Origin of the sequence: Stenotrophomonas sp. GD04024, assembly GCF_029837545.1 — a bacterium.
Classification (GTDB): Bacteria; Pseudomonadota; Gammaproteobacteria; order Xanthomonadales; family Xanthomonadaceae; genus Stenotrophomonas; species Stenotrophomonas forensis.
Genome location: NZ_JAOEDV010000013.1, coordinates 1 through 89,053 on the forward strand (window position 1 = coordinate 1; position 89,053 = coordinate 89,053).

At 67.7% G+C, this 89,053-nt stretch carries 78 protein-coding genes and 1 pseudogene; 36 read left to right on the forward strand and 43 right to left on the reverse strand.

Features of this window, described 5'->3' with window-relative positions; genetic code table 11:
• Window positions 1-44 precede the first annotated feature (44 nt).
• Together N7590_RS06320 and rlmJ are read right to left on the reverse strand one after the other, a co-directional pair.
• A complete protein-coding gene (locus N7590_RS06320) occupies window positions 45-590 on the reverse strand; it encodes a GNAT family N-acetyltransferase (RefSeq protein WP_004150340.1) in 546 nt (181 codons plus the stop codon).
• A 95-nt stretch (window positions 591-685) separates the two neighbouring features.
• A complete protein-coding gene (rlmJ, locus tag N7590_RS06325) occupies window positions 686-1,543 on the reverse strand; it encodes a 23S rRNA (adenine(2030)-N(6))-methyltransferase RlmJ (protein ID WP_006425982.1) in 858 nt (285 codons plus the stop codon).
• 35 nt (window positions 1,544-1,578) lie between these two features.
• Here rlmJ and creB point away from each other — a divergent pair, with 35 nt between their 5' ends.
• From creB to N7590_RS06360, 7 genes are all read left to right on the forward strand, one after another.
• On the forward strand, window positions 1,579-2,304 hold the full coding sequence (gene creB, locus N7590_RS06330; protein ID WP_080375917.1) for a two-component system response regulator CreB: 726 nt from the start codon (window positions 1,579-1,581) through the stop codon (window positions 2,302-2,304).
• A gap of 3 nt (window positions 2,305-2,307) precedes the next feature.
• Window positions 2,308-3,768, forward strand: coding sequence for a two-component system sensor histidine kinase CreC (gene creC / locus N7590_RS06335; protein WP_164241362.1), 1,461 nt, complete (start codon window positions 2,308-2,310; stop codon window positions 3,766-3,768).
• 81 nt (window positions 3,769-3,849) lie between these two features.
• Window positions 3,850-5,169 carry a cell envelope integrity protein CreD gene (gene creD / locus N7590_RS06340; protein WP_164241361.1) on the forward strand — a complete coding sequence of 440 codons (1,320 nt, stop codon included), beginning with the start codon at window positions 3,850-3,852 and terminating at the stop codon, window positions 5,167-5,169.
• Between the two features lie 10 nt (window positions 5,170-5,179).
• The gene (locus N7590_RS06345; protein ID WP_164241360.1) at window positions 5,180-5,590 is read left to right on the forward strand and encodes a hypothetical protein; all 411 of its coding nucleotides are present in this window, start codon (window positions 5,180-5,182) and stop codon (window positions 5,588-5,590) included.
• Between the two features lie 277 nt (window positions 5,591-5,867).
• Window positions 5,868-7,430 (forward strand): M20/M25/M40 family metallo-hydrolase, encoded by a 1,563-nt coding sequence (locus tag N7590_RS06350; protein WP_164241394.1) that lies wholly within the window; start codon window positions 5,868-5,870, stop codon window positions 7,428-7,430.
• 93 nt (window positions 7,431-7,523) lie between these two features.
• Window positions 7,524-8,927, forward strand: a complete 1,404-nt coding sequence (gltX, locus tag N7590_RS06355) for a glutamate--tRNA ligase (RefSeq protein WP_164241359.1) — start codon at window positions 7,524-7,526, stop codon at window positions 8,925-8,927.
• A gap of 34 nt (window positions 8,928-8,961) precedes the next feature.
• A complete protein-coding gene (locus N7590_RS06360; RefSeq protein WP_004150412.1) occupies window positions 8,962-9,453 on the forward strand; it encodes a Fur family transcriptional regulator in 492 nt (163 codons plus the stop codon).
• A gap of 108 nt (window positions 9,454-9,561) precedes the next feature.
• Here N7590_RS06360 and N7590_RS06365 read toward each other — a convergent pair whose 3' ends face one another.
• The 4 genes from N7590_RS06365 to N7590_RS06380 form a co-directional block, all read right to left on the reverse strand.
• Complete coding sequence (locus tag N7590_RS06365; RefSeq protein ID WP_180878238.1) at window positions 9,562-10,722, reverse strand: HlyD family secretion protein; 1,161 nt, start codon at window positions 10,720-10,722, stop codon at window positions 9,562-9,564.
• 10 nt (window positions 10,723-10,732) lie between these two features.
• A complete protein-coding gene (locus tag N7590_RS06370) occupies window positions 10,733-12,406 on the reverse strand; it encodes an MFS transporter (protein ID WP_164242981.1) in 1,674 nt (557 codons plus the stop codon).
• Window positions 12,406-12,972, reverse strand: a complete 567-nt coding sequence (locus N7590_RS06375) for a TetR/AcrR family transcriptional regulator (protein ID WP_053508296.1) — start codon at window positions 12,970-12,972, stop codon at window positions 12,406-12,408. Before N7590_RS06375 ends, N7590_RS06370 begins: the two co-directional genes overlap by 1 nt.
• A gap of 226 nt (window positions 12,973-13,198) precedes the next feature.
• Window positions 13,199-15,409 (reverse strand): TonB-dependent receptor, encoded by a 2,211-nt coding sequence (locus N7590_RS06380; RefSeq protein ID WP_279935249.1) that lies wholly within the window; start codon window positions 15,407-15,409, stop codon window positions 13,199-13,201.
• A 135-nt stretch (window positions 15,410-15,544) separates the two neighbouring features.
• On the opposite strand from N7590_RS06380, the gene N7590_RS06385 reads away from it, so the two are divergent.
• Both N7590_RS06385 and N7590_RS06390 read left to right on the forward strand, forming a co-directional pair.
• The gene (locus tag N7590_RS06385) at window positions 15,545-15,958 is read left to right on the forward strand and encodes a MerC domain-containing protein (protein WP_008264835.1); all 414 of its coding nucleotides are present in this window, start codon (window positions 15,545-15,547) and stop codon (window positions 15,956-15,958) included.
• 110 nt (window positions 15,959-16,068) lie between these two features.
• Window positions 16,069-16,248 (forward strand): 30S ribosomal protein THX, encoded by a 180-nt coding sequence (locus N7590_RS06390; RefSeq protein ID WP_004150462.1) that lies wholly within the window; start codon window positions 16,069-16,071, stop codon window positions 16,246-16,248.
• Window positions 16,249-16,348: 100 nt separating this feature from the next.
• On the opposite strand, the gene N7590_RS06395 is transcribed toward N7590_RS06390, so the two are convergent.
• From N7590_RS06395 to N7590_RS06405, 3 genes are all read right to left on the reverse strand, one after another.
• Window positions 16,349-17,611, reverse strand: a complete 1,263-nt coding sequence (locus N7590_RS06395; protein WP_164242595.1) for an ectonucleotide pyrophosphatase/phosphodiesterase — start codon at window positions 17,609-17,611, stop codon at window positions 16,349-16,351.
• 256 nt (window positions 17,612-17,867) lie between these two features.
• A complete protein-coding gene (locus N7590_RS06400; RefSeq protein WP_164242596.1) occupies window positions 17,868-18,359 on the reverse strand; it encodes a methylated-DNA--[protein]-cysteine S-methyltransferase in 492 nt (163 codons plus the stop codon).
• Entirely contained in the window at window positions 18,356-19,834 is a 1,479-nt protein-coding gene (locus tag N7590_RS06405; protein WP_164242597.1) for a DNA-3-methyladenine glycosylase 2, read from the reverse strand. Before N7590_RS06405 ends, N7590_RS06400 begins: the two co-directional genes overlap by 4 nt.
• A 327-nt stretch (window positions 19,835-20,161) precedes the next feature.
• Here N7590_RS06405 and N7590_RS06410 point away from each other — a divergent pair, with 327 nt between their 5' ends.
• The 4 genes from N7590_RS06410 (at window position 20,162) to ubiM (ending at window position 23,589) form a co-directional block, all read left to right on the forward strand.
• On the forward strand, window positions 20,162-21,325 hold the full coding sequence (locus tag N7590_RS06410; RefSeq protein ID WP_164242598.1) for a hypothetical protein: 1,164 nt from the start codon (window positions 20,162-20,164) through the stop codon (window positions 21,323-21,325).
• Window positions 21,326-21,383: 58 nt separating this feature from the next.
• Window positions 21,384-21,929 (forward strand): DUF4019 domain-containing protein, encoded by a 546-nt coding sequence (locus tag N7590_RS06415; protein ID WP_164087909.1) that lies wholly within the window; start codon window positions 21,384-21,386, stop codon window positions 21,927-21,929.
• A gap of 11 nt (window positions 21,930-21,940) precedes the next feature.
• Entirely contained in the window at window positions 21,941-22,330 is a 390-nt protein-coding gene (locus tag N7590_RS06420) for an MAPEG family protein (RefSeq protein WP_053449185.1), read from the forward strand.
• A gap of 80 nt (window positions 22,331-22,410) precedes the next feature.
• Window positions 22,411-23,589, forward strand: a complete 1,179-nt coding sequence (gene ubiM, locus N7590_RS06425; protein WP_164242599.1) for a 5-demethoxyubiquinol-8 5-hydroxylase UbiM — start codon at window positions 22,411-22,413, stop codon at window positions 23,587-23,589.
• An 11-nt stretch (window positions 23,590-23,600) separates the two neighbouring features.
• Here the strand turns inward: ubiM and N7590_RS06430 are convergent, their stop codons facing one another.
• Window positions 23,601-23,822 carry an RNA-binding S4 domain-containing protein gene (locus N7590_RS06430; RefSeq protein ID WP_108760017.1) on the reverse strand — a complete coding sequence of 74 codons (222 nt, stop codon included), beginning with the start codon at window positions 23,820-23,822 and terminating at the stop codon, window positions 23,601-23,603.
• A gap of 266 nt (window positions 23,823-24,088) precedes the next feature.
• Between N7590_RS06430 and N7590_RS06435 the strand changes: the two genes are divergently transcribed.
• The 6 genes from N7590_RS06435 to N7590_RS06460 all read left to right on the forward strand — a co-directional run bounded on the left by N7590_RS06435 (window position 24,089) and on the right by N7590_RS06460 (window position 33,742).
• A complete protein-coding gene (locus tag N7590_RS06435; protein WP_164242600.1) occupies window positions 24,089-26,035 on the forward strand; it encodes a DEAD/DEAH box helicase in 1,947 nt (648 codons plus the stop codon).
• A 309-nt stretch (window positions 26,036-26,344) separates the two neighbouring features.
• Window positions 26,345-28,681, forward strand: coding sequence for an EAL domain-containing protein (locus N7590_RS06440; protein WP_279935252.1), 2,337 nt, complete (start codon window positions 26,345-26,347; stop codon window positions 28,679-28,681).
• A 145-nt stretch (window positions 28,682-28,826) separates the two neighbouring features.
• Window positions 28,827-30,455 carry a GGDEF domain-containing protein gene (locus N7590_RS06445; RefSeq protein ID WP_230078882.1) on the forward strand — a complete coding sequence of 543 codons (1,629 nt, stop codon included), beginning with the start codon at window positions 28,827-28,829 and terminating at the stop codon, window positions 30,453-30,455.
• Between the two features lie 34 nt (window positions 30,456-30,489).
• Window positions 30,490-31,212, forward strand: a complete 723-nt coding sequence (locus tag N7590_RS06450) for a pseudouridine synthase (protein WP_005408708.1) — start codon at window positions 30,490-30,492, stop codon at window positions 31,210-31,212.
• 134 nt (window positions 31,213-31,346) lie between these two features.
• Window positions 31,347-32,417 (forward strand): sensor domain-containing diguanylate cyclase, encoded by a 1,071-nt coding sequence (locus N7590_RS06455; RefSeq protein ID WP_164242602.1) that lies wholly within the window; start codon window positions 31,347-31,349, stop codon window positions 32,415-32,417.
• A gap of 164 nt (window positions 32,418-32,581) precedes the next feature.
• Window positions 32,582-33,742 carry an AAA family ATPase gene (locus tag N7590_RS06460; RefSeq protein WP_164242603.1) on the forward strand — a complete coding sequence of 387 codons (1,161 nt, stop codon included), beginning with the start codon at window positions 32,582-32,584 and terminating at the stop codon, window positions 33,740-33,742.
• 27 nt (window positions 33,743-33,769) lie between these two features.
• Here the strand turns inward: N7590_RS06460 and N7590_RS06465 are convergent, their stop codons facing one another.
• Window positions 33,770-34,717: a DMT family transporter gene (locus N7590_RS06465; protein ID WP_164242604.1), complete on the reverse strand. Its 948-nt coding sequence runs from the start codon at window positions 34,715-34,717 to the stop codon at window positions 33,770-33,772.
• Window positions 34,718-34,796: 79 nt separating this feature from the next.
• Between N7590_RS06465 and N7590_RS06470 the strand changes: the two genes are divergently transcribed.
• Window positions 34,797-35,411: a Pr6Pr family membrane protein gene (locus N7590_RS06470; RefSeq protein WP_164242605.1), complete on the forward strand. Its 615-nt coding sequence runs from the start codon at window positions 34,797-34,799 to the stop codon at window positions 35,409-35,411.
• Here the strand turns inward: N7590_RS06470 and N7590_RS06475 are convergent.
• Together N7590_RS06475 and N7590_RS06480 are read right to left on the reverse strand one after the other, a co-directional pair.
• Complete coding sequence (locus N7590_RS06475) at window positions 35,332-36,207, reverse strand: DUF72 domain-containing protein (RefSeq protein WP_164242606.1); 876 nt, start codon at window positions 36,205-36,207, stop codon at window positions 35,332-35,334. The two genes, N7590_RS06470 and N7590_RS06475, sit on opposite strands and share 80 nt — an antisense overlap.
• On the reverse strand, window positions 36,204-36,647 hold the full coding sequence (locus N7590_RS06480; protein WP_164242607.1) for a VOC family protein: 444 nt from the start codon (window positions 36,645-36,647) through the stop codon (window positions 36,204-36,206). The genes N7590_RS06475 and N7590_RS06480 overlap by 4 nt, the downstream gene beginning before the upstream one ends.
• A 110-nt stretch (window positions 36,648-36,757) precedes the next feature.
• Between N7590_RS06480 and N7590_RS06485 the strand changes: the two genes are divergently transcribed.
• The 3 genes from N7590_RS06485 (at window position 36,758) to agp (ending at window position 41,517) form a co-directional block, all read left to right on the forward strand.
• Window positions 36,758-38,320, forward strand: coding sequence for a serine hydrolase (locus N7590_RS06485; protein WP_164242608.1), 1,563 nt, complete (start codon window positions 36,758-36,760; stop codon window positions 38,318-38,320).
• A 156-nt stretch (window positions 38,321-38,476) separates the two neighbouring features.
• Window positions 38,477-40,309 carry a multidrug efflux ABC transporter SmrA gene (smrA, locus tag N7590_RS06490; protein ID WP_053449194.1) on the forward strand — a complete coding sequence of 611 codons (1,833 nt, stop codon included), beginning with the start codon at window positions 38,477-38,479 and terminating at the stop codon, window positions 40,307-40,309.
• Window positions 40,306-41,517 carry a bifunctional glucose-1-phosphatase/inositol phosphatase gene (gene agp, locus N7590_RS06495; protein WP_164241120.1) on the forward strand — a complete coding sequence of 404 codons (1,212 nt, stop codon included), beginning with the start codon at window positions 40,306-40,308 and terminating at the stop codon, window positions 41,515-41,517. The genes smrA and agp overlap by 4 nt, the downstream gene beginning before the upstream one ends.
• 9 nt (window positions 41,518-41,526) lie before the next feature.
• On the opposite strand, the gene N7590_RS06500 is transcribed toward agp, so the two are convergent.
• Window positions 41,527-42,525 carry a polysaccharide lyase gene (locus tag N7590_RS06500; protein WP_164241121.1) on the reverse strand — a complete coding sequence of 333 codons (999 nt, stop codon included), beginning with the start codon at window positions 42,523-42,525 and terminating at the stop codon, window positions 41,527-41,529.
• Window positions 42,526-42,690: 165 nt separating this feature from the next.
• Here N7590_RS06500 and N7590_RS06505 point away from each other — a divergent pair, with 165 nt between their 5' ends.
• Window positions 42,691-42,927: a hypothetical protein gene (locus N7590_RS06505; RefSeq protein ID WP_049456456.1), complete on the forward strand. Its 237-nt coding sequence runs from the start codon at window positions 42,691-42,693 to the stop codon at window positions 42,925-42,927.
• A gap of 84 nt (window positions 42,928-43,011) precedes the next feature.
• Here N7590_RS06505 and N7590_RS06510 read toward each other — a convergent pair whose 3' ends face one another.
• The gene (locus N7590_RS06510) at window positions 43,012-44,820 is read right to left on the reverse strand and encodes a DUF885 domain-containing protein (RefSeq protein ID WP_164241122.1); all 1,809 of its coding nucleotides are present in this window, start codon (window positions 44,818-44,820) and stop codon (window positions 43,012-43,014) included.
• Window positions 44,821-44,932: 112 nt separating this feature from the next.
• Here N7590_RS06510 and N7590_RS06515 point away from each other — a divergent pair, with 112 nt between their 5' ends.
• Together N7590_RS06515 and N7590_RS06520 are read left to right on the forward strand one after the other, a co-directional pair.
• A complete protein-coding gene (locus tag N7590_RS06515) occupies window positions 44,933-45,289 on the forward strand; it encodes a GFA family protein (RefSeq protein ID WP_164241123.1) in 357 nt (118 codons plus the stop codon).
• Between the two features lie 32 nt (window positions 45,290-45,321).
• Window positions 45,322-46,104, forward strand: a complete 783-nt coding sequence (locus N7590_RS06520; RefSeq protein ID WP_164241152.1) for a DUF4349 domain-containing protein — start codon at window positions 45,322-45,324, stop codon at window positions 46,102-46,104.
• A 41-nt stretch (window positions 46,105-46,145) separates the two neighbouring features.
• On the opposite strand, the gene N7590_RS06525 is transcribed toward N7590_RS06520, so the two are convergent.
• The gene (locus tag N7590_RS06525; RefSeq protein ID WP_005408721.1) at window positions 46,146-46,439 is read right to left on the reverse strand and encodes a hypothetical protein; all 294 of its coding nucleotides are present in this window, start codon (window positions 46,437-46,439) and stop codon (window positions 46,146-46,148) included.
• Between the two features lie 69 nt (window positions 46,440-46,508).
• On the reverse strand, window positions 46,509-47,453 hold the full coding sequence (locus tag N7590_RS06530) for a LysR substrate-binding domain-containing protein (protein WP_164241124.1): 945 nt from the start codon (window positions 47,451-47,453) through the stop codon (window positions 46,509-46,511).
• Between the two features lie 115 nt (window positions 47,454-47,568).
• Here N7590_RS06530 and N7590_RS06535 point away from each other — a divergent pair, with 115 nt between their 5' ends.
• Window positions 47,569-48,441, forward strand: a complete 873-nt coding sequence (locus N7590_RS06535; protein WP_049456459.1) for a DMT family transporter — start codon at window positions 47,569-47,571, stop codon at window positions 48,439-48,441.
• Between the two features lie 647 nt (window positions 48,442-49,088).
• Here N7590_RS06535 and N7590_RS06540 read toward each other — a convergent pair.
• Window positions 49,089-49,991 (reverse strand): peptidylprolyl isomerase, encoded by a 903-nt coding sequence (locus tag N7590_RS06540; RefSeq protein ID WP_164241125.1) that lies wholly within the window; start codon window positions 49,989-49,991, stop codon window positions 49,089-49,091.
• A gap of 136 nt (window positions 49,992-50,127) precedes the next feature.
• Here N7590_RS06540 and N7590_RS06545 point away from each other — a divergent pair, with 136 nt between their 5' ends.
• Both N7590_RS06545 and N7590_RS06550 read left to right on the forward strand, forming a co-directional pair.
• Window positions 50,128-50,493, forward strand: coding sequence for a PadR family transcriptional regulator (locus N7590_RS06545; protein ID WP_049458153.1), 366 nt, complete (start codon window positions 50,128-50,130; stop codon window positions 50,491-50,493).
• Window positions 50,490-51,479 carry a sensor domain-containing protein gene (locus tag N7590_RS06550; RefSeq protein ID WP_053508253.1) on the forward strand — a complete coding sequence of 330 codons (990 nt, stop codon included), beginning with the start codon at window positions 50,490-50,492 and terminating at the stop codon, window positions 51,477-51,479. Before N7590_RS06545 ends, N7590_RS06550 begins: the two co-directional genes overlap by 4 nt.
• A gap of 200 nt (window positions 51,480-51,679) precedes the next feature.
• Here N7590_RS06550 and phaZ read toward each other — a convergent pair whose 3' ends face one another.
• Together phaZ and N7590_RS06560 are read right to left on the reverse strand one after the other, a co-directional pair.
• Complete coding sequence (phaZ, locus tag N7590_RS06555; protein WP_049458151.1) at window positions 51,680-52,987, reverse strand: polyhydroxyalkanoate depolymerase; 1,308 nt, start codon at window positions 52,985-52,987, stop codon at window positions 51,680-51,682.
• Window positions 52,988-53,080: 93 nt separating this feature from the next.
• Window positions 53,081-53,671, reverse strand: a complete 591-nt coding sequence (locus N7590_RS06560; RefSeq protein ID WP_053449203.1) for a class I SAM-dependent methyltransferase — start codon at window positions 53,669-53,671, stop codon at window positions 53,081-53,083.
• A gap of 148 nt (window positions 53,672-53,819) precedes the next feature.
• On the opposite strand from N7590_RS06560, the gene N7590_RS06565 reads away from it, so the two are divergent.
• On the forward strand, window positions 53,820-54,275 hold the full coding sequence (locus N7590_RS06565; RefSeq protein WP_053508248.1) for a CopD family protein: 456 nt from the start codon (window positions 53,820-53,822) through the stop codon (window positions 54,273-54,275).
• A 325-nt stretch (window positions 54,276-54,600) separates the two neighbouring features.
• On the opposite strand, the gene N7590_RS06570 is transcribed toward N7590_RS06565, so the two are convergent.
• The 23 genes and pseudogenes from N7590_RS06570 to N7590_RS06680 all read right to left on the reverse strand — a co-directional run bounded on the left by N7590_RS06570 (window position 54,601) and on the right by N7590_RS06680 (window position 81,948).
• Window positions 54,601-55,560 (reverse strand): acetyl-CoA carboxylase carboxyltransferase subunit alpha, encoded by a 960-nt coding sequence (locus N7590_RS06570; RefSeq protein WP_053449205.1) that lies wholly within the window; start codon window positions 55,558-55,560, stop codon window positions 54,601-54,603.
• A 133-nt stretch (window positions 55,561-55,693) separates the two neighbouring features.
• Entirely contained in the window at window positions 55,694-59,284 is a 3,591-nt protein-coding gene (gene dnaE / locus N7590_RS06575) for a DNA polymerase III subunit alpha (protein WP_164241126.1), read from the reverse strand.
• A 267-nt stretch (window positions 59,285-59,551) separates the two neighbouring features.
• Window positions 59,552-60,220 (reverse strand): ribonuclease HII, encoded by a 669-nt coding sequence (locus N7590_RS06580; RefSeq protein ID WP_053508245.1) that lies wholly within the window; start codon window positions 60,218-60,220, stop codon window positions 59,552-59,554.
• Window positions 60,217-61,380 (reverse strand): annotated as a pseudogene (gene lpxB, locus N7590_RS06585) (lipid-A-disaccharide synthase); the annotation flags it as partial. The pseudogene lpxB and the gene N7590_RS06580, both read right to left, overlap by 4 nt.
• Before the next feature lie 92 nt (window positions 61,381-61,472).
• Window positions 61,473-62,264 (reverse strand): acyl-ACP--UDP-N-acetylglucosamine O-acyltransferase, encoded by a 792-nt coding sequence (gene lpxA, locus N7590_RS06590; protein ID WP_053508242.1) that lies wholly within the window; start codon window positions 62,262-62,264, stop codon window positions 61,473-61,475.
• A 16-nt stretch (window positions 62,265-62,280) separates the two neighbouring features.
• Window positions 62,281-62,739, reverse strand: a complete 459-nt coding sequence (gene fabZ, locus N7590_RS06595) for a 3-hydroxyacyl-ACP dehydratase FabZ (RefSeq protein ID WP_008265823.1) — start codon at window positions 62,737-62,739, stop codon at window positions 62,281-62,283.
• Window positions 62,736-63,758: a UDP-3-O-(3-hydroxymyristoyl)glucosamine N-acyltransferase gene (lpxD, locus tag N7590_RS06600; RefSeq protein WP_164241127.1), complete on the reverse strand. Its 1,023-nt coding sequence runs from the start codon at window positions 63,756-63,758 to the stop codon at window positions 62,736-62,738. Before lpxD ends, fabZ begins: the two co-directional genes overlap by 4 nt.
• Window positions 63,759-64,208: 450 nt before the next feature.
• On the reverse strand, window positions 64,209-66,572 hold the full coding sequence (gene bamA / locus N7590_RS06605; RefSeq protein ID WP_164241128.1) for an outer membrane protein assembly factor BamA: 2,364 nt from the start codon (window positions 66,570-66,572) through the stop codon (window positions 64,209-64,211).
• 74 nt (window positions 66,573-66,646) lie between these two features.
• Complete coding sequence (gene rseP, locus N7590_RS06610) at window positions 66,647-68,005, reverse strand: RIP metalloprotease RseP (RefSeq protein WP_164241129.1); 1,359 nt, start codon at window positions 68,003-68,005, stop codon at window positions 66,647-66,649.
• A gap of 55 nt (window positions 68,006-68,060) precedes the next feature.
• Window positions 68,061-69,251 carry a 1-deoxy-D-xylulose-5-phosphate reductoisomerase gene (locus N7590_RS06615; protein ID WP_053508237.1) on the reverse strand — a complete coding sequence of 397 codons (1,191 nt, stop codon included), beginning with the start codon at window positions 69,249-69,251 and terminating at the stop codon, window positions 68,061-68,063.
• A gap of 2 nt (window positions 69,252-69,253) precedes the next feature.
• Complete coding sequence (locus N7590_RS06620) at window positions 69,254-70,090, reverse strand: phosphatidate cytidylyltransferase (RefSeq protein WP_049456921.1); 837 nt, start codon at window positions 70,088-70,090, stop codon at window positions 69,254-69,256.
• On the reverse strand, window positions 70,087-70,854 hold the full coding sequence (uppS, locus tag N7590_RS06625) for a polyprenyl diphosphate synthase (protein WP_164241130.1): 768 nt from the start codon (window positions 70,852-70,854) through the stop codon (window positions 70,087-70,089). The genes N7590_RS06620 and uppS overlap by 4 nt, the downstream gene beginning before the upstream one ends.
• Before the next feature lie 5 nt (window positions 70,855-70,859).
• Complete coding sequence (gene frr / locus N7590_RS06630) at window positions 70,860-71,414, reverse strand: ribosome recycling factor (RefSeq protein ID WP_053449214.1); 555 nt, start codon at window positions 71,412-71,414, stop codon at window positions 70,860-70,862.
• Window positions 71,415-71,510: 96 nt separating this feature from the next.
• A complete protein-coding gene (gene pyrH, locus N7590_RS06635) occupies window positions 71,511-72,239 on the reverse strand; it encodes a UMP kinase (protein WP_006427124.1) in 729 nt (242 codons plus the stop codon).
• A gap of 121 nt (window positions 72,240-72,360) precedes the next feature.
• Window positions 72,361-73,899, reverse strand: a complete 1,539-nt coding sequence (locus tag N7590_RS06640) for a GGDEF domain-containing protein (RefSeq protein ID WP_164241131.1) — start codon at window positions 73,897-73,899, stop codon at window positions 72,361-72,363.
• Window positions 73,900-74,149: 250 nt separating this feature from the next.
• Window positions 74,150-75,025: a translation elongation factor Ts gene (gene tsf, locus N7590_RS06645; RefSeq protein ID WP_006427160.1), complete on the reverse strand. Its 876-nt coding sequence runs from the start codon at window positions 75,023-75,025 to the stop codon at window positions 74,150-74,152.
• 126 nt (window positions 75,026-75,151) lie between these two features.
• A complete protein-coding gene (gene rpsB / locus N7590_RS06650) occupies window positions 75,152-75,958 on the reverse strand; it encodes a 30S ribosomal protein S2 (RefSeq protein WP_006427162.1) in 807 nt (268 codons plus the stop codon).
• 219 nt (window positions 75,959-76,177) lie between these two features.
• A complete protein-coding gene (locus N7590_RS06655) occupies window positions 76,178-76,876 on the reverse strand; it encodes a molecular chaperone (protein ID WP_164241132.1) in 699 nt (232 codons plus the stop codon).
• Entirely contained in the window at window positions 76,876-77,094 is a 219-nt protein-coding gene (locus N7590_RS06660; RefSeq protein ID WP_164241153.1) for a hypothetical protein, read from the reverse strand. Before N7590_RS06660 ends, N7590_RS06655 begins: the two co-directional genes overlap by 1 nt.
• A 151-nt stretch (window positions 77,095-77,245) precedes the next feature.
• Complete coding sequence (locus N7590_RS06665) at window positions 77,246-78,286, reverse strand: spore coat U domain-containing protein (protein ID WP_279935254.1); 1,041 nt, start codon at window positions 78,284-78,286, stop codon at window positions 77,246-77,248.
• On the reverse strand, window positions 78,283-80,661 hold the full coding sequence (locus N7590_RS06670) for a fimbria/pilus outer membrane usher protein (protein WP_164241134.1): 2,379 nt from the start codon (window positions 80,659-80,661) through the stop codon (window positions 78,283-78,285). Before N7590_RS06670 ends, N7590_RS06665 begins: the two co-directional genes overlap by 4 nt.
• A gap of 7 nt (window positions 80,662-80,668) precedes the next feature.
• Entirely contained in the window at window positions 80,669-81,418 is a 750-nt protein-coding gene (locus tag N7590_RS06675) for a molecular chaperone (RefSeq protein ID WP_180878265.1), read from the reverse strand.
• Window positions 81,418-81,948, reverse strand: coding sequence for a spore coat U domain-containing protein (locus tag N7590_RS06680; protein WP_164241136.1), 531 nt, complete (start codon window positions 81,946-81,948; stop codon window positions 81,418-81,420). Before N7590_RS06680 ends, N7590_RS06675 begins: the two co-directional genes overlap by 1 nt.
• A 173-nt stretch (window positions 81,949-82,121) precedes the next feature.
• Between N7590_RS06680 and map the strand changes: the two genes are divergently transcribed.
• From map to dapE, 6 genes are read left to right on the forward strand one after another with little or no spacing between them, the layout of a single operon-like run.
• Window positions 82,122-82,964, forward strand: coding sequence for a type I methionyl aminopeptidase (gene map, locus N7590_RS06685; protein ID WP_080357237.1), 843 nt, complete (start codon window positions 82,122-82,124; stop codon window positions 82,962-82,964).
• Window positions 82,965-82,966: 2 nt separating this feature from the next.
• On the forward strand, window positions 82,967-85,594 hold the full coding sequence (locus N7590_RS06690) for a [protein-PII] uridylyltransferase (RefSeq protein WP_053508223.1): 2,628 nt from the start codon (window positions 82,967-82,969) through the stop codon (window positions 85,592-85,594).
• Complete coding sequence (gene dapD / locus N7590_RS06695; RefSeq protein ID WP_053508221.1) at window positions 85,594-86,655, forward strand: 2,3,4,5-tetrahydropyridine-2,6-dicarboxylate N-succinyltransferase; 1,062 nt, start codon at window positions 85,594-85,596, stop codon at window positions 86,653-86,655. The genes N7590_RS06690 and dapD overlap by 1 nt, the downstream gene beginning before the upstream one ends.
• A gap of 2 nt (window positions 86,656-86,657) precedes the next feature.
• On the forward strand, window positions 86,658-87,524 hold the full coding sequence (locus N7590_RS06700; RefSeq protein ID WP_164241137.1) for a hypothetical protein: 867 nt from the start codon (window positions 86,658-86,660) through the stop codon (window positions 87,522-87,524).
• Window positions 87,525-87,555: 31 nt separating this feature from the next.
• Complete coding sequence (locus tag N7590_RS06705; RefSeq protein WP_174213496.1) at window positions 87,556-87,927, forward strand: arsenate reductase; 372 nt, start codon at window positions 87,556-87,558, stop codon at window positions 87,925-87,927.
• The gene (dapE, locus tag N7590_RS06710; protein ID WP_164241138.1) at window positions 87,924-89,051 is read left to right on the forward strand and encodes a succinyl-diaminopimelate desuccinylase; all 1,128 of its coding nucleotides are present in this window, start codon (window positions 87,924-87,926) and stop codon (window positions 89,049-89,051) included. Before N7590_RS06705 ends, dapE begins: the two co-directional genes overlap by 4 nt.
• The last annotated feature ends 2 nt before the right edge of the window (window positions 89,052-89,053 follow it).

An 89,053-nucleotide genomic window follows, 5' to 3' on the forward strand; every position in this document is an offset into this window, starting at 1 on the left:
CGACTATCGAAACATGCGGTGCCGGGCAGTGCCCGGCCCATCCTTCAGTTGTCCAGCTCCAGCACCATCCGCACCAGGCCTTCGGCGCCGGTCGGGTGCGGCACCGGCTTGAAGCCCAGCGAGGCGGCCAGCTGCTTCATGGGCTCGTTCTCGGCGGCCACGTCGCCGTACAGGCGGTCCAGGTACTTGCCGCGGCCCCACTTCACCAGCTTGCGCATCAGCTGCCGGCCCAGGCCCTGGCCGATCAGGAAGCGGCTGATCAGGATCGCGTACTCGGCTTCACGGGTACCGGGGATGATCGAGGCCCGGGCGACCGCGCCGACCACCGCTTCGCCAGCGGGCAGGGATTCGGCTGCGACCAGGGTGATCTCGGTCTTGGGATTGGGGTGGGTCAGGCGCTGGGTGGTTTCCGGCGACAGCTCGGTCACCGCCTGCAGGAAACGATCACGGATTTCTTCCGGCCCGAACAGGCTGAACGCTGCTTGCAGCGGCGCGCCATCTTCCGGGCGGATGGGGCGGATCAGCAGCTCGTGGCCGCTGGGAGCCTTGAAGATCTCATGCCAGGGCGGCATGCGGTTGCGAGTGGCCATACCGGGTGATTCCTTGGTGGTCCATCGATTGTGGCATCACCGGGGCTGCATTCCGTGAACGAAAGGCTCACGGCGGTACAGCCTCGTGAAGGCCGTTATTCGGGGGCTTTGAGCCAATCCAGGCGGGTGCTGGCACCGGGTTCGCCCAGGTGCTGGCGCAGCGCCGGCAGGGCTGGGCCGACCACCCGATCGAACTGCCAGGGCGGGTTGAGCAGCAGCATGCCACTGCCGTTGAGGCGCAGCGGCGAGTCGTCCGGGCGCACCAGGAACTCGATCGTCATCGCCGATTTCACCGGCAGCGCACTGGCCTTGCGCAGGAAGTGCAGGATGGTGCGGCGCTGCTTGATCGGGAACCACACCGCGCAGGTCGCCTGCGGCCAGCGTGCCAGGGTCTCGGCCAGGGCGGCCAGGATGTTCTGGTACTCGGCGTCCTGGGCCTCGTAGGGCGGGTCGATCAGCACCAGGCCGCGGCCGATCTTGCTGCCGTTGAACTTCGGCGGCAGCAGCGAGCGCAGCAGCGCGTAGCCATCGCCCGGACGCACATCGACGCGGCTGTCGTGGGCGAACAGGGCCTTCAGCGTGGCGGTTTCGGGTTCCTGCAGCTCACACACCGCCATGCGGTCCTGCGCGCGCATGGCCTGTGCGCTCAGCAGCGGCGAGCCCGGGTAGTTGGTCAGCGCGCCGACCGGGTTGTCGGCCTGCACGGCCTTCAGGTAGCGCTCGACCACCTCCGGCAGCTTGGGCTGGGCCATCAGCCGCATGATTCCGGACTCGGCCTCCAGGGTCTTGCGGCTCTCTTCACTGGCCAGCAGGTAGCGGCCGGCACCGCCGTGGGTGTCGAGCACGAAGAACGGGCTGTCCTTGCGCTTGAAGCTGTCGATCAGGGCCAGCTGCACGATGTGCTTGAGCACATCGGCGTGGTTGCCGGCATGGAAGGCGTGGCGATAGTTCATGGGCGGCAGTGTACGGGGCGACGGCCGCAGCGGCTATGCTGCGCGCCATGACAGTTCCTGTTGCCCATGTCCTGGTGGTCGAGGACGAAGCCGCCATCGCCGAAACCGTGCTCTATGCGCTGCGCAGCGAAGGCTATGCCGCCAGCCACTGCCTGCTCGGCGGCGAGGCCCTGCAGCGGCTGCAGGCCGGCGGCATCGATCTGCTGGTGCTGGACGTGGGCCTGCCGGATCTTGGGGGCTTCGAGGTGTGCCGGCGGCTGCGCGCACAGCCGGGCCCGGCTGCGCAGCTGCCAGTGATCTTCCTCACCGCCCGCAATGATGAGGTCGACCGCGTGCTCGGCCTGGAGCTGGGTGCCGACGATTACATGACCAAGCCGTTCTCGCCGCGCGAGCTGGTGGCGCGGGTGCGTGCTCGCCTGCGCCGTGCTGCACCGCTGGCGGCAGCGGGCAGCGCCGACGCGGGCTGGCAGCAGCACGGCGCCTTCGCCATCGACCGCGACGGCCGCCGCATCCGCTTCCGGGACCAGGCGCTGGACCTGACCCGCTACGAATACGCGCTGCTGGAGGCATTGCTGCAACGCCCGGGCGCCATCCTCAGCCGTGCACAGCTGATGGATCGCGGCTGGGACAGCAGCGCCGACAGCGCCGACCGTACCGTGGACACCCATGTAAAGACGCTGCGCGCCAAGCTGCGTGCGGCCGGTGCCAGTGATGATCCGATCCGCACCCACCGTGGCCTCGGCTACGCGCTGGAGGTCTAGCCGATGCGCCTGGTGCTGAAGCTGTTCCTAGGCTTCTTCCTGATCACCGGCATCGCCGCGTTCTTCGTGATGCGGGTGTTCGTCAATGAAGTGAAACCGGGTGTGCGCCAGGCGATGGAGTCGACCCTGGTCGATGCGGCCAACGTACTGGCCGAGATGGCCGCCGCCGACGTCAAGGACGGCACCATCCGCAGCGGCGGCTTCACCCGCAACCTGGCCAAGGCGCGACAGCGCGACCTGAAGGCGATGGTCTGGCGCTTCCCGAAGCGCTCGCTGGATTACCGGGTGACCATCACCGATGCCCGGGGCATCGTCATCTACGACTCGCTGGGCCGCGACCTGGGCCGCGACAACTCGCGCTGGAACGATGTCTACCGCACCCTGCGCGGCGAGTATGGCGCCCGTTCCAGCCCGGAGGTACCGGGCGAGGAAGGCGATACCGTGATGCACGTGGCGGCGCCGGTGTATGACCCGGCCGATGGGCGCACGCTGATCGGCGTGCTCAGCCTGGCCCAGCCCAACCGCAGCATCGATCCGTTCATCGCCGCCAGCCAGCGCGCCATCATCGAGCGCGGGGCCTGGCTGATCGGGCTGTCGGCGCTGGTCGGCGTGCTGGTGACGATGTGGCTGACCACCGGCCTGGGCCAGCTCAGCCGCTATGCCCGCGCGGTCACCGCCGGCGAACCGGTACCGCCGCCGCGCCGACGCCGCGACGAGATCGGCGATCTCGGCCAGGCGCTGGAAACCATGCGCCGCAAGCTGGAAGGCAAGGCCTACGTCGAACAGTACGTGCAGTCACTGACGCACGAGATGAAGAGCCCGCTGGCGGCGATCCGCGGTGCCGCCGAGCTGCTGCAGGAGCCGCTACCCGAGGCCGACCGCGTGCATTTCGCGCGCAGCATCGTCGACCAGCAGGAACGGCTGACCGAGACCATCGACAAGCTGCTGGCGCTGGCCGAAGTGGAGCAGCATGGCTGGCTGCAGACCCGCGACCCGATCGCGTTGCCGGTGCTGCTGGCCGAGGCGGCGGCTGCGGCGCAGGTGCGCGCGCAGGCGGCGGGCGTACAGGTGCGCATCGGCAGCGCGCCCGACCTGTCCGTGCAGGGCGATGCCTACCTGCTGCGGCAGGCGCTGCACAACCTGATCGACAATGCCATCGCATTCTCACCAGCCGGTGCGGAGATCGCGTTGCAGGCCGAGGTGGACGGGCAGGGCGTGCGCCTGCAGGTGGCCGACCGGGGGGCGGGCATTCCGGACTATGCGCGCGATCGGGTATTCGAGCGCTTCTATTCGCTGGCGCGCCCCGCTAGTGGACGGCGCAGTTCCGGCCTGGGCCTGCCATTCGTGCAGGAGGTCGCGCGCCTGCATGACGGCCGTGCCAGCGTCGAGGCCCGTGACGGCGGCGGCACCGTGGCCAGCCTGTGGTTGCCGTTGAGCGTGCCGGGCCAACGCCCGCGCCGCTGACTTCACACCCGCTTCAAATTCGCCACAAACCCTGCTCACCGCAGCGGTCCATCCTGCACCCCTCTCCAACGAGGATGGACCATGAAATCCCTGAAAATGCTGCTGCGGTTCGCCATTGTCGGCGGGCTGATCCTGCTGCTGCTGGTTCCACTGATGATGATCCGAGGGGTCATTACCGAGCGCAGCGCATACCGCGACGAGGCGTTCTCGCGGGTTGCCGACAGCCGCGCCGGGGTCCAACGCCTGGTCGGGCCGGTGCGGGTGGTGCCGTGGGTCGAGCGCCAGCAGGTCGAGGTGGTCGACGCCAAGGGCAACAAGAAGACCGAGGTGCAGGTCAGCGAAGGCCACTGGCTGCAGATGCCGGCCACGCTGGAAGTGGGCGGTGAGATGCTGCCGAGCCAGCGCGAGGTCGGCCTGTTCAAGGTGCCGGTGTACAGCTGGAACGGCCAGCTGAAGGCAACGTTCGCCGTCGACGACTACCCGGTGAAGGCAGGCCGCAGCTACGGACAGCCGTATGTGGCGCTGGGCGTCTCCGACGTGCGCGGGCTGGTCGGTACGCCCAACCTGCGCGTGGACGGAAAGCAGCTGCGGCTGCTGCCAGGCGTCGAAGCGGCCAGTGAAGTCGGTCGCGGCCTGCATGCTCCCGTGGCCGGGTTCGCCAGCGACCAGGGCGGCAGCCTGGCCGCCAGTACCGTCGAACTGGAACTGCGCCTGGACGGCAGCCGCATGTTGTCGGTGGTGCCGGTGGGCGATGACACCCGCATCGCGCTGCGTTCGAGCTGGCCGCATCCGTCGTTCAGTGGTGCATTCCTTCCCAACGAGCGACGCGTCAATGCGCAGGGCTTCGATGCACGCTGGGCGGTGTCCTCGCTGGCGTCCGACGCGCAGCGCCAGCTGCGCAGCGACGGCGCGATCGATTCGCAGGCGGTGACCGTGTCGCTGGTCGATCCGGTCGATACCTATACCCAGGCCGACCGCGCTTCCAAGTACGGCGTGCTGTTCGTGCTGCTCACCTTCGTCGGCTTCATCCTGTTCGAACTGATCAAGTCGCTGCGCATCCATCCGCTGCAGTACCTGATGGTGGGCCTGGCGCTGGCGATCTTCTTCCTGCTGCTGATCAGCCTGTCCGAGCACATCGCGTTCTGGAAGGCCTACCTGGTCTCGGCCGTGGCCTGTATCGGGCTGCAGGCGGTGTACCTGGCCAACGTGCTGGGCCACTGGAAGCGTGGCCTCGGCTTTGCCGCGCTGCTGACCGTGTTGTACGGCGCGCTGTATGGGCTGCTGGTGTCGGAGAACAACGCGCTGCTGATGGGCTCGCTGCTGCTGTTCGTGATCCTGGCGCTGGCGATGTGGGTGACCCGCCGGGTCGACTGGTACGCGCTTGGCGCGGAACTGAAGTAAGGAGGACGCCATGGGCTGGCGCCACGGATTGCGGCAACGGGCACGGCAGGGCATTCCGGCCCTGCTGGAAGTGGATGCACTGCTGCAGGCACATGGTGTGCTGGCGGCCCTGCCGGGGGCACGGATCGCCCCCGGCCTGGTCCGCTTCCAGCTGGCCGCGGTCACCTGCGAGGGATTGCAGGGCCAGGGATTGGACTGGTTGCAGGGTGCGCGGCAGGGACGCGGCGCGCTGGCGGGCAGGGTGCCACGCTACCGGCCATGGAAGGCCGGAGCGGAGGCGCTGGCCGAGATCGGCATCGGCGGCCTGCCGGAGGACTGGCCGGCACATGCGGCGGTGTACGGCTGCAGCAGCATCGACCGGCGGCACTGGTTGTTGCTGCTGCCGGCGCGGGGGCAGCTGTGGCTGGGCTGGAGTGGATGATTCGGCTGTTCATCCACGCATGGCGTGGATCTACGGGCGGGAACCCAGCCCTTTGGTGGGTGCGAACCAACCACTCTCCTGTGGGTGCGAACCAACCACTCTCCTGTGGGTGCGAACCTTGGTTCGCACGCTTCCGCACCGCCCATGACCGATGGGACGGTATCGCCGCGCCCCTGCTGGCTAGACTCGACGGGTTGATGATCGAGCCGAAGGGCAGGGGTGCGGCGTGTTGAAGTGGAGCGGGCTGAAGTGGGGCGTGCTGGCGGTAGCGCTGGCGATGGGTGGCAATGCAGGGGCGCAGCAGCGCGAGACGGTGGACCTGGACATGGTCAGCCGCATCCGCCAGGAGGCCTTCCATCGTTCGCAGGTGATGGACACCTTCAGCTACCTCACCGAGCGCATCGGCCCGCGCCTGACCAATTCCCCGGCGATGGGCCGCGCCAACGCCTGGACCCGTGGCAAGTTCAACGAATGGAAGCTGGACAACGTGCACGACGAAGCCTTCGATGATTTCGGCCGTGGCTGGGAGTTCACCTCGGCCAGCGTGGAAATGCTGGGCGACCGCATCCAACCGCTGCATGCGCTGCCCAAGGCCTGGACGCCGGGTACGAACGGCCCGGTGGAAGGCGAACTGGTGCAGGTCGAGATCAAGAAGCCCGAAGACATCGAGAAGTACCGCGGCAAGCTGCGCGGCAGGATCCTGTTGCTGGGCGAAGCACGCGAGTACAAGCGCGGCACCGAGGCAGATTCGCATCGCCACGACGCCACCTCGCTGGAAGGCCTGCAGGAATTCACCCTGCCCAAGGACCAGGACGCCACCGCCGAGCGCGCCAAGCGGGTCAAGGAATACCAGGAGCGCCAGGCGCTGGCGAGCAAGGTCAATGCGTTCTTCGTCGAAGAAGGCGCGCTGGCCTCGATCAGCATCAGCAGCTGGGACAACGGCATCATCCGTGTTGCCGGAGGTGGTTCGCGCAAGGCCGGTGAATCGGTGGGCATCCCCGAGCTGGCGATGATCAGCGAACACTTCAACCCGCTGGTGCGCGCGCTGAAGGCCAAGCAGACCGTGCGCCTGCGCGTGGACGTGGCCGCGCGTTTCACTGACGAAGCCGACCAGCCCGGTTACAACACGCTGGCCGAGATCCGCGGCAGCAGCAAGCCCGATGAGGTGGTGATGATCGGCGCGCATATGGATTCGTGGCACAGCGGCACCGGCGCGGCCGACAATGCTGCCGGCGTGGCGGTGATGATGGAGGCCATGCGTATCCTCAAGGCCACCGGTGCCAAGCCGAAGCGGACCATCCGCGTGGCGCTGTGGAGTGGCGAGGAGCAGGGCCTGATCGGCTCGCAGGCCTATGTCGCCAGGCACTTCGGCCAGTTCCCGGAACCCACCGACCCCGCGCAGAAAGCGCTGCCGGCCTCGCTGCGCGAGCCGACCGGTGCGCTGCGCAAGACGCGCGACTACAGCAAGTTCCAGGTCTACTTCAACATGGACAACGGTTCGGGCCGCTTCCGTGGCATCTACGCGCAGGAGAATCTGGCGGCGATGCCGATCTTCGAAGCCTGGCTGGCCCCGTTCCATGACGTGGGCGCCACCACCGTGGCCACCCGCAACACCGGCAGCACCGACCACATCAGCTTCGACCGCATCGGCCTGCCGGGCTTCCAGTTCATCCAGGACCGTCTGGACTACTTCAGCAACGTCCACCACAGCCACCTGGACACCTGGGACCACGCCGAGCCGGAAGACCTGAAGCAGGCCGCGGCCATCGTCGCCTCGTTCGCCTACAACGCCGCCATGCGCGAGCAGCCGTTCCCGCGCAAGGCTGAACCGCAGCCCTGAAAACCCGGGCGGGAGGGGCTGGACGCGTCCGCCTCTCCTTGCCTATCCGGGGCTGGTGGTAAAATCGGGGGATTCCCGTTCCTCGAGTCCTCCATGACCTGCCGCACCCGCTTCGCCCCCAGCCCCACCGGTTACCTGCACATCGGCGGTGCCCGCACCGCGCTGTACTGCTGGCTGGAGGCCCGCCACCGCGGCGGCGAGTTCGTGCTGCGCATCGAGGACACCGACCGTGAACGCAGCACCCAGGGTGCGATCGACGCCATCCTGGAGGCGATGGAGTGGCTGGGCCTGGATTACGACGAGGGCCCGATCTACCAGACCGAGCGCGTCGCCCGTTACCAGGAAGTGGCCGAGCAGCTGATCGCCAACGGCAAGGCGTACTACGCCTACGAAACCCGCGAAGAGCTGGACGCGATGCGCGAAGCCGCCATGGCCAGGCAGGAAAAGCCGCGCTACAGCGGCGCCGCGCGCGAGCTGGGCCTGCCGTACAAGGACGACCCGAACCGCGTCATCCGCTTCAAGAACCCGCTGGAAGGCACGGTGGTGTTCGACGACCTGATCAAGGGCCGCATCGAGATCGCCAACAGCGAGCTGGATGACATGGTCATCTTCCGCCCGGACGGCTACCCCACCTACAACTTCGCAGTGGTGGTGGACGACTGGGACATGGGCATCACCGAGGTCATCCGCGGCGACGACCACATCAACAACACCCCGCGCCAGATCAACCTGTACGAAGGCATCGGTGCGCCGGTGCCGAAGTTCGGCCACATGCCGATGATCCTGGACGAGCAGGGCGCCAAGCTGTCCAAGCGCACCGGCGCGGCCGACGTGATGCAGTACAAGGACGCCGGCTACCTGCCCGACGCGCTGCTGAGCTACCTGGCCCGCCTGGGCTGGTCGCACGGTGACCAGGAGCTGTTCAGCCGCCAGGAACTGATCGAGCTGTTCGACGTGAAGGACTGCAATTCCAAGGCCTCGCGCCTGGACATGGCCAAGCTGGGTTGGGTCAACCAGCACTTCCTGAAGACCGAGGATGTGGCTGCCATCGTGCCGCACCTGGTCTACCAGCTGCAGAAGCTGGGCCTGGACGTGGCCGCCGGCCCCGCCCCGGAGGACGTGGTGATCGCGCTGCGTGAACGCGTGCAGACCCTGAAGGAAATGGCCGAGAAGGCCGTGGTCTGGTACCAGCCGCTGGCCGAGTACGACGAAGCGGCGGTGGCCAAGCACTTCAAGGCCGGTGCCGAGGTGGCGCTGGGCAAGGCCCGCGAGCTGCTGGCGGCGCTGCCGGAGTGGACCGCCGAGTCAGTGGGCGTGGCCCTGCACGACGTGGCCGCCGCGCTGGACATCGGCATGGGCAAGGTCGCCCAGCCGCTGCGCGTGGCCATCACCGGCACCCAGGTCAGTCCTGACATTTCCCATACCGTGTACCTGGCCGGCCGCGAACAGGCCTTGAAACGCATTGATGTGGCCATCACCAAGGTAGCAACGGCCTGAGGCATCCTTGCCAGGCCCGAACCGGAGAACACGCATGCCCGCCAAGACCGCCACTGCCTGTACCGCCCCGCACCACCACGTCCACGACGCATCGGATTTCGTGGCGGTGGTCGAGCGTGTCTCGCGCGAACGCGGGCTGCGCCTGACCCCGATCCGCGCCAACGTACTGAAGCTGATCGCCGAGGCCGGCAAGCCGGTCAAGGCCTACGAGTTGCTGGAATGGGTGCGCAACGGCAAGGGCGTGGGCGCCGATGCCCCGCCCACCGTGTACCGCGCGCTGGACTTCCTGATGGCCAACGGCTTCGTGCACAAGCTGGAATCGGTGAATGCCTTCGTGGCCTGCCATCATCCCAGCAGCGCGGCGCATTCAGTGCCGTTCCTGATCTGCAACAGCTGCCACAGCGCGGTGGAACTGGAAGACCGCGAGATCGTCACCCAGCTGGAAAAGCGCGCCAAGGAGCTGGGCTTCCAGCCGCAGGCACAGACCCTGGAAGTGCACGGGCTCTGCGCGCGCTGCGCCGGGTAACGCAACGGTAGTGCCGGCCGCTGGCCGGCATGGGAGCGGGGTCGGATCCATTTGCCATTGGCAAAGGGATCTGACCGCGTTTCATATCGGCACAACCGGGCCTGCACCCTAGTCCATCGGCTTGGTCGCGGTATCCACCCGCACGATCACCGACATGCCCGGCCGCAGCTGTGCTGCCAGCTTCTGCTCACCGTCGATCCTGATGCGCACCGGCAGCCGCTGCACCACCTTGGTGAAGTTGCCGCTGGCGTTGTCCGGGCGCAGCACGCTGAACTCGGACCCGGTGGCGGGCGCGATCTCCTCCACGCGGCCGCTCAGCACCTGGCCGTGGAAGGCGTCCACCGAGAACGAGGCGGGCTGGCCGATCGCCATCTGCCAGGTCTGGCCTTCCTTGTAGTTGGCGACCACCCACAGCGTGTCAGGCACCAGGAACAGCAGCTGCGAACCGGCGGCCACGTACTGGCCCACGCGCACGCTGGCCTCGCTGATCTGGCCGTCGCGCGGTGCGTGGATCACCGTATTGGCCAGGTCGATGCGGGCCAGTTCCAGTTGTGCCTGCGCGCTCTCCACCTGTGCTTCCAGGCTCTTGCGTGCCACCCGGGTCGATACCAGCGTTTCCTCGGCGATGCGGATCTGCGCCTGCGACTGCTGCACGCTGGCCTGCGCCGAGGCCTGGCTGGTGCGGAATTTGTCGCGATCGTTGATCGACACCAGCTGCTGTGCGGCCAGCTCCTCGTAGCGGCGGGCCTCGTTGCGCGAGCGCTGCAGTTCGGCCTGGCCCGCCGACAGCGTGGCGTGTGCGGAGGCGATCTGCGCACGGTTCTGCGCCTGCGACTGGTCCGAATTGGCCAGTGCCGCGCGTGCGCTGTCCAGCGTCGCCTGTGCCTGGGCGACACGTTGAGCATAGATGCGGTCATCGATGCGCAACAGGGGTTCGCCCTTCTTTACATGCTGGAAGTCCTTGACCAGCACCTCGGTCACGTAGCCGTTCACCTGCGGCGCCATCACCGTGATCTGCCCGCGCACATACGCGTTGTCGGTCACCATCACGCTGCTGGTGAAGGGCCACAGGTGCCAGGCACGCAGGATCAGTGCGATCCCCAGCAACGCCACCACCACCATCACCACCACGCTGCGCGCGCTGGGCTTGAGGTATTTCGGCGCGGCCGCCGGCGCCGCGGGTGTGGGCGCAGGCGCCGCATCGGTCGGTGGCGGCGGGGTGACGTTGTCGGCGTCGATGTCGTCGGGGCGGGGCGGGACGGGGGGCATGGCGATCAACTCAACGGGGCGCGACCGGCGTGGCCGCAGCAGGGGACGTGGGGTGGCGCTTGCGCCATTGCTTGAGCACGGCGGTACGCAGCGACAGCAGCAGCAACCAGCACAGGAAGCCGATGGCCAGCCAGCCGCTCAGGGTGAACACATCATTGAAGCCGCGCACATTGGCTTCGCGGCGTGTGATCTGCGCCAGCTGCGCGCTGCCCTGCGCGCTGCGCAGCACCGGATCGGTGATCTGTGCGCTGTACAGCTGCTGCTGCAGGCGCAGGCGCTGCGCGACCACCGGGTCGGCCGGATCGAGCTGGCTGGTCAACGCGCTGGAGTACAGCTGCTCGCGATGCAGCTGGAAGGTGCCGAGTACCGCCGAACCGGCCAGGCCGCCCAGGGTCTGGGTGATCGACAGCGTGACCAGGAAGGTGATCATGTGGTCCACGCCCTGTTTCAGTGCGGCGGAGATGCCGAGCATGATCAGCGGGCCCATGAACATGCCGGCACCGACCGAGGCCAGGAACTGGCTGACGTAGAAGTCGTGCGGCCGGTCCAGGCTGGTGCGGTGCTGGTCGAAGAAGGCGGCGGTGCCCAGCAGCAGGATCGCCATCAGCAGCTGGGCGATCAGCCGCTTCGGACCGAACGTCAGCGACGCCGCCGCGATGCCGGTGATCACGCCGGCCAGGATCACGCCAAACAGTGGGCGCAGCTGGTCCGGGCCCATGCCCAGCGTGCGCATCAGGTTGACCACGCCGTAGGACTGCTCGGTGGTCAGGAAGCGGATCAGGAACGCGCCCGCGATGAAGTGCAGCACCGGCAGGCTGGCCAGCCAGCGCGTCTGCAGCAGCGGGTTGCGGCGGTAGTGTTCGATGATGAAGGCGGTGGTGGAGAGCGCAATGGAGGCTACCAGTGCCCACCCCAGCCACGGCGTATCCAGCCACCAGCGCGTATAGCCCTGTGCCAGCACGATCACCAGCAGCGCAACGGCAGGGGCGAGCAGGGCGAAGGTGAGGAAGTCCATTGGCTCGAAGGCCTTGATCTGGATGCCGGGCGGCAGCTTCAGCACCACCACCGCCGCGAACGCGCACAGGGCGAGGCCGGCTTCGAATGAGTAGAGCTGGTGCCACTGGCCGGTATCGACCAGCCCCGGTGACACAATCCAGGCAATCGGCACCGCCAGCTGCGAAAGGCCCACACCCACCACCAGCAGGTTGCCGGTGAAGCGGCGCGGCAGCGCCTGCAGCATGTACAGCGTGCCCAGTGTTGAACAGGCGGCGCCGGCGAAGCCACTGGCGGCGCGGGTCAGCAGGGTGGTCTCGAAACTGCCGACGAACAGATGCAGCACCGCCAGCGCTGCGTACAGGCCCAGGCCGATCTCGGCGAACAGGCGGATGCCGTACTGCTGGCGGAACTTGAAGGCCAGCAGGTTGGCGGTGACATTGACCATCGCGTAGGCCGCCACCAGCCAGCTGCCCTGGGTCGGCGTCAGCGCCAGCTGGCCCTGCAGGAATGGCAGGTTGGCGGTGACGAGCGCGTTGCCGAGACCGCCGGTGATCGCCACCAGCAGCGATACCAGCGCGTAGGCCACGCGCCGATGGGGCGGATGCCAGGGCATCGACGCCGAACCGGGCATGGTCGGCTTCTCGTGCTCCTCCCAATCCGGAACCGGCTTCAGATACGGCTGGACCATCAGCGCGCCTCGCTGGGTGCTCCCTGCAGACCCCCGCGCAGCAGCTGCAGGGCGCGCCCGGCCAGCTGGGCGCGCTCGTCGCGGGTCTTGCCGCGCAGGGCTGCGCCCAGCATGCCCGAGATCAGTGAAATATCCGTCTTCTCCAGGTCGGCGCGGCACAGGCCGGCGGCCTTGGCACGGGCAATCGGCGCTTCCAGCAGGTCACGCACGGTCTCGCGCGCGGTGCGCATGGCCGGCACGTCCGAATCCACCGCACGCCAGTAATCGGCGAGGGCAGGCGAATCGATGATGCGCTGGGCCATTCCCTCGAACACCTCGAACAGGGCGTCGTCGCGGTCGCCGAGCTGCTCGACCTGGCGCCGGATGCGGTCGACCGTACGCTGCAGCAGCGCCTGGATCAGCGCGGTACGGTCGGGGAAGTTGCGATACAGGGTGGCGCGGCCCACCTGGGCGCGTTCGACCACCAGGTCCAGTGGAGCGGTGACGCCATGTTGGCCGAACACATGATCGGCGGCATCAAGGATGAGGGCACGGCGGGCAGCGGCATCGGCACGTTGGGCGGTCATGGGTTCATTTTCGGACATTAATGTCCGGTTGGCGAGACATTGAGTGACGGGATTGTCCGTTTGTTGTCGTACGCACATCTTTGTGACGCTTGCGTGATGGTGTTGGCGGAAATGAAAACGGGGCCCGAAGGCCCCCGTTGGAGATGCTGTAGATCCACGCCATGCGTGGGTGAGGGAGGTTCAGAGCCCTTTCCATCGGAAAGGGCTCCGACCCCGTTGTGCGCGATCAGAAGAACGCGCGGATGCCGAAAGCGACGCCACGACCCGGCAGCGGCGAGTAGTCGCGCAGCAGCGAGGTATGCGGGCGCACTTCGCGGTTGGTCAGGTTGCTGCCATCCAGGAACACCTCGTAGCTGTTGCTGGCGTTGCGGTCCCAACGGTAGGCCAGGTGCGCATCGACCAGGGTGTAGCCGTTGCTCGGTTCCTCGTTCTGCGCGACGTCCTTCTGGCGGCTGTAACGCACCGCACCGACCGAGGCGCGCCAGCCATCCTTCGACCAGCGCAGGTCGGCGCCGACGCGGGCCGGAGCGATACGCGGCAGGTAGCCGGTATTGGCCAGTTCCACCGAGTAGCTGTGGTTGTGGTCGCCATGCGGCACGGCGATGTCCAGGTTGCGGCTGCCGCTGCCATCCAGCTTGGCCTTCACGTAGTCGCCGAACAGGCGCAGGTCCCAGTCACCGGCGCCACCCTCGAACAGGTGCACCAGTGCTTCGGCCTCGGCACCGCGGAACACCGCGTCCTGCTGGGTCCACGCACGAACCGGCAGGCCCTCGGTGACGCCGGTGTCGGCCAGGTAGATGAAGTCCTTGAACTTGGTCTGGTAGACCGATGCGGAGAAGTCCAGGCGGTCACTGTGGGTGTGGATGCCAAGCTCGATACGCTGGCCGCGCTCGGTCTTCAGGTTGGCATCACCGATTTCCAGCGAACGAGTGGCGATGTGTGCGCCAGCGGCGTACAGCTCTTCATTGGTCGGCGCACGCTCGGAACTGTCCACGCCAATGCGCAGGTCCACCGCGTCGTTGAGCTTCCAGATGCCCGCAGCGGACAGGTTGGTGGCACCAAAGGTGCGGCGACGGTAGTCACCGGTCGGGTCCAGCTTGACCTGGTCGTGGCGACCGCCCAGTTCCAGCTTGAACGGGCCGAACTGCTTTTCCTGCAGCACGAACAGGCCGATGTTCCTGGTGCCGGTATCCGGAACGAAGGCTTCTTCGCCCTTGGCGCCGAAATCACTGTTGCCGAACTGCAGGCCGAAGGCACCGTCCCAGCCACCGATCTGCTGCTGCACCGCTTCCAGGCGCGCTTCGATGCCGCGGTTGGTGAAGCGGGTGGACGGCGTGCCGGCCTCCAGCTCCACGTGCTCGTAGTCGGTGTAGGCCACGCGTGCGTTGATGTTCTTCAGGAACGAGACCGGGTCGTAGATGCCGGCCTTGGTCTCGAAGCGGTTCTGCACCATGTCGATGCGCACGTCATGCTCGTCGCCGCCTTCCTCTTCATCGCCGTGGTCGTGGCCGTGGTCATGGCCATGATCATCACCGTCGGCGTGCACGTGCGCGCCATTGGGAATGCCGTAGTTGGTGCGGTAGGTGCTGGCCGACACACCGAAGTAGCCGCCCTCGCCCAGCCACGTTGCGCCGACGCCACCGGCGCGGGTGCGGATCGAGCTGTTGTCCAGGCGGCCACGGCGCGGTTCTTCGCCCTCGGCCGCATCGTGGTCATGATCGTGGTCGTGGTCGTGGTGATCTTCCAGGCTGTCGATCACCGCGTAACCCGGGATGCGGTAGTCGTCGCCATTGCGCACCAGGCCGTCCACATGCAGCACGACGTTGCCGCTGACACCATCGAGGCGGAACATGCCGCTGCGTTCGTTGTTCACCGAATTGCCGCGCAGTTCTGCACGGCCGCTGAGCGGACGCTCCGGCAGTTCGCGCGCGATGCGGCCATCGACCACGTTGACGGCACCACCGATGGCGCCGCTGCCGAACAGCAGCGTGGCCGGCCCCTTCAGCACTTCGATCTGGTCGGCCAGGAACGGCTCGATGCTGGTGGCATGGTCGGCGCTGACCGTGGAGGCATCCATGTTGCCCATGCCATTGGACAGCACCGCCACGCGCGGGCCTTCCTGGCCGCGGATGATCGGGCGGCCGACGCCCGGGCCGAAGAACGTGCTCTGCACGCCGGGCAGCTTGGCTACGGTATCGCCGAGGGTGCCGGCCTTCTGCTCGTCCAGGCGTTCCCCGGCGAGAACCTCGACCGGGCGCGCCAGCGATTCGGCATCGCCCTGCAGCGGCGATGCGGTGACCTGCACCGACGACAGCTCGGTCAGGTGGCGGTCACGATGGGCGCCGTCCTGGCCGGCAGCAAAGGCGGCGGACGGCAGCAGGGCGGCGAGGGCCAGGGCCAGGGAATGCGGCTTGAGCCGGGGGGTGTGGGCGGGCATGGGCAGGTCCTTTGTTACAATGTATCAATCGCAGGGCGCACGAATCCCGTCGGTGGGACAGGGGGAGGGAAACCGTGCGGGTCGGGAACGGATGTTATATTATTCCATAACGATTCGCCGACCCTGCTGGAAGTCATGTCCCTGTCCTCACGCCTGCGCCACCTGCTCGACCGATTCGGCGCCACTGGTTCGATGCTGTGCGCGGTGCATTGCGCGGTGATCCCCGTGCTGCTGGCGGCGGCGCCGTCGCTGGGCCTGTCGTTCTGGTTGAGTGACGGCGTGGAGCAGGCGCTGGTGGTGTTCGTGACCCTGCTTGGGCTGTTCAGCCTGGTATGGGGCTATCGCCGGCATGGTGCGCTGCGCGCGCTGGGTTTCCTGATTCCGGGCCTGGTCGCGCTGTGGGCCGGCGTGCTGTACGACCCGCTGCATCACAACGCGGTGCCGCATGCGGTGGTGATGACCATCGGTGGCCTGCTGGTGGGCGTCGCGCACCTGGTCAACCTGCGCCTCAATCACGGCCACGTGCACGACGCCAGCTGCGCGCACTAGGCGCTCCGTGATAGGATTTCCGATCGTGCGCGGGGGCGCCCAGCAAGGCGGCCCCGCCGAACCCGTGTCAGTACGGGGTAACCAGATTTCACACTTGAGGAGTTGAAGACATGGGTAAGGGTGACCGCAAGACCGCCAAGGGCAAGCGCTACAACGCCAGCTACGGCAACGCCCGTTCGCACACCGCGAGCAAGGTCGCCGTAGGCGCCGCCGCCCCGGTTGCCAAGAAGACCGTGGCCAAGGCTCCGGCGAAGAAGGCTGTGGCGAAGAAGGCTGTCGCCAAGGCCTGATCCGGCCGGTCGACCGCTTCAAGGAAAAACGCGGCGCCTGGCGCCGCGTTTTTTTATGCCTGCTCGCTGAGCCGGGCGTGGGCCCGGCTCTACGGCGGCGTCAGCGCAGGGTCTGTTTCAGCGTTTCCGGGTTGCCGTCGTTCGGCGCGGCCGGCACCTGCAGCAGATGCGCCAGCAGCGGATAGACATCGACGTTGTCGAAGCCATCGATCACCAGGCCCTGGCGGAATGACGGGCCGCTGGCCACGAACACCGCACGCATGGACGGCAGGGCGTTGTCGTAGCCATGCGAACCGCGATCCTGCTTGGTGCGCTTGGCGATCCGGTCCCGATGCAGGGCATCCCAGCCTTCATCCATGGCGCAGACGATCGGCGGCACCCGCGGGTGCGTACCGTAGTGCCAGCGCGGCGGCAGGTTTTCCTTCTTCCAGCATTCGTAGTGGGCGTGGCGGCCGAGCAGGACGCGTTCGGCGTCGGCTTCGCGACCGGCGACCGGTGCGAAGCCCACCGACTGGCCCTGGCTGACATTGCGCGCGATGGCCGGATCGGCCATCGATTCGGTGGCGATCACGTGGCCGTCGGCGACGCTGGCCATGCCATGGTCGGACACCACGATCACGTTGGTTGTCGACGCCAGCCCGCGCTGCTGCAGTCCATCCAGCACCTGGCCGACGATCTGGTCGGCGCGCACGATGGCGTCGGCATACTGCTTCGAATCCGGGCCGTAGTGGTGGCCGGCCTTGTCCACGTGCTCCATGTACAGCGTGGTCAGGCGCGGCGCATCGGCGTCGGTCTGCGCCAGCCAGTCAAGCACGATGCCGGCACGCTGTTCCAGCGGTTCCTGGCCGTCGTAGATGCGCCACTGGCTCGGGCGCACCCCGCGGATTTCCGACTCGCTGCCCGGCCACGAGGTGGTGGCTGAACGCACGCCGGCGTTCTCGGCGCCGACCCAGATCGGCTCGCCGCCCCACCACGCGCTGGTAGTGACCGCCTCGCGGTTGCTCAGCTCGAAACGGCCCAGTGCCTCGTCGTCCATGCTGTTGTTGACGATGCCGTGGTGGTCCGGGCGCAGGCCGGTGACGATGGTGTAGTGGTTGGGGAAGGTGAGCGACGGATAGGACGGGGTCATCCAGCGTGCACGCACGCCGCCGTCGATCAGCCGCTGCAGGTTCGGGGTCAGGCCACGATCGAGCGCGTCGGCGCGCAGGCCGTCGATGGAGATCAGCAGCAGCTTCGGCGGCGCAGCCGCAGCAACGGGCGTGGCAACGGAGGCGGAAGGGGCGGCGGAGGGCGCGGGCGCGGTGGTGCAGGCGGCCAATGGCAGCAGCAGCGCCAGCGCGCAGGTCAGGCGTACGGAAGTCATCCGCGCATGATAAGCCGGCGCAATGACCGGCCCAAGACACGCTGCGCCGAAGGGCGCAGCGTGTCCACGCATTCTTCCTTATCCGTGCGCCTGCCGGCACGCCCCCTTCAACAACAAGGGGGTCTTTCTCCAGACATGTTCCCGATGCTTCCATCCAGGCCTGTCGTGGAACTGCCGTGTCGACCAAGGTCGACACCTACCCACGGCAACGCAGTACGCAGCCCCATGGCAACGCAGCGCGCAGCCCGGCCGGCCCTCATGCAAACAATGGTGCCTGGCGTTGTTCCAGGCGCAGCAGTGCGGCCTTGGTTTCCAGGCCGCCACCGAACCCGGTCAGTGCGCCGTTGCTGCCGATGACGCGATGGCAGGGCAGGATGATCGGCAACGGGTTGCGGCCGTTGGCGGCCCCCACCGCGCGGGTTGCGCTGGGCTGTCCCAGGTGCTGTGCCAGCTGCAGGTAGCTCCAGGTCTGCCCGAACGGAATCAGCGCCAGCGCCTGCCACACGCGCAGCTGGAATGGCGTGCCGCGCGGTGCCAGTTCCAGATCGAAGCTGCTGCGTTCGCCGTGCAGGAACTGCAGCAACTGCTCGCGGGCTTCCGGCAGCGCATCCGGCGCGTAGTGCCAGTCGCCGCGGCCACGCGCCGGATGGCGGTTTTCCGGAAACAGCACATGCGCAAGTCCGCGCTCGTCACCGGCGATGGTCAGCACGCCGATCGGGCTGTCGAAACGGTCGAACAACAGGGTCATGTCGGTTCTCCAACGAAAGTGCCGGACAGGTGCCACAGGTGCAGAACGGCATACGCGCGCCACGGCCGCCAGGGTTGCGAGCGCGCTTCGGTCGCACGTTCGCTCAGGCGCTGGCCCTGCGCATGGCCGAGGACCTGCTGCAGCACCAGGTCGCCGGCGGGGAAGGCATCAGGCTGGCCGAGGCCCCGCAGGGCGATGTACTGCGCGGTCCACGGGCCGATGCCGGGCAGTGCCACGCAGCGGGTGACGAACTCTTCCAGCGCCTGGCCCGGCCCGAAATCGAGCTGGCCGCTGGCGCAGGCGGCGGCCAGCGCGCGCACCGTGGCGGCACGGCTGCGCGGCAGGCCGATCGATTCCAGCGGCGCCCCGGCCAGCACCTCGGGTGCGGGGAACTGGCGATCGAAGTCCGATGGCATGCCCGGCAGGTGTGCGCCGAAGGCATCCACCAGCCGGCGCGCGAACGTGGTGGCTGCGGCGACGCTGACCTGTTGGCCGAGCACCGCGCGCACGCCCACTTCGAATCCATCCCAGCCGCCCGGAACACGCAGCCCGGGGCGTTCGGCGATGCCGCGCGCGAGCAGCGGTTCTTCGCCCAGTGCGGCGTGCACCTGCTGCAGGTCGGCATCCAGGTCGAACACGCGGCGCACGCGACGCACGATGTCCGGGATCAGGCGTGGATCGACGGCGCTGAGCTGCAGGTGCAGTTCCGGCCGTTTCGGATCGGCGGTGACGCGCAGCAGGGTGGGCCGCTCAGGCGTGCCCAACACGCGCTGGTAGCTGTCCTCGCCGATCAGTTCGATGCCGGGCAGGCTGCGCTTGCGCAGGAAGGCCAGCATGCGTGGGAAGTCCAGCGGTGGCCGGTAGGCCAGGCGCAGCACCAGGCCCCCCTCATCGGCGGCGAGGGGATGGTGCTGGCGACGCAGCGCGGTGGGGGCCATGCCACAACCCTGCAGGAATGCGGTATTGAAGCGGCGCAGGCTGTTGTAGCCGGCTGCCAGCGCGACGTCGGTCACCGGCAGCGTGGTTTCGGTCAACAGCTGCTTGGCCAGCAGCAGGCGATGGGTGGCGTGGATCTGTCCGGGTGTCGCGCCCAGATGCTCGACGAACAGCCGTTGCAGCTGGCGCGCGCTGAGCCCGATGCGCTGGGCGAGATCTGCCACCGGTTGCTCCTGCAGGAAGCCCCCCTGGATCAGGGCCAGGGCGCGCTGCACGGTCTGTCCGGCGAGTGCCTGCTGGGCCTGGGGTGCCAGTTCCGGGCGGCAGCGCAGGCACGGCCGGTAGCCGGCCGCAGCGGCCGCGGCGGCGGTCGGGTAGTAGGTGATGTTGCGCGGCTTCGGCGGTGGCGCCGGGCACACCGGGCGGCAGTAGATGCCGGTGCTGCGCACGGCGGTGAAGAACACGCCGTCGAAGCGTGCGTCGCGGGCCAGGCGGGCGCGGTCGCAGGCGGCGGTGTCGAGGGCGAGGGCGGTGTCCATGGCGCCAGTCTAGGCGGGTGCGGGTGGGGATACTCGCCGGATTCGGACATGGATGCTGAAAGGGGGGGCTGGCAGGGCTTGCAGCCCTGCACCCGCAACGTCACCGTCAACGTCTCAATCAAAAGCTGGCAGTCCGTGGGATGGCGGGGCGGTTGGTCGCTGCAGTTGGTGGGTGCCGACCGTTGGTCGGCACGCTTTTGCTGTGGGTAGGTGTCGACCTTGGTCGACACGCTTTCCCGAGGGTCAGAGCGGGTTCAGTGCCACGCGCTGAACGCGCGCGCTGGACGGGTAGACTGTGGCCCTTGCTCTCATGAAGACCGGTTGCCGATGTCCGCCAAATTCCGCTGGTTGCCCCTGTTGTGCCTGGCCCTGGCGGGCTGCAGCAAGCTGGAGAATCCGGGCAATGTGATCGCCGCCGACAAAGCGGCGCGCGCGCCGGCCAGCGATGGCGAGAACATGGTGTCGATCAATGCGGCCGACGCGCCGCTACCGCCGCCAGCACCACGCAGCCGGGCCGATCGGCCGTGGCCGCAGGCGCAACTGGAGAATGGCCGCGCCTGGGTCAGCTGCAGCACCGAGTACGCCGGCGACGCCGGTGATGGCATCGAGCTGGAGGGCCTGCAGCGCGATCAGATCAGCCAGGCGCTGGCGCCCTGCGCCGAGCGTGGCCTGATGCGCGTGCGCTATTCCGGAAAGATCAATCCGGGCTTCGCCGAGATGATGTGGCGGCTGGCCGTGGTCGCCGACGAGCAGAAGATCCACAAGCGCATCCTCGACCTGGATTCCAGCGGCGGCCAGGTGGAATCGGCCATCGTGGCCGGTGACAGCATCGGTGAATCGGGCTGGACCATCTGGGTGCGCGAAGGCTCGATCTGCCACAGTGCCTGCGTGTTCGTGCTGGCCGCCGGTGACAATCGCCTGCTGTCGGGCAAGGTCGGCATCCACCGCATGATGCGCATCAGTTCCAAGGCCACCTCGCGCGCCGAACTCAATCGCGAGCTGCACGAGGTCTACGACAACGTGAAGGATTACCTGCAGCGCAACGGCGTGGCGGTGGGCGTGGCCGATCTGATGATGACCGTGCCCAACCGCAGCCTGCGCCTGCTGACCCCTGACGAGCTGCGCCAGTACGGCCTGGATGGCACCAACGCGGTGCAGGACGACCTGGAACGGATCAAGCAGATGCGCGCCTGCGGCGATGATTTCGTACAGCGCAAGGATGCGTTCCTGATCGCCTTCGACCAGCAGTGCAAGCGCGAAGGCGCTGACATGGAATCGATCAACAGCTGTGGCCAGGCACTGAAGCAGCGCTTCGGTTTCCCCGATGCGGTGTGTCCCGAAGAGAGCCCGCTGTCGGAGATCGATGTGGCCACGCTGCCGCCGGCACCGTCCGAGCCGCCGCCGGTGGCCGAACAGGCTCCTGCGGACGCCGGCAAGCCTGCCGCGCAGGCCGACGCTGCCGTGGTCGAGGGCAGCGCCCACGCGCGCTGACGAACAGCTCACTGTGCTGGCGTAGACTGCGGTTCTTTCCCGGTAACCGGCGGTGTCCATGAAGCGCGTGCTCCTGCTGCTGTCCCTGATGCCCTTCACTGCGTTGGCGCAGGTGCCTGCGCCGGCCACGCCCGCACCTGCACCCGCGCGCCCGGCGCCGGCATCGCCGGCGGCCGCGAAGCCGGCCACCGCCGGTGCCCCGGCGTTGACCGCCGCGCAGCAGGCGCAGGTGCAGAAGCAGGACGCGGAAATGGGCGCAGCCGCAGTGAAGGCGGCGCAGCTGGTCGATGCCAACCGTGCCGGCGAGCTGTGGGAGGGCGCCTCCGCCGTCGCGCGACGTGCGGTGCCGAAGGCGGCCTTTGTCAGCCAGCTGACCACCGAGCGCACGCGGTTGGGCGCGATGGCCGGCCGCGGCCAGCCGACCATCACCCGGGTCAAGTACGGCGCCGGTGCCGCCGTGCCCGAAGGCCTGTACATCAACGTCAGCTTCCCGACCCGCTTCGCCAACAGCGCGCAGCCGGTACGCGAACTGGTGTCGTTCCGTTTCGACGAGGACCAGGTGTGGCGCCTGGCCGGTTACAGCCTGCGTGCATCGGCACCCTGAGGAGCGCAATGATGGCAACTGAACTGACAATGCTGGCCTGGTCGGTGCTGCTGGGCTTTGTCTACATCTTCGCCACCTCCACGGTGGTCACCCGCGAGCGTGGCCTGAAGTGGAATGCCTCGGCGCGTGATGGCCAGGCCCGGCCGCTCAGTGCGCTGGCCGGCCGCCTGCAGCGGGCCCAGGCCAACTTCCTGGAGACCTTCCCGTTCTTCGCCGCCGCCGCGATCGCGGTGGTGCTGGCCGGGCGCAGCAACGACACCACCGCATTGGCCGCGCAGGCCTACTTCTGGGCACGAGTGGTCTATCTGCCGCTGTATGCCGCCGGCGTGCCCTATGTGCGCAGCCTGGTCTGGGCGGTATCGCTGCTGGCCATCCTGGCGCTGGTGTTCGCGTTGTTGTGAGCCGGGCCTGATCCAGATCAAGGCCGGTCAGCTGCGTGGCGCTATGCTGGCGCGGACTGGATCAACGGCAGGAGGCGCGCATGCGCAGGATGGACGTGGTGGTGGTCGGCGCGGGCCCGGCGGGTCTGTGCTTCGCACGCGCGCTGGCCGGTAGCGGCCTGCAGGTCGGGCTGGTGGACGTGCAGCCGCGCCAGGTACTGGCCGAGGCGGCCTTCGATGGTCGCGAGATCGCGCTGACCCATGCCTCGCGGCAGAGCCTGGAGCAGCTGGGGCTGTGGCAGCGCCTGGCGCAGGCCGAAGTGGCCGAGCTGCGCGACGCAAGGGTGATGAACGGCGGCTCGCCATTCGCGCTGACCTTCGCCAGCAGCCAGGTCGACGGCCAGCCGCTGGGCTGGCTGGTGCCCAACCATCTGATCCGCCGCGCCGCATGGGATGCCGTGCAGGGCCAGGATGGGCTGGAGTTGTTTGATGGCCGCAAGGTGCTGGGCGTGCAGGCCGATGCACAGGGCCACGTGGTCACGCTGGACGATGGCAGCAAGCTGCACGCGCGCCTGCTGGTGGCCGCCGACAGCCGCTTTTCGGCAACCCGTCGCATGCTCGGCATCGGCGCGCAGATGCGCGACTTCGGCAAGTCGATGCTGGTCTGCCGCATGCAGGTCGAGCGCGATCATCACCACACTGCGTGGGAGTGGTTCGGCTATGGCCGCACCATGGCGTTGCTGCCGCTCAACGAGGGCCAGGCATCGGCGGTGATCACGCTGCCGCCGCGGCAGATCGAGGAACTGGTGGCGATGGACGAGGTGGCGTTCGGTGAAGCCATCAGTGCCTGCTTCGAACACCGCCTGGGCCGGATGCAGCCGGTGGCCACGCCGCAGGCGTATCCGCTGGTAGGGGTGTACGCGCACCGGTTCGTGGGCGAGCGCTCGGCGCTGATCGGCGATGCGGCGGTGGGCATGCACCCGGTTACCGCGCATGGTTTCAACCTGGGCCTGGCCAGCGCACAGCGGTTGGCGCAGGGCATCGTCGAGCAGCAGCGGCGCGGTGCCGACATCGCGGCCGAGGGCATGCTGGCCCGCTATCAGCGCGGCCATCGACTGGCGTCACGGCCGTTGTACGAGGCCACCAACGCGATCGCCAGCCTGTACACCGACGATCGACGCCCGGCGCGGCTGCTGCGTGCGGCCGGCCTGCGCGTGGCGCAGGGCGTGGCGCCGTTCAGGCAATTGATCGCCTCGCACCTGACCCAGCGCGTGGCCTGAACGGGTTCAGATCAGCTGGCAGCCAGCACGCGGATCTGGCTGTCGGCGAATTCGACCACCTGGCCCGCGCGGATCTTGCAGGCCTTGCGCAGTTCAACCTCGCCGTCGACCAGCACCTGGCCTTCGCTGATGACCATCTTGGCCTCGCCGCCACTGGTGACCAGGTCGGCCAGCTTGAGCAGCTGCTTGAGTTCGACGTAGTCGCCGTCGAGGTCGAATTCGAGAATCTGCATGGAGCGGGGTTCCTGGGAAGAGGGCGCAGGCCGGTGGCCGGGCCGGAAAGAGGGCGCGTATTGTGCGCCAGCACCGGGCACCACCGCACGCGCTTGGAAAGCTGTATGCCTCGTTCAGGATCAATGCGGTATCATTCCGCTCTGAGCGAGTGAAATCTCCTCCGACCGAGCAGCGCCAGGGCACGCGATAAGAAGGGCGCCCAAAGCGCGGACCATCCCTTTTTTATCGCACTGCCAGAACGACGGCAGTGCCTTCGGAGTTCCCCATGTCCCAAGATTCCCAAGCGCCGCTGCAGTTTGCGCAGCTCGGCCTGTCCGAGCCCGTGATGCAGGCGGTCACCGCCATCGGCTACGAAACCCCGTCGCCGATCCAGGCCGCCACCATCCCGGCGATGCTGGAAGGCCGCGACGTGCTGGGCCAGGCCCAGACCGGTACCGGCAAGACCGCTGCGTTCGCACTGCCGGTACTGTCCAACATCGACCTGCAGCAGATCAAGCCCCAGGCCCTGATCCTGGCGCCGACCCGCGAGCTGGCCATCCAGGTGGCCGAGGCGTTCCAGTCGTATTCGTCGAAGATCCCGGGCTTCCGCGTGCTGCCGGTGTACGGCGGCCAGCCGTACGGCCAGCAGCTGTCGGCGCTGCGCCGCGGCGTGCACATCGTGGTCGGTACACCCGGCCGCGTGATCGATCACCTGGACCGCAGCACCCTGGACCTGTCCGAGCTGAAGACCCTGGTGCTGGACGAAGCCGATGAAATGCTGCGCATGGGCTTCATCGACGACGTCGAAGCCGTGCTGAAGAAGCTGCCGGAGCAGCGCCAGGTGGCCTTGTTCTCGGCTACCATGCCGCCGCAGATCCGCCGCATCGCGCAGACCTACCTGCAGGACCCGGTGGAAGTGACCATCGCGGCCAAGACCACCACCTCGGCCAACATCCGCCAGCGCTACTGGTGGGTGAGCGGCATGCACAAGCTGGACGCGCTGACCCGCATCCTGGAAGTCGAGCCGTTCGACGCGATGATCATCTTCGCCCGTACCAAGGCCGGCACCGAAGAACTGGCCAGCAAGCTGCAGGCCCGTGGCCTGGCCGCAGCCGCGATCAACGGTGACATGCAGCAGGCCCAGCGTGAGCGCACCATCGCCATGCTGAAGGAAGGCAAGCTGGACATCCTGGTTGCCACCGACGTGGCCGCCCGTGGCCTGGACGTGGAGCGCATCAGCCACGTGCTGAACTACGACATCCCGTACGACACCGAAAGCTACGTGCACCGCATCGGCCGTACCGGCCGCGCCGGCCGCAGCGGTGAAGCGATCCTGTTCGCCACCCCGCGCGAGAAGGGCATGCTGCGCCAGATCGAGCGCGCTACCCGCCAGCCGATCGAGGAGATGCAGCTGCCGAGCGTGGAAGCGGTCAACGACACCCGCATCAACAAGTTCACCTCGCGCATCACCGAAACCCTCGGTGCCGGCGGCCTGGACTTCTACCGCCAGCTGCTGGAGCGCTTCGAGAACGAGCAGAACGTGCCGGCCATCGAAGTGGCTGCCGCGCTGGCCAAGATGCTGCAGGGTGACACCCCGTTCCTGCTGCAGCCGCCGGTGCGTGCGCCGCGCGAAGAGCGTGCACCGCGCGAGCGCTTCGACCGTGGCGACCGCCCGGAGCGTGGCGATCGCTTCGACCGCAACGAGCGTGGCCCGCGTTTCGAGCGCGGTCCGCGTCGTGACGATACCGAAGGTGGTTTCGAGCAGCGCCCGCGCCGTGAGGTTCCGCCGCGTGGCGCGCCGGAGCAGGGCATGGAGACCTACCGCATTTCGGTCGGCCACCAGCATGGCGTGAAGCCGGCCAACATCGTCGGCGCCATCGCCAACGAGGCCGGCCTGGAAAGCCGCTTCATCGGCCGCATCGACATCCACGACGATTTCTCGCTGCTGGACCTGCCGGCACAGATGCCGCCGGACGTGCTGTCGCACCTGCAGAAGGTGTGGGTGTCGGGCCAGCAGCTGCAGATGCGCGCGCTGGCGCCGGGTGAAGACACCAACCCGGCCCCGCGTCCGTTCAAGCCGCGCTTCGACAAGCGTGGTCCGGGCGGCCCGGGTGGCCCGCGTCGTGGCGGCCCGGGTGGTCCGGGTGGTCACGGTTGCGACCGCGGCGGTGACCGCGACAGCCGTCCGCCGCGTCGTGACGGCTTCAAGCCGCGCGGCCCGCGCAGCTACTGAGCCGCACCTCAGCCCTGACAACGCCAGCCTTCGGGCTGGCGTTGCCCGTTCCGGGTCGCAAAAAGGGGACGGAGGGGATTAAGTCGTAAATGGCAGGCCAGGTGCTTATGCCATAAACGACTTAATCCCCTCCGTCCCTTTTTCGCATGGCCAACACATTCCCGGTCCTAGGCTGGGGCGGTTCCAAGGGAGGTTGTCACCGCAGCACATTCGGGGGGATCCGGGATGGGTAGGAGTGGCACGGACCAGCAGAGCCGACGGGTTCCCATGACCCGTGGCCTGTGACTGCGATTTGCGTTGCTGACGGGCATGGCGATTGGATTGGTCGCACTGTCCGCGCTGATCCAGGAACTGCAGGCGGCCTCCACCGCCTGGATTGCCGGCCAGGGCTACTGGTCGCGCGGTCAGCAGGATGCAACCGCCGCGCTCAGCCGTTACCTGGCGCGGGGCGATGCCCAGGACCTGGACCATGCGCGTCAGGCCCTGCAGGTGCCGTTGGGCGATCTGCAGGCGCGGCTGGCGCTGGAACAGGCTGAGCCGGATGAAGCCAAGGCCAGGCAGGGATTCCTGCAGGGCGGCAATGCGCGCGCCGATATCCCGCGCCTGGTGTTCTCGTTCCGCTATGCACGCGATATCGGTGCCTTCCGCGAAGCAACCGCGCTGTGGCGGAAGACCGACGGCGACCTGATGGCGGTGCAGCGCCTGGTCGATGAATTGCAGCTGCGGCACGGCAGTGGCCCGCTGCCGACTGCCGCACGTGACCGCTACCTGCAGCAACTGGGTGACCTTGATCGGCGGATGCAGGTGCAGAGCCAGGCGTTCTCGCAGGCGCTGCTGCGGATGGCGACGCTGGTGAGGCTGGCCACGCTGATGGTCGCGGGCCTGTCGGTGCTGGCGATCAGCCTGATGGCCGTGGCGCTGGCGCGTCGCGTCGGCAAGGACCTGACCGAGCACGAGAGCCGTTTTCGCGCGGCGTTCTACCAGGCCAACGTGGGCATGCTCAAGCTCGACACCGATGGCAAGGTGATCGAGGCCAACCAGGCCATGGCGGATATTCTCGATTATCGTCGTGATGTGCTGCTGCAGATGTCACTGCACGATCTGCTGATGGACGGCGAGCTGGTCATCGACGGTGTCGGCCGCATTGACTGGGACCGGCAGCTGCGGCCAAGCGAACTGCGCTTCCGGCGGCGCGACGGCAGCCTGGTCTGGGGGCGCTGGAGTGGTACCGGCGTGCACAGCAGCGGGGGGCTGTCGGTGTTCGCGATCATCGAGGACGTCAGCCAGAACCATGCGCTGGCGCGTGAGATCGAGCACCACGCCAGCCACGATCCGCTGACCGGCCTGATCAACCGCCGCGAGATCGAACGCCTGCTGGAACGCGCGCTGCTGCAGGTGCGCAGCGACGGCGGCACGCATTCGCTGTGCTACATAAACCTGGATCATTTCAAGCTGGTCAACGACAGCTTCGGCCATGCGGCCGGCGATCAGATGCTGCGCAGTTTCGCCGATTACCTGGTGGCGGCCGTGCGCGATGGCGACTGGGTCGGCCGGCTTGGCGCCGATGAGTTCGCCGTGTTCCTCGCCCATGCCGGCCAGGACGAAGCCAAGCGGGTGCTGCAGCGGGTGATCCGCAACCTGGGCCAGGCCACCTTCCCGATCAGCGAGGGCAGCCCGCAGCTGAGCTGCAGCATCGGCGTGGTCGAGGTCAGTGCCGATGCGCCCGACGTGAACTGGCTGATGAGTGCCGCCGACAGCGCCTGCTACGCGGCCAAGCAGGCAGGTCGCAACCGCGTGCATTGCTTCAACGAGAACCGCATGGCGCTGGAAGAACGGCGCCTGGAGGCCGAACGCCTGCAGGGCGTCAGCCTGGCGATGGCCGAGAACCGCATGCTGCTGTATGCGCAGCGCATCGCCCGGGTGGGAGATCCGTCCTACCTGCACTACGAGGTGCTGGTGCGCATGCGCGGCACCGACGGCAGCCTGCATCTGCCCGGCCAGTTCATGCCGGCGGTGGAGCGCTACGGCATGGCCGTGGCGCTGGATCGCCACGTGCTCGGGCTGCTGTTCCGGCACCTGCAGGTCTGCCCGGCGCATGTGCGCCAGCTGGGCTTGTGCAACGTCAACGTTTCGGCCCAGTCGATCGCCGAGCCAGGGTTCCTGGCCTTCGTCTGCGACCTGCTCGAACGCAACCGCGCACTGGCGTCCAAGCTGTGTTTCGAGATCACCGAGACCGCTGCGATCAGCAACCTCAGCCAGGCGCGCGCCTTCATCGATGCGGTGAAGGCGCGGGGCTGCCGGATGGCGCTGGACGACTTCGGGTCCGGCCTGTCCTCGTTCGGCTACCTGCGCCAGCTGCCGGCCGACATCCTGAAGATCGATGGTGCATTCGTGCGCGACATGGACACCGACCCGGTCAGCCACGCCACCGTGCGGGCGATCAGCGAGCTGGGGCGCGAGCTGCAGATGGAAGTGGTGGCCGAATGGGTGGAGACCGCCGAGGTGGCCGGCGCGCTGACCAGGCTGGGGGTACAGGGCCTGCAGGGCTATGCGATCGAACGGCCGCAGCCGCTGGAACGGATGACCCTGACCGACCTGAAGCCCTTCCGGCTGGTGGCGGTGAACGGGCCGCAGGGCGCGGGCTGAACCGCCGGCGGCGACTTTGGTCTACACATGCGCGGCGCGCCCGGCTGCGATAATGCGCGCCAGGGGCGACGTGCAGTGGGCGCGGACGTAAGCAGGAACAGGACGTGGCGTGGGCAGCAGGCAGTGGCGGTATGGAGCAGGGGGGATGCTGGCCGTCCTGCTGATGTGGTGGGCGATATCGTGGCCGCTTCAGGCTGCCGAGGCCGTATCGGGCCGCGATTACCTGCTGGTCGGGGGCGCCACCGACGCGCCGACCCCGCATCGCGCGTGCACGCCGCAGATGCTGTCCGGTGCCCGCCAGCAGGTGGAAGTGCCCGCGCCGCCCGGCGGCTGGTCGGGCCAGCCACAGGCGCTGGACGTGTTCAACGTCTTCGCCGGCGAAGTCCGGGTACAGCACGGTGACCGCGAAATCTGCGGCAACATGCACGATGCCCGCACCCGCGATTCGCGCTTCCGCGCAGGCATCGGCCTGGTCGCGGTGCCGCCGGCCGGCAGCCACGCGCCGTTCGTGGTCTCCTGGCAGACGCCGCTGAAGGCGCGCTGGGTTCCGACCCTGCGGCTGGGCGCGCCCAGCCCGGTGCAGCAGAACGACACCGCCCGCCTGCTGGTGCGCGCCGCCTGCATCGCGGTGGCCATCGCCTTGGCGCTGTCGGCGTTGATGGCGTTCCTGACCACGCGCGACCGCAGTTTCCTGGTCTACATCGCCGGCACCACCGTGCTGGTGCTGTGGCAGGCGATCCTCGGTGGCCTCAGCGGCTATCCGGAGCCCTGGCTGCCGGTGGGCGAGCGCGGGGCCTGGTGGTTGCTTTCGCTGACCGCGGCCACCCAGGCACTGGTGCTGCCGGCGCTGTGGCGGCTGAACGGCGGCGACCGCGCGCTGCCCCGTTCGCGGCCCCTGCAGGCGATCGTGCTGTGGGGGCTGCTGGCACTGGCCGTGCTGGTGCCGTGGCTGCGCTGGGGCCAGCTGGCCTGGGTCGCACAGGGCCTGCAGGTGACCTATCTGCTGGGGTGTGGCCTGGCGTTGCTGGCCGGCGTATGGGCGCGCTGGCGCGGCGACCGCTGGGCGCAGGCCGGGCTGGCCGCGCTGGCGCCGATGCTGGTACTGATCATCGCCGACGCCAGTGCAGCCGAATGGTTGCTGGAGTACCGGGTGGAGGCGCTGCAGCTGGCGGTGACCTGGCTGCTGATGATGGCCGCCTACGCCATGAACCAACGGCTCGGGCGGCTGCGCCAGCAGCGCGATGAACTGCGCCAGCTGGCCGAGACCGATGGCCTGACCGGGCTGCCCAACCGGCGCGCAGGACTGCAGCAGCTGGCCCGTCACCTGGCACAGGTTGACCGTGAGCGCGGCGCGCTGGTGATCGGCTTCCTCGACATCGACCTGTTCAAGGACATCAACGATCGCCACGGCCATGCGGTGGGTGACCAGGTGCTGGTGGCGGTCGCGCGCGCCCTGCGCGCGGCGGTGCGCAGCCAGGACGAAGTGGTGCGGATGGGCGGCGAGGAGTTCCTGCTGCTGATGCCGGGCATGCCGCGCGAAGCCGCGTCGGCGCGGCTGGACCGCCTGCGCCAGCGCATCACCGAGGCTGGCCAGGCATTGCAGGTACCGGGGCTGGAAGTGACCGCCAGCATTGGACTGGCGCAATGGCGACCGGGCGAGGACGATCTGGCCGGGCTGCTGCGCCGGGCCGACCATGCCATGTACGTGGCCAAGCGCGCCGGCCGCAACCGGGTCTTCGACGGCGAAGAGCTTGATCCGGCCGCGCCGGCATGAAGCGCAGCGGGCGGCGATGCCGGATAATAGGGCGATGACCACCCGACTCAACAAACATATCGCCGACACCGGCTTCTGCTCCCGCCGCGAGGCCGATCGCCTGATCGCCGCCCGCCGCGTCACCGTCAACGGCCATCCGGCCGGCACCGGCGCGGTGGTGGGCGAGGAAGACCAGGTGCTGGTCGACGGCCAGCCGCTGCGCGCCCGCGTCGCCCGCAAGCCCGGCGCACGCCGCCACGTCTACATCGCGCTGAACAAGCCGGTGGGCGTCACCTGCACCACCGAAACATCGGTCAAGGGCAACATCGTCGACTTCGTGGGCCACGAACAGCGCATCTTCCCGATCGGCCGCCTGGACAAGGAGTCGGAAGGGCTGATCCTGATGACCAGCAACGGCGACATCGTCAACCAGATCCTGCGTGCCGAGAACGGGCACCAGAAGGAATACCTGGTGGCGGTGAACAAGCCGGTCACAGACGAGTTCCTGCGGGGCATGGCGCGCGGCGTGCGCATCCACGACCAGATGACGCTGCCGTGCAAGACTTCGAGGATCGCCAAGTTCGGTTTCCGCATCACCCTGCAGCAGGGCCTGAACCGGCAGATCCGCCTGATGGCGGCCGAGTTCGGCTACCGCGTGACCCAGCTGCGCCGCGTGCGCATCGACAACATCAAGATCGGTGCGCTGAAGCCGGGCCAGTGGCGCAACCTGACCGAGCAGGAGCTGCAGGGCCTGCTGCCGAAGCAGCTGGACTGGTAGGGCCGGCCGCTCGCCGGCTGTAACGTGCCTGCGATGTACCCGGGATGCCGGCCCGTGGCCGGCACTACCCGGCGCGCGGATTGCGCGCCCGCATCGGCTAGACTTCGCAGTGACCTGCCGGAACATGACGCTGCATGATCAAGCCCGACAAGCCTGCCAACGAAGCCCTTCGGCTTGAGGCGCTGTACCGCTACCGTATCCTGGATTCGGAGCGCGAGAAATCCTTCGATGACCTGGTGGTGATCGCCAAGGCGGTCTGCGGCACCTCGATGGCCGCCGTCACCCTGATAGACGTCGAGCGGCAGTGGTTCAAGTCGATCCAGGGCATTGACGCTGCGGAGAACCTGCGCAGCGAATCGATGTGCGGCCACGCCATCCTGCAGCCGCAACAGATCATGGTGGTTGAGGACGCGCTGCAGGACATCCGCTTCCATGACAATCCGGTGGTGACCGGCGATCCGCATGTCCGCTTCTACGCGGGTGCGCCCCTGATCAGTTCCGACGGCCTGCCGCTGGGCACGCTGTGCGTGTTCGACGCGCATCCGCAACGCCTGGCCAGTGACAAGGCCGAGGCCTTGGCTGCGCTGTCGCGGCAGGTGATGCTGGTGATGGAGCTGCGCCGTTTCGCGCTCGACATCCAGAAGCACATGCTGGAACGCGACGATTACGAGCGACTGCTGTCGGAGTACCAGGACGTGCTGCTGGCCCAGAATGCCGACCTGGCCGAACAGAGCCGCACCGATGCGCTGACCGGCCTGCCCAACCGGCGCGCGATGGCGGCGGCGCTGGAAGAGGCCGTGGCGATGAACGGCGCGCAGCCCGGTGCAGCCTGTGTCGCGCTGCTGGACATCGACCATTTCAAGCACATCAACGACTTCCAGGGCCATGCCACCGGCGACCGGGTGCTGGCCGAGCTGGGCACGCTGCTGCGCTCGCACTTCGCCGGTCGCGGCATGGCGGCACGCTACGGTGGCGAGGAGTTTGTGGCGGTGATGCCGGCCACCGACCTGCGTGCGGCCGAACGGCAGTGCGAGTTTCTGCGCCTGGCCGTAGCCGAGCTGCCGCTCGGTTTCCCGTTGACCATCAGCATCGGCGTTGCCCAGCACCAGTCCGGCGAAAGCGTGGACCAGATGCTGGCACGCGCCGACAAGGCGCTGTACCGCGCCAAGGGCAACGGCCGCAACCGCGTGGAGCTGGCGAGCTGAAACACCCGCCACTGGCGCGGTAAACGCACGCGACGTGTGGAGGATCCGGTGCCGCTCCAGCGGATCCACGCCATGCGGGGATGCTCTTCCCGATGCACAGCGCGTCGCAGCTCGTGCGATCAGGACCGGCCAGCATGGCGGTTCTGTTTCCACGGACCTCGAGCATGCTGCAGACCCTGGCCATCGCGCACTATCGCTCGCTGCATGGGCTGGTGCTGCCGCTGCAGCAATTGAATGTGGTCACCGGCGACAACGGTAGTGGTAAATCCAGCCTGTACCGCGCGCTGCGCCTGCTGGCGGAAACCGCACAGGGCGGCGTTGCGGCGGTGCTGGCCCGTGAGGGCGGGCTCGGTTCGGCGCTATGGGCCGGCCCCGAAACCCTTGATCGCCGGGTGATGGCCGGCGAGATTCCGCTGCAGGGCGGCCCGCGGCAGGCTTCCGTGGGCCTGACACTGGGATTTGCCACTGACGAATTCGGCTACGCCATCGATCTGGGTTACCCGCCGCCCAGTCGTTCGGCGTTCGCACTGGACCCGCAGATCAAGGCCGAGGCGATCTGGGCCGGGCCGTTCCTGCGCAGCGCCAACCTGCTGGTCGATCGCCGCGGGGTGATGGTGCGGCAACGCCATGCGCGCGGCTGGGATCTGATCGATGACCGCTTGTCGCTGTTCGACAGCCTGTTCACCCAGGTCGGTGATCCGCAGCGCATGCCGGAAACCATCGCCCTGCGTGAGTACATCCGCCGCTGGCGCTTCTATGATCACTTCCGCAGCGATGCCGATGCGCCGGCGCGACAACCGGCGATGGCCACGCGCACGCCGGTACTGCACCACGACGACCGCGATCTGGCCGCGGCCTGGGTCACCATCCTCGAGATCGGAGATCCGGTCGGGTTGGCACGCAGCGTTGAGGATGCCTTCCCGGGTGCCTCGGTGGGCTTCGAGGAGCTGGACGGTCGGCTGGCCCTGCGCTTCCACCAGCCCGGCCTGCTGCGGCCGTTGTCGATGGCGGAGCTGTCCGATGGCACCCTGCGCTTCCTGCTGCTGGCCGCCGCCCTGCACACGCCGCGGCCGCCGCCGCTGCTGGTGCTGAACGAGCCGGAGACCAGCCTGCATCCGGACCTGCTGCCGGCGCTGGCACGGCTGATCATTGCCGCCAGTGCGCGCAGCCAGGTATGGGTGGTGTCACACGCCAGCCGCCTGATCGCGGCGCTGGAACAGGCGCCGGGGTGCCATTCGCTGCATCTGCACAAGGAACACGGGCGCACGCTGCTGAGCGGACAGGGCCTTCTGGATGTTCCGGCATGGCACTGGCCGCAGCGGTGATACGGCCAGTGCCCGGCATGGATGCGTTCAATCAGCGATGTTGCGTGCTTCGGCCGTACCGAGAATCTCCGGGTGCTGCACCGGCTTGCGTCGATTCAGCAGCGGGTGCAGGAACACCGCGCCGACGATGATCGCCACGCCCAGGTAGAACCACGGGGTGACCTCGTGCTGCTCGCGCAGCAGCACCACCGCCAGCAGCACGGCATAGACCGGTTCCAGGTTGGTCACCAGCTGCACCGTATAGGCGCTCAGGTGGCGCAGCGCGACCAGCGCCAGCGCGAACGGCAGCAGCGTGCAGAAGCCGGCCAGCACCAGCAGCAGGATGCCGTCGTGCAGGTCCGGGACGACCCACAGCGGGCTGGCCAGTGCCGGCAGCAGGTACGGCATCAGCGGTGCCAGCAGGGTCAGGGTGAGGGTGCCCGCACCCAGCTCCAGCGCGGTGACTGTCAGCGGATCGGCATGGCTGACCATGCGTTTGTTGAGCGAGCCGAACACCGCCACCAGCAGTGCCGAAAGTGCGCCGATCAACACACCCAGGCGCATGCCATCCGGTACGCCACCGACCACCAGCGCCACGCCGGGCAGCACGGCCAGGCCGAACGCCAGTTCGCGCAGCTGGAACGGCCGCTTGGCCACCCACGGTTCGATGATCGAGGTGAACACCGGTGCCAGCGCGATGCAGGTGGCGGCCACCGACGCATTGGCCAGTTTCACCGCGCCATAGAAGGTCAGCCAGTGCAGGGCGACCAGCGCACCGATGCCGGCGTAACCGGCCACCAGTCGCAAGGGCAGGGTGCGCAACCCGCGCCAGACCCGCGGCAGCAGGGCCAGCATCGCCGTCACCAGCAGCATGCGCCACCACACCAACGGCAGCGCGGGCAGGGTGATCAGCTTGCCGAGGATGGCGGTGACGCCCCACAGCAGGACACAGAAATGGATCTGCCAGAGTGCTTTGCGGGTGTCGGGTGTGCTCATCCGTGTATTGTGCGGCAAGCGCAGGTTCGCGGCGATGGTCATGGTCGCCGCTGCGCCCCGTTCCCGGCGAGGTATCCGCATGCCTGCAGGCCCGATGTTCGTGCGTGGATGGGCGGCGCTGACCGCCCTGGTCGCTGCCACCTCGCTGCTGCTGCAGTACCTGTTGCTGCTGGGCGGGCCCGGCGGCGAGGCGGGCGTGGTCGCGGCGACCCTGCGCTTCTTCGGTTACTTCACCATCCTCAGCAATCTGGGCGTGTGCCTGGGGTGTGCATGGCTGGCACGCGGCCGCCCGCTGGGCGCGACCGTGGCCGCGGCCATGGCGCTGTGCATCGGCGTGACCTGTCTGGTCTATGTGCTGGCCTTGCAGGCGCTTTGGCGACCCACTGGCCTGCAGTGGTGGGTGGATATGGGGCTGCACTACGCCGTGCCACTGTTGTACCTGGGCGGCTGGCTGCTGCTGCTGCCGCACGGCGGCCTGCGCTGGCGTGCATTGGCGGTGGTGCTGTGGCTGCCGCTGGCCTATCTCGGTTGGGCGATGACCCTGGCCTGGCTGCTGGGACAGGCGCCGTACCCGTTCCTTGAGGTGCAACGGATCGGCGCGGTGGCTTTCGCGATCAACGTGCTGCGCGTCGCCGCGGTGTTCGTGCTGGGCTGGACGATGCTGTGGGCGCTGGATCGCTGGCGCCGTCGATGAGCCGCTGCAACGCCATCGCCGCCGCCGGATTGCGTGCCTTGCCCGCGCCGATGCACAGCAGATAGACCTCGCGGGGACTGGCCGGGGGCGGTTCGGCCAGGCAGGGCAGGTCGTCCACGGGCGCGCCTTGTGACCAGCGTCGTGCGCGGTCGGCCCAGCGTTGCTGCACGGGCACAGGCAGGCCCTCCTTCAAGCGGGCCTGGCTGCGCTTGATCCGCGCGTAGACGAAGCCGGCACTGACATCGCCGTGCAACGGCGCCTCGTCGCTGTCCTCGATCACCAGGGCCACCTCATGACGGCGGGCAGCGGCAACCAGCGCCGGACCGTGCACCGCTGCATTGCGCACTTCCAGCGCGTGCTGCAGCGGCACGCCATCCAGCTGCTTCGGCAGCTGGGCCATCAGCGCGTCCAGTGCATCGGCATCGGCCGGATGGCGCGGATCGAACTGCCACAGCAACGGACCGAGCCGGTCGCCGAGCGCGAGCGCAGCCTGCAGGAATGGGGCGGCGGCCTCCACCGTGCTGGACAGGTCGCGGCGCTGCACCAGGTAACGCGGCGCCTTCATCGAGAATCGGAAGCCCTGCGGCGTCTGCGCCGCCCATTGCGCGCATTGGGTCGGTGTAGGTGTGCGGTAGAAGGTGCCGTTGATCTCGATGCAGCGCAACGCACGGCTGGCGTGCGCAAGTTCTTCGCGCTGCGCAAGACCCGCCGGATAGAACGTGCCGCCGCGCCATTCGGGGAACACCCAGCCACCGATGCCACAGCGGATGGCCGCCTGCCGGGAAGCGACCGTCACTGGCCGTGGTCCGCGCGCCACGGGTCGTAGCTGCCGAACCACCACAGGTAGCCTTCCGGGTCGGCGCAGGCGTAGCCGCGGCCGCCATAGTCCTGGTCGGCGATGTCGATCACGATGCGTGCCCCGGCGGCCTTGGCGCGGGCGTAATGCGCATCGGCATCGGTGACGATCACGCACGCGCTCTGGGTCTGGCGGCCACCGACCTCATCAGGCATGGCGGTGTGCTCCGTCCACGCACTCTCGTTGCTGGCCGAACCGAGCATGATCATGCCGTGGCCGAAGGTCAGCTGCGCATGGAACACGGTCTCGCCATCGGCGTAGACGGCCTGGGCGTGGAAGCCGAAGGCGCGCTGCAGCCAGTCGATGGCAGCCAGCGCGTCGCGATAGCGCAGGCACGGAATGATGGTGGAGCCGTTGCCCGGCTGGCTGTTCTCGCCCATGACACCCCTCCTATGGCACAGGGCAGGGTGCGCCGGCGACCGTTACCATTGCGCGAAACCCCGGTGACGGCCTGCACATGGCCGCGACCCCTGTTCGGAGATGGTGCTGGATGAAAACCTGGATTGGAGGCGCCGTGCTGCTGGCCTGCACGACCATGGCGAGCGCGTCGACCCCGACGCCGCTGCAGGACCTGGATGCGACGGTCGAGCGCGTGCGCGCGCAGTTCGACGTGCCCGGCATTGCCGTGGCCGTCGTCAAGGATGGCCAGGTGGTGCTGGAGCGCGGCTGGGGCGTGCGCGAGCAGGGCAGGCCGGAGCCGGTGCAGGCCGATACGCTGTTTGCCATTGCATCCAACACCAAGGCGTTCACTGCCACTTCGCTGAACCTGCTGGCCGAAGACGGCAAGCTGAAGATGGACGACAAGGTGATCGACCACCTGCCGTCGTTCCGCATGTCCGACCCGTTCGTGACCGGGCAGATGACGATCCGCGACCTGCTCTCGCACCGCAGTGGCCTGAGCCTGGGCGCCGGTGACCTGCTGTTCTGGCCGACCACGTCCTACAGCAACGCCGAAGTGGTGCAGCGGCTGGGCCAGGTCCCGCTGAAGGGGGGCTTCCGCGAGAGCTATGCCTACGACAACATCCTGTACGCGGTCGCCCAGCAGGTGATCGAGCACGTCTCGGGCATGAGCTACCAGCAGTTCCTGCAGACCCGCATCTTCGACAAGGTCGGCATGACCGGCACGCGCTACAACGCCGATCACCTGAAGCCGGGCGACACGGCGGCGGTCGGCCACGCCAAGTACGATTTCAAGGACCTGCGCACCGTTGCGCCGCTGACCTGGTCGAACAATGCCGGCGCCGGTGGCATCTATTCCAGCGCGCATGACATGGCACGCTGGATGCAGGTGCAGCTGGCCGAAGGCAGGCTGGCCGATGGCACGCCGCTGTTCACCGAGAAGAGCCAGCAGCAGATGTGGCGGATGATCACGCCGCAGTCGATCCCGGCGCCGAGCGTACCGGAGCTGGCACCGGCGCGGGCCAACTTCGCCGGCTATGGCGAAGGCTGGAGCCTGAGCGATTACCGCGGCCAGAAGCTGGTCTGGCACACCGGTGGCTGGCCGGGCATGGTCTCGCGGCTGACCCTGGTGCCGGGCGAGAAGCTGGGCGTGGTGGTGCTGACCAACCAGGAAGTGGGCGCGGCGTTCAACGCGATCACCCTGAGCGTGCTCGATGCCTACCTGGGGGGAGAGAAGCACGACTGGGTCGATGCCTACGCCAAGGCCGTGGCCAAGGGTCAGGACAAGGCGGATGAAGCCTGGGCCAAGCACCAGGCTGCACGGGACAAGCGCAGCACGCCGTCGCTGGCGCTGGCCGGTTACACCGGGACGTTCCGCGACCGCTGGTATGGCGACATGCAGATCAGTGCCGAGGGCAAGGGCCTGCGCCTGCGTTTCATGAAGACCGCACAACTGAGCGGCCGCCTGGAGCACTGGCAGCACGACACCTTCATCGTGCGCTGGGAGGATCGCTCGCTCAACGCCGACGCGTTCGTGAACTTCACCCTGGACCCGGACGGCAAGGTACGCGACGTGCGCATGCAGCCGATCTCCGACCTGACTGATTTCAGCTTCGATTTCCAGGACCTGCTGTTCACCCCGGTCAAGGAATAAGGGTAGTGCCGGCCGCTGGCCGACAACCTCGCGACGTTTCCGCAGATCATGAGGTTGCCGGCCAGCGGCCGGCACTACCGGAGCGGTGGCGATCATCGGCTGGCGTACACATCCGGCGTGGGATACTCCGCCGCTTGCAAGAGGCGAGGGAATGCAATGTTCCGTTGGTTTGAATCCCTGATTCCGGTATTCCCGCCCGTGGATGGGCGGATGCCACCACGCAAGGTGCTGCCGTTCTACCTGCACTACCTGCGCCCGGTGTGGCCGGTGCTGCTGGCCACGCTCATCGCCGGCCTGCTGCTGGCGCTGGTGGAAGTGGCCATGTTCGATTACCTGGGCCGCATCGTCGACATGGTCGCCGAGCAGCCGGGTGCCGATTTCTTCACGCGCCACGCCAACGAACTGGGCTGGATGCTGTTCATCACGGTCATCGCGCGACCGATCCTGGTCGGCCTGCACAACCTGCTGGTCAACCAGGCCATCGTGCCGGGCCTGAGCAACCGTTCGCGCTGGCTGATGCACAACTACGTGGTGCGGCAGAGCCTGAGCTTCTTCCAGAACGACTTCGCCGGCAGCGTCGCCAACCGGGTGATGCAGACCGGCACCTCGCTGCGCGAGTCGGCGGTGCAGATGGTCGATTCGCTCTGGTACATCGTGGTCTACACCGGCACCGCGCTGTACCTGTTCGCGCAGGCCGACTGGCGGCTGATGGTGCCGCTGATCCTGTGGCTGCTGGCCTACGCGGTGATCCTGTTCTACTTCGTGCCGCGCGCGAAGGAACGGGCGTGGATCGCCTCCGAGGCGCGTTCCAAGGCGATGGGCCGCATCGTCGATGGCTACACCAACATTCCCACGCTGAAGCTGTTCGCCCATGGCGGGCGCGAGCAGGCCTACGTGGCCGAGTCGATCCAGGAACTGGCGGTCAAGCACCGCGCGCAGACCCGCATCACCACCGGCATGGACCTGACCATCGCCATCGTCAACGGCTTCCTGATTGCCGGTACCTGCGGGCTGGCGCTGTGGCTGTGGAACGGCGGCCACATCACGGTCGGCGCGATCACCCTGGCCACCGGCCTGGTGATCCGCATCCACAACATGTCCGGCTGGATCATGTGGACCATCAACGGCATCTTCGAGGATATCGGCACGGTGCAGGATGGCATCACCACCATCGCCCAGCCGCTGACCGTGCAGGACCGCGAGGATGCGGTGCCGCTGCAGGTGACCCGCGGTGGCGTGCATTTCCAGGACATCCACTTCCACTATGGCAAGAAGGGCGGCGTGATCGCCGGCCTGGACCTGGTGGTGAAGCCGGGCGAGAAGATCGGCCTGGTCGGCCCGTCCGGCGCCGGCAAATCGACCCTGGTCAACGTGCTGCTGCGCCTGTACGACCTGGAAAGCGGCCGCATCCTGATCGACGACCAGGACATCGCCCATGTCACCCAGGAAAGCCTGCGCCAGCAGATCGGCGTGGTCACCCAGGACACCTCGCTGCTGCATCGTTCGATCCGCGACAACCTGCTGTACGGACGCCCGGATGCGACCGAGGAACAGCTGCGTGCTGCCGTGGCCAAGGCACGTGCCGAGGCCTTCATCGATACGCTGGTGGACGGGCAGGGTCGTCGTGGCTATGACGCCCACGTCGGCGAGCGTGGCGTGAAGCTGTCCGGTGGCCAGCGCCAGCGCATCGCCATTGCCCGCGTGCTGCTGAAGGACGCACCGATCCTGGTGCTGGACGAGGCGACCTCGGCGCTGGATTCGGAAGTGGAAGCGGCGATCCAGGACAGCCTGGACGAGCTGATGGGCGGCAAGACGGTGATCGCGATCGCGCACCGGCTGTCGACCATCGCGCGCATGGACCGGCTGGTGGTGATGGACCAGGGCCGCATCGTCGAGACCGGTACCCATGCCGAACTGATTGCGGCCGGCGGCCTGTATGCGCGGTTGTGGGCGCGGCAGACCGGTGGTTTCGTGGCGGCCGATCAATGATTGCTCTGCTGCTGGCACTCAGCCTGGCAACTCCGGCCGCGACTGCGGCGACAGCGCCGGTGGAAGGCGACCAGCTCGAGCAGGTCGTCCTGCTCAGCCGCCACAACCTGCGCGCGCCGGTGGTGGACTCCGGCGCTCTTGCCAACGCGACACCGGAAACCTGGCCGCGCTGGGATGTGGCTGCGGGTGAGCTGACCACCAAGGGCGGCGTGCTGGAGGTCTACATGGGCCGCTACATGGGCCAGTGGCTGCGGCAGGCACAGCTGTTGCCGGTGTCGGATTGCCCGCGGCCCGCCGACTTCCACGCCCATGCCAACAGCCTGCAGCGCACCCAGGCCACCGCGCAGTTCTTTGTGGCCGGTGCCTTCCCGGGCTGCCATGTTGTGATTGAACAGCGCATGCCGCTGGGCACCATGGACCCGCTGTTCAACCCGGTGATCCACCGCGATGACGCGGCCTTCCGCGAACGCGCGCAGTCGGCGATGCAGCAGGCGTTGGTACGTTCGCAGCTGGCACCGGCCCTGTCCGTGGTGGAGGCGATCACCCGCTATCCGCAGTCGGCGGCGTGCGAGGGCCATGGTGACTGCCGTCTGACCCTGGCCGGCACCCGCTTCAGCGCAGACGCGGGCAAAGAGCCGCGCGTCTTTGGATCCCTGGCCCTGGCCAGCGGGCTGGTCGATGCCCTGCTGATGGAGCACTACCAGGGAAGTGGCATTCCGCGCGAAGGCTGGGGCCGGTTGAACACAGAGGCGCAATGGCAGGCGCTGGCGCAGATCCGCAACGGCTACCAGGACATCCTGTTCGGACCACCCGAGGTGGCGCGGGATGTGGCCGGGCCGCTGCTGGAACGCGTGGATGCGTTGTTGGAGGATCCGGCCTCGCCGAAGGTGAACCTGCTGGTCGGCCACGATTCCAACATCGGTTCCGTATTGGCGGCGCTGGGCATCACCGACTACACGCTGCCAGGCCAGTACGAGAAGACACCGATCGGTGGCCTGCTGCAGTTCGAGCGCTGGCGTGACCGCCACAGCGGGGTGGAGCGTATCCGCCTGGCCTACGTCTACCCGACCAGCGCGCAGCTGCGTGATGCGCAGCCGCTGACCGAGGCGCAGCCGCCGGGCCGCGTCGCGCTGCGTGTGCCGGGGTGCGCGGCACAGGGCTGCACCGTCGCCGAATTCCAACATCTGCTGCATCCGGCAGCCCGCTGAGCCACGCCGCTAACGCAGCGGCGCACGCACGATGCCGTGCGTGGCCATCAGGGTAAGATCGCCTCCCAGCCGCGGCGAGTGAAATGGCCCGCGTGCGTGTGCCGCGTCGAACAGGCCACCATCGGGTGAGCGCAACCGGTAGAACTCGACCCAGCCGCTGGCCTGCAGCGGCAGCTGTGCAACGCCGGTCTGTTCGTTGAACCACGCAGGGTCCTTGCTGCCTTCAATGACGCGGCGGGCAAGGCGGTCGATGGCGTGATCCCGGCTGGCGTACCAGTCCTGGCCGCGCAGCCGCGCCAGTTCGGCCATCACCACCAGTGGCGCCAGCGCGTAATCGTGGTAGTGCAGGGCGCGTTGCCCGCGCGCCATTTCCAGCGGCAGGCTGCCATCGTCCTGGATGTCATCGATGCCCTTCTGGAAGGCGGCGTGGCCGCCCCGCCACAGGGCCTCGTCATCGGTGGCCAGACCGGTGGCCAGCACGCCCAGCCCGCCCCAGTAGTAGTGGTTGTTGCGGCGCCGTTTCGGATTGTCCCAGTACGCCAGGTTGGCACGCGCCAGCTGTTGCAGCCACGGATCGATGCGCGCGCGCTGCTGCGGGTCGGCCTGGTCATGCACCTTCAGGTAGGCCATGGCCACCGCATCGAGCATCCACTGCCGCATGTAGAACGACTGATCGTTGTTGACCCGGATCATCTGCCCGAGCATCGCGCCGTCCTTCGCCCATGCGCCCAGCCAGGCGAGCGTGCACTGCGCGGCGGCAGGGCTACCGTCGCGCAGATAGTCGTCGCTCATGCGCGCCACGTCCGCGGCATAACGGTCCAGCGGCGCGGTGGCATCGTGATTCTGCTGGTGCAGTGCCGGGTCGATCACCGAACCGGCCTTGTCGGTGTAGTAGCCCAGGGCGCGGATGTCGGGGTGTCCGATCGGTGGGGAAGGGCAGGCGGCGAAGGCAGTGCCGGCCGCCAAGGCAGCGGAAAGGAGGCCGAGGCGTAGCGCGAGTATGCGCATTGGAACCTGCAGGGAAAGGGAAGGCCGTGCGAACGATGCGCCCGGAGTCGTTTGCCAGTTGTGAGGCCGCGCAAGCCCGCTCTGCATGTGTTCAGGACCGGAGCGGCGCCTGAAGCTCAAGAGTCGGCTAGTCTGTCGTCATCAACTCAGCGGGAGGAAGTGGCGATGAAAATCACGGATTTTCTCGTGATGGACGGTGAGGGTGACGAGATCCCTGCTGATCCGCATGGCAACCATGTGGCTTTCAACTGTTTCGAGTGCGGATACCCGGTAGTGGCTGGCTCATTGGAAAACGAGCGGGGCAGCGATGAGGATTGCCCTGCAGCCTGTCGTGGCTGTGGTGTTGAGTACTTCGTAGATCTGCGGCTGGGCTCAAAGAAAATGTACATCCATCTGCTCTGACCCGGCAGCAGCCCAAGCAGGGGCGAACAGAAAAAGCGGCCCGGGTTTCCCCGGGCCGCTCCGCTTCATCTCACACCGTCCCGATCACTCGATCGGCTGGTCCAGCATCAGCTGGCGGGCGAAGCGCACCGGCGGTGCGCCGTAGGACAGCACCTGGTCGTGGTACGCCTTCAGGTTGAACTTGTCGCCCAGCTTTTCCTGCACCGCCTTGCGCGTATCGAAGTGTTCCTGCGCACCGACGAAGTAGGTCGGCAGCTGCGCCGAGGTCAGCTGTGCACGCACCCACTTGCCGGCCGCTTCGCTTTCCTGCTGGAACGCGTCGTGGGTCATCAGGTGCATCGCCTTTTCGCGATCCCAGTTGTCCACGTGCACGCCCTGGTCGAGGATCGCGTTGGAGATCGTGCGCAGGTAGAACTTCAGCTGCACCAGGTGGAACAGCGGGTCGTTGTTGAGGTAACCCTGCTCCTGCATCATGCGCTCGGTGTAGACCGCCCAGCCTTCGGCGAACAGGCCCGAACGCAGCACCGCACGCAGGGTGGAGGGGAACTTGGCCGAGTGCCAGCCCTCCAGGTAGTGGCCCGGGGTGCCTTCGTGGATGCTCAGCAGGTGGATCATGCGCGAGTTGTACTCACGCAGGAACGAGTCGACCTGCTTGTCGTTCCAGTCGTCCGGAATCGGCGACACGGCGTAGAAGGTCTTCAGGTTCTTGTCCAGCGGGCCCGGCGAATCGCAGTAGGCCACGGCCACGCCACGCTGGAACTCCGGCATCAGGATGATGTCCACCGGCGCGTCGGGCAGGGTCACCAGGTCGTGTTCGCGCACGAACGCGGTGGACTGCTCCAGCGCGGCCTTGGCATCGTCGACCACCTTGTCGCGTGCCGGCTTGTCGGCGTAGGCCAGTTCCAGCGCGGCTTCGATCGCCTTCTGCTGCTGTTCGTCGGTCGGCTGGGCCGGCATCTCCGGCGCACCCGGCTTGTCTTTCAGCACGGTCTGCGCGATGCCATACATGTCTTCGCGCACGCGCTTGAGTTCGGCGCGCGCACGCTCACCGATCTCCTGTCGCGACAGCGACGAACTCAGCGCGAACTTCAGCTTCTGGTCGTATTTTTCCGCACCGATGCGGAAATCGCCCTTGGCGTTCGGCACCAGGGTCTTGTCCAGCCAGGCCTGCTGCTCGTCCACCGCCTTCTTCAGGCCGTCGATGGCGGCCTGCAGGCGCTGCTGGTCGGCCTGCGGCAGTTCACCGATGTGCGGGGTGATGAAGGTATCGACGATGCTGAGGATGCCCTTGTTCTGCTTGGCCACCGTCTCGGCGTGGATCTTCGGCACGCGGGCCGGGTCCAGGTTCTCGCGGGCCTGGGCGAAGATCGCCGGCAGCTTTTCCATGCGTGCGGTAGCCGACTTCAGGCGTTCCGGCAGTGGCGCGAACTCGCGAGCCATCAGGCCATAGATCGCGCTGCCGGCAATGCCGTTGTACAGCTGCGGGTCCCACTTGCCGGACTGGAGTACTTCGGCGTTCCAGATTTCCGACTGCAGCTGGTTGCGCAGGATCGCCGCGTCCACCTGGTTCTCGCGGCCCAGCTTGGCCACCTCGATCTTGTCCAGCTCGCCCAGCAGCGCCTTGTAGGCGGCCACGGTCTTCTGCTGGCCGGCGGCGCTCAGGTCGTCCAGCTCGCTGTCGTAGCGGTGGTCGCCGATCTGGGTGGCGCTGACCGGCGACAGCTGCATCCATGTGTCCAGGGCGCGCTTGGACAGATCGGCGAAGGCGGCATCGACGGCGGCGTCACCGGCCTGCTGGCTGGCGGCCGGGGTGGAACCGGTGGTCGGGGCGTCGGCCGGCTGGCAACCGGCCAGGGCGGCGACCAGGGCGAGGGCAAGGAGATGCGGGCGCATCGGCGTTCCTGTACAGGGTCAAACCCCGAGCATAGGCCGCTGGGGATGCTTTGTCCCCGTGCCATAGGATTACCATGGGCGCCGACAAGGACTCTCCAGCGGAGCGCAGGACATGGAATACCAGGGAAGCTGCCATTGCGGCAGGATCGCATTCACCGTGCAGGCCGAAGCGCCGATCAGCGATGTCATCGACTGCAACTGCTCGATGTGCCGGCGCCGCGGCGGCCTGCTGTGGTTCGCCCCGCGCGAGGCGTTCCAGCTGACCACCGCCCCGGCCGACGTGGCCACCTACCACTTCAACAAGGCGCACATCGACCACCACCATTGCCGCGAATGCGGCATCGCGCCCTACAGCGAAGCGGTGGATCCGCGTACCGGCGCGCCGATGGTGGCGGTGAACGTGCGCTGCGTGCCGCAGGTGGACCTGGCCACGCTGGCGGTGATGTCCTACGACGGAGCTGCGCTTTGAGGCCGCTGCGTGCGTGGACGCGGGCCGCGGCGATGCCGGTGCTGCTGCTGGCGCTGGCTGCCTGCGCCCAGAGTGGCCAGCGGGCGGCGGAAGCAGGCGCCAGTGCGGCCGACGCCGCCGTTGCTTCGCCGGAGGGTGCGTTCCTTGCCTACGAGCATGACGTGCAGGTACAGCTGGATGCGGCGCAGATCGCGCCGCGCATCCGGCAGATCGCCCAGGCCTGCCAGAGCGCGACGTTCGGCGACTGTGCGGTGCTGCAGGTCGACCAGCGCAGTGGCGAGCAGCCCAGTGGTGAGGTCAAGGTGCGTATCGCGCCCAAGGGGACCGAGCCGTTGATCGCCATGGCCGGCGAGGGTGGCACGCTGCAGGCGCGCAGTACGCGCGCCGAGGACCTCGCGCAGCAGGTGGTCGACACCGCACTGACCAGGGCGCGGCTGGAGAAGGAGCATGCGCGGCTGCTGTCCTACCAGGACCGCAAGGATCTGAAGGTCGAGGACCTGATGGCGATCACCACGCGCCTGTCGGAGATCGAGGCCGGCGTCGAGCAGGCCAACAAGGATGCCGCACAGCAGCGCCGGCGCATCGATACCCAGCTGGTGACGCTCCATTTCGACACCACCTCCGGCCAGCGCAGCCGCAGTGAGATCGGTGACGCACTGCGTGAATCGGGCAGCATCCTCAACACCAGCGTTGCGTTCCTGATCCGTGCCGCCGCCGCGTTGCTGCCGGTGGGCGTGCTGGCATTGATCGCCGCCTGGGGCGTGCGCGCGTGGCTGCGCCGTCGTCGTCGCCGCAAGCTGCCGCCCACTTCCTGATCCGTCCGTGGTGTGCCGGCCCTTGGCCGGCACTGCCCGGGTCAGCCTTCGTCGGTTTCGTATTCGACGAACACGTCCAGCTCGAGTGCCAGTTCCTGCACCGCATCGCGCACCTTCTGCGCGGTGCTTTCATTGCCGACTTCCACTTCCAGTTCATGGATGCCCGGGCCGATGTCATCGGACAGCCCGGCCGAGCTGGAGTCGTCGTCGTCCATGTGCGGCATCAGGTCGTCGGTTTCCTCGACGTGTTCGATGCCTTCCAGGCCGAGCAGCAGGTCGCTGATGGCGCGGGCGTCGTCTTCGGTTCCGGTGATGCGCAGTCGCAGCATGGCCATGGCATGGGTACGTTGTGGGGTTCGACAGCAGCCTAGCCAGCGCGAAGCAAAGAACGGGTGAGGGCGCAGTCAGGCGTGCGTAGGTGTGCGCCCCAGCAGGCTGTCCGGCAAGGCGGGAATCGGCGTGCGTTCGTCCTGCGCCTGCTCCAGCAACCAGTCGATGAACAGGCGCGCGGCCTGGCTTGGCGGTTGCCCTTCCGCGTGCACCACGTGATACGCGTAGCGCGCCTTCAGCGCCGGTCCGGGCAGGCGCACCACCTCGTAGCGCTGCAGGTAGGGCTGGGCGATGTGGGTGCGCGCCAGCACCGCGCCCATGCCGTACACCGCGGCGCGCATCGCATCGGTACTGTCGGCGAAGGTATGCATCGGCGGCAGCGGCGAGGGCGGGCGCACGCCGGCATGGCGGAACCAGTCGCGCCAACCCTGCGGCGACAGATCGGTCAGCAGCGGCAGGCCGGCGATGCGTGCCGGATCGGCCAGGGATTCAACGCCGGCCAGCGCCGGCGACGCCACCGGGAACAGGTAGTCGTCCATCAGGTGCTGCGCGCGCAGGCCGGGCCACTGGCCCAGCCCATAACGGATGCCGACTTCCGGGCCGTTGTCGTCGTAGCGATCCAGCCCGCTGCCGGTATGCAGCTCGATGCGGATGTGCGGATGTGCCTGGGTGAAGCGTGGCAGCCGGGGCAGCAGCCAGCAGTAGGACAGCGAACGCAGGGTGGTGATCCGCAGTGGCACGCTGTCGGCATCCGGGTGCAGATGGTGGGCGACCGCTGCGACGTCGGTGAAGGCGGCACTGGCCGCGTCGGCCAGCTGCCGGCCTTCTGCAGTCAGGCGCACGCCTCGGGCGTGGCGCAGGAAGAGCCGGGTCTCCAGCACTTCTTCCAGGCGGCGCACGTGGTGGCTGACCGCGCTGGCGGTCAGGTGCAATTCCTGCGCGGCCTGGGCGAAGTTCTGGTGGCGTGCGGCGACCGCGAACACGGCCAATGCGGGGAGCAGGGAAGGGCGTAGCTGCATGTCCAGCCTCAAACCATATTTGTGGCTGGCGGCGATACTACGCGCTTGTGCGGCGGGCGTCTTCGCCCGATCCTGTGTGCCTTGGCGAGGAACCGACGATGGACGGAGGCAGGGCATGAATGCGGTCCCACAGGCGGCCGAGCGCGACTGGCGCACGCCGTTGGAATTGACTCTGCTGGGCGCCATCTGGGGTTGCTCGTTCCTGTTCATGCGGGTGGCGGTGCCGTCGTTCGGCCCGTTCGCCCTGGTCGAGGTGCGGCTGGTACTGGGCGCGCTGGTGCTGCTGCCGTTCCTGTGGCGCGCCCGCGCGCAGTTCCCGCCGCGGCGATGGCTGTGGCTGGCTCCGATCGGCCTGATCAACTCGGCGTTGCCGTTCGTGCTGTTCGCCTATGCCGCCGAACAGGCACCGGCTGCGATCGGCGCGATCTGCAATGCGATGACGGTGCTGTTCGCCGCGCTGATCGCCTTCCTGTTCTTCGGCGAGAAGATCGGCATGCGCCGTGCCGGTGCGCTGCTGGTCGGTTTTGCCGGCGTGGTGGTGCTGGCCACGGCCAAGGTGTCGGGCCTGAGCATCGGCACCGCGGTGATCGCCGGCGCTGCGGCGTCGCTGCTGTACGGCCTGGGTGTGAACCTGGTGAAGCGGCACATGACCGGCCTGCCGTCGGCAGCCGCTGCTGCGGCGACGTTGTCGTGCGCTTCGCTGTGGATGCTGCCAATGGCGGTGAGCCACTGGCCACAGGCGGCGATTCCGCTCAAGGCGTGGGGTGCGGCGATTGCCCTGGGCGTGGCCTGCACCGGCCTGGCGTTCCTGATGTTCTACCGCCTGATCGGTCGCATCGGCCCATCACGCGCATCGACGGTGACCTATCTGATTCCGCTGTTCGGCGCGGCGTTCGCGTGGTTGTTCCTGGGGGAGGCGGTGACGGTGCAGATGTTGATTGCCGGTGCGTTGATTCTGGGGAGCGTGGCGGTGAGCCAGAAGGGCTGAGGGCGTCGACGCACTGGTAGTGCCGGGCGCTGCCCGGCAGCTCTTTTCCGCGCCTGCGGGGAGGTGTCACTTTCTTTGCTCGTGCACCGCGCTGCAGGAGCAGCGTGGAACGGCGCAGCCGGCCCGTAGGGTGGCGCACATGGATGTGCGCCATCAAGAAAGTAACCAAAGAAACACGCCGCCGGCCGCGAGCCGGTGCTACGCACCGGTACCCTGTGCTCCTCGGTCCGTCGAGGGACGGCGCGGGAACTCGCTGCGCTCAGACACCCGCACCTCTTCGCCCTCGCCAGACCTGCGGTGCTCGGTTCGCTCAAGGCGGACCCAACGTCCAAAGCGACCGCATCATTCGCCGTGCATGGTCCGGCACTGTCGCTGCTCGCACTCGCGGCTGTGGCCTTTGATCTGGGTCCGCCTTGAGCGAGCCGAGCATCGCAGGGGAATCAGGGGCGAAGAGGTGCCGATGTCTGAGCGCAGCGAGTTCGGCACCGCCCCCTGATTCACCGAGAAGCGCAGGGAACCGACGTGCGAAGCACGGCGGCTCGCGACCTGGCGGCGCGTTTATTTTGGTTACTTTTTTTTCGCGCGAAAAGAAAAGTAACGCCCATGAACGATGAAGCGCCTTCAGCACGCGTAACGTGCGGAAACCATCACCGCACCGGCACCGGAATATTGCAAAGATCGATATGCCCCGCCGGGCGCTTGTAGAAATCATCCACGCGATTGCGCCGCGCCTCCACCGTATCGGCGAAGGTCTTCGAATCGGTACGCAGCACCTGGATCGGCGTGCGCTCGGCCACCGGCACGTCGCTGGCACGGCGGATCGACACGATCGGCGTGCGCAGCTTCGGGTCGGCATAGAAACCCATCGGCGCCGGACCGCGCGGGGTCGCGCTGAGCAGCTCCATCCCCTTCAACACGCGTCCCACCAGGGTGATGTTGCGGTCCAGCTGGCGCGGCGACTGCCCGGTCACCACGTACAGTTCGGCGCCGATGCTGCTGTCTTCCTCGTTGCTGCGGCCGGCGCCGAGCATGCCGTAGCAGTGCGCCAGCCAGGCCTTGCCGGCCTGCGGATCCTGGCCGACCGGGAAGCCGTCAACGAAGCCGGTCTGCGCCGCCCAGCCATCGCGGTCCGGCAACACACTCACCTTCAGGCCGGCGCTGGCGCGTTCGAATTCGGCCGGCAGCTTGCGTGCGGCGCTGCCGAACGACTTGGCCTTGGCCGCGTCATCGGCGTCGGCATCGCCGAACTGCACCACGAAGTTGTCCTGCGAACGGTAGATGCTGGTGCCGTCCCAGAAGTGTTCGTGGGCGAAGGTCTGGATGTTGGCGACATGGCGTGGGGCGAACTGCGGCGCCAGTTCGATGATCACCCGGCCAGCCGGCAGGTCCATGTAGAGCAGGTTGGCCGGGTCCGGCGTGCGCCAGTCGCTGGCCGCCGACGCGTCGAGGATCTGCTGCGGGCTGCGGTAGGGCGTGGCCGCGTTGGCCAGCGCGGGCAGCAGGCAGGCCAGGGCGAGGGCGGTCAGGGCAAGGCGACGGCGGTGCGGCATGGGAACCCCGGAACATGAACGAGGCTTCGATTCTGCGCGAGCGGCCCGGCCACGCCAACCGGCACGATGACTAACGACACATTCGCTATACCGAACTTCGCACTACTGTGGACTTCAACGTAGCGGAGGGCCGGTCATGGTCGAAGACGATGTCCACCTGAAGAAGTTCCAGAAGGAGCTGAGCGCTGGAACCGTGTCGCTGGCCCTGCTGGCGGTGCTCGCCCGGGCCGGGCAGCCGCTGTACGGCTACCTCATTGCCAAGGAGCTGGAGCGGGTGGGCGAGGGCGTGCTGAGCGGCAAGCAGAGCGCGCTGTACCCGGTGCTGCGCAACCTGGAAGGGGCCGGCCTGCTGGAAAGCCATGTCGAGCCGTCCAGCAGCGGGCCGCCGCGGCGCTACTACCGCATCAATGAACGTGGCCGCGAGGTGCTGGCGCAATGGCGCCAGGCCTGGCAGGCCACCCGCGATTCCGTCGATTCCGTGTTGGAGGGGGTACCGCAATGAACGACCCGAGCCTGGCAGGCCGTGCCCTGCCGACCACCATTCCGCAGTACCTGGCGCAGCTGCGCGCGGCGCTGGAAGGCGCCGACCCGGCGATGGTGCAGGACGCCCTGTACGACGCCGAGGAGTACCTGCGTTCGGAGCTGGCGGCGCAGCCCGGCCGAAGCGAGGCCGAGGTGATCGCCGACGTCGCCGGCAGCTATGGCGCGCCGGACGAAGTGGCCGAGATCTACCGCGAGACCGAAGTGACGGTGAACCGCGCGCTGCGCACGCCGCGTGCGGATACCTCGCCGGTGCTGCGTGCGGCAGCCGAGGCCAGTGGCGTCGAGCCGGCCGCACCGCCGCCGGCGCCGGTTCAGCGCTCGCTGCTGGCGCGCTTCTTCGGCGTGGTGGCGGATCCGCATACCTACGGCGCGCTGTTCTACATGCTGCTGTCGCTGGCCACCGGCATCTTCTTCTTCACCTGGGTGGTGACCGGCCTGTCGCTGTCGCTGGGCCTGCTGATCCTGATCATCGGCATTCCGCTGACCGTGCTGTTCTTCGGCTCGGTGCGCGGGCTGGCATTGCTGGAAGGGCGGCTGGTGGAAGCACTGCTGGGCGAACGCATGCCGCGCCGACCGCGCTACACCGACCGCAGCCGCACCTGGCTGCAGCGTATCGGCGACATGTTCACCGATGGCCGCACCTGGCTGACCCTGCTGTATTTCGTGCTGATGCTGCCGCTGGGCATCATCTACTTCACCATCGCGGTGACGCTGCTGTCGTTGTCGCTGGGCATGATCTGGGCACCGGTGGCGGCGATCTTCAGCGGCGATATTCCGGGCATCTATGTGGACGGCGTGAATGTGCTGCCGATGGCGGCCTCGCCGCTGGTAGCGATCGTGGTTGCCGCCGTGGGTGCGCTGCTGCTGGTGCTGACCCTGCATCTGGCACGCGGCATCGGCAAGCTGCACGGGCTGATCGCCAAGAACCTGCTGGTGCGGCTGTAACCGCGAATCCACGCTTGGGTGGGGGCCAACCTCGGTTGGCACGCTCCATCAGCTATCGAAATGCCTGACGGGCTCGGCTTTGGTAGGTGCCAACCTCGGTTGGCACGCTCCATCAGATGCCGGGATTGACGGTAGAGCGCCAACCAAGGTTGGCATCTACCAGGTCGTACCGACCAAGGTCGGCACCCACCATGGGCGAGTTACCCCGCCTTGCGGCGCAGTGGGGTCACGTTGCTCTTCTTCTTCGTGGCCTTCGCCGCCGGTGCCTCGGCATGCGCGGCGAAGAAGTCGCGCACCTTCGGGTACACCACTTCGCGCCAGCGGCGGCCGCTGAAGATGCCGTAGTGACCGGCACCTTCGACGATGAAATGCTCGCGGCGGTCTGCACTGATGCCGGTGCACAGTGCCTGCGCCGCTTCGGTCTGGCCGAGGCCGGCGATGTCGTCCAGCTCGCCTTCGATGCTCAGCAGCGCGGTATCGCGGATGGCCGACGGGTCGACCTTCTCGCCATTGACCACCCACTCGCCACGCGGCAGCAGGAAGTCCTGGAACACCACGCGGATGGTGTCCAGGTAGTACTTGGCCGGCATGTCCAGCACCGCGTTGTACTCGTCATAGAAACGACGGTGCGCGTCGGCGTCTTCCAGGTCGCCCTTGACCAGGTCGGTGTAGAAATCCCAGTGCGAGCTGAAATGGCGGCTGGGGTTCATCGACAGGAAGCCGGCATGCTGCAGGAAGCCCGGATACACGCGGCGACCGGCGCCGGGGTAGCTGGGCGGCACGGTGTGGATGACGTTGTTCTCGAACCACGACAGCGGGTTCTGCGTGGCCAGGTTGTTCACTGCAGTCGGGCTGCAGCGCGCATCGATCGGGCCGCCCATCATCACCAGCGTGCGCGGCGTCGGTTCGCCACGGCTGGCCATCAGCGAAACCGCGGCCAGCACCGGCACGGTCGGCTGGCACACGCTCACCACGTGCAGGCGCTCAACGCCAAGGTGGCGGATGAATTCCTGGATGTAGGCGATGTAGTCGTCCAGGCCGAACTCACCTTCGCTGGACGGCACCATGCGCGCATCCACCCAGTCGGTGACGTACACGCGGTGGTCGCGCAGCAGGGTGCGCACGGTATCGCGCAGCAGGGTGGCGTGGTGGCCGGACAGCGGCGCGACCACCAGCACGAACGGCTGGTTGAGCATGGTGTGCAGCTGGTCGGCTTCATTGCTGTGGCGCTTGAAGCGCAGCAGCTTGCAGAACGGCTTGCTCACTTCCTCGTGCACCACGATCGGCACGCGCTCGCCATCGACGTCGATTTCGTTGATGCCCCACTCGGGCTTCTCGTAATCCTTGCCGATGCGATGAAACAACTCGTTGACCGCGGCCAGGCGATCGGCACCCGGCATCTGCGACCACCAGTGGCCCGGGTTGGCGAAGAATTTGGCGTTGGCCTGGGCCTGGTGCACCCAGGGGGCGAGCAGGTTGCGGGTCAGTTCGTGCAGTTGATAGAGCATGACGACCGAATATGTATGGTCATATGTTGCCGCGCAGCATATCCCATCCGGGTGTCCCGCAGGTTAAGTTGGCTGAAAATAATGAATCCGGATTCACATCCGTTCCAGCGCGGCGGCATCGCCTGCCAGGGCGGGGCCGAGCCAGCAGTGCGACCCGACCGGCTGCAGGCCGTGCCGGGCCATCGCGCGGCGGTACCAGCGTGCCGGGCGGGCCTGGAAACCGTCGTGGTCGCCCTCGAATGCGTCCTCGGCGGCGAAGGTCTCCAGGAAGGCCACGCCGCCGGTCAGCTCGGCCACGCCGGCCAGGCCGGCGCGCAGCTCGCGGTCGGGCACGTAGTGCATCACGTCCGAGCAGACCAGCAGGTCGACCGGGGCACAGGGCCGCAGCCAGGCGAAATCGCCGAAGCTGGCCAGGTGCAGGTTGCGGGTCCTGCCGTAGCGGCGCACAGCGTACTCGCTGCTGTCGAAGCCGAGGTATTCGACCTTCGGACGCAGCTTCAGCAGCGGCGCACGCCAGGCGCCTTCGCCGCAGCCGATATCCAGCACGCTGCGGATCGGTCGCTCCAGGTAGTACTCGGCACTGGCCACGGCCAACGCGACCTTGCGCGCCAAGCGGGCGCTGCCGCCGATGTCGGCGCGGCGGTACCAGCGTTGGAAGTAGGCGGCGTCGTAGGTCTTGTCCATCGGGGGCGGCATGCTCGGGAAAACGGCGCCTATCGTACGGGGTTGCGGCGCGCCATGCGTCGATGTGTCGCGGCGTGCACGCCTGCAGCGGCTTCGCCACGGCATGCGAGAATGACCGCCCATCTACGCCAGCCGCCGGAGCAAGCGCATGCAGAGCTACTACTGGGTGAAGACCTTCCACATCGTGTTCGTGGTGGCGTGGATGGCGACGGTGTTCTACCTGCCGCGCATCCTGGTCAACCTGGCCGAGACCGTGGGCCAGCCGGCCGTGACCGAGCGCCTGCAGCTGATGGGCCTGCGCCTGTACCGCTTCGGCCATTCGATGTTCGGCCTGGCCTTCCTGCTGGGCCTGGTGCTGTGGCTGGGCTACAAGGTCATCCCGGATTTCCCGACCATGGTGGCGCCGGGCGGCGCTGGCTGGCTGCATGCCAAGCTGGGGCTGGTGGTGGTGCTGCTGGCGTATTTCATCTGGATCGGGCGGCTGCTGAAGGGCGTGGCCAAGGGCAGGGCGCTGCCGTCGTCGCGCGCGCTGCGCTGGATCAACGAGATCCCGCTGCTGGCGTTCATTCCGATCGTGTGGCTGGTGCTGGCCAAGCCGTTCTGAGATCCCGCGTGCTCGAACGTGTCACTTTCTTGCTCGTGCAAGAAAGTAACCAAAGAACACGCCGCCGAACGCGAGCCGGTGCTGCGCACCGGTTCCCTGTGCTTCTCGGTGAATAAGGGGACGGCGCCGAACTCGCTGCGCTCAGACACCGGCGCCTCTTCGCCCCAGATTCCCCTGCGATGCTCGGCTCGCTCATGGCGGACCCGAACGTCAACGGCCGCAGCTGCACCCAGTAGATTCACGCCATGCTTGGGTGCTGTGCGAGGTACAGACAAAAAAAGCCGGGCATCTGCCCGGCTCTTTTTTATCCGACGTCAGGTAGCGATCACGCGGCTTCGTACGTGCCGTAGCTGCGCAGGCGGGTGTATCGCTGTTCCAGCAGCTGTTCGGTGGGCAGCTTTTCCAGCGCGTCCAGTTCGTTCAGCAGCACGGCCTTCAGGCGCTTGGCCATCTGCATCGGGTTGCGGTGGGCGCCACCGGTCGGCTCGCGCACGACCTTGTCGACCAGGCCCAGGCTCTTCAGGCGCGGGGCGGTCAGGCCCAGCTGCTCGGCCGCGTCCTTGGCCTTGCCGGCGTCCTTCCACAGGATCGAGGCGCAGCCTTCCGGGGTGATGGTCGAGTACACCGAGTACTCCAGCATCACGGTGCGGTCGCCCACGCCCAGCGCCAGCGCACCGCCGGAGCCGCCTTCACCGATCACGGTACAGATGATCGGCACCTTCAGTTCAGCCATCTCGATCAGGTTGCGTGCGATCGCTTCGGACTGGCCGCGCGATTCGGCGTCGATGCCCGGCCAGGCGCCGGCGGTGTCGATCAGGGTCAGTACCGGCAGGCCGAAGCGTTCGGCCATCTTCATCAGGCGCAGCGCCTTGCGGTAACCCTCCGGCTTGGGCATGCCGAAGTTGCGCTTGATCTTTTCCTTGGTGTCGCGGCCCTTCTGGTGGCCGATCACCATCACCGCGCGGCCGTTGATGCGGGCCAGGCCGCCCATGATGGCCTTGTCGTCGGCGAAGGCGCGATCACCGGCCAGTTCCTGGAACTCATCGCAGATGATGCGGATGTAGTCGGCGGTATACGGGCGCGACGGGTGGCGGGCCAGCTGCAGCACCTGCCACGAGGTCAGGTTGCGGAAGATCTGCGCGGTGCGCATGCGCAGCTTGTCCTGCAGCGCGTGCACTTCGGCCTCGACATTGACCGCCGGCCCGGCACTGGCGTTGCGCAGCTCCTGGATCTTGGCTTCCAGGTCGGCGATGGGTTGCTCGAAGTCGAGGTAGTTCGGATTCATCGGAAGCCGTCGTGTAAAGAAGAGGGGAATTCTAGCCGAATGCGTGCAAACCGCCCGTACGCCCTCGTCTGGAAGGCGACGGTAGCGCAGCCGGGCAGGGGGCGCCAGTCAGCCCGGGGCGCGGGCCACAGCCTCAGCTGGCCCACGGCGGGCTGTAGCGCACCTTCAGCGTGCGCACGGCCGGATCGGCGCGCAGCGCCTCCATCAGCTTGGAGTCGATGCGCACCGCGCTCTGCCCGGAGACATCAAGCATGCCGGCCACGCCGCCCTGTGGGCCCTTCAGCAGCAGGTCCAGGCGCAGCGGGGTGCGCCCCGGGCGATGGCGATCGAGCAGGGCATCGATGCGTTCCCAGACCGGGCGCTGCTGGCGCAGGTCCAGGCGCAGCGACAGCCGCGTGGCGTAGTTGGCGCAGACTTCGTCGAAATCCCAGACCTGGCGGATGCGCAGCGCGAAGCCGCCGTTGAACTCGTCCTCGCGCAGGCCGCCCTTGACCACCAGGATGCGGTCCTTGGTCATCAGGTGGCCGAACTCGGCCATCGCGTCGGAGAACGCGCTGCACTCGACGCGGCCGCGACCGTCCTCAAGCTGGATGAAGATCTGGCTTTCGCCCTTGCGGCGCACGCCGACCACCTGGCCGGCCAGCACCGTCTGCACTTCCGGGCGCCAGCGCTTCTCGCCACCGCCGCCACCGCCGCTGTTGGCGCTCCAGATCTTCTCCACCGAACCCAGGTCGTTGCCGACCAGGTCACGCACATCGTCGCGCCACGGATCAAACGGGTGGCCGCTGAGGTAGAAGCCCAGCGTGTCGCGCTCGCCGTTCAGGCGCTGCAGCAACGGCCATTCATCGGCCTGGGGCAGGTCCAGCTGGATCGTGGTTGCACTCGGGTCGGGGCCGCCAAACAGCGAGTTCTGGCCGGACGCGCGCTCGCGTGCCATCTGGTCGGTGGCCTTGATCACCTCCGGCAGCTGCAGCATCAGCGAGGCGCGGTTGTGGCCGAGCTCGTCCAGCGCGCCGCAGTTGATCATCGCTTCCAGCGTGCGCCGGTTGAGCTTGGCCGAGCCGACGCGCGTGCAGAAGTCGAGCAGGTCCTTGTACTCGCCGCCCTTCAGACGCTCGTCGACCACGGCTTCGCAGGCACCCTGGCCAACGCCCTTGATCGCGCCCAGGCCGTACTGGATGGTGTCCGGCGTCACCGCTTCGAACATGAAGGCCGACTGGTTCACCTTCGGCGGCAGCACGGTCAGGCCGAGGTTGCGCACCTCGTCGAGGAAGCCCACCACCTTGTCGGTGTTGTCCAGGTCCGAGGACAGCGTGGCCGCCATGAACTCGGCCGGGTAATGGCGCTTCAGCCATGCGGTCTGGTAGCTGACCAGCGCGTAGGCGGCGGCGTGCGACTTGTTGAAACCGTAGCCGGCGAACTTCTCCATCAGGTCGAAGATCGCATCGGCCTTGGCCTCGTCCACGCCGTCCTTGGCCGCGCCTTCGCGGAAGATCTCGCGGTGCTTGGCCATTTCCGCCGGCACCTTCTTGCCCATCGCGCGGCGCAGCAGGTCGGCGCCGCCCAGCGAGTAGCCGCCGACGATCTGCGCCATCTGCATCACCTGCTCCTGGTACACCATGATGCCGTAGGTGTCCTTCAGGATCGCTTCGGTACGCGGATCGGGATAGATGATTTCTTCCTGGCCGTGCTTACGCGCGTTGAAGGAAGGAATCAGGTCCATCGGGCCGGGGCGGTACAGCGACACCAGCGCAATCAGGTCTTCGAAACGGTCGGGGCGCGCGTCCTTCAGCAGGCGGCGCATGCCCGAGGATTCGAACTGGAACACTGCGCCGGTATTGCCGTTGGCGAAGATGTCCTTGTAGGTGGGCGTGTCGTCCAGCGGGATCGCGGCGATGTCCACCGGCGGGATGCCGGCGCGCTCATGGCGCTTGTTGATCGCCTTCACCGCCCAGTCGATGATGGTCAGCGTGCGCAGGCCGAGGAAGTCGAACTTCACCAGGCCCACTTCTTCCACGTCGTTCTTGTCGAACTGGGTGACCGGGTTCTTGCCGAGCCCGTTCTCGTCATGTTCGGCGTACAGCGGGCAGAACTCGCTCAGCGGCTCCGGCCCGATCACCACGCCACCGGCGTGCTTGCCGGCGTTGCGGGTCAGGTCTTCCAGCTGCAGCGCCAGGTCGATCAGGTCGCGGACATCGTCCTCGGTCTCGTAGCGCTGGATCAGTTCGGCCGAGGCCATTTCCGAGCTGGGGCCTTCCTTGCCCTTGCCCAGCGCATCCTTCAGGTGGATGCCGAGGATGTTCGGAATCAGCTTGGAAACGCCGTCGACCAGGCCGTACGGGAAGCCGAGCACGCGGCCGGAGTCGCGCACCACCGCCTTGGCGGCCATGGTGCCGTAGGTGATGATCTGGCTGACGCGCTCGCGCCCGTACTTGCGTGCGACGTAGTCGATCACCTCGTCGCGGCGATCCATGCAGAAGTCGATGTCGAAGTCGGGCATCGACACGCGTTCCGGGTTCAGGAAGCGCTCGAACAGCAGGTTGTACGGCAGCGGGTCCAGGTCGGTGATCTTCAGCGCCCACGCCACCAGCGAACCGGCACCCGAACCACGGCCGGGGCCGATCGGAATGCCCTGGTTCTTGCCCCACTGGATGAAGTCGGCCACGATCAGGAAGTAGCCCGGGAAGCCCATCTTGATGATGGTGTTGAGTTCGAACTCCAGGCGCTCGAAGTACTCCTCGCGGGTCTTGCCCGGCGCCAGCGGATTCTTCTCCAGGCGTTCTTCCAGGCCATCGCGCGACATCTTCTGGATCCAGGTGTCCAGGGTCTCGTCGTCGGGCACCGGGTAGTTGGGCAGGAAGTAGGTGCCCAGCCGCATCTCGATGTTGCAGCGCTCGGCCAGCGCCAGCGTGTTGTCGATCGCATCGGGGATGTCGGCGAACAGCGCACACATCTCCTCGGCCGACTTCAGGTACTGCTGGTCGCTGTACTCGCGCGGGCGCTTGGGGTCGTCCAGCACGCGGCCGGTGGAGATGCACACACGCGCTTCGTGCGCGCTGAAATCCGACGGTGACAGGAAGCGCACGTCATTGCTGGCCACCACCGGCAGGCCACGCTGGCCGGCGGCCATCAGCGCGAACTGGTTGAAGGTCTCCTCGCCTTCGCGGCCGGTACGGGTCAGTTCCAGGTGCAGGCCATCGCCGAACACGCGCTGCCAGTCGGCCAGCTGCTGTTCGGCCAGCTCATGCTTGCCGTCCAGCGCCAGGCGCCCGGCCAGGCTCTGCCGCCCGGCCAGCGCGAACAGGTTGGCGTTGCCGGCCTTCAGCCAGTCCGGATGCACGGCCACGCCGCCTTCCGGGCGATGGCCTTCCATCCAGGCGCGGGTCAGCAGCCGCGACAGGCTCAGGTAGCCCTCGCGGTCGCGGCACAACAGGGTCATCCGCCAGGGGTCCTGGCCTTCCTCGGCGATCAGCACGTCGGCGCCGGCGATCGGCTTGATGCCCACGCCTTCGGCGGCCTTGTAGAACTTGACCAGGGCGAACAGGTTGTTGAGGTCGGTCACCGCCAGCGCGGGCAGCCCGAGCTCGACCGAGCGTGACAGCAGGTTGGCCTGCTTGGCCTTCTTCGGGTCCGCCTGGTCCGGCTTGGCCGGCACACGGATGGTCGAGTCCGCCAGCGAGAACTCGGTGTGGACGTGGAGATGTACGAAGCGGGAGTTGGACATGCCGGACCAGGTTGGAGCGCGCGGGCCCCGGGTGCCGACGGGGAAATCGTCGCCGGGGTCGGGAAGCGCTGGAGTGCCCGGTCAGGGTAGCGAGGGCAGGGGGTGCCGACAAGCTCTTGACGGCACGCGATATCGCATTCGCGCTATCGCTACGCAGGGTCCGCAGGCGAACCGTGGGCCCGGTCCCACCATGCTTCCCGACCCTCGCGCCGTGGGCGCGTCCCCATGACCCAGGGGACTATTCCCCAGCGGGATTGCAGCAGCCGTTCAGGTGGTCGCGAGGATGGCCGCCCCTTGCGGCGCTTCCAGGCATTCGCGCACCGGGGCGAAGCTGCGGCGGTGCTCGCCGCAGGGGCCGTGTTCACGCAGGGCGGCCAGGTGGGCCGGGGTGCCATAGCCCTTGTGCTGTTCGAAACCGTACTGCGGGTGACGAGCGTGCACGTCCTGCATGTAGCGGTCGCGCGAGACCTTGGCCAGGATCGAGGCGGCCATGATCGCGCGGTCGATGCCGTCGCCGCCGACCAGGGCCTGCGCAGGCAGCACCAGCCCCTTCGGAACCACGTTGCCATCGATGCGGGCGAAGCCGGCCACATGGGCCACGGCGGCGACCACCTCGCGCATGCCCTGCAGGGTGGCCTGGTAGATGTTCAGGCGATCGATGGTGTCCACGTCGACCAGCACCACATGCCAGGCCAGGGCCCGCTCGATGATGCGGTCATGCAGTTGCTCGCGGCGCGCGGCGGCGAGCTGCTTGGAATCATCCAGGCCGTTGATGCGTGGCCTTGCCGGGTCGAACACCACCGCGGCAACGGCCACCGGCCCGGCCAGCGGGCCGCGCCCGGCCTCGTCAACGCCTGCGATCAGGCGCTCGGGCTCGACCACGGCCGTGCCATCGAACAAGGCCAGGCTCGCCGACGCGGCGTGGCGCCGGCTCATGCCTTGGCCTGGTCGCGCATCAGCAGCTCGCCGACCGCATCGGCGGCACGTGCCGAGGCGTTGCGGCGCAGGCGTTCATGCAGGCGGGCATAGGTGCCCTGCAGGTCGGCCGTGCGCTGCGGATGGTCGAACCACTGCTGGATGGCCGCCGCCAGCTTGTCCGGCGTGCAGTCGTGCTGCATCAGTTCCGGGGCCAGATCCTGGCCGGCCAGGATGTTGGGCAGCGCGAAACGGTCGACCTTGATCAGGCCCAGCGCCTTGACCAGGCGGTAGGTCAGCTCGTTGACGCGGTAGCCGACCACCATCGGGCGCTTGACCAGCATCGCTTCCAGCGTGGCGGTGCCCGAGGCCAGCACGACGACGTCGGCGGCGATCATCGCGTTGCGCGCCTGGCCGTCGAGTACATGCGAATAGGCCACCGGCAGCGCCGAGCGTGAGAGCTGTTCTTCGATCAGCTGCCTGCACGCCGGATTGGCGGCAGGCACCACCACATGCAGGCCGGGGATGCGTTCGGAGACCTGCCAGGCGGCTTCGAAGAACGGTTCGCCCAGGCGTGAGATCTCGCCCAGGCGGCTGCCCGGCAGTACCGCCAGCACTTTGGCCGAGGTCGGCAGGCCAAGCGTGGCGCGCGCCTCCTCGCGGTTGCCCTGCAGCGGAATGTCGTCGGCCATCGGGTGGCCGACAAAACGCGCATCGATGCCGTGCCTGGCGTAGATCGGCGGTTCCATCGGGAACAGGCACAGCACCAGGTCGGCGCTGTTGCCGATCTTTTCGGCGCGCTTCTCGCGCCAGGCCCAGACCGAGGGGCTGACGTAGTGCACGGTGCGCACGCCACGCTGCTTGAGCCAGCGCTCGATGCCAAGGTTGAAGTCGGGGGCGTCGATGCCGATGAACACATCCGGCTGCCATTCCAGTGCACGCTGGCGGAACGCCGAGCGCAGCTTCAGCAGTCGTGGCAGGTGGCGCAGTACTTCGGTCAGCCCCATCACCGCCAGTTCGCTGGCGTCATGCCAGGTCTGGCAGCCGGCGCTGCGCATCGCATCGCCGCCGATGCCGGCGAATTCGGCGTTAGGAAAGCGTGCTTTCAGTTCACGCACCAGCCCCGCACCCAGCAGATCGCCGGACGCTTCACCGGCCACCAGTGCGATCCGCAACGGGCGCTCGCTGAGCACCCGCTGCGCAGGGACGCTGCCGGCCATCGAGGCCAGCGGAATCACAGCGGCGCCGGCCGGCGCCTGGCCGGTCGTGCTGCTCATCGCAGCAAGGGCCTCTCGGCGTGCTCGATGAAGTCCAGCATCGCCTTCACGTCATCGCTGGCACGCGCCTGTTCGGTCAGCTGCACCTTGGCCTCGGCCAGCGGCAGGCCTGCCACGTACAGGGTGCGGTAGGCACGCTTGATGGCCGAGATGCGCTCGGCATCGAAACCGCGGCGCTTCAGGCCCTCGCTGTTGATGCCGCGCGGGCGGCCCAGCGAATCGGTGCCGACCATGGTGAACGGCGGAACGTCGCCATTGGTCAGCGCGCCCATGCCGAGGAAGGCGTGCGCGCCGATGCGGCAGAACTGGTGGGCACCGGCGAAGCCGCTGATGATCACGTAATCCCCCACGATGACGTGGCCGGCCAGGGTGGTGTTGTTGGAAAACACGCAGAAGTTGCCGACGTGGCAGTCGTGCGCCACGTGCGTGTAGGCCAGCATCCAGTTGTCATCGCCGATGGTGGTGATGCCGCCGCCGCCGCCGGTGCCGCGGTTGACGGTGACGAATTCGCGGAACACGTTGCGGTCGCCGATCACCAGCTCCGTACGCTCGCCGGCGAATTTCTTGTCCTGCGGCTCGCCACCGATCGCCGCGTGGCCGATGAAGCGGTTGTCGCGGCCGATCCGGGTCGGGCCATGGATGCTGCAATGGGGGCCGACCACCGTGCCGGCGCCGATTTCCACATCGGCACCGATCAGGCTGAAGGCGCCCACCTGCACATCGTCGGCCAGGCGTGCGGCCGGATCGATGACGGCGGTCGGGTGGATGCGGGGTGCGTTGTCAGTCATTCCTGCCTCCAGTGGATCAGCCCTTGGCGCCGGCGCACATGACTTCGGCCGAGGCAACGACTTCGCCGTTGACCTTGGCTTCGCCGTAGTACCAGCCCATGTTGCGGATCAGGCGCTTCATCTGCACATCCAGCATCAGCACGTCGCCGGGGACGACCTGCTTGTTGAAGCGGGCGTTTTCCACCTTGACCATGTAGAAGAGCTTGGACTGCGAGTCACGGCCGAGCGTGAGCTGGGTCATCACGCCACCGGCCTGGGCCAGCGCTTCGATGATCAGCACGCCGGGCATGATCGGGCGGCCCGGGAAGTGGCCCTGGAAGAAGGGCTCGTTGATGCTCACGTTCTTCTGCGCCAGGATGCGCTTGGCCTCGATGTCGAGCTCAAGCACCCGGTCGACCAGCAGGAACGGGTAACGGTGCGGGAGCAGTTCCTGGATCTGGCAGACGTCGATAGGAAGCTGCAGCGTGTCGTTCATTCTTTCTCCTTGCCAGCGGCCAGGACGCGGCGAGCCAATGCGTCCAGCTGCTTGAAGCGCGCGGCGTTCTTGCGCCACGTGCGGTTATCGGTCAACGGGGTGCCGGACGAGTACTCGCCCGGCTCATGGATGGAGTTGCGGACCACCGATTTGCCGGTGATAACGACCTTGTCGCAGATCTCCAGGTGGCCAACCACGCCGACATGGCCGCCAAGCAGGCAGTAACGCCCGATCTTGGCGCTGCCGGCGATGCCGGTGCAGCCGGCGATGGCCGAGTGCGCGCCGATCTGCACGTTGTGCGCGATCTGCACCAGGTTGTCCAGGCGCACGTCGTCGTCCAGCACGGTGTCTTCCAGCGCACCGCGGTCGACACAGGTATTGGCGCCGATCTCGCAATCATCGCCGATGCGCACGCCGCCCAGCTGCGGCACCTTGATCCACTTGCCCGCATCCATTGCCAGGCCGAAGCCATCGGCGCCGAGCACGGCGCCAGGATGCACGCGCACGCGCTTGCCGAGCCTGACCCGGGTGACCAGAGTGACCCGCGCGATCAGCTCGCAGCCGATGTCGAGGCTGCAGTCTTCGCCGATCACGCTGCCGGTGCCGATGATGCAGTTCTCGCCGACCACGCTGCGCGCGCCGATGGAGACGAACGGCCCGATATGGGCGCTGGCTGCAACCTGGGCGGTGGGGTCGATGACGGCGCTGGGGTGGATGCCTGGCGGCCGTGTCGGCGCGATGTCGAACAGCGCGGCGATCTTGGCGAAGGCCGTGTACGGGTCCTTGGCCACCAGCGCGGCGCCCGGGGCGGCCTCGGCGTCGTCGGCACGCAGCACCACCAGCGAGGCCTGGCTGTCGGCCAGCTGGGCGCGGTAGCGCGGATTGGAGAGGAACGTCAGCTGGCCAGGACCGGCATGGGCGAGGGTGGCCACGCCATGGATGGCGGTGGCGGGGTCGCCATGGACCTGCAGGCCGAACTGCTCGGCGAGTTGCTGGGCGGTGTAGGTGGGAGTATTCACGGCGGGAGTTTAACGTGTGACGCCATTGCGGTCATGCGGGGGGCGAGGGCTTGGCGCCTGCCTGGTACGAGCGGGAGGCGGCGGGTGGCCCTGGCCAGGACACGCAAAAGCCCCTCCATGGTGCTCGATGGCGCCTTGCTCGTGTGCGCTGTCCTGCGCACACGGCAAGACCGGGGTTGGGCGTCCTGCCCAACCCGCCCTGGGCATGCCTAGGGCCCATGGCGCCAACGGTCCTGTCCAGGGCCACCCGCCGCCTCTGGACAGTTTCCTGCGAGCTCGGCCAAAAGCCTGTGCCGTGTAGTGTCATCTGCATCAACGAAAACGCCGGGCAGAGCCCGGCGCTTCGCACCCCGTCTGGTGGAGAGCCCCCCTTTGTTAAGGGGGGCGCGCCGACGGCGCGGGGGATAGGTGGGATGCGCGTGCAGTTCTGATGAACCGCAGGGCGGTTCGTCAGAACTGCCCACCGAAGGTGAATTGCAGGCGTTCGATCTTGTCGTCGTCTTCCTTCTTCAGCGGGAAGGCGTAGCTGATCGAGATCGGACCGACCGGGGCGCGCCACAGCAGGGCCACACCGGTGGACACGCGCAGTTCGTTGGCCTTGAAGTTCTTGGTGCCGTTGTAGACGTTGCCGAAGTCGACGAAGGCCGACACGCGCGCCGACGGGCTGTCGAACAGGCGCGGGAAGTACGCTTCGACCGAACCGACGGTCTTCAGCGAACCACCCAGCGGCTGGCCCTCCGGATAGCCGTTGGTGGCCTCGCGCGGGCCGAGGGTGTTGTCCTCGAAGCCGCGCACCGAGTTGGTACCACCGGCATAGAAGTTCTCGAAGAACGGCAGGCCACTGGCGGTGACGGTGCGGGTCTTGCCGTCGGCATCGGTGACCGTACGGGTGTAGTCCTTGCCGTAGGCGTCGCCGTAGCCCACTTCGGCGCGGGTGTTGATCACCAGCGACGGCATGATCGGCCAGTACTTGCTGATCTGATAGTTCAGCTTGTAGTACTCGATGGTCGAGCCCGGCAGCGTGGTTTCCAGGCCGATGCGCTGGTAGGTGCCGCGGGTCGGCATGAAGTAGTCGTTACGGGAGTCGCGGGCCCAGCCCAGCTCCGTGCGCCACGCGTGGAAGGTACGGGTGCCGACCGCATCGATGTAATCGATGATCGATGGCGGGGTCGAGCCCGGGTAGGTGGTGATCTGGTTGCTGTCGATGCCGAACATCAGCGAGACGGTATCGGTCTCGGTGATCGGCACGCCGAACACCACCTGTGCCGAACCATTGGTGCTGTTGTACTGCGCGGTGTTGAAGTCGGAGTAGTCCAGTTCGCGCCAGGACAGGTTGTAGCCCAGCGACACGCCGTCATCGGTGAAGTACGGATTGGTGTAGCTGAAGCCATAGCGCTGCAGGTAGCTGCTGCGCGAGGCTTCGACCGACACGCGGTTGCCGCCGCCGAGGAAGTTGTTCTGCGACAGCTGCACCGAGGTGGTCATGCCGTAGGACTGCGAGTAGCCCAGGCCGAACACGAAGCTGCCGGAGGTGGTTTCCTTGACGTTGTAGACGACGTCGACCTGGTCGTTGCTGCCGCTGACGGCCGGGGTTTCGACGTCCACCGACTCGAAGTAGCCCAGGCGCTGCAGGCGGATCTTGGAACGGTCGATCGCGGCCTGCGAGTACCAGCTGTTCTCGAACTGGCGCATTTCGCGACGCATCACTTCGTCGGAGGTGCGGGTGTTGCCACGGAACAGGATGCGGCGCACCGACACGCGCGGGCCCGGCACGACCTGCATGTTGATCGCCACGGTCTGGTCGGGGCGGTTGGTGGTCGGGATCGGGTTCACCTTGGCGAACGCGTAGCCGATGTTGGACAGCGAATTGGTGATGGTGTCCGAGCTGAACTCCAGCAGTGCACGCGAGAACGTGTCGCCGGACTTCTGGATCACCATGCGCTCGACGTCCTCCTGCGGGAGGATGGTGTCGCCGCTGACCTTGATCTCGGAGATCTTGTACTGAGCACCCTCGGTCACGCCCGCAGTCAGGAACATGTCGCGCTTGTCGGGGCTGATCGAGACCTGGGTGGAATCGATGCTGAAGTCGACATAGCCGCGGTCCAGGTACCAGGAGTTGAGCTTTTCCAGGTCGCCGGACAGCTTTTCCTTGGAGTACTGGTCATCACGGCGGTACCACGACGCCCAGTTGTGCTCCTTGGACTCCCAGGTCTCCAGGATGTCCTTGCTCTCGAACTTCTCGGTGCCGACCAGGTTGACGTGGCGGATCTTGGCCGCCTTGCCTTCCTTGATCGCGATCGCGATGTCCACGCGGTTGCGGTCCAGCGGGCTCACGGTCGGGGTGATCTCGACGGTGTACTTGCCGCGGTCGTTGTACTGGCGGCGAAGTTCCTGGGTCACGCGGTCCAGGCTCAGGCGGTCGAAGGTGCCGCCTTCGGTCAGGCCGATGTCGGACAGGCCCTTCAGCAGCTGCTCGGACTTGATGTCCTTGTTGCCGGTGACGGTCAGCTTGTTGATTGCCGGGCGTTCCTTGACGGTGACCACCAGGATGCTGCCCTGGCGGTCCAGCTGGACGTCTTCGAAGAAGCCGGTCTTGTACAGGGCGCGGATCGTCTCGCCGACCTTGTTGTCGGTGATGGTCTCGCCACGTTCCACCGGCAGGTAGGTGAACACCGTGCCCGAGCTGATGCGCTGCAGGCCATCGACGCGGATGTCGCTGACAGTGAAGGGCTCGGCTGCCTGGGCCAGGGCGGGAGCGCCGGTGACGGCGGCGAGGGCGAGGGCCAGCAGGCGGCGATTGGGGAGTCGCGTCATGTCACGTCCGGTAGGAAGGTCGATTTCATTGGTGCGGGATGCCGACGCTGTAGACGGCAACAACGTGGAAAAGTTCATCGCGGGACCAGGCCGAGGATGTCGTTGTAGAACGCCAACCCCATCAGCCCGGCCAGCAACGCCAGGCCGATGTATTGGCCGGCGGCGATGGCACGCTCGCTCAGCGGGCTGCCCTTGACCAACTCGATAAGGTAATACAGCAGGTGCCCGCCGTCCAAGATCGGGATCGGCAGCAGGTTGATGATGCACAGGCTGAGCGACAGCAGGGCAAGGAACTGCAGGAACCAGTCGAGGCCGCGCTTGGCCGAGACATTGGCCACGCGGGCAATGGTGACCGGCCCGGAAACGTTCTGCAGCGAGGCTTTGCCGGTGACGATGCGACCCATCATGCCCAGCGAGTCGGCGGCCAGGCGGCCGGTTTCGCGAACGGCCACGGTCACCGCGTCGAGCGGTCCATAGCGCAGCAGGGTGTCGTAGGCGGGGCTGTAGGTGGTGGGGAAACCGACGCCGATCTGCCAGACCGGGTTGCCCTTGCCATCCTTGCCCTGTCGCGGTGTCACTTCCAACGCAAGGCGTTCGCCGCCGCGCAGGACCTCGATCATGCCCGGGCCACCGGCGCGGCCCAGGGCCTGGATTTCGCCGACGACCTGGTCGACGCTGTCGATGCGCTGGCCATCGATCGCTACGATCAGATCACCCGGCTGCAGCTGCCCGGCGACCGCCGAATCGGCGGTCAACGAGTCGACCAGCGCCGGCTGCAGCCAGGATTGCCAGTACAGGCCGGCCAGGATCGGTACCCGCCGTTCATCGAATCCGGCCGGCAGCTGCGACAGCGGCAGGGTACGCACGCGCACCTGGTCGGCAGGGTCGAGCACTTCCAGCTTCACGTCGCGGCGGTCCATCGCCGCCGCAGTCAGTGCCATGCTGGCATCGCCCAGCGTGACCACCTGGCGGTCATCCACCCGCAGCACGCGGTCGCCGCTGAGCAGCCCGGCCGTGGCGGCGATGCCGCTGACCCGGCCGATGGTCGGCGAATAATCCTGCTTGCCGATCACGAACATCGCCCACAGCAGCAGGATGCACAGCAGCAGGTTGGCGATCGGGCCGGCGGCGACAATCGCGATGCGCTGCCAGACGGTCTTGTGGTTGAAGGCCTGGCCGCGCTCGTGCGGATGGACTTCGACCTCGCGTTCGTCGAGGAATTTCACGTAGCCGCCCAGCGGAATGGCGGCGATGGCGAACTCGGTGCCATGCCGGTCGCGGCGTGACCACAGCGGGCGGCCAAAGCCGACCGAGAAGCGCAGGATCTTGACCCCGCACAGGCGGCCGACCCAGTAATGCCCGAATTCGTGGAACGTGACCAGCAGCCCGAGGCTGACAATCATCCACCAGACCGATCCGATGAAGTCAGTCATGCAGGCTCACAGTGGCGGGCAGAGGCGGCGTCGTCATGCGGGGCGAGGCAATCGTTCAGGCGGCGTCGATGGCGTTCAGGGTCAGCTGGCGTGCCCGCTGGTCGGCGGACAACAGGACCTCCAGTGTATCGGCTGCTTGGGTCGGCAGTGTTGAAAGAGCGTTAGCAACCAGCTCCGGGATGGTCAGGAAACCGATCCGGCCCTGAAGAAATGCTGAAACCGCCTCTTCGTTGGCGGCGTTCAGCACCGCCGGTGCGGTGCCGCCGGCCTGCATCGCCTGCCAGGCCAGGGCCAGGCAGGGGAACGCGTCGGTGTCCGGGGCCTCGAAATCCAGCCGGCCCTGGGCCAGCAGATCCAGCCCGGCCACGCCAGACTCGATGCGCTGCGGCCAGCCGAGGCCGACCGCAAGCGTGGTGCGCATGTCCGGCAGGCCCATCTGCGCCAGGGTCGAGCCGTCCACGAACTCGACCAGCGAATGCACCAGGCTCTGCGGATGCACCAGCACCTCGATGCGCTCGCCGGGCACCGCGAACAGGTGATGCGCCTCGATGACTTCCAGGCCCTTGTTCATCAACGTCGCCGAATCGACCGAGATCTTCGGCCCCATCGACCACTTCGGGTGTGCCACCGCCTGCGCCGGGGTGACCTGGGCCAGCTCGGCACGGCTGCGGCCACGGAACGGGCCGCCGGAGGCGGTCAGCAGGATCCGGCGTACGCCGGCCCCCTCGATGCTGGCATCGCGCGAGCGCAGGCACTGGAAGATCGCGCTGTGTTCGCTGTCGATCGGGATGATTTCGGCGCCGGCACGTTCGGCGGTGCGGGTCAGCAGCTCGCCGGCCAGCACCAGCGACTCCTTGTTGGCCAGCAGGATGCGCTTGCCGGCCGCTGCGGCGGCCAGGGTCGAGGACAGCCCGGCGGCGCCGACGATGGCCGCGACCACGGTGTCGCAGGCATCGCTGGCGGCCAGCTGGTCCAGTGCGGCGGCACCCGCATGGGCCTCGGTGGACAGCCCAGCCTCGCGCAGGCCGTCGCGCAGCCCGGCGTACAGCGACTCGTCAGCGATCACCGCGTGCTCGGGTTCGTGCTGGCGGCACAGTGCCAGCAAGGCCTGCAGCTGGCGGCCGGCAGCCAGCACGGTCGCCCGGTAGCGCTGCGGGTGGCGGGCGATCACGTCCAGCGTGGAGGCACCGATCGAGCCGGTGGCGCCGAGAACGGCGACCCGGCGCAGGTCTGCAGCAGCATTCATGGTCAGAACCCGAAGATTTCCTTGCCCAGCGCGAACACCGGAACGGCGGCGAGGACGCCGTCGACACGGTCGAGCACGCCGCCATGGCCCGGAATCAGGTGACCGGAGTCCTTGGCACCGGCGTGGCGCTTGATCAGGCTTTCGAACAGATCGCCCAGCACCGATGCGAACACCGCCACCACCGAGGTGATCAGCAGGCCCGGCAGGTGCGCGACGTCGATGCCCGCCAACCAGCCCAGGCCCACGGCCACGGCAACACCGGCCAGCAGGCCGCCGAACAGGCCTTCCCAGGTCTTGTTGGGGCTGATGCGCGGGGCCAGCTTGTGCTTGCCGAAGCGCCGGCCGGCGAAATAGGCGCCCGAATCGGCTGCCCACACCAGCGCCAGCGCGGCCAGCAGCCACAGGTGGCCCTGCTTGCCCGGCGGATCGCCGCCGGCATGGATCAGCACCAGTGCGGCCCAGGCCGGCACGATGGCCAGGGTGCCGGCCAGCATCTTCACGATCCGCGAAGGCGCCGACGGCTGTGCGCCGAAGTTGAAGAAGCGCAGCCAGACCAGCGCGGCCAGCCACCAGGCGACACCGGCCAGTGTCGTGATCTGGAACAGCACCAGCGTGCTGCCATCGGCCCACACCAGCAGCACCATCAGCAGCAGGTTCAGCACCAGCAGCACGGTACGCGCCAGGGTGTCTTCGATGCCGGCCAGCTTCAGCCACTCCCACAGGCCGATCAGCAGCACGGCGGCAGCGGCGGCGGCCAGCCATTGCGTCGGCAGCAGCAGGATCGCGGCAATGGCCACCGGCGCCATGATCAGCGCGGCGAGTACTCGGGTCTTGGTCATGGGCTGGAGGTCTCGGTGGCCAGTGCGGCGATCTGGGCGCTGGTCAAACCGAAACGACGCTCGCGGCTGGCATAGGCGTCCAGCGCCTGCTGCAGCAGTTCGGCATCGAAGTCCGGCCACAGGGCCTCGGTGAACCACAGCTCGGTGTAGGCCAGCTGCCACAGCAGGAAATTGCTGATGCGGGTATCGCCGCCGGTGCGGATGAACAGGTCCGGGGCCGGCAGGTCGGCCAGGGCCACCTGGCTGCCCAGCAGCGATTCGTCGATCTGTTCGGGCAGCAGGCGGCCGGCGGCCACTTCCACGGCCAGGGCGCGCGCGGTACGGGCGATATCCTGGCGGCCACCGTAGCTGGCGGCGATCGACAGGGTCAGGGTGGTGTTGTCAGCGGTGCGCTGCTCGGCCAGCTGCATGCGGCTGACCAGGCCGGCACCGAAGCGCTCGCGTTCGCCAATGAAGCGCACGCGCACGCCACGCCGATGCAGCTCGTCCACTTCGCGGTCGAGCGCGCCGAGGAACAGCTTCATCAACGCATCGACTTCTTCCTGCGGCCGGCCCCAGTTCTCGCTGGAGAACGCGAACAGGGTCAGCGCGGGAATACCCAGTTCAAGGCAGCGCTCGATGGTGCGGTTGACCGCGCGCGCGCCGGCACGGTGGCCGATCACGCGCGGGCGGCGGCGCTGCTGCGCCCAACGGCCGTTGCCATCCATGATGATGGCAACGTGGCGGGGCAGGGCAGCCGGCAACGGAGGCGGGACTGAAGGCATCGACTTCAGACCGACAGCAGTTCTTTTTCCTTGTCGGCGACGACCTTGTCGACGTCCTTGATGTTGGCGTCGGTCAGCTTCTGGATGTCGTCTTCGCCGCGCTTCTTCTCGTCTTCGCTGATCGCCTTGTCCTTGACCAGCTTGGCGATTTCCTTGTTCGCGTCCTGACGGATGTTGCGGATCGCGATCTTGGCGCCTTCACCTTCCTTCTGCACCTGCTTGGCCAGCTCCTTGCGGCGCTCTTCGGTCGGCGGCGGCATGTTGATGCGGATCGCGGCGCCCAGCGTGTTCGGGGTGAACTCGTGGTTGTACAGCCCCTTCTCGATTTCCTTGATCATGCTCTTGTCGAAGGGCGTGACCAGCAGCGAGTGGGCATCGGCGTTGGAGATCGAGGCGACCTGGTTCAGCGGGGTGCTGGCATTGCCATAGGCATTGACCGTCACGCGGTCCAGCAGGGCGGGAGTGGCACGCCCGGTGCGGATGGAGGTGAGGGTGTGCTTCAGAGCGTCGATGCTCTTGGCCATGCGCGTCTGCGCGTTGTTCTTGATGTCGTTGAGCATCGCCCGGTCCTGGATGTATCTGGAATCGGGCGATTATAGGCGAATACGGGACGCTGCCGGGCCTGGATCGGCCCGGTTGTCGCCTCGCGCTCAGGCTCAGGCCTGATCGCGGCCCTGGACCAGGGTGCCGATGTTCTCGCCGTTGAGGATCTTCAGCAGCTCGCCCGGCTGGCCCATGTCGAACACGCGCATCGGCAGGTCGCTGTCACGGGCCAGGGCGAAGGCGGCGGTATCCATCACTTCCAGGCCGCGCCGGATCACTTCGTCGTAACTCAGGCTGTCGAAGCGGACCGCATCGCTGTGCTTGTTCGGGTCCTTGTCGTACACGCCGTCGACCTTGGTGGCCTTCAGCAGCAGGTCGGCGCCGATCTCGATCGCGCGCAGGGCGGCGCCGGAATCGGTGGTGAAGAACGGGCTGCCGACGCCGGCGGCGAAGATCACCAGGCGGCCCTTTTCCAGGTGGCGGATGGCGCGGCGGCGGATGTAGTCCTCGCACACGTCGTTGATCTTGATCGCGCTCATCACGCGGGCCTTGGCGCCCAGCTTCTCCAGGGCGTCCTGCATGGCCAGGGCGTTGATGACCGTGGCCAACATGCCCATCTGGTCGCCGGTGACGCGGTCCATGCCGCCAGCGGCCAGGCCGGCACCGCGGAAGATGTTGCCGCCGCCGATCACCAGGGCCACTTCGGCACCGGCCTGCTGGGCTTCGATGACCTCGCGGGCTAGGCGGTTGATGATCTTCGGGTCGATGCCGTAGTCCTCATCTCCCATCAGCGCCTCCCCGGATAGTTTCAGAAGGATGCGGCGATAGGCGAGCTTGGACATGGGGACCTCGGGTGCGTGGAAATCGCGGGCGATTCTACGCGCATGCAGCGTCCTGCCAAAGTGTTTTGTGCACTGCGGCGCAAAATTCCGGCGTTTGCCCCGGCCAGCCGGGGCTCTCCGTTCAGCCCAGCTCGGCGCCAGCGGTCGCCGACAGCTCGTCGTGGCCAAGAGCGCCAGGGGAGCGGGCGATCACCCGGTTGCGGCCGAGATTCTTGGATCGGTACAGGACGTCGTCCGCCGCGCGCAGCAGGTCCTGCACGTCGGCGAAGCGCTCGTAGCCGCCCTGGGTGGCCACGCCGGCCGAGAAGGTGACGAACAGCGGGCCGCCTTCCAGCTCGGCCATCGGGGTGGCGACGATGTTGGCCAGCACCCGGCGGATCACGTCCAGTGCCACGGTTTCGCTGGTATTGGGCAGCAGTGCGACGAATTCCTCGCCACCGAAACGGGCCACGGTGTCGCTGTTGCGCAGCTGGCCCTGCAGCTTGCCGGCGAAGGCGCGCAGCACCTCATCACCGGTCAGGTGGCCATGCGCGTCGTTGATCTTCTTGAAATCGTCCAGGTCGATGAACGCCACCGACAGCGGCCAGCCTTGGCGGCCGGCACGCAGGAACTCCTGCTCAAGCACCGCTTCCAGCTGGCGGCGGTTGAGCACGCCGGTCAGCGCGTCGCGATGGGCCTGGTCGGCCAGGCGCTTGGCCCGGGCTTCGAATTCGTCGGCGCGGCGGCGCGCCTGGTCGGCATCCTGCAGTTCGCGCAGGTTGCGCAGGGTGGCAAGCTCCTGTGCGTGGTCGATCAGTTCACGCACGCGCGAAGGCGAGTTCAGCCCGGCCTCGAACAGGCTGGCGATGTCCGGCAGGGCCTCGCTGATGCGGGCGAGCACCTGGTCGAAGCAGGCGCTGTCCAGTTCCAGCTGGTCGTGCACCTGCTGCAGGGCGCGTTCGCGGGCGGTGTCGGCATCCTCGTCCAGCCAGATGTCGGCGACGGCGCCGGACAGCTGCACGCAGGCCTGGAAGGGCGATTCGACCGCGTCCTGGTCCTCGCTGTGGCTGATGCTCTCCACCAGATAGCGCGGCAGGCCCCATTGCTCGGCCACCCAGGCGCCGACGTCGGCATGGCTGCAGCCCAGTTCCTCGCGCTCGCGCGCGACCAGGTCGGTGTTGTCGCGCGCTTCGCGCAGCAGGGGCAGGTAGCGTTCCGATTCGGCCTGGGCCAGGCACAGCACGCCCAGGTCCTGCAGCAGGCCGGCCAGCATCAGTTCTTCCAGGCGGCGCAGGCCACGGGCCTGTCCCAGTTGGCTGGCGGCCAGGGCGCTGAGGATGCTGCGCTTCCAGGCGCGCTGGCGCAGGTCGTGGCCCTCGCCACTGCCGCCGGTCAGGCCCTGGGTGACGGTGAAGCCGAGGGCCAGGCTGATCGTGGCGTTCAGGCCGAGCATGGTCAGCGCCTGGCCGAGGTTCTCGATCCGGCGCCGGCTGGCGTACAGGGGGGAATTGGCGATGCGCAGCATGCGAGCGCTCAACGCCATGTCGATGGCGATGATGTCGGCGGCGGTGGCGATGTCCGCTTCCGGGTCCTGGGCCAGTTCGATGATGCGCAGGGCAATACCGGGTGGCGAAGGCAGGTTGCGGCAGAGCGCCAGGGCAGCTGTCAGCTCGGGAGGCATGTCGGGTCGTTCAATTCCATTGGGACAAGAATACCTAGGAATGCATCACAGTCCGCAATTTTCGTTCCTGCTAAATGACTGCGGTTTCCCTGCGCCGAGTATCGGCTTGATTGGTGCGCAACGCAAAGGTCCCTGGGCGCCGGTGTCGGTGTGCGCACCAACGGTGCGCACCCACGGGTGCAGTGGGCATAAAAAAAGAGCCGCGGTTTCCCGCGGCTCTTCTGGTCGCTTCACAGCCGGAGGGCTGGAATCAGACCTGCATCGCCTTGGCGACTTCGGCGGCGTAGTCTTCCACCACCTTCTCGATGCCTTCGCCCACGATCAGCAGCTTGAAGCCCGCCACGTCGGCGCCGGCGGCCTTGACCACCTGCTCGACGGTGGTGTCGCCCAGCACGTAGGTCTGGCCGTACAGGGTCACGTCGCTGACGATCTTGTTGATCTTGCCGCTGATGATCTTTTCCAGGATGTCGGCCGGCTTGGACTTGTCCTTCTCGGACATCTTCGCCAGTTCGATTTCCTTTTCCTTCTCGACGAACTCGGCCGGCACATCGGCAGCCTTGTTGTGCGGCGGCTTCAGCGCGGCCACGTGCATGGCCAGGCCACGGGCCAGCTCGACGTCGCCGCCGACCAGGTCGACCAGCACGCCGACCTTGCCGTTGGTGTGGACGTAGGCGCCGATGGTGTTGTTGCCATCCACCTTCACCATGCGACGGATCTGGATGTTCTCACCCAGGGTCTGCACGGCGGTGGCGCGGGCTTCTTCAACGGTGCGGCCATCGGCCAGCTTGGCAGCCTTCACGGCTTCGACGTCGTTGGCGCCCGATGCCAGGGCAGCAGCGGCGACGGCGTTGACGAAGGACTTGAAGTTGTCGTCGTTGGCGACGAAGTCGGTTTCCGAGTTGACTTCGACCAGCACGGCCTTGCCGCCATCCTGGGCCAGGCCCAGACGGCCTTCGGCAGCCACGCGGTCAGCCTTCTTGTCGGCCTTGGCAGCGCCGGACTTGCGCATGGCTTCAGCAGCGGCGTTGATGTCGCCGTTGGCTTCGGTGAGCGCCTTCTTGCATTCCATCATGCCGGCGCCGGTGCGCTCGCGCAGTTCCTTGACCAGGGAAGCAGTGATTTCCACGGGATTACCTCACGAAAGAAAGGGGTTGGGCCGGCATGGTGGCCGGCCCGTGTGACACGGTCCTGTCACGCGCCAAGGGCTGCGCGCAGGGAGGGTGGACGCCGGGCGTCCACCCCGGGGCCTGGATCAGGCCTGGGCGTCGTCGCCCTTCTTGGCGGCCTTCTTCGCCGGAGCGCGGCGGGCCGGCTTGTCTTCGCCTTCAGCAGCGGCTTCAGCGAACTCTTCCTCACGCACCGAGGCGGCGTGCGGAGCAGCAGCCTTGCCTTCCAGCACGGCGTCGGCCGCAGCGCGGGCGTACAGCTGCACGGCGCGGATGGCGTCGTCGTTGCCCGGGATGGCGTAATCAACCAGTTCCGGGTTGTAGTTGGTGTCGACCACGGCGATGACCGGGATGCCCAGCTTCTTGGCTTCCTTGATCGCGATGTCTTCGTGGCCGATGTCGATCACGAAGATGGCGTCCGGCAGGCGGTTCATGTCCTTGATGCCGCCCAGCGAGGCTTCCAGCTTGTCGCGCTCGCGACGCAGGCCCAGCACTTCGTGCTTGACCAGCTTCTCGAAGGTGCCGTCGGTTTCACCGGCTTCCAGTTCCTTCAGGCGGGCAACCGACTGCTTGACGGTACGGAAGTTGGTCAGGGTGCCGCCCAGCCAACGCTGGTTCATGAACGGCATGCCGCAACGCTCGGCTTCTTCCTTGATGGTTTCGCGGGCGCTGCGCTTGGTGCCCAGGAACAGGACGGTGCCGCGCTTCTGGGCCACCGACGAGATGAAGTTCATCGCGTCGTTGAACAGCGGGACGGTCTTTTCCAGGTTGATGATGTGGATCTTGCCGCGGGCGCCGAAGATGTACGGAGCCATCTTCGGGTTCCAGTAGCGGGTCTGGTGGCCGAAGTGGACGCCGGCTTCCAGCATCTGACGCATGGTGACCTGGGGCATTGCAATACTCCTGATAGGGAACCAGCGATTCCGCCCGCGGGGATAGGTGTGCGGGACGCGTGGAAGCGCGATCGGTTCCGGGGTTGGGCTTCCCTGTTGCCTCCGTGGCCGAACTCCTCGCGGAGCACCCCGGCACGGATGGGGGCAGCAGGTGTGGATTCACCGGTGACGTCCGGTGTGGACGGGTCCCGCGCACGCAGGCGGCAGGAATCCGGTCGATTATAGCCCGCCCGGTGCGCTCGCTGCAATTGCCGGGTCCGGCGTGGACAGCTCGACCACGCGGCCGTCCTGCAGGCGGGCCTGGAAATGGCCGCCGGCATAGCCGTGGGCATGGGGGGGCAGGGCCCAATGGCGCTCCTGGCCTGCCAGCACATAGCCGGCCAGACCGGGCAGCAGTACGAGGCGCCGGCCATCGTCGGCAACGAAGGCGAGGTCGTGCAGGCGGGCGTGCAGGGTACCCGTGTTGGTCAGTCGCAGGGTGGGGTGCGACGGTTCGGGGTCGACCTCGGAGCGTAGCTGCGGCTGCGCCAGCGGCGCGGCATGTCCCCGGAACAGGGGCAGCGAGTAGCGCGGCAGGCCAGGCGCGCTGGGCGCGAGCACGACCCGGTAGGCCCGTTCGCTGGCCACGGGAGACGGCAGGCGCGGCAGCAGCCAGATGCGCTGGCGGGCGCCCGCTGGCAGGTCCAGCTGGACCGGGCTGGCCACGATCTGGTCGCTGGGGCGCAGTCGCTCGGCGTCCGCCTGCTGCTCCCAGGCCAGGATCCTCACCTGGCCCTGCCAGCGACCCGGGCCGGGGTTGTACAGCCACAGCGCGGTATGGCCGCCGTCGGCTGGCAGCTGCAGCGTAGTCGGCAGCAGGTCCAGCGCCGCGGCCGACGGCGCCAGCAGCAGCGCCAGCAGGGTCAGCAGTGCGCGCATCAGTAGATGACGGTCACGGCAGGCGCTGCGTCGTCGTCGTCGGCCGGCGGGGCAAGGTCGCGGACCTGGGATGGCAGCTGCGGTGCATCGCTGCGCTGATGCGGGGGTGGGCAGTGGTCGCCGCCGGTATCACCGCTGCAGGCCTCGACCACGGTCAGCCGGATCTGCACGGCACTGCTGCTGGGGTCGGCCCACGCGGGCGTACTGGCGACCAGCATCGCCCCGATCAGAAGTGCGCGAACCACCTGCCATCCTGTGTGTCGAAAGACTCGTTGCGCGGTATCGGCCGGATCGGCCGGAACTGTAGAGTCGAGCTTGCTCGACTGCGCCATCTGCCCGGTGGGGGCCGACCGCTGGTCGGCACGCGCGTCAATAGGTGATCGTCACCTGCACCAGATCGTTGTAGGCGCCGGCAGGGGGCTGGCCGGTGACCGGCGGCACCCGGCCATAGATGGTCAGCTGCTGCGCGCTGCCACTTCCGGTGCCGCCAACGGTATCGACGTTGAGGGTGTTGCCCCAGCGCAGGCTGCGCGCCGAATCGCGGTACAGCTCGTAGGTGAGGTAGTAGGTGCCGGTGCCAAGGGTGGTGGCCATGCGCCGCGTGCTGGTGGCGGCGGGGTTGTTCTGGCCGTTGTTCAGGCTGATCTGGTAGGCGGTGTTCTTCAGGCAGGTCAGGGTCAGCGTGGCGGTCTGGTCGATGTTGGCGGGAATGCCACCGGTGACGTTGCCGAAGTTCATGTTGGTGGTGACGTAGCTGCCGCACTGCGGCAGCACGTTGGCGGTGGCGGTGAAGCTGAACGCGGCGCTGGCGCTGGCGCTGTTGGTGCCGGTGGCGCCGCCATTGCAGGTGGCCGGCACGGTGGCGGTGCCGAGCAGCACTTCGTTCCAGGCCCAGGTCAGGACCACGCTGGCACCGCTGAAGGTACTGCTGTACGCGCCCGAGGCCAGGATCTGATTGGCCGGGATCTGTGCGAACAGCTGCGTGGCCTGCGTGCCGTTGCCGCCGGTCAGGGGCACGTTGTAGGTCAAGGTCAGTTCCTGCGCGGGCGGCGTGCCGCGCGGGGTCAAGCCGGTCACCTGGCTGAAGTTGGAGGTGTTGTAGAGCTGGAAATTCATGCTGTCACTGGTGCCGGTCTTCATCGTCCGCCAGCTGGCGCTGCTGCCGCCACCGCTGCCGGCACCGATGCCCACGCACACCCGCACCCCGGTGGTGGCCAGCAGGCTCAGCGCGGAGGTGGTGCAGTTCACCGTGATGTTGAGCGTGCCCGTGGTTGCGCCCGGCGCATTGCTGTTGACGTTGCCGAACGGCAGTGTCGGGTCGGCGATGGCTGTGCAGACCGCGACGGCGCGCGCCGGTGTCGCGGCCAGCAGCCCGGCCACCAGCAGCAGGCCAAGCAGCAGCATCCTCATGGCGCCACCTCCGGGATGCAGTGCAGCGGTGCCGGCCGCGGCCGGGCGCCGGACGCCACCACCCTGGGCAGGTCCGGCACCTTCAGCCGGCACTGGCCGCGGCTGGTGGTGACGTACAGCATGCTGCCGGCGGCCACATCCTCGAGGTAGAGCAGGCCGTCATAACCAACGGTCGCCTGGCGGCCATCGGGCAGCTGCACTTCGCTGCCGACCTCCAGTGGTTGGCCGTCCATGCCCAGCAGGGTCAGGCTCAGCGAGGGCCGCGATCGCAGCTGGAACGTGACCCGGGTGCCCGCGCGCTGGCGCGGCGTCACCCAGTCCTCGATGCGGTCGGCGCGCATGTCCTCGGGCAGGTCGAGGGTGTCGATCGAGACCCGGTTGCGCTGCCACGACAGCAGCGGGCTGACCAGCAGCAGGCCGCGATCATCGGTGACGCCGATCAGGCGGTTCTCCAGTCGTACCGGCACGCCGCCGACGCCGTTGGTGCTGATCACCGCGAACGCGTCGGAGACCTCGCGGGTGGCGAAGGCGTGCCCGCCCATCCACACCAGGCTGCCGCTGGCACTGGCGTAGGCATAGTTGAGGCCGCCCTGGCGCGACGCACCGAACGAGTAGCGGCCGACATCGTTGAGGATGCCGACCTCGGCCAGGCCACCATTGCCGTCTTCGCCATGACGGACCTGGGCGCGCCAGCCGACACCGCCGGCACTGCCATCGCCCGGCACGGGCTGGGTGACGTCGGCCACCCAGCTCTGGCTGTCGCCATTGCGCTGGCTGGACAGGCTGGCCTGGCGGTTGTTGCCGAGACTGGCGGTGACCGACAGATAGATGCTGCGGTCGTCGCTCTGGTCCAGGTTCTGGTTCACCGACAGGTAGGCCGACCAGCGCTGGCTCCAGGTGCGCGACCAGAACAGGCTGGCGTAGCGGTTGTCCTCGCCATCGGGATAGCGCAGGCGCAGGTAGCTGGCGCTGAGCGTGCCCAGCCGCAGCAGATCCATGCCGACCGTGGCCTGTTCGCTGATGCTCGGCGGCAGGTTGCCCTGCAGCGCGCCCAGGTCGCGGTAGTCGCCGTGGCTGCGCACGCTGCGCAGGTTGACGTTGAGGCGGCGGTTGTTCCAGCTGTAGCCCAGCGCCCATTGCCCGCCCTGCAGGCCGTGGTAGTCGCTGTGCGCGTAGGCGGCATTGAACACGCCGGCACTGCCGAGCAGCCACCAGCCGCCGAGGCCGGCCTGGGCCAGGCCACCGCCGCCTTCGGCATGTGCTTCGCCGGTGAATGTATCGCTGACGCCGCCGCGCCAGCTGGCGCTGGCAACCGTGCGGTCGTCGTAGGCGAACGAGCGCTGGCCGAAGTCTTCGCGCAGATGGCCAACGCCCAGCGACCAGTCCGACAACCCCTTGGCCAGCAGCTGCTGGGTGCCATAGAAGCTGAAATCCAGCGTCTGCATGCGACCGAACGCATCGGTCACCACCACCTGCGCGCTGCCGGTACCGCTGATGCCGGGTTGCGCGGCCAGCTGGAACGGGCCGACCGGCACCTGGCCACTGTATTGGCGCAGGCCATCGACATACAGCTCGACCGTGGAGGGCACCACCGCCTGGCCGAGGAAACTGGGGGTGGGGGTCAGCACGCGATAGGGCTGCAGGCCATAGTTGCGGCCGATCTGCAGGCCGCCCAGGCGCACCGGCCGGGTCCAGTCGACGAAGCCGCTGTAGAAGTCGCCAACCTCCAGGGTCATTGCCTGGTCGGGAAAATCCAGGCTCCAGCGCGTATCCAGGCGCACGCTCTCGCCACGCCAGCGGCGGTCGCCGGGCTGCTGGTAGCGACGGCTGATCGCGGTGTTCTCGAAGGTGCCGTTGCCGATGCCGAACAGGCGCAGTTCCGAGCTCAGGCTGAGGTTGCCGAGCGTATCCACCCGGCTGCCATACACGTCGTAGTTGAACAGCACGCCGGGCGATGCACTGCCAGCGGGTGCGCGCGCCTGCGGGCGGCTGAGCACGGTGGTCGGCAGGGTCAGCTGGTCCAGCGGTACGTCCAGTGCCAGGGTCTGCATGTGGGCGTCATAGCGCACCACCGCGCCGCTGATCTGGTCCAGGTACACCGGCGCGTCGCCGCTGGCATTGAAGCCGAGCTGGCGCAGCACTTCGGGACTGGCCTGCAGGCGACCGCGGTTGTCGGTGAATGGCAGCAGGCCGCGCGGCGTGCTGTTGAGCGATACGTCCAGGTACAGCGTCTGGCTGGCGGTGAGCGGAGTGGGAGGTGGCAGGATGGCATCGGCGGACACGCCGGATACATCGGCAGCCCCGGTGGCTCCTGCGCCGGACACATCGGCGGCTTCGGTCGCCGCAGGAGCCAGGGCAGCAAGCAGCGCGCCCATCAACGCCTCAGCGAGCCGGTGGTGGCGACAGTGGCGTCTGTTCCGACTCGCCATTGAGCTTGGCCGTGATCTGGTCGTTGTCGCGGTCGATCGCCGTGCGTTCGAGCGGCCAGCGCATCACCTGGCCGGGCAGTACGTAGCCCAGCAGGCCGGGGTGCACGATGCGCGGGCGCTTGGCACTGCCCAGCGCGAGGTCGGCGATCTGCGCGTAGCTGTCGCCGGAATTGGACACCTCCACGCCGTCGCGGCCATCGTCCAGCCGCACCAGCCGGGCCTGCAGCCGTGCGGCCAGCTTGCCCGACGCCGGTTGCACGAATACCGGGATCGAATAGCGCAGCACGAACTGCATGCCGTCGGTGCGGGTGGACAGGTCGGGCACCTCGTCCACGATCAGCCGGTAGTACTGCTGGGCCGGCGGCGGCTCACGGGTGGGCCGCATCACCCGCACCAGCTGCTGCTGTCCGGCCGCCAATTCCTGCATCGGCGGGGTGGCGACCAGTTCATCGGTGGGTAGCAGCTGTTCCTGCCCGTTCTGCTGTACCCAGCGGAACACACGCACCTGCAGCTTCACTGGTGAGGTGCCGCTGTTGGTCAGCCACAGCTCGCCGGCGCGTTGGCGGGCTTCCAGCTGCAGGCTGGTGGGGGCTACCTGCAGGCTGGTGGCCCCTGCCATGGGGGCCGCCAGCAGGCAGAGGGCGAGCAGCGCCACGCCGGTGGCGCGCCACGGGCGGGATCCGGCCATGCGGGCGTGCTCCATCAATACGTGATCGTGGCGGTGACCGTATCCAGGTAGTTACCGGTGGCCGGGTTGTTGGTGCTCAGATTCAGGATCTGGCCGTAGACGATGTAGGGCACCGCCAGGCCGGTGCCGATGCCGGCCTGGGTGTTGGTGCCGGTGGTGGCCCCCCACACCAGCGTGTGCGCGGCATCCTGGTACAGCTGGTAACCGACATAGTTGTTGGCGGTCACCGCCGCATTGGTGTTCTTCATCCGGCGGGTGGTGACGTCATTGGCGGTACTGGCGTTGGCGCCCGCATTCAGCGAAATCGTGTACGGGGTCAACGCCGAGCACTGCGCGGTCACCGTGCCCTGGCCCAGGGTGGGCGTGGCGGTGGTGGAGGCGGCGGTGCCGAAATCCACGTTGGTGGCCGCCGCGGCGGTGATGGTGCAGGCCTTGGTGACCACCAGGGTGACGTTGAAGGTGGTGGTGTCGGCGGCCAGTACCGGGCTGGACATCAGGAGCCCGGCGATGGCCCAGGCCAGCGGGGAACGAACTGGGGATCGCATGGACAACCTCCCTGACCCGAAGGTCTGTTGAACAAGGCGAAGACGGTACGATCGGTGCCGCTTTGACGACGCTGGGGCCAGCTTAGGCAGCGCAAGTGTCTGTAATTCGTGATAAATAGGGACCCGAAAGGGCGGAGTCCGTCACGCTTTCACTTTCCTTGCCGGAACCGTGCATGGCCCGGATCGCCAGTTGGGTGGCGTTCGTTCAGATTGCGGCCGGATCAGCGATAATGGGCGCCATGAGCGTGAATCTGAAAACCCCGCAGGAAATCGAGATGATGCGCATCGCCGGCCGCCTGGCCAGCGAAGTGCTCGACATCGTCACCCCCCACGTCAAGCCCGGTGTCACCACCGAGGAACTGGACCGCATCTGCCACGACCATATCGTGAACGTGCAGGGCGCCATTCCGGCCAACGTTGGCTACCGCGGCTTCCCCAAGACCGTGTGCACCTCGGTCAACAACGTCATCTGCCACGGCATCCCCAGTGAAGGGAAGGTGCTCAAGGATGGCGACATCGTCAATATCGACGTCACCGTCATCAAGGACGGCTGGCACGGCGACACCAGCCGCATGTACTTCGTCGGCACGCCGTCGGTGATGGCGCGCCGCCTGGTGGAAACCACCTACGAAGCGATGTGGCGCGGCATTCGCGCGGTGCGTCCGGGCGCCACCCTGGGCGACATCGGCCATGCCATCCAGAGTTATGCCGAAGGCGAGCGTTTCAGCGTGGTGCGCGAGTACTGCGGCCACGGCATCGGCAAGGTCTACCACGACGAACCGCAGGTGGTGCATTACGGCCGCCCGGGCCAGGGCCTGGTGCTGCAGCCGGGCATGACCTTCACGATCGAGCCGATGATCAACGAGGGCACCCGCTACAACAAGGTGCTGCCGGACGGTTGGACCGTGGTGACCAAGGACCGCAAGCTGTCGGCGCAGTGGGAGCACATGATCGCGGTCACCGAGACCGGCGTGGATGTGCTGACTCTGTCGCCGGGCGAGTCGCAGGTCTCCTGAGGATGCTGCCGGCGAGTTCGCTGCTGGACACGCCGGCCGCGTCGCTCATCGACCCGGACTGGGCTGCTGCCGCGCGCCAGGCGCTGCAGCAGGCCGACGCGCGCCTGTACCGCCGCTTCGACCAGGGCGACAACATCGAACGCCTGCTGGCGCTGCGCGCACGCGCAGCCGACCATCTGATCCGCCTGGCGTGGCAGCGCTGCCTGCCGGCCGACAGTGGCCTGTCACTGTTTGCGGTGGGCGGCTACGGCCGCGGCGAACTGTTCCCGCGTTCGGACATCGACCTGCTGGTGTTCGGCGAGCCGCCGGCGCAGCTGGCCCACGAGCCGGCACTGGCGCGCCTGTTCGCGCTGCTGTGGGATTGCGGGCTGGCGGTCAGCCATGCCGTGCGGTCGGCGGCGCAATGCCGCGAGGCGGCGGCCGACCAGACCGTACTGACCGCGCTGATCGAGGCGCGCCCGATCCTGGCCGAAGAGGCCACGCGTCGCGCCCTGCGCGAGGCCATCGATGATCGCGAGCTGTGGCCGGCGCGTGCGTTCTTCCTGGCCAAGCTGGAAGAACTGCGCAACCGCCACCAGCGCTTCGGTGATACCGCCGACAACCTGGAGCCGGACCTGAAGGATGGCCCCGGCGGCCTGCGCGATCTCAATACGCTGGGCTGGATGGCGCTGCGCGCGTTTGGCGTGCGTGACCTGGAGGCGCTGGTCGGGCTCGGCCACCTGGGCGCCGATGAAGCGGCCGCGCTGAAGCGCGAACGCGCGGTGCTGGCGCGGCTGCGCTTCGGCCTGCACCTGGTGGCGCGCCGCCCGGAAGAGCGCCTGCGCTTTGATTACCAGAAGACCCTGGCCGCGCGCCTGGGCTTTGAAGACGACGCCGAGAACCTGGGTGTCGAAAAGATGATGCAGGGCTTCTATCGCGCCGCACTGGTGGTGCGCCGGATCAGCGACCGCCTGCTGCAGCGCTTCGAGGAACAGTTCGACGGCGAGGCGCAGCCGGAACCGCTGACCGTGGGCTTTTCCCTGCGCCGCGGCTACCTGGCGGCCAATGATGCCGACTGGCCGCGCGGCGACATCGGCCAGGTATTCGCGCTGTTCGCCAGTTGGGCCAACAATCCGCAGGTGCGCGGCCTGCATTCGCTGACCGCACGCGCGCTGGCCGAAGCGCTGCCCGTGCTGCCGGCCTACGACGTGGCCGACGCCGATGCGCGCGAGCAGTTCCTGGCGTTGCTGCGTGGCCAGCGCCCGGTCGACACGCTTTCGCGCATGGCGCGGCTGGGCGTGCTCGGGCAGTGGATTCCCGCGTTCGCCCAGGTCAGTGGGCGCATGCAGTTCGACCTGTTCCATGTCTACACCGTCGACCAGCACACGTTGATGGTCCTGCGCAACATCGGCCTGTTCGCCAGCAGCCGTGCCGACGAGCGATTCTCGATCGCGCACGAAGTGTGGCCACGCCTGCGCAAGCCGGAGCTGCTGCTGCTGGCCGGCCTGTTCCATGACATCGCCAAGGGCCGTGGCGGCGACCATTCGGAGCTGGGTGCGGTGGACGCGCGCGCGTTCTGCCAGGCCCATGCGCTGAGTGGCACCGATACCGAGCTGGTGGCATGGCTGGTCGAACAGCACCTGCGCATGTCGGTGACCGCGCAGAAGCAGGACATCGCCGATCCGGTGGTGATCCATCGCTTCGCCACCCTGGTCGGCAGCCGCGACCGCCTCGACTACCTGTACCTGCTGACCTGTGCCGACATCGCCGGCACCAGCCCGAAGCTGTGGAACGCGTGGAAGGACCGCCTGCTGGCCGACCTCTATTTCGCCACCCGGCGCGCGCTGCGCGAAGGGCTGGAACATCCGGTGCCGGCGGCCGAGCGCGTGGCCGAGGCGCGTGACAGCGTGCGCGCGCTGGTGCGCGAGCAGGGCTACGACGATGCCACCATCGACCGCCAGTTCGCGGTGATGCCCGACGAAGGCTTCATCCGGCTGCGGCCGGAGCAGCTGGCCTGGCAGGCGGCCGCGCTGGTGCCGGTGAAGCAGGGCCAGGCGCTGGTGAAGGTGCGCCGGATCAGCGTCGACGACCCGGCACTGGAAGTGTTCGTGCATTCGCCGGACCGCGACGGCCTGTTCGCCGCCATCGTGATGACCCTGGACCGCAAGGGCTATGGCATCCACCGCGCGCGCGTGCTGGATGGCCCTGCCGACACCATCTTCGATACCTTCGAGGTGAACCCGGCCGATACCTTCGCCGATGGCAGCAGCACCAACCTGGAGGCTGCGCTGCGCGAGGCGCTCAGCGGTGACCTGACCCGACTGCGGCCTTCGCGCCGGGTGGTGCCACGGCAGCTGCGCCATTTCCGCTTTGCCCCGCGCATCGAGTTCCGCGATGAGCCCGGCGCGACCCGTTTTGCCCTGGTCGCCCCCGACCGTCCCGGCCTGCTGGCCGACGTGGCGTTCGTGCTGCGCAACCAGGGCCTGCGCGTGCATGACGCGCGCATTGCCACATTCGGCGAACGCGCCGAAGACACTTTCGTGATCAGTGACGAACACGACCTCCCCCTGACTGAACCTGCCCGGCAGCAGCTGCATGACGCGATGCTGGCCTGCCTGGACCCTGATCGAAACGCCGGAGACCCCGCCTGATGGCCACCAAGCCCGCCAAGAAAACCGCCGCGACCCCGAAGAGCGCAGCGGCCAAGAAACCTGCCGCCGTGCCGGCCGCGAAGAAGGCTGCCGCGCCGAAGAAGGCCGCTGCGGTGAAGGCCCCGGCGAAGAAGGTGGCTGCACCGAAGAAGGCCCCGGCCAAGAGCGCCGAAGCCGCGCGCGCCGAAACCATTGCCCGCAAGTCGCTGCGCAAGCCGGCCGCGCCGGGCGTGGAAGAGCTGAAGTTCGGCATCGAGAGCGCCTTCGAGCGCCGCGCCACGCTGACCCTGCATGAGCTGGAAGGCTCGACCAAGCCGCTGGTGAACCGGGTGATCGATGGCCTGGAAAGCGGTGAGTTCCGGGTTGCCGAGCCGGACGGCCATGGCGGCTGGAAGGTCAACGAGTGGCTGAAGAAGGCCGTGCTGCTGTACTTCCGCGTCAACGACATGGCGGTGGTCGATGCGCGCCCGGCGCCGTTCTGGGACAAGGTCGAATCGCGTTTCGCCGGTTATGACGAAGCGAAGTTCCGCCGTGGCGGCGTGCGCGTGGTGCCGGGCGCGATCGCCCGCCGCGGCACGTACTTCGGCAAGGACGTGGTGCTGATGCCGAGCTTCACCAACATCGGTGCCTACGTCGGCGAAGGCACGATGGTCGATACCTGGGCCACTGTGGGCTCCTGCGCGCAGATCGGCCAGCACTGCCACCTGTCCGGCGGCGCCGGCATCGGCGGCGTGCTGGAACCGCTGCAGGCCAGCCCGACCATCATTGAAGACCACTGCTTCATCGGTGCGCGTTCGGAAGTGGTGGAAGGCGTCGTGGTCGGCCACCACAGCGTGATCGGCATGGGCGTGTTCCTCAGCCAGAGCACGCGCATCTACAACCGCGCTACCGGCGAGATCAGCTACGGCTACATCCCGCCATACAGCGTGGTGGTGTCCGGTTCGCTGCCGAGCAAGGACGGTACCCACTCGCTGTACTGCGCGGTGATCGTCAAGCAGGTCGATGCGAAGACCCGCAGCAAGACCAGCGTCAACGACCTGCTGCGCGGCCTGGCCGACTGAAGGTGACGGCGCCGGAAGACCTGGCGCAGTCCGCGATCTACCGGCATCCGTCCGACACCCTGTTCGGGCGGATGCTGCCTCGCCTGCTGCACGCCCCACGCTGGACCCGGCTGCGGCGTGCGCTGTCGCGGCGCTGGCCGATACCGGCGCTGGTCAGCGACGTGCGCGACGTGGTGTATGTGAGCTGGTGGGTTGATGTGCGCCATGCACCGCCACCGCCGCCGGGCCATCACTACGTGGTGCATGAAGGGCGTACGCCGTACACCATCCTCAGCTATCGCCATGGCCATTTCGGGCCCGGCATGGCCGGACCGCTGCGCGCGCTGATGCCCTCGCCACGCCAGAGCAACTGGCGCTGGTACCTGCGCCGGGACGATGCTCCGGACGGGACGCCGGTGGTGCTGTTCGACCGCAACGTGATGGACCAGCTGGCCTTCGTGGCCGGTGCACGCGCGTTCAGCGATGCGATGCACCCCCACCTGTCCACGCGTTTCGAACACCAGATACGCGCCGATGGCGGCGGGCAGACCTGGATCGAAGGCGGGCAGGGCAGTGCCCCGGCGCTGCATCTGCAGTGGCGCGCCGCCGAAGGCTGGAACCCTTCGGCATGGGCCGGGTTCTGCGATGGCCATGACGCGCGGTTGCGATTCCTGACCTGCCAGGACGAGGCCATTGCACGTACCTGCGATGGGCGCTGGGCCAGCACCCGCATCGATCTGCCGGTGGATACCACCCAGCTGCAACCGCTGCAGCTGGAGGGCGGAGCGCACTGTCCGCGCTTGCAGGCGATGGGCGTGAACCTGGCCGAGGGGCTGGCGCTGCGGCTGCCGGCGGTGCCGTTCCGGGTCGTGTCCGAGCGCCTGTTGTGAGATTCTGGCCCTCTGTTTTCCAGCATCACAGATGGCCATGAGCACCACTGTCTACGGTTTGAAGAACTGCGATACCTGCAAGAAGGCGACCAAGTGGCTGGACCGCTTCGGCGTGCCGTACACCTTCGTCGACTACCGCGACAACAAGCCCAGCCCGGAAACCCTGCTGGAATGGGCCGCGCAGCTGGGCGGCCTGGCGGCGATGGTCAACAAGTCCTCCACTACCTGGCGGCAGCTGCCGGACAACCGCAAGGCGGCCGACTCGGATGCCGAGTGGAAGCTGCTGCTGCGTGAGTACCCGCAGCTGATCAAGCGCCCGGTGGTGGTGACCGCCGACGGCACGGTCAGCCAGGGCTTCAGTGACAACGGATTCAAGGCACGCTTCGGCGTGGGCGGCGCATGAGTGCCGTCCTCGACCTGACCTGCGAGCTGATCGCACGCCCCTCGGTGACGCCGGACGATGCCGGCTGCCAGGCGTTGCTGGCGGCACGCCTGAAGCAGGCCGGGTTCCACTGCGATCACCTGCGCCTGGGCGAGGTCGACAACCTGTGGGCGACCCATGGCCACGGCGCGCCGGTGCTGGTGCTGCTGGGACACACCGACGTGGTGCCGCCCGGTCCACGCCAGGCATGGGCGAGCGACCCGTTCATGCCGACGATCCGTGACGGCGTGCTGTATGGCCGTGGCACGGCCGACATGAAGGGCAGCGTGGCCGCGTTCGTGGTCGCCGCCGAGCAGTTCGTGGCCGCGCATCCCGATCATCCCGGCACGCTGGCGGTGCTGTTGACCAGCGACGAAGAAGGCGATGCGATCGATGGCGTGCGCCATGTGGCACGCCTGTTCGCCGAGCGTGGCCAGCGCATCGACTGGTGCATCACGGGTGAGCCTTCGTCGACCGCGACGCTGGGTGACCTGCTGCGTGTCGGCCGTCGCGGCAGCCTGTCGGCCAAGCTGCGCGTACAGGGTGTGCAGGGGCATGTGGCGTATCCGGAAAAGGCGCGCAATCCCATCCACCAGGCCGCGCCGGCACTGGCCGAACTGAGTGCGCGGCGCTGGGACGAGGGCTACGAGAGCTTCCCGCCGACCAGCCTGCAGATCTCCAACATCCATGCCGGCACGGGCGCCAACAACGTGATTCCCGGTGAGCTGGAGGTGGATTTCAACATCCGCTACAACCCGCACTGGGACGCGCCGAAGCTGGAGGCGGAGATCGCCGCACTGCTCGACCGGCATGGCCTGCAGTACACGCTGAAGTGGCATCGCAGCGGCGAGCCGTTCTACACCCCGGAAGGTACCTTGCGCGCCACTGCGCGTGCCGTGCTGGCCGAACACATTGGTCGTGCGCCGGAGGAAAGCACCGGCGGTGGCACCTCCGACGCGCGCTTCATCGCACCGCTGGGTGCGCAGTGCATCGAAGTGGGGCCGGTCAACGCCAGCATCCACCAGGTGGACGAGAACGTGCGCGTGGACGAGCTGGAAGCACTGCCGGGGCTGTACCAGCGGCTGGTGGAACGGCTGCTGGTGTGAGG

What these genes read in the sequence shown, in the direction of transcription:
- N7590_RS06320 (WP_004150340.1), bottom strand. Translation starts at nt 590, where the DNA reads ATGGCCACTCGCAACCGCATGCCGCCCTGGCATGAGATCTTCAAGGCT.
- rlmJ (WP_006425982.1), bottom strand. Translation starts at nt 1,543, where the DNA reads ATGAACTATCGCCACGCCTTCCATGCCGGCAACCACGCCGATGTGCTC.
- creB (WP_080375917.1), top strand. Translation starts at nt 1,579, where the DNA reads ATGCTGCGCGCCATGACAGTTCCTGTTGCCCATGTCCTGGTGGTCGAG.
- creC (WP_164241362.1), top strand. Translation starts at nt 2,308, where the DNA reads ATGCGCCTGGTGCTGAAGCTGTTCCTAGGCTTCTTCCTGATCACCGGC.
- creD (WP_164241361.1), top strand. Translation starts at nt 3,850, where the DNA reads ATGAAATCCCTGAAAATGCTGCTGCGGTTCGCCATTGTCGGCGGGCTG.
- N7590_RS06345 (WP_164241360.1), top strand. Translation starts at nt 5,180, where the DNA reads ATGGGCTGGCGCCACGGATTGCGGCAACGGGCACGGCAGGGCATTCCG.
- N7590_RS06350 (WP_164241394.1), top strand. Translation starts at nt 5,868, where the DNA reads ATGGGTGGCAATGCAGGGGCGCAGCAGCGCGAGACGGTGGACCTGGAC.
- gltX (WP_164241359.1), top strand. Translation starts at nt 7,524, where the DNA reads ATGACCTGCCGCACCCGCTTCGCCCCCAGCCCCACCGGTTACCTGCAC.
- N7590_RS06360 (WP_004150412.1), top strand. Translation starts at nt 8,962, where the DNA reads ATGCCCGCCAAGACCGCCACTGCCTGTACCGCCCCGCACCACCACGTC.
- N7590_RS06365 (WP_180878238.1), bottom strand. Translation starts at nt 10,722, where the DNA reads ATGCCCCCCGTCCCGCCCCGCCCCGACGACATCGACGCCGACAACGTC.
- N7590_RS06370 (WP_164242981.1), bottom strand. Translation starts at nt 12,406, where the DNA reads ATGGTCCAGCCGTATCTGAAGCCGGTTCCGGATTGGGAGGAGCACGAG.
- N7590_RS06375 (WP_053508296.1), bottom strand. Translation starts at nt 12,972, where the DNA reads ATGACCGCCCAACGTGCCGATGCCGCTGCCCGCCGTGCCCTCATCCTT.
- N7590_RS06380 (WP_279935249.1), bottom strand. Translation starts at nt 15,409, where the DNA reads ATGCCCGCCCACACCCCCCGGCTCAAGCCGCATTCCCTGGCCCTGGCC.
- N7590_RS06385 (WP_008264835.1), top strand. Translation starts at nt 15,545, where the DNA reads ATGTCCCTGTCCTCACGCCTGCGCCACCTGCTCGACCGATTCGGCGCC.
- N7590_RS06390 (WP_004150462.1), top strand. Translation starts at nt 16,069, where the DNA reads ATGGGTAAGGGTGACCGCAAGACCGCCAAGGGCAAGCGCTACAACGCC.
- N7590_RS06395 (WP_164242595.1), bottom strand. Translation starts at nt 17,611, where the DNA reads ATGACTTCCGTACGCCTGACCTGCGCGCTGGCGCTGCTGCTGCCATTG.
- N7590_RS06400 (WP_164242596.1), bottom strand. Translation starts at nt 18,359, where the DNA reads ATGACCCTGTTGTTCGACCGTTTCGACAGCCCGATCGGCGTGCTGACC.
- N7590_RS06405 (WP_164242597.1), bottom strand. Translation starts at nt 19,834, where the DNA reads ATGGACACCGCCCTCGCCCTCGACACCGCCGCCTGCGACCGCGCCCGC.
- N7590_RS06410 (WP_164242598.1), top strand. Translation starts at nt 20,162, where the DNA reads ATGTCCGCCAAATTCCGCTGGTTGCCCCTGTTGTGCCTGGCCCTGGCG.
- N7590_RS06415 (WP_164087909.1), top strand. Translation starts at nt 21,384, where the DNA reads ATGAAGCGCGTGCTCCTGCTGCTGTCCCTGATGCCCTTCACTGCGTTG.
- N7590_RS06420 (WP_053449185.1), top strand. Translation starts at nt 21,941, where the DNA reads ATGGCAACTGAACTGACAATGCTGGCCTGGTCGGTGCTGCTGGGCTTT.
- ubiM (WP_164242599.1), top strand. Translation starts at nt 22,411, where the DNA reads ATGCGCAGGATGGACGTGGTGGTGGTCGGCGCGGGCCCGGCGGGTCTG.
- N7590_RS06430 (WP_108760017.1), bottom strand. Translation starts at nt 23,822, where the DNA reads ATGCAGATTCTCGAATTCGACCTCGACGGCGACTACGTCGAACTCAAG.
- N7590_RS06435 (WP_164242600.1), top strand. Translation starts at nt 24,089, where the DNA reads ATGTCCCAAGATTCCCAAGCGCCGCTGCAGTTTGCGCAGCTCGGCCTG.
- N7590_RS06440 (WP_279935252.1), top strand. Translation starts at nt 26,345, where the DNA reads ATGGCGATTGGATTGGTCGCACTGTCCGCGCTGATCCAGGAACTGCAG.
- N7590_RS06445 (WP_230078882.1), top strand. Translation starts at nt 28,827, where the DNA reads ATGCTGGCCGTCCTGCTGATGTGGTGGGCGATATCGTGGCCGCTTCAG.
- N7590_RS06450 (WP_005408708.1), top strand. Translation starts at nt 30,490, where the DNA reads ATGACCACCCGACTCAACAAACATATCGCCGACACCGGCTTCTGCTCC.
- N7590_RS06455 (WP_164242602.1), top strand. Translation starts at nt 31,347, where the DNA reads ATGATCAAGCCCGACAAGCCTGCCAACGAAGCCCTTCGGCTTGAGGCG.
- N7590_RS06460 (WP_164242603.1), top strand. Translation starts at nt 32,582, where the DNA reads ATGCTGCAGACCCTGGCCATCGCGCACTATCGCTCGCTGCATGGGCTG.
- N7590_RS06465 (WP_164242604.1), bottom strand. Translation starts at nt 34,717, where the DNA reads ATGAGCACACCCGACACCCGCAAAGCACTCTGGCAGATCCATTTCTGT.
- N7590_RS06470 (WP_164242605.1), top strand. Translation starts at nt 34,797, where the DNA reads ATGCCTGCAGGCCCGATGTTCGTGCGTGGATGGGCGGCGCTGACCGCC.
- N7590_RS06480 (WP_164242607.1), bottom strand. Translation starts at nt 36,647, where the DNA reads ATGGGCGAGAACAGCCAGCCGGGCAACGGCTCCACCATCATTCCGTGC.
- N7590_RS06485 (WP_164242608.1), top strand. Translation starts at nt 36,758, where the DNA reads ATGAAAACCTGGATTGGAGGCGCCGTGCTGCTGGCCTGCACGACCATG.
- smrA (WP_053449194.1), top strand. Translation starts at nt 38,477, where the DNA reads ATGTTCCGTTGGTTTGAATCCCTGATTCCGGTATTCCCGCCCGTGGAT.
- agp (WP_164241120.1), top strand. Translation starts at nt 40,306, where the DNA reads ATGATTGCTCTGCTGCTGGCACTCAGCCTGGCAACTCCGGCCGCGACT.
- N7590_RS06500 (WP_164241121.1), bottom strand. Translation starts at nt 42,525, where the DNA reads ATGCGCATACTCGCGCTACGCCTCGGCCTCCTTTCCGCTGCCTTGGCG.
- N7590_RS06505 (WP_049456456.1), top strand. Translation starts at nt 42,691, where the DNA reads ATGAAAATCACGGATTTTCTCGTGATGGACGGTGAGGGTGACGAGATC.
- N7590_RS06510 (WP_164241122.1), bottom strand. Translation starts at nt 44,820, where the DNA reads ATGCGCCCGCATCTCCTTGCCCTCGCCCTGGTCGCCGCCCTGGCCGGT.
- N7590_RS06515 (WP_164241123.1), top strand. Translation starts at nt 44,933, where the DNA reads ATGGAATACCAGGGAAGCTGCCATTGCGGCAGGATCGCATTCACCGTG.
- N7590_RS06520 (WP_164241152.1), top strand. Translation starts at nt 45,322, where the DNA reads ATGCCGGTGCTGCTGCTGGCGCTGGCTGCCTGCGCCCAGAGTGGCCAG.
- N7590_RS06525 (WP_005408721.1), bottom strand. Translation starts at nt 46,439, where the DNA reads ATGGCCATGCTGCGACTGCGCATCACCGGAACCGAAGACGACGCCCGC.
- N7590_RS06530 (WP_164241124.1), bottom strand. Translation starts at nt 47,453, where the DNA reads ATGCAGCTACGCCCTTCCCTGCTCCCCGCATTGGCCGTGTTCGCGGTC.
- N7590_RS06535 (WP_049456459.1), top strand. Translation starts at nt 47,569, where the DNA reads ATGAATGCGGTCCCACAGGCGGCCGAGCGCGACTGGCGCACGCCGTTG.
- N7590_RS06540 (WP_164241125.1), bottom strand. Translation starts at nt 49,991, where the DNA reads ATGCCGCACCGCCGTCGCCTTGCCCTGACCGCCCTCGCCCTGGCCTGC.
- N7590_RS06545 (WP_049458153.1), top strand. Translation starts at nt 50,128, where the DNA reads ATGGTCGAAGACGATGTCCACCTGAAGAAGTTCCAGAAGGAGCTGAGC.
- N7590_RS06550 (WP_053508253.1), top strand. Translation starts at nt 50,490, where the DNA reads ATGAACGACCCGAGCCTGGCAGGCCGTGCCCTGCCGACCACCATTCCG.
- phaZ (WP_049458151.1), bottom strand. Translation starts at nt 52,987, where the DNA reads ATGCTCTATCAACTGCACGAACTGACCCGCAACCTGCTCGCCCCCTGG.
- N7590_RS06560 (WP_053449203.1), bottom strand. Translation starts at nt 53,671, where the DNA reads ATGGACAAGACCTACGACGCCGCCTACTTCCAACGCTGGTACCGCCGC.
- N7590_RS06565 (WP_053508248.1), top strand. Translation starts at nt 53,820, where the DNA reads ATGCAGAGCTACTACTGGGTGAAGACCTTCCACATCGTGTTCGTGGTG.
- N7590_RS06570 (WP_053449205.1), bottom strand. Translation starts at nt 55,560, where the DNA reads ATGAATCCGAACTACCTCGACTTCGAGCAACCCATCGCCGACCTGGAA.
- dnaE (WP_164241126.1), bottom strand. Translation starts at nt 59,284, where the DNA reads ATGTCCAACTCCCGCTTCGTACATCTCCACGTCCACACCGAGTTCTCG.
- N7590_RS06580 (WP_053508245.1), bottom strand. Translation starts at nt 60,220, where the DNA reads ATGAGCCGGCGCCACGCCGCGTCGGCGAGCCTGGCCTTGTTCGATGGC.
- lpxA (WP_053508242.1), bottom strand. Translation starts at nt 62,264, where the DNA reads ATGACTGACAACGCACCCCGCATCCACCCGACCGCCGTCATCGATCCG.
- fabZ (WP_008265823.1), bottom strand. Translation starts at nt 62,739, where the DNA reads ATGAACGACACGCTGCAGCTTCCTATCGACGTCTGCCAGATCCAGGAA.
- bamA (WP_164241128.1), bottom strand. Translation starts at nt 66,572, where the DNA reads ATGACGCGACTCCCCAATCGCCGCCTGCTGGCCCTCGCCCTCGCCGCC.
- rseP (WP_164241129.1), bottom strand. Translation starts at nt 68,005, where the DNA reads ATGACTGACTTCATCGGATCGGTCTGGTGGATGATTGTCAGCCTCGGG.
- N7590_RS06615 (WP_053508237.1), bottom strand. Translation starts at nt 69,251, where the DNA reads ATGAATGCTGCTGCAGACCTGCGCCGGGTCGCCGTTCTCGGCGCCACC.
- N7590_RS06620 (WP_049456921.1), bottom strand. Translation starts at nt 70,090, where the DNA reads ATGACCAAGACCCGAGTACTCGCCGCGCTGATCATGGCGCCGGTGGCC.
- uppS (WP_164241130.1), bottom strand. Translation starts at nt 70,854, where the DNA reads ATGCCTTCAGTCCCGCCTCCGTTGCCGGCTGCCCTGCCCCGCCACGTT.
- frr (WP_053449214.1), bottom strand. Translation starts at nt 71,414, where the DNA reads ATGCTCAACGACATCAAGAACAACGCGCAGACGCGCATGGCCAAGAGC.
- pyrH (WP_006427124.1), bottom strand. Translation starts at nt 72,239, where the DNA reads ATGTCCAAGCTCGCCTATCGCCGCATCCTTCTGAAACTATCCGGGGAG.
- N7590_RS06640 (WP_164241131.1), bottom strand. Translation starts at nt 73,899, where the DNA reads ATGCCTCCCGAGCTGACAGCTGCCCTGGCGCTCTGCCGCAACCTGCCT.
- rpsB (WP_006427162.1), bottom strand. Translation starts at nt 75,958, where the DNA reads ATGCCCCAGGTCACCATGCGTCAGATGCTGGAAGCCGGCGTCCACTTC.
- N7590_RS06655 (WP_164241132.1), bottom strand. Translation starts at nt 76,876, where the DNA reads ATGCGCGCACTGCTGACCCTGCTGGCGCTGCTGCTGGCGCCGTCGGCC.
- N7590_RS06660 (WP_164241153.1), bottom strand. Translation starts at nt 77,094, where the DNA reads ATGCTGGTCGCCAGTACGCCCGCGTGGGCCGACCCCAGCAGCAGTGCC.
- N7590_RS06665 (WP_279935254.1), bottom strand. Translation starts at nt 78,286, where the DNA reads ATGAGGATGCTGCTGCTTGGCCTGCTGCTGGTGGCCGGGCTGCTGGCC.
- N7590_RS06670 (WP_164241134.1), bottom strand. Translation starts at nt 80,661, where the DNA reads ATGGGCGCGCTGCTTGCTGCCCTGGCTCCTGCGGCGACCGAAGCCGCC.
- N7590_RS06675 (WP_180878265.1), bottom strand. Translation starts at nt 81,418, where the DNA reads ATGGAGCACGCCCGCATGGCCGGATCCCGCCCGTGGCGCGCCACCGGC.
- N7590_RS06680 (WP_164241136.1), bottom strand. Translation starts at nt 81,948, where the DNA reads ATGCGATCCCCAGTTCGTTCCCCGCTGGCCTGGGCCATCGCCGGGCTC.
- map (WP_080357237.1), top strand. Translation starts at nt 82,122, where the DNA reads ATGGCCCGGATCGCCAGTTGGGTGGCGTTCGTTCAGATTGCGGCCGGA.
- N7590_RS06690 (WP_053508223.1), top strand. Translation starts at nt 82,967, where the DNA reads ATGCTGCCGGCGAGTTCGCTGCTGGACACGCCGGCCGCGTCGCTCATC.
- dapD (WP_053508221.1), top strand. Translation starts at nt 85,594, where the DNA reads ATGGCCACCAAGCCCGCCAAGAAAACCGCCGCGACCCCGAAGAGCGCA.
- N7590_RS06705 (WP_174213496.1), top strand. Translation starts at nt 87,556, where the DNA reads ATGGCCATGAGCACCACTGTCTACGGTTTGAAGAACTGCGATACCTGC.
- dapE (WP_164241138.1), top strand. Translation starts at nt 87,924, where the DNA reads ATGAGTGCCGTCCTCGACCTGACCTGCGAGCTGATCGCACGCCCCTCG.